At 39.3% G+C, this 115,343-nt stretch carries 93 protein-coding genes and 1 other annotated feature (2 of these 94 cut by a window edge); of the genes, 53 read left to right on the plus strand and 40 right to left on the minus strand.

What is annotated here, in order from left to right:
* From prfC to deoD, 9 genes are all read left to right on the plus strand, one after another.
* Positions 1-1,177: the 3' portion of a peptide chain release factor 3 gene (prfC, locus tag OOA_RS16215; RefSeq protein WP_008913250.1), read on the plus strand. The gene continues 413 nt to the left of window position 1, outside the view; the window shows 1,177 of its 1,590 coding nt (coding positions 414-1,590); the start codon falls outside the window, past its left edge; it ends in the stop codon at positions 1,175-1,177.
* 287 nt (positions 1,178-1,464) lie between these two features.
* Complete coding sequence (locus OOA_RS16220) at positions 1,465-1,875, plus strand: BON domain-containing protein (RefSeq protein ID WP_008913251.1); 411 nt, start codon at positions 1,465-1,467, stop codon at positions 1,873-1,875.
* A 249-nt stretch (positions 1,876-2,124) separates the two neighbouring features.
* Positions 2,125-3,282, plus strand: a complete 1,158-nt coding sequence (locus tag OOA_RS16225; protein WP_008913252.1) for a patatin-like phospholipase family protein — start codon at positions 2,125-2,127, stop codon at positions 3,280-3,282.
* Entirely contained in the window at positions 3,272-4,054 is a 783-nt protein-coding gene (locus OOA_RS16230) for a metal-dependent hydrolase (RefSeq protein WP_008913253.1), read from the plus strand. The genes OOA_RS16225 and OOA_RS16230 overlap by 11 nt, the downstream gene beginning before the upstream one ends.
* Positions 4,055-4,359: 305 nt before the next feature.
* Positions 4,360-5,634, plus strand: coding sequence for a NupC/NupG family nucleoside CNT transporter (locus OOA_RS16235; RefSeq protein ID WP_201764607.1), 1,275 nt, complete (start codon positions 4,360-4,362; stop codon positions 5,632-5,634).
* Between the two features lie 573 nt (positions 5,635-6,207).
* Positions 6,208-6,987, plus strand: a complete 780-nt coding sequence (gene deoC, locus OOA_RS16240; protein ID WP_008913255.1) for a deoxyribose-phosphate aldolase — start codon at positions 6,208-6,210, stop codon at positions 6,985-6,987.
* 214 nt (positions 6,988-7,201) lie between these two features.
* Positions 7,202-8,524: a thymidine phosphorylase gene (gene deoA / locus OOA_RS16245; protein WP_008913256.1), complete on the plus strand. Its 1,323-nt coding sequence runs from the start codon at positions 7,202-7,204 to the stop codon at positions 8,522-8,524.
* 62 nt (positions 8,525-8,586) lie between these two features.
* A complete protein-coding gene (deoB, locus tag OOA_RS16250) occupies positions 8,587-9,810 on the plus strand; it encodes a phosphopentomutase (protein WP_008913257.1) in 1,224 nt (407 codons plus the stop codon).
* A 162-nt stretch (positions 9,811-9,972) separates the two neighbouring features.
* Complete coding sequence (gene deoD, locus OOA_RS16255) at positions 9,973-10,689, plus strand: purine-nucleoside phosphorylase (RefSeq protein WP_008913258.1); 717 nt, start codon at positions 9,973-9,975, stop codon at positions 10,687-10,689.
* A 172-nt stretch (positions 10,690-10,861) separates the two neighbouring features.
* Here deoD and OOA_RS16260 read toward each other — a convergent pair whose 3' ends face one another.
* From OOA_RS16260 to OOA_RS16285, 6 genes are all read right to left on the minus strand, one after another.
* On the minus strand, positions 10,862-11,365 hold the full coding sequence (locus OOA_RS16260; protein WP_008913259.1) for a GNAT family N-acetyltransferase: 504 nt from the start codon (positions 11,363-11,365) through the stop codon (positions 10,862-10,864).
* Positions 11,366-11,586: 221 nt separating this feature from the next.
* On the minus strand, positions 11,587-14,385 hold the full coding sequence (locus OOA_RS16265; protein ID WP_008913260.1) for a M16 family metallopeptidase: 2,799 nt from the start codon (positions 14,383-14,385) through the stop codon (positions 11,587-11,589).
* Positions 14,375-16,081, minus strand: coding sequence for an ABC transporter ATP-binding protein/permease (locus OOA_RS16270; RefSeq protein WP_008913261.1), 1,707 nt, complete (start codon positions 16,079-16,081; stop codon positions 14,375-14,377). Before OOA_RS16270 ends, OOA_RS16265 begins: the two co-directional genes overlap by 11 nt.
* A gap of 54 nt (positions 16,082-16,135) precedes the next feature.
* Positions 16,136-18,907, minus strand: coding sequence for a secretin and TonB N-terminal domain-containing protein (locus OOA_RS16275; RefSeq protein WP_008913262.1), 2,772 nt, complete (start codon positions 18,905-18,907; stop codon positions 16,136-16,138).
* Positions 18,908-19,025: 118 nt separating this feature from the next.
* A complete protein-coding gene (locus tag OOA_RS16280) occupies positions 19,026-20,012 on the minus strand; it encodes a FecR family protein (RefSeq protein ID WP_008913263.1) in 987 nt (328 codons plus the stop codon).
* A complete protein-coding gene (locus tag OOA_RS16285; RefSeq protein WP_040691862.1) occupies positions 20,012-20,548 on the minus strand; it encodes an RNA polymerase sigma factor in 537 nt (178 codons plus the stop codon). The genes OOA_RS16280 and OOA_RS16285 overlap by 1 nt, the downstream gene beginning before the upstream one ends.
* A gap of 323 nt (positions 20,549-20,871) precedes the next feature.
* Between OOA_RS16285 and OOA_RS16290 the strand changes: the two genes are divergently transcribed.
* Positions 20,872-21,654 carry an energy transducer TonB gene (locus OOA_RS16290; RefSeq protein ID WP_008913265.1) on the plus strand — a complete coding sequence of 261 codons (783 nt, stop codon included), beginning with the start codon at positions 20,872-20,874 and terminating at the stop codon, positions 21,652-21,654.
* Positions 21,655-21,821: 167 nt separating this feature from the next.
* On the opposite strand, the gene OOA_RS16295 is transcribed toward OOA_RS16290, so the two are convergent.
* On the minus strand, positions 21,822-22,574 hold the full coding sequence (locus OOA_RS16295) for an AhpA/YtjB family protein (RefSeq protein ID WP_201764606.1): 753 nt from the start codon (positions 22,572-22,574) through the stop codon (positions 21,822-21,824).
* Positions 22,575-22,882: 308 nt separating this feature from the next.
* Between OOA_RS16295 and serB the strand changes: the two genes are divergently transcribed.
* The 3 genes from serB to nadR all read left to right on the plus strand — a co-directional run bounded on the left by serB (position 22,883) and on the right by nadR (position 26,878).
* Complete coding sequence (serB, locus tag OOA_RS16300; protein WP_008913267.1) at positions 22,883-23,860, plus strand: phosphoserine phosphatase; 978 nt, start codon at positions 22,883-22,885, stop codon at positions 23,858-23,860.
* A gap of 383 nt (positions 23,861-24,243) precedes the next feature.
* Positions 24,244-25,632 (plus strand): DNA repair protein RadA, encoded by a 1,389-nt coding sequence (radA, locus tag OOA_RS16305; RefSeq protein ID WP_008913268.1) that lies wholly within the window; start codon positions 24,244-24,246, stop codon positions 25,630-25,632.
* Positions 25,633-25,645: 13 nt separating this feature from the next.
* Complete coding sequence (gene nadR, locus OOA_RS16310) at positions 25,646-26,878, plus strand: multifunctional transcriptional regulator/nicotinamide-nucleotide adenylyltransferase/ribosylnicotinamide kinase NadR (RefSeq protein WP_008913269.1); 1,233 nt, start codon at positions 25,646-25,648, stop codon at positions 26,876-26,878.
* 139 nt (positions 26,879-27,017) lie between these two features.
* On the opposite strand, the gene ettA is transcribed toward nadR, so the two are convergent.
* Positions 27,018-28,685: an energy-dependent translational throttle protein EttA gene (gene ettA / locus OOA_RS16315; protein WP_008913270.1), complete on the minus strand. Its 1,668-nt coding sequence runs from the start codon at positions 28,683-28,685 to the stop codon at positions 27,018-27,020.
* 360 nt (positions 28,686-29,045) lie between these two features.
* Between ettA and OOA_RS16320 the strand changes: the two genes are divergently transcribed.
* Positions 29,046-29,405, plus strand: coding sequence for a DUF1622 domain-containing protein (locus OOA_RS16320; protein WP_008913271.1), 360 nt, complete (start codon positions 29,046-29,048; stop codon positions 29,403-29,405).
* 492 nt (positions 29,406-29,897) lie between these two features.
* Here the strand turns inward: OOA_RS16320 and OOA_RS19825 are convergent, their stop codons facing one another.
* Complete coding sequence (locus tag OOA_RS19825) at positions 29,898-30,389, minus strand: bactofilin family protein (protein ID WP_008913272.1); 492 nt, start codon at positions 30,387-30,389, stop codon at positions 29,898-29,900.
* Positions 30,390-31,142: 753 nt separating this feature from the next.
* On the opposite strand from OOA_RS19825, the gene sltY reads away from it, so the two are divergent.
* Together sltY and trpR are read left to right on the plus strand one after the other, a co-directional pair.
* On the plus strand, positions 31,143-33,056 hold the full coding sequence (sltY, locus tag OOA_RS16330) for a murein transglycosylase (protein ID WP_008913273.1): 1,914 nt from the start codon (positions 31,143-31,145) through the stop codon (positions 33,054-33,056).
* Between the two features lie 71 nt (positions 33,057-33,127).
* On the plus strand, positions 33,128-33,448 hold the full coding sequence (trpR, locus tag OOA_RS16335; RefSeq protein WP_008913274.1) for a trp operon repressor: 321 nt from the start codon (positions 33,128-33,130) through the stop codon (positions 33,446-33,448).
* A gap of 116 nt (positions 33,449-33,564) precedes the next feature.
* Here the strand turns inward: trpR and yjjX are convergent, their stop codons facing one another.
* Positions 33,565-34,101, minus strand: coding sequence for an inosine/xanthosine triphosphatase (gene yjjX, locus OOA_RS16340; RefSeq protein WP_008913275.1), 537 nt, complete (start codon positions 34,099-34,101; stop codon positions 33,565-33,567).
* A gap of 52 nt (positions 34,102-34,153) precedes the next feature.
* Between yjjX and gpmB the strand changes: the two genes are divergently transcribed.
* Positions 34,154-34,801: a 2,3-diphosphoglycerate-dependent phosphoglycerate mutase GpmB gene (gene gpmB, locus OOA_RS16345; protein WP_008913276.1), complete on the plus strand. Its 648-nt coding sequence runs from the start codon at positions 34,154-34,156 to the stop codon at positions 34,799-34,801.
* A gap of 163 nt (positions 34,802-34,964) precedes the next feature.
* Here the strand turns inward: gpmB and robA are convergent, their stop codons facing one another.
* Positions 34,965-35,861 (minus strand): MDR efflux pump AcrAB transcriptional activator RobA, encoded by an 897-nt coding sequence (gene robA / locus OOA_RS16350; protein ID WP_008913277.1) that lies wholly within the window; start codon positions 35,859-35,861, stop codon positions 34,965-34,967.
* Positions 35,862-36,047: 186 nt separating this feature from the next.
* Between robA and creA the strand changes: the two genes are divergently transcribed.
* Entirely contained in the window at positions 36,048-36,524 is a 477-nt protein-coding gene (gene creA, locus OOA_RS16355; RefSeq protein ID WP_008913278.1) for a protein CreA, read from the plus strand.
* A gap of 123 nt (positions 36,525-36,647) precedes the next feature.
* On the opposite strand, the gene arcA is transcribed toward creA, so the two are convergent.
* Positions 36,648-37,364, minus strand: a complete 717-nt coding sequence (gene arcA, locus OOA_RS16360; protein ID WP_008913279.1) for a two-component system response regulator ArcA — start codon at positions 37,362-37,364, stop codon at positions 36,648-36,650.
* Positions 37,365-38,021: 657 nt separating this feature from the next.
* On the opposite strand from arcA, the gene thrL reads away from it, so the two are divergent.
* The 4 genes from thrL to thrC all read left to right on the plus strand — a co-directional run bounded on the left by thrL (position 38,022) and on the right by thrC (position 42,867).
* Positions 38,022-38,093 (plus strand): thr operon leader peptide, encoded by a 72-nt coding sequence (gene thrL / locus OOA_RS21410; protein WP_071524250.1) that lies wholly within the window; start codon positions 38,022-38,024, stop codon positions 38,091-38,093.
* Positions 38,029-38,151, plus strand: a sequence feature (Thr leader region). It overlaps the preceding gene by 65 nt.
* A gap of 24 nt (positions 38,152-38,175) precedes the next feature.
* The gene (gene thrA / locus OOA_RS16365) at positions 38,176-40,635 is read left to right on the plus strand and encodes a bifunctional aspartate kinase/homoserine dehydrogenase I (protein WP_008913280.1); all 2,460 of its coding nucleotides are present in this window, start codon (positions 38,176-38,178) and stop codon (positions 40,633-40,635) included.
* A gap of 3 nt (positions 40,636-40,638) precedes the next feature.
* Positions 40,639-41,568, plus strand: coding sequence for a homoserine kinase (gene thrB, locus OOA_RS16370; protein ID WP_008913281.1), 930 nt, complete (start codon positions 40,639-40,641; stop codon positions 41,566-41,568).
* Positions 41,569-41,571: 3 nt separating this feature from the next.
* Entirely contained in the window at positions 41,572-42,867 is a 1,296-nt protein-coding gene (thrC, locus tag OOA_RS16375) for a threonine synthase (protein WP_008913282.1), read from the plus strand.
* 190 nt (positions 42,868-43,057) lie between these two features.
* Here thrC and OOA_RS16380 read toward each other — a convergent pair whose 3' ends face one another.
* From OOA_RS16380 to OOA_RS16390, 3 genes are all read right to left on the minus strand, one after another.
* A complete protein-coding gene (locus OOA_RS16380; protein ID WP_008913283.1) occupies positions 43,058-43,525 on the minus strand; it encodes a hypothetical protein in 468 nt (155 codons plus the stop codon).
* Between the two features lie 145 nt (positions 43,526-43,670).
* On the minus strand, positions 43,671-45,059 hold the full coding sequence (locus OOA_RS16385) for a Cu(+)/Ag(+) sensor histidine kinase (RefSeq protein ID WP_008913284.1): 1,389 nt from the start codon (positions 45,057-45,059) through the stop codon (positions 43,671-43,673).
* Positions 45,052-45,735, minus strand: coding sequence for a heavy metal response regulator transcription factor (locus tag OOA_RS16390; RefSeq protein ID WP_008913285.1), 684 nt, complete (start codon positions 45,733-45,735; stop codon positions 45,052-45,054). Before OOA_RS16390 ends, OOA_RS16385 begins: the two co-directional genes overlap by 8 nt.
* Before the next feature lie 159 nt (positions 45,736-45,894).
* Here OOA_RS16390 and OOA_RS16395 point away from each other — a divergent pair, with 159 nt between their 5' ends.
* From OOA_RS16395 to OOA_RS16415, 5 genes are all read left to right on the plus strand, one after another.
* On the plus strand, positions 45,895-47,274 hold the full coding sequence (locus OOA_RS16395) for an efflux transporter outer membrane subunit (RefSeq protein ID WP_008913286.1): 1,380 nt from the start codon (positions 45,895-45,897) through the stop codon (positions 47,272-47,274).
* Between the two features lie 11 nt (positions 47,275-47,285).
* The gene (locus tag OOA_RS16400; RefSeq protein WP_008913287.1) at positions 47,286-47,633 is read left to right on the plus strand and encodes a copper-binding protein; all 348 of its coding nucleotides are present in this window, start codon (positions 47,286-47,288) and stop codon (positions 47,631-47,633) included.
* A gap of 17 nt (positions 47,634-47,650) precedes the next feature.
* A complete protein-coding gene (locus OOA_RS16405; protein WP_008913288.1) occupies positions 47,651-48,913 on the plus strand; it encodes an efflux RND transporter periplasmic adaptor subunit in 1,263 nt (420 codons plus the stop codon).
* A gap of 9 nt (positions 48,914-48,922) precedes the next feature.
* On the plus strand, positions 48,923-52,054 hold the full coding sequence (locus OOA_RS16410; protein WP_008913289.1) for a CusA/CzcA family heavy metal efflux RND transporter: 3,132 nt from the start codon (positions 48,923-48,925) through the stop codon (positions 52,052-52,054).
* Positions 52,055-52,130: 76 nt separating this feature from the next.
* Positions 52,131-52,553 (plus strand): DUF411 domain-containing protein, encoded by a 423-nt coding sequence (locus tag OOA_RS16415; RefSeq protein WP_008913290.1) that lies wholly within the window; start codon positions 52,131-52,133, stop codon positions 52,551-52,553.
* A gap of 107 nt (positions 52,554-52,660) precedes the next feature.
* Here OOA_RS16415 and OOA_RS16420 read toward each other — a convergent pair whose 3' ends face one another.
* Both OOA_RS16420 and yaaA read right to left on the minus strand, forming a co-directional pair.
* The gene (locus tag OOA_RS16420; protein ID WP_008913291.1) at positions 52,661-53,656 is read right to left on the minus strand and encodes an aldo/keto reductase; all 996 of its coding nucleotides are present in this window, start codon (positions 53,654-53,656) and stop codon (positions 52,661-52,663) included.
* A gap of 371 nt (positions 53,657-54,027) precedes the next feature.
* Positions 54,028-54,804: a peroxide stress protein YaaA gene (gene yaaA / locus OOA_RS16425; RefSeq protein ID WP_008913292.1), complete on the minus strand. Its 777-nt coding sequence runs from the start codon at positions 54,802-54,804 to the stop codon at positions 54,028-54,030.
* Between the two features lie 367 nt (positions 54,805-55,171).
* Between yaaA and tal the strand changes: the two genes are divergently transcribed.
* Entirely contained in the window at positions 55,172-56,125 is a 954-nt protein-coding gene (tal, locus tag OOA_RS16430; RefSeq protein WP_008913293.1) for a transaldolase, read from the plus strand.
* 171 nt (positions 56,126-56,296) lie between these two features.
* Here tal and OOA_RS16435 read toward each other — a convergent pair whose 3' ends face one another.
* Positions 56,297-57,700 (minus strand): leucine-rich repeat domain-containing protein, encoded by a 1,404-nt coding sequence (locus OOA_RS16435; RefSeq protein WP_008913294.1) that lies wholly within the window; start codon positions 57,698-57,700, stop codon positions 56,297-56,299.
* 549 nt (positions 57,701-58,249) lie between these two features.
* On the opposite strand from OOA_RS16435, the gene mog reads away from it, so the two are divergent.
* Positions 58,250-58,828, plus strand: coding sequence for a molybdopterin adenylyltransferase (gene mog, locus OOA_RS16440; protein WP_008913295.1), 579 nt, complete (start codon positions 58,250-58,252; stop codon positions 58,826-58,828).
* Positions 58,829-58,896: 68 nt separating this feature from the next.
* On the opposite strand, the gene satP is transcribed toward mog, so the two are convergent.
* The gene (satP, locus tag OOA_RS16445; protein WP_008913296.1) at positions 58,897-59,463 is read right to left on the minus strand and encodes an acetate uptake transporter; all 567 of its coding nucleotides are present in this window, start codon (positions 59,461-59,463) and stop codon (positions 58,897-58,899) included.
* Between the two features lie 340 nt (positions 59,464-59,803).
* On the opposite strand from satP, the gene dnaK reads away from it, so the two are divergent.
* Both dnaK and dnaJ read left to right on the plus strand, forming a co-directional pair.
* Positions 59,804-61,717 carry a molecular chaperone DnaK gene (gene dnaK / locus OOA_RS16450; protein WP_008913297.1) on the plus strand — a complete coding sequence of 638 codons (1,914 nt, stop codon included), beginning with the start codon at positions 59,804-59,806 and terminating at the stop codon, positions 61,715-61,717.
* A 110-nt stretch (positions 61,718-61,827) separates the two neighbouring features.
* The gene (gene dnaJ / locus OOA_RS16455) at positions 61,828-62,973 is read left to right on the plus strand and encodes a molecular chaperone DnaJ (RefSeq protein WP_008913298.1); all 1,146 of its coding nucleotides are present in this window, start codon (positions 61,828-61,830) and stop codon (positions 62,971-62,973) included.
* Positions 62,974-63,436: 463 nt separating this feature from the next.
* On the opposite strand, the gene OOA_RS16460 is transcribed toward dnaJ, so the two are convergent.
* Positions 63,437-64,285, minus strand: a complete 849-nt coding sequence (locus OOA_RS16460; protein WP_040691803.1) for an EamA family transporter — start codon at positions 64,283-64,285, stop codon at positions 63,437-63,439.
* A gap of 392 nt (positions 64,286-64,677) precedes the next feature.
* On the opposite strand from OOA_RS16460, the gene nhaA reads away from it, so the two are divergent.
* Together nhaA and nhaR are read left to right on the plus strand one after the other, a co-directional pair.
* Positions 64,678-65,850, plus strand: a complete 1,173-nt coding sequence (gene nhaA / locus OOA_RS16465) for a Na+/H+ antiporter NhaA (protein WP_008913301.1) — start codon at positions 64,678-64,680, stop codon at positions 65,848-65,850.
* A gap of 251 nt (positions 65,851-66,101) precedes the next feature.
* A complete protein-coding gene (gene nhaR / locus OOA_RS16470) occupies positions 66,102-67,025 on the plus strand; it encodes a transcriptional activator NhaR (RefSeq protein WP_008913302.1) in 924 nt (307 codons plus the stop codon).
* A gap of 52 nt (positions 67,026-67,077) precedes the next feature.
* Here the strand turns inward: nhaR and rpsT are convergent, their stop codons facing one another.
* Complete coding sequence (gene rpsT, locus OOA_RS16475; RefSeq protein WP_008913303.1) at positions 67,078-67,338, minus strand: 30S ribosomal protein S20; 261 nt, start codon at positions 67,336-67,338, stop codon at positions 67,078-67,080.
* A gap of 598 nt (positions 67,339-67,936) precedes the next feature.
* Between rpsT and ribF the strand changes: the two genes are divergently transcribed.
* The 6 genes from ribF to OOA_RS16505 all read left to right on the plus strand — a co-directional run bounded on the left by ribF (position 67,937) and on the right by OOA_RS16505 (position 74,544).
* Positions 67,937-68,875: a bifunctional riboflavin kinase/FAD synthetase gene (ribF, locus tag OOA_RS16480; RefSeq protein WP_008913304.1), complete on the plus strand. Its 939-nt coding sequence runs from the start codon at positions 67,937-67,939 to the stop codon at positions 68,873-68,875.
* Between the two features lie 28 nt (positions 68,876-68,903).
* Complete coding sequence (gene ileS, locus OOA_RS16485) at positions 68,904-71,714, plus strand: isoleucine--tRNA ligase (RefSeq protein WP_008913305.1); 2,811 nt, start codon at positions 68,904-68,906, stop codon at positions 71,712-71,714.
* The gene (lspA, locus tag OOA_RS16490; RefSeq protein ID WP_008913306.1) at positions 71,714-72,214 is read left to right on the plus strand and encodes a signal peptidase II; all 501 of its coding nucleotides are present in this window, start codon (positions 71,714-71,716) and stop codon (positions 72,212-72,214) included. Before ileS ends, lspA begins: the two co-directional genes overlap by 1 nt.
* 174 nt (positions 72,215-72,388) lie before the next feature.
* On the plus strand, positions 72,389-72,859 hold the full coding sequence (gene fkpB, locus OOA_RS16495; protein ID WP_008913307.1) for an FKBP-type peptidyl-prolyl cis-trans isomerase: 471 nt from the start codon (positions 72,389-72,391) through the stop codon (positions 72,857-72,859).
* Positions 72,840-73,793 (plus strand): 4-hydroxy-3-methylbut-2-enyl diphosphate reductase, encoded by a 954-nt coding sequence (gene ispH, locus OOA_RS16500; protein ID WP_008913308.1) that lies wholly within the window; start codon positions 72,840-72,842, stop codon positions 73,791-73,793. Before fkpB ends, ispH begins: the two co-directional genes overlap by 20 nt.
* Positions 73,794-73,869: 76 nt before the next feature.
* Positions 73,870-74,544: an HAD family hydrolase gene (locus tag OOA_RS16505; protein ID WP_040691806.1), complete on the plus strand. Its 675-nt coding sequence runs from the start codon at positions 73,870-73,872 to the stop codon at positions 74,542-74,544.
* A gap of 125 nt (positions 74,545-74,669) precedes the next feature.
* On the opposite strand, the gene OOA_RS16510 is transcribed toward OOA_RS16505, so the two are convergent.
* Entirely contained in the window at positions 74,670-75,713 is a 1,044-nt protein-coding gene (locus tag OOA_RS16510) for a TerC/Alx family metal homeostasis membrane protein (protein WP_008913310.1), read from the minus strand.
* Between the two features lie 525 nt (positions 75,714-76,238).
* Here OOA_RS16510 and dapB point away from each other — a divergent pair.
* From dapB to carB, 3 genes are all read left to right on the plus strand, one after another.
* Positions 76,239-77,060 (plus strand): 4-hydroxy-tetrahydrodipicolinate reductase, encoded by an 822-nt coding sequence (dapB, locus tag OOA_RS16515; protein ID WP_008913311.1) that lies wholly within the window; start codon positions 76,239-76,241, stop codon positions 77,058-77,060.
* Positions 77,061-77,507: 447 nt separating this feature from the next.
* Positions 77,508-78,671 carry a glutamine-hydrolyzing carbamoyl-phosphate synthase small subunit gene (gene carA, locus OOA_RS16520; protein ID WP_008913312.1) on the plus strand — a complete coding sequence of 388 codons (1,164 nt, stop codon included), beginning with the start codon at positions 77,508-77,510 and terminating at the stop codon, positions 78,669-78,671.
* 14 nt (positions 78,672-78,685) lie between these two features.
* Positions 78,686-81,907 carry a carbamoyl-phosphate synthase large subunit gene (gene carB / locus OOA_RS16525; protein WP_008913313.1) on the plus strand — a complete coding sequence of 1,074 codons (3,222 nt, stop codon included), beginning with the start codon at positions 78,686-78,688 and terminating at the stop codon, positions 81,905-81,907.
* 120 nt (positions 81,908-82,027) lie between these two features.
* On the opposite strand, the gene OOA_RS16530 is transcribed toward carB, so the two are convergent.
* Entirely contained in the window at positions 82,028-82,426 is a 399-nt protein-coding gene (locus OOA_RS16530) for a hypothetical protein (protein ID WP_008913314.1), read from the minus strand.
* Positions 82,427-82,575: 149 nt separating this feature from the next.
* On the opposite strand from OOA_RS16530, the gene OOA_RS20165 reads away from it, so the two are divergent.
* Positions 82,576-82,680 (plus strand): colicin E3-like toxin immunity protein, encoded by a 105-nt coding sequence (locus OOA_RS20165; protein WP_083880301.1) that lies wholly within the window; start codon positions 82,576-82,578, stop codon positions 82,678-82,680.
* Positions 82,681-82,837: 157 nt separating this feature from the next.
* On the opposite strand, the gene OOA_RS16535 is transcribed toward OOA_RS20165, so the two are convergent.
* Together OOA_RS16535 and metC are read right to left on the minus strand one after the other, a co-directional pair.
* The gene (locus OOA_RS16535; RefSeq protein WP_008913315.1) at positions 82,838-83,509 is read right to left on the minus strand and encodes a DedA family protein; all 672 of its coding nucleotides are present in this window, start codon (positions 83,507-83,509) and stop codon (positions 82,838-82,840) included.
* A gap of 173 nt (positions 83,510-83,682) precedes the next feature.
* Complete coding sequence (gene metC, locus OOA_RS16540; protein WP_008913316.1) at positions 83,683-84,870, minus strand: cystathionine beta-lyase; 1,188 nt, start codon at positions 84,868-84,870, stop codon at positions 83,683-83,685.
* Positions 84,871-85,314: 444 nt separating this feature from the next.
* Here metC and exbB point away from each other — a divergent pair, with 444 nt between their 5' ends.
* The 4 genes from exbB (at position 85,315) to yedF (ending at position 89,859) form a co-directional block, all read left to right on the plus strand.
* Complete coding sequence (gene exbB, locus OOA_RS16545; RefSeq protein ID WP_008913317.1) at positions 85,315-86,268, plus strand: tonB-system energizer ExbB; 954 nt, start codon at positions 85,315-85,317, stop codon at positions 86,266-86,268.
* 5 nt (positions 86,269-86,273) lie between these two features.
* Positions 86,274-86,699 (plus strand): TonB system transport protein ExbD, encoded by a 426-nt coding sequence (gene exbD / locus OOA_RS16550; RefSeq protein WP_008913318.1) that lies wholly within the window; start codon positions 86,274-86,276, stop codon positions 86,697-86,699.
* A gap of 1,709 nt (positions 86,700-88,408) precedes the next feature.
* Positions 88,409-89,623 (plus strand): selenium metabolism membrane protein YedE/FdhT, encoded by a 1,215-nt coding sequence (yedE, locus tag OOA_RS16555; RefSeq protein ID WP_008913319.1) that lies wholly within the window; start codon positions 88,409-88,411, stop codon positions 89,621-89,623.
* Positions 89,620-89,859, plus strand: coding sequence for a sulfurtransferase-like selenium metabolism protein YedF (gene yedF, locus OOA_RS16560; RefSeq protein ID WP_004926886.1), 240 nt, complete (start codon positions 89,620-89,622; stop codon positions 89,857-89,859). The genes yedE and yedF overlap by 4 nt, the downstream gene beginning before the upstream one ends.
* Before the next feature lie 49 nt (positions 89,860-89,908).
* Here yedF and OOA_RS16565 read toward each other — a convergent pair whose 3' ends face one another.
* The gene (locus tag OOA_RS16565) at positions 89,909-90,418 is read right to left on the minus strand and encodes a GNAT family N-acetyltransferase (protein ID WP_008913320.1); all 510 of its coding nucleotides are present in this window, start codon (positions 90,416-90,418) and stop codon (positions 89,909-89,911) included.
* A gap of 230 nt (positions 90,419-90,648) precedes the next feature.
* Positions 90,649-91,554 (minus strand): recombination-associated protein RdgC, encoded by a 906-nt coding sequence (gene rdgC, locus OOA_RS16570; RefSeq protein ID WP_008913321.1) that lies wholly within the window; start codon positions 91,552-91,554, stop codon positions 90,649-90,651.
* A 196-nt stretch (positions 91,555-91,750) separates the two neighbouring features.
* On the opposite strand from rdgC, the gene mak reads away from it, so the two are divergent.
* Positions 91,751-92,656: a fructokinase gene (mak, locus tag OOA_RS16575; protein ID WP_008913322.1), complete on the plus strand. Its 906-nt coding sequence runs from the start codon at positions 91,751-91,753 to the stop codon at positions 92,654-92,656.
* A gap of 163 nt (positions 92,657-92,819) precedes the next feature.
* A complete protein-coding gene (locus OOA_RS16580) occupies positions 92,820-94,769 on the plus strand; it encodes a bifunctional 2',3'-cyclic-nucleotide 2'-phosphodiesterase/3'-nucleotidase (protein WP_008913323.1) in 1,950 nt (649 codons plus the stop codon).
* Between the two features lie 192 nt (positions 94,770-94,961).
* Here the strand turns inward: OOA_RS16580 and OOA_RS16585 are convergent, their stop codons facing one another.
* The 11 genes from OOA_RS16585 to OOA_RS16630 all read right to left on the minus strand — a co-directional run bounded on the left by OOA_RS16585 (position 94,962) and on the right by OOA_RS16630 (position 104,927).
* Positions 94,962-95,267 carry a hypothetical protein gene (locus tag OOA_RS16585; RefSeq protein WP_008913324.1) on the minus strand — a complete coding sequence of 102 codons (306 nt, stop codon included), beginning with the start codon at positions 95,265-95,267 and terminating at the stop codon, positions 94,962-94,964.
* Positions 95,268-95,952: 685 nt separating this feature from the next.
* Positions 95,953-96,552: a nitroreductase family protein gene (locus tag OOA_RS16590; protein WP_008913325.1), complete on the minus strand. Its 600-nt coding sequence runs from the start codon at positions 96,550-96,552 to the stop codon at positions 95,953-95,955.
* 769 nt (positions 96,553-97,321) lie between these two features.
* Positions 97,322-97,405: a cytochrome bd-I oxidase subunit CydX gene (cydX, locus tag OOA_RS20170; protein ID WP_071524248.1), complete on the minus strand. Its 84-nt coding sequence runs from the start codon at positions 97,403-97,405 to the stop codon at positions 97,322-97,324.
* Positions 97,406-97,420: 15 nt separating this feature from the next.
* Positions 97,421-98,560 carry a cytochrome d ubiquinol oxidase subunit II gene (cydB, locus tag OOA_RS16595; RefSeq protein ID WP_008913326.1) on the minus strand — a complete coding sequence of 380 codons (1,140 nt, stop codon included), beginning with the start codon at positions 98,558-98,560 and terminating at the stop codon, positions 97,421-97,423.
* A 15-nt stretch (positions 98,561-98,575) separates the two neighbouring features.
* Positions 98,576-100,123, minus strand: coding sequence for a cytochrome ubiquinol oxidase subunit I (locus tag OOA_RS16600; RefSeq protein WP_008913327.1), 1,548 nt, complete (start codon positions 100,121-100,123; stop codon positions 98,576-98,578).
* A gap of 98 nt (positions 100,124-100,221) precedes the next feature.
* Positions 100,222-100,818, minus strand: coding sequence for an HvfX family Cu-binding RiPP maturation protein (locus OOA_RS16605; protein WP_008913328.1), 597 nt, complete (start codon positions 100,816-100,818; stop codon positions 100,222-100,224).
* 4 nt (positions 100,819-100,822) lie between these two features.
* A complete protein-coding gene (locus tag OOA_RS16610) occupies positions 100,823-101,545 on the minus strand; it encodes a DUF2063 domain-containing protein (RefSeq protein WP_008913329.1) in 723 nt (240 codons plus the stop codon).
* A 9-nt stretch (positions 101,546-101,554) separates the two neighbouring features.
* Positions 101,555-102,373, minus strand: coding sequence for an MbnB/TglH/ChrH family RiPP precursor modification enzyme (locus OOA_RS16615; protein ID WP_008913330.1), 819 nt, complete (start codon positions 102,371-102,373; stop codon positions 101,555-101,557).
* Positions 102,361-102,675, minus strand: coding sequence for a hypothetical protein (locus tag OOA_RS16620; protein WP_008913331.1), 315 nt, complete (start codon positions 102,673-102,675; stop codon positions 102,361-102,363). The genes OOA_RS16615 and OOA_RS16620 overlap by 13 nt, the downstream gene beginning before the upstream one ends.
* 3 nt (positions 102,676-102,678) lie before the next feature.
* The gene (locus tag OOA_RS16625; RefSeq protein ID WP_008913332.1) at positions 102,679-103,629 is read right to left on the minus strand and encodes an MBL fold metallo-hydrolase; all 951 of its coding nucleotides are present in this window, start codon (positions 103,627-103,629) and stop codon (positions 102,679-102,681) included.
* Between the two features lie 437 nt (positions 103,630-104,066).
* On the minus strand, positions 104,067-104,927 hold the full coding sequence (locus OOA_RS16630; RefSeq protein ID WP_008913333.1) for a MetQ/NlpA family ABC transporter substrate-binding protein: 861 nt from the start codon (positions 104,925-104,927) through the stop codon (positions 104,067-104,069).
* Positions 104,928-105,313: 386 nt separating this feature from the next.
* Here OOA_RS16630 and OOA_RS16635 point away from each other — a divergent pair, with 386 nt between their 5' ends.
* Together OOA_RS16635 and OOA_RS16640 are read left to right on the plus strand one after the other, a co-directional pair.
* Positions 105,314-106,348 (plus strand): isopenicillin N synthase family dioxygenase, encoded by a 1,035-nt coding sequence (locus OOA_RS16635; RefSeq protein WP_008913334.1) that lies wholly within the window; start codon positions 105,314-105,316, stop codon positions 106,346-106,348.
* 46 nt (positions 106,349-106,394) lie between these two features.
* Positions 106,395-107,678 carry a cystathionine gamma-synthase family protein gene (locus OOA_RS16640; protein ID WP_008913335.1) on the plus strand — a complete coding sequence of 428 codons (1,284 nt, stop codon included), beginning with the start codon at positions 106,395-106,397 and terminating at the stop codon, positions 107,676-107,678.
* A 406-nt stretch (positions 107,679-108,084) separates the two neighbouring features.
* Here the strand turns inward: OOA_RS16640 and OOA_RS16645 are convergent, their stop codons facing one another.
* Both OOA_RS16645 and sbcD read right to left on the minus strand, forming a co-directional pair.
* Positions 108,085-111,762 (minus strand): AAA family ATPase, encoded by a 3,678-nt coding sequence (locus OOA_RS16645; protein ID WP_008913336.1) that lies wholly within the window; start codon positions 111,760-111,762, stop codon positions 108,085-108,087.
* Positions 111,759-112,979, minus strand: coding sequence for an exonuclease subunit SbcD (gene sbcD / locus OOA_RS16650; RefSeq protein ID WP_008913337.1), 1,221 nt, complete (start codon positions 112,977-112,979; stop codon positions 111,759-111,761). Before sbcD ends, OOA_RS16645 begins: the two co-directional genes overlap by 4 nt.
* Positions 112,980-113,507: 528 nt before the next feature.
* Between sbcD and phoB the strand changes: the two genes are divergently transcribed.
* Both phoB and phoR read left to right on the plus strand, forming a co-directional pair.
* Positions 113,508-114,197 carry a phosphate regulon transcriptional regulator PhoB gene (phoB, locus tag OOA_RS16655; RefSeq protein ID WP_008913338.1) on the plus strand — a complete coding sequence of 230 codons (690 nt, stop codon included), beginning with the start codon at positions 113,508-113,510 and terminating at the stop codon, positions 114,195-114,197.
* A 21-nt stretch (positions 114,198-114,218) separates the two neighbouring features.
* Positions 114,219-115,343 carry the 5' portion of a phosphate regulon sensor histidine kinase PhoR gene (gene phoR / locus OOA_RS16660; RefSeq protein WP_008913339.1) on the plus strand. The gene runs 174 nt beyond the window's last position, so only the first 1,125 of its 1,299 coding nucleotides appear in the window; the start codon lies at positions 114,219-114,221; the stop codon falls past the right edge of the window.

Consider the following 115,343-nt stretch of genomic DNA (forward strand, 5'->3'; position numbering starts at 1 on the left):
AACCTTCATGAACAAGCTTGACCGTGATATTCGTGATCCGATGGAAGTAATGGATGAGGTCGAAAACGAACTTAAAATCGCTTGTTGCCCGATTACATGGCCTATCGGGTGCGGTAAATTATTTAAAGGCGTTTATCATTTACTGCGTGATGAAACTATTTTATATCAAACAGGGCAAGGCCATACCATCCAAGAAGTTCGGACTATTAAAGGGTTAGATAACCCCGAATTAGATAAAGCGATTGGTGATGAATTAGCATCTCAATTACGTGAAGAATTAGAGCTAGTAAAAGGTGCTTCTCACGAGTTTGATCACGATGCTTTCTTAGAGGGTGAGTTAACGCCAGTCTTCTTTGGTACTGCATTGGGCAACTTTGGTGTTGACCATATGCTTGATGGATTAGTGCAGTGGGCACCTGCGCCTCAAGCACGTAAAACGGATGTGCGTGAAGTTGAAGCCACCGAAGAGAAATTCTCAGGCTTCGTATTTAAAATTCAGGCCAATATGGATCCAAAACACCGTGACCGTGTTGCATTCATGCGTATCGTATCTGGCACGTTTGAAAAAGGCATGAAATTACGCCAAGTACGTACTAAAAAAGATGTTGTGATCTCAGATGCTCTAACTTTTATGGCGGGTGACCGTTCGCACGTTGAGCACGCTTACGCAGGTGATATCATCGGCTTGCATAACCACGGCACTATTCAAATCGGCGATACCTTTACTCAAGGTGAAGATCTGAAGTTTACTGGTATTCCTAACTTCGCACCTGAATTGTTCCGTCGTATTCGTCTACGTGATCCTCTGAAACAAAAACAGCTACTTAAAGGGCTGGTACAATTGTCAGAAGAGGGAGCTGTACAGGTATTCCGTCCACTAATGAACAATGATTTAATCGTTGGTGCAGTAGGGGTACTTCAGTTTGATGTGGTTGTTGCTCGTTTGAAGAGCGAATATAACGTTGAAGCGATTTACGAAGCTATCAACGTATCAACTGCACGTTGGGTTGAATGTGATGATGTGAAGAAATTCGAAGAATTTAAACGCAAGAATGAACAGAATTTGGCGCTTGATGGTGGAGATAATCTTTCTTATATCGCACCTACGATGGTTAACCTCAATTTAACTAGCGAACGCTACCCAGATGTAAAATTCCGTAAAACGCGTGAACATTAATTTCAACTAGTTTAGACTGATTACCGGACTCACTATTGAAAAATTATTTTTTGATAGTGAGTCTTCCTAGAGATATAATCCATTTTCGAATACTCTCCTCTTTTTTTGTCTAAAGATTGCAGAATACTCTGTCTTTTGGTCTTTAGTACTTTATTTAATTGTGTTTTTTTCATAGTCTATAGTTATCAATTGAAAGATAAGAGCTGTTTCATCGATTGATTGCTCAGTTGCAAATAGTAACGCAGCCCTTATTCCGAACTTAAAACGACAGCAGAAGGAAGGTCCTGATGAAAAATATAGCGATTTTACGTTCTTTAATTGTTATTGGGTTGAGTGGTACTTTATTTGCTTGTAGCTCATCAGCAAACTCACCCTTGAAAGAGCAAGCTTCCCAGACTTGGGATAGCGCAGCAAAAACTGTCGATATTGCAGGTAAAGATACTAGCGAAGCAATCTCAAGTGGTGTTAAAAGCACTGATAACTATGTAGATGATTCATCTATCACTGCACAAGTTAAAAGTAAATTGCTGGCAGCCAGCGGCATAGATAGCAACTCTATCTCGGTAAAAACAGTTAAAGGGGTTGTTTATCTTTCTGGTTTTGTGAAATCTGATAGCCAAATTGATACAGTTGTACAAGTCGTGTCAGCAGTCAATGGTGTGAAATCAGTACAAAACGGTTTAGTGGTAGCGAATTAACTCTTGCGGCCAAGCTCAATAATTAGAGTGATTGCATATTGAGCTCATTAACTCGTTAAAACCATGTGTTTTTTAGTCAAAAACTGAGCCTCAGAATGAGGTTCAGTTTTTGCGTTATTAATTAGAGGTTGAGGTCTTTTTAGTTGGTTTTTTGAGCAAATGAACAGGACATTTTTAATAGAATGGTCCTATAATAATTCAAAATTGAACTCATAATCAGCATAAATAGAAGATTATCAGAGGACACATATGGGAAAGCATGTATCAATCACACTCGGCAGTATTGAGCCTTTAGCTTTTTTTGATGAAATTAATCAAGGAAAAACGGCACTTATTTGCGAAGGCGGAGGCCAGCGTGGGATTTTTACAGCAGGTGTGTTAGATGAATTTCTAAAAACTGGCTTTAATCCTTTTGATATCATGATTGGAACCTCTGCGGGTGCACAAAATCTCTCTGCCTATATTTGTGGTCAACATGGATATGCAAGGCGTGTCATCACCCGTTATACAACTAGCCCACTATTTTTCAATCCGTTACGCTTCATTCGTGGGGGCCATCTTATCGATTTAGATTGGCTAATAGAAAGCACCTCGAAAGAATTTCCATTACAGATTGCCTCAGGGCTTGAGCTGATAAATGCGGGTCGTGAATTTTATATGGGAGCAAGCCGAAGCGATGATTTTGAAGCAGAATTTTTGCAACCTGATGCCGATACATGGCTAGATATTATTAGAGCATCCAGTGCGATCCCTGGGTTCTATCGCAATGGTGTCGATCTTGCTGGTACTGTATATCATGATGGTGGCATAAGTGCTGCGATTCCGGTTGAAGAGGCATATCATCGTGGTGCTGATACTATTGTGGTGATCCGCACGGTACCTTCTCAAATGTATTTTACGCCTGAATGGGTGAAGAGAATGACGCGTTTGTTAGAAGGTGAAAAGTATGGTTTACAGCGAATGGCAGCGATGCTTAAAGTGCATCTAAAAAGTTATCGTAGAACACAACAGTTTATTGAAAATCCGCCTGGGGACTTACAAATTTTTGAAATTTACCCTCCAGCACCACTCAAAAGTAGTGCTTTAGGAAGCCGGCTTTCGGCGCTAAATCATGACTATCATACCGGGCGTCGTTGTGGCCGTTACTTTATTGCGGCTCTAGGTCATAGCTTTGCGATGAGTGATGAGTCTTTAAATCGGTTCAAAATTCAAGAGGATGCAGAGCAAGAAATTCAGATTGAAGAGGATTATGCTGAAGCAATATTTGATGCTAAGCATGATGTCGAATTAGTTGCTCAAAATAAAGCTAAAAAAGCGACAGATGCCGCACAGGCATTAATGACAGGTGTGATCACGGCTGCAAACGAGGAATCATCTCCACAGGCTGATAATAAAAATGCTCAATAGGTTTATAGATACTCACTGCCACTTTGATTTTCCGCCTTTTATTGATTCAATAAAGGAAAGTCTCGTATCTGCTCAAGCTGCGGGTGTCACTGATATCATTATTCCTGCAGTTTATCTGAATAACTTCGAACGAGTATGGCAATTAGCTCACCAGTATCCGCAGTTACATGCAGCTATTGGTTTTCATCCCTTATATTTAAATGCATTCCAAGATAATCAATTTGATAAATTATTTGATTATTTCAACGTACAAAGCCAGAAGTGTATCGCGGTTGGTGAGATTGGCCTTGATCTCTACATGCAGAATCCTTTGTTTGAATTACAGCAACGCGTACTCATCGCTCAGTTAAAATTGGCCAAACAATTTGATTTACCGGTTATTTTACATTCACGTAAAAGCCACGACCAGTTGGCTGCATTATTGCGTCGTCATCCAGTACCTGCTTGTGGTGTTGTTCATGGCTTTGCGGGGAGTCTTTCACAAGCACAATCATTTATTAAACTTGGGTATTCTATTGGTATTGGCGGGACAATCACTTATGAGCGTGCGAACAAAACACGACAAGCTATATCCCAATTGCCACTTACTTCCCTGATTTTTGAAACTGATGCTCCAGATATGCCAGTCTCTGCCTTTCAAGGTGAACCTAATCGCCCTGAGCGTATTAAATTGATTTTTAAATCCTTATGTGAAATCCGTCACGAAAAACCAGAAGAAATCGCACAACAACTTTATATCAATAGCCTATCATTATTTAATCTGCATAAATAAAATCTATTAGCTATTGTCCTTAATGATAATGAGATTAAATCCTATTTATCAGACTAAATCCTTTCAGCCTTTAATCTATTAATGACAGCTATTAGTAAGTTTTATCTTAAATCAACAATAAAGCGTGATATTGATCACAATAAAGAGATTTTTGTTACTTTTTATACTGCGTATTTGTGAGGAAGATTGCCAGTTATTGAAAGGGACTAGGTATAATCAGCGCACAAAGAATCAAGGGAACCAATGCGTTTCCTTTTACATCAATCTAGAATTAAGTGAACAGGGATACTTCCATGCAACTCATTATGAGTCTGGTCGGGATGGCAGTGCTAATTGGTATTGCCGTGCTGTTTTCCAGTAATCGTCGAGCGATTAAACTCCGCACTGTTGGCGGAGCTTTTATCATTCAACTCGCAATTGGCGCTCTTGTTCTCTACGTACCTGCTGGACGCAGCGTCTTAGAGGGAATGTCTAATGCGGTCTCTAAAGTCATTGGCTATGGCCAAGACGGAATGAGTTTCATCTTTGGTGGCCTTGTTTCTGACAAAATGTTTGAACTGTTTGGCGGCGGTGGCTTTGTTTTCGCCTTACGTGTTCTACCTATCATCGTGTTTTTCTCTTCTTTAATTGCGGTATTGTATTACCTCGGCGTTATGCAACTTGTCATCAAAGTGCTAGGTGGTGGTCTGCAAAAAGTATTAGGTACCTCAAGAACTGAGTCATTATCTGCAACGGCGAATATCTTCGTTGGTCAAACTGAAGCACCTTTAGTGGTCCGCCCCTATATTGCAACGATGACAAATTCTGAATTGTTTGCGGTAATGAGCGGTGGTTTAGCCTCTGTCGCGGGTTCTGTTTTGGCGGGTTATGCTCAGATGGGCGTACCAATGGAATACCTGATTGCGGCATCATTTATGGCGGCTCCGGGTGGTCTATTGTTCGCTAAATTATTGGTTCCTGAAACGGAAGATTACCGAGATAGAACGAATGCTGAAGAGTTAGTTGCAGAAGATGAGCGTCCAGCTAATATCATTGATGCAGCGGCATCAGGCGCAGCTTCTGGTATGCAATTAGCCTTAAACGTCGGTGCAATGCTATTGGCATTTATCGCACTAATTGCATTGATTAACGGTATTTTAGGTGGTGTTGGTGGTTGGTTTGACTACCCGGAACTTTCTCTCGAATTAATTCTTGGTTGGTTGTTTGCTCCAATCGCTTATCTGATTGGTGTACCATGGAATGAAGCAACCATAGCAGGTTCTTTCATTGGTCAAAAAATTGTTGTTAACGAATTTGTTGCCTTTATGAACTTCGGTGAATATATGAAGGCGGATGCGGATGTCATTGCAGCAGGTAAACAAGTCCTTTCTGATAATTCCAAAGCAATTATTTCATTCGCACTATGTGGATTCGCTAACCTATCTTCAGTTGCTATCTTAATCGGTGGATTAGGTGGTATGGCACCTAATCGTCGTAGTGATGTTGCTCGCCTTGGTATGAAAGCAGTACTTGCGGGTACCCTCTCTAACTTGATGAGTGCAACAATTGCGGGTCTGTTCTTAACTCTCGCATTAATATAATTCCCTGATTTAGGCGGAAGGGCATTTGCCCTTCCGTTTTTATTATTTTTATTTATATTCTTGTTACTTTTTATATTATTCCTCTAATTTTAAACTACGCTTAATCAAGTGTATTGATACGGTAACTCAATGAATAAAGGTCACATATCCTTCATATTTCAATCGGTATAGCGAGTATCGAAAATATTGAATGGCGTTCAGTGAGTTAAATGGCAGTGTTATCGTAATTTTAGGTTTTTCCGTAGATATAACTATGCAGGTCGTTTACATGCAACACCGATTATTTGGTGTATAATGTTGATGAGATTCACAATTTTACATTTAACAATGTAACAGTAAGGTAATTAATGTGATTTTAAGCACATAAAATACCTCTATTACATGGTCAAATAGGTTTAAGTTAGCTGCTATGGACTGCTAGTTCTCAGAGTGGAGACACTCTAGGGCATTGTGCGGTGAAAAGGAATTCAGCTGCTACACTCGGATTTTTTGGGTAGCATCTTTAAGGAACCAAGCCCGCTCGCCAACAAAGAACGTGTTGTTCTGACAGAATTCACAACGTTGGAGAGTTTTATGACTGATTTAACTGCAGCTGCGCAACGCGCACTGAGCCTGATGGATTTAACCACCCTGAATGATGATGACACTGATGAAAAAGTGATCGCATTATGCCATCAAGCAAAAAGCCCAGCGGGTCAAACTGCTGCTATCTGTATCTATCCACGTTTTATACCTGTTGCTCGCAAAGCACTGCGTGAACAAGGTACACCAGAAGTACGTATCGCTACAGTGACTAATTTCCCTCATGGTAATGATGACATTGAGATTGCACTTGCTGAAACTCGTGCAGCTATTGCTTATGGTGCGGATGAAGTCGATGTGGTTTTCCCATACCGTGCATTAATTGCAGGCAATGAGCAAATTGGTTTTGACTTAGTGAAAGCGTGTAAAGATGCTTGTGCTGCTGCTAATGTGTTATTGAAAGTTATTATTGAAACAGGTGAGCTGAAAGATGCTGATCTTATTCGTAAAGCTTCAGAAATTTCTATTAAAGCAGGCGCAGATTTTATCAAAACCTCAACAGGTAAAGTGCCAGTCAATGCGACATTGGAAAGTGCTGAAATCATGATGCAAGTTATCCATGATATGGGTGTTGCAAAAACAGTTGGTTTTAAACCTGCTGGTGGTGTTCGTACTGCGGAAGATGCGGCTCAATACTTAGCATTAGCAGGTAGAATTTTAGGTGATGATTGGGCTGATGCTCGCCACTTCCGTTTTGGTGCATCAAGCCTACTGGCTAGTCTATTAAATACACTTGGTTTTGATACCAAAAAATCAAGCAGCAGCTATTAATTATTGACCTAATTGTTGTTTGTCGAGCATGTGGGCGAGATTGATAATCCGAGTGAGATACTGACTATGTTCCTCGGGATATTAATGCCATTAGCCGACATGCTACTCGAATTATTTAGGGGCTGTTTGATAACTGATATAAAGCAACTAGCTGCAAAATAAGCTCAATAGGCCACAGAACCTAATAAATTCTATTTGAATTAAGGAGCATACCGTGTTTCTGGCACAAGAAATTATTCGTAAAAAACGTGATGGTAAACCACTAAGTGAAGAAGAGATCCGTTTCTTTATTAATGGTGTGCGTGATAATTCAGTTTCTGAAGGTCAGATAGCTGCTTTAGCGATGACTATCTATTTTAATGATATGACGATGCCTGAGCGAGTTGCATTAACACTTGCTATGCGTGATTCAGGTACGGTATTAAATTGGAAGTCGTTAAATCTGAATGGTCCACTGGTTGATAAGCATTCAACAGGTGGGGTAGGTGATGTAACTTCATTAATGTTAGGCCCAATGGTGGCAGCATGTGGTGGTTATGTCCCAATGATTTCAGGTCGTGGTTTGGGCCATACGGGGGGGACACTGGATAAGCTAGAAGCTATTCCAGGTTTTGATATTTTCCCTAATGATGAGCGTTTTCGTGACATCATCAGCAATGTTGGGGTGGCGATTATCGGTCAAACTAACTCATTAGCACCTGCTGACAAACGTTTTTACGCGACACGTGATATCACTGCAACGGTTGACTCTATTCCATTGATTACCGCTTCCATCCTAGGCAAAAAATTAGCCGAAGGTCTTGATGCATTGGTGATGGACGTCAAAGTGGGTTCTGGTGCGTTTATGCCAACCTATGAAAAATCAGAGCAGTTGGCTGAGTCTATTGTCAAAGTCGCAAATGGTGCGGGTTGTAAAACAACGGCATTATTGACTGATATGAATGAAGTACTGGCTTCGAGCGCAGGTAATGCTGTTGAAGTTCGTGAAGCAGTCCAGTTCTTAACGGGTGAGTATCGTAATCCGCGTTTATATGAAGTTACGATGGCACTGTGCGTTGAAATGTTAGTTTCAGGCACATTAGCAGCGAATAGAGACGAAGCTCGTCAAAAATTACAAGCTGTACTCGATAATGGTAAAGCGGCAGAGATCTTTGGTCGTATGGTTGCGGCTCAAAAAGGCCCAAGCGATTTTGTTGAAAATTACAGCAAATACTTACCAACCGCCGTATTGAGCAAAGCAGTTTACGCTGAAAAATCCGGTATTATCACAGCAATGGATACCCGCGCGCTGGGTATGTCTGTCGTCACTTTAGGTGGTGGACGTCGCAAAGCGAGCGATGATATTGATTATAGCGTTGGTTTAAGCGATATCGCGGCACTCGGTGCTTCAGTTGATAATCAAGTCCCACTTGCGGTTATTCATGCGAATAGCGAAAAAGCATGGGAAGAGGCAGCGAAAGAAGTACGTGCAGCGATGGTTATTGGTGATAAAGCACCAGAAGCTACACCGATGGTTTATCGTCAAATTAGCGAATAATCAACAAAACAAATTTATCAGTGGCATTTCCCAATTGGGGATGATGACGCAGGAGAGAAGTTATGAAACGTACATTTATTATGGTATTAGATTCCTTTGGTATTGGTGCAGCAGGCGATGCACACAAATTTAATGATGAAGGTTCAAATACATTAGGTCATATCGCAGATGCTTGTGCGAGTGGTAAAGCTGATGTTGGTCGTAAAGGCCCTCTGAATCTACCTAACTTAACTAAACTAGGTTTAGGTAAAGCGGCTGAAGAATCTTGCGGTAAATTCCCTGCAGGTCTGGATCCTAATTCAGACATTATTGGTGCTTATGCTTACGCGAGTGAAATTTCTTCGGGTAAAGATACTCCTTCAGGCCACTGGGAAATCGCGGGTGTTCCAGTATTGTTTGATTGGGGATACTTTGCTGATCACGAAAATAGCTTCCCGCAAGAGCTACTTGATATCATTGTTAAGCGCGCTAACCTGCCTGGGTACTTAGGTAACTGCCACTCATCAGGTACAGTTATTCTTGACCAGTTGGGTGAAGAGCATATGAAAACTGGCAAGCCGATTTTCTATACCTCTGCTGACTCCGTATTCCAAATTGCTTGTCATGAAGAAACTTACGGTTTAGACGAATTGTATGAACTGTGTGAAATCGCTCGTGAAGAATTGACTAATGGCGGTTATAACATCGGTCGTGTTATTGCTCGTCCATTTGTTGGTGATAAAGCAGGTAACTTTGAGCGTACTGGTAACCGTCATGACCTTGCTGTTGAGCCACCTGCACCAACTATGCTGAAAAAATTAGTAGACGAGAAACAAGGTGAAGTTGTTTCAATTGGTAAAATTGCTGATATTTATGCTCACGTTGGTATCACCAAAAAAGTGAAAGCAACAGGAATTGATGCACTATTTGATGCGACTGTTGAACAAATGAAACTAGCGGGTGATAAAACTATCGTTTTCACTAACTTCGTTGATTTCGACTCTGCTTATGGTCACCGTCGTGATGTTCCGGGTTATGCAGCTGCGTTAGAACTGTTTGACCGCCGTTTACCTGAGCTGATGGAGCTAGTTGGAGAAGATGACATTCTGATCCTAACAGCTGACCATGGTTGTGATCCAACTTGGCATGGTACTGATCATACTCGTGAGCACATCCCTGTTCTGATTTATGGACCGAAAGTAAAACCGGGTTCTTTAGGTCATCGTGAAACGTTTGCTGATATCGGTCAGACTGTCGCGAAATATTTTGACCTGTCTCCGATGGAATACGGTACACCAATGCTGTAAGCGCTGAGCAATAATTTAAATAAGGCAGGTAACTGCCTTATTTATTTTATCATCTCATGGTATTTGGTCATTTGCCGTAGACTGCCCCAGAGCAAATGACGACAATTATCGGGTAGTTACGCTAAAACTTAAATCATGATAGTTATATAAGGAATAATAATAATGGCAACTCCACATATTAATGCAGAAATGGGTGATTTCGCTGACGTCGTTTTGATGCCTGGCGACCCACTGCGTGCAAAATACATTGCAGAAACTTTCCTTGAAGACGTGCGTCAAGTTAACAATGTTCGCGGTATGTTAGGTTTCACAGGTACCTATAAAGGTCGTAAGATCTCTGTTATGGGGCACGGTATGGGTATCCCTTCTTGCTCTATCTATGCAAAAGAATTGATTACTGATTTTGGCGTCAAAGTCATCATCCGTGTAGGTTCATGCGGTGCAGTAATGGACGATGTGAAACTGCGTGATGTCGTTATCGGAATGGGTGCTTGTACTGACTCTAAAGTAAACCGTCTGCGTTTTAAAGATCACGATTTTGCAGCAATTGCAGACTATGACTTGGTGCATAATGCAGTTGAAGCAGCAAAAGCGAAAAACGTTAATGTACGCGTTGGTAACCTGTTCTCTGCTGATTTATTCTACTCACCAGATCCTGACATGTTCAAAGTGATGGAAAAGTACGGCATTTTGGGTGTTGAAATGGAAGCTGCGGGTATCTATGGTGTGGCTGCTGAGTTTGGCGCTCGTGCATTAACTATCTGTACTGTTTCAGATCATATCAAAACTGGCGAGCAAACCACATCTGATGAGCGTCAAAATACGTTCAACGAGATGATTGAAATCGCACTGGATTCCGTTCTGTTAGGCGACAAATAATCATCGATTAAGTGCATATTGGTATCACCAGTCTGCACTTTCTCTATACACGTCATACTTCAAGTTGCCAGTCGGCTATCCTTACATATCTCTTGAATTATTTTGTGTTTATAAATGCCACGCAATAACTTGTGTGGCATTTTTTATGTTTATTATTTTGATTGTGAAGTGGTTAGTTGCTTTTTTTATTAATGCGACTCATGGCAATCGCATCAACATATTGGCCATCTCGAAATGCATAGTCACGCATCACACCTTCTTGCTCAAAACCAAACTTCTTATAAAGTTCTAGCCCATTATCATTGATGGCATAAACTTCGAGCTCAATGCGGCGAATGTTGAGCCAGTTATCGCAGTAATCAACCATCACCTCCATCAGTTTGGAGCCGATACCTTTACCTTGATACTGTTCGCTAACCGTAATACCAAAACTTGCGACATGTTTACGGCGAATTTGACTAGGTTGGTGAACAACGAGAAGACCAACAACTTTATCTTCAATGGTCGCAACAAATTGTGAAACAAGTGGATCATTCCTACCAAGGCGATCTTCCCATATTTTTGTTGATGGGTAAGGTAGCTGTAGTGTGTTTGCATAAGCTGAATAATCAGTATGCATTTGAGTAACAGCAGGAATATCGTTGATGGTGGCCCTACGGATAATAACGTCGCTCATATTTATCTCTAGCTTATTCATATTTCAAGTCATAGGGCTATTGGCTACAACAGGAATTATTTAGTTTTTTCATTAATGCTCGTTAATTTAAACACTAATATAATTAATCATATTAAGCACGATTAATGTCGATTATTTGACTCTATTTTATTAATCTTGGTTAGGTTGTGAGCTAAAAAAAGGAGCTAAAGCTCCTTTTTTGATTATCGCAAAAATGAATATTATGGTGTCATCATAAATACTTTTGCATTTTTCCCTAAGTATTGGCGAGTAAGACGATTGATGTCTTCTGCCTTTAATTGGCGGACTATCGTCTGCTCTTGATTTAAACGTTGGTACTGCTTATCGTCAGAGGCTGCTTGGGCAAGTGCTTCTGTCCAATAACCTGAGCTGTCCATACCTTGTGAATTCTCGGTTAGCCAAATATTTTTCGCCTCGATGAACTCTTTGTCATTCACACCTGATTGGTGCAGTTGAGTAATAGTGTTCTGGGCAATTTGCGTCATTTCATCCGCTCGTTGAGGGGATGTCGTGAAATTGAGGCGCGCAAAATAGTAAGGTTGTGGTTTTTTCGCCAGCATTTGAGAGAAGCCTAGCGCATAAATGCCACTGGCTTTTTCACGTAATTCACTACGTAAACGCTGGCTAACAATAGTATCTAACAACTGCATTGCTAGCTGATCTTGCTGTGTCCACTGTGCCGGTGCTGCAAATTGAATACTAACCATGCTTTTATCGCTGCTACTGATTGGATAGCGTTTATTAAAGCTTTCCATCTTTGGCATAATCCCTTGATCACGCCAAGCGAGCTGCTGATTACTTGCTGGGATAGATGCAATCCACTGTTCAAGTAATGGCTTTAATTCACGTGCATTCATGGCTCCACTAATCACCAGTGTCATATCCGAAGTAGAGGTCAATAATTGACGGTTAGCTTGCTGAAGCTGACCCGCGGTAAAGTTTTGCCAGCCACCTTGAGGATTAACCACCATCAATTCGCCATGTTGATAGCTCTCCTTATTGATATTATCAAGGAAGGTGCGTTCAACAGGCATTTTTGACAGATTCAATGCAAATGATTGCTTCTGTTGCTCTAATTTCGCACCACTGAATTGTGGTGCGGTGAGTTTTAAATGTAATAACTGAAAAGCCATTTCTAAGTTATCGACAGGGGTTTTTCCACGGTAGCCATGATTAAGCAGTTCACTATAAGGACGAATTGAAATTTGGTTTTTCTTTGCTAATAGCGCCAAATCACGCGCACTGTATTCCCCGTAACCACTACTTTCCGGCAACTTTAATGCCCAATCCGTCAATCCTGCTGTTTGTACCGTCTCAAGAGAGCGTCCACCCGGTAATTGTAAGTTAAACTGAATATCATCTTTCAGGTTTTTGTCTGCTTTAACAATCACCTGAATACCATTACTCAATTGCCAATGTTCGGCTTTATTCACAGGTAGTGCCGACTGCTCAGTAATCGAACCTTTAGTCACTCGAGGTAACTGCAGATTGATTGACTGAGAGCGTAGGGTGAATGGACCCGGAGAGCTTTGGCGAATTCTCTGCCATTGCTCATTAAAGGTCGAGTTATCGACTTTTTTGGCATCAGTATCAGGGCCAATCAGCGCAAGCCGTGGTGATGCTTGATTTAACAAGGTCGCAATGTGTTTCTGCAAATCGTGTGGTTTCACTTTGCCGATTAACTGGTAGCTATTGTCTAACTGTTGGCGTTTATTCCACATCGGCATGTCATATTCGAGGGCTGTGGTAAGCTGACCTGCTAAATAATCATTCCCATAACGCTGTTCAGTTGCCGCTTGTTGGCTGAGTTTTTTGAGTATTGCTTGGCGAGCACTCTCTAGCTCTTCTTGCTGGACAGGTTCAGTGGCTAATCTTTGCAATTCAGTAAATAATATACTCGTTGCTCCAGCGTAATCATCCCCTTTCGGGTGAATAATCATGAGTTGCTGAAGACGTTGATTATCGAGCATTGAACCTTGTTCATTGATACTGATAGCGGGCAAAATGCCATTATCAACTAACACGGAAAAACGCTGATTCAAAATGGCTAACCATAGGCTATCCATCAAATCATCATATTGTCCTTGGCGAGTATTCAAAGGCGCACTGACATCTTTTTGCAAGGCAAACTGAACGAAACGGGAGCCTTGTTCTTTATCAAACACTGGTTGAACCAGCATGGAGGTTGAGTTAGCAAACTGTTTCCATTGCGGGTTATCTTGAGATGGCTGTGTAGGTTTTGGTAATACAAACAGCGTACCGATTTCTTTGCGTACAGTTGTGTTATTAAAATCGCCAATGACGATTAAAGCCATGCGCTGTGGCTGATACCACGTTTGATAATACGCTTTTGCTTGTTCAATCGGTGCCTGACGAACGACATCCAATGATCCAATTGGGTTGCGTTCAGCGTAGCGGCTTCCGTGATAACGCAGTTTTTCAAGGCTATCATTGATGCGATAGCCCATCCCTTGGCGTAAACGCCACTCTTCAATGATCACTGGGCGCTCTTTTTCAAAGGCATCTTGATCGAAGGTCATATTCGATGCCCAATCTGCAATGACTTGTAGGCCCGTTGTGATTTGAGCTGGCGTTGCCTCTGGTAGTGAAAGTTTATACAGCGTGGAGTTCAGGCTGGTGATGGCGTTCACATGGCTTCCGAGTTTCAAGCCTTGTTGCTCTAATTGCTTAAAGCCAGTAGTGCCCGGAAAATGCTTGGTGCCTTTAAATGCCATGTGTTCGGTAAAGTGGGCAAGCCCAAGTTGTTGCTCATTTTCTTGTACTGAACCGCTATTGACTAATAAGCGTAATTCCACACCGGGTTGGTTGCGTTGTAAGAGATAAACTTGCAGACCATTATCCAGCTGATAATGTTGTAAATCGGTGCGTACAGGCAGTAGTACCTGTCCATTTTGGCTATTTGGTGTATTCGGTGTATTCGCAGCACAGCCACTGATAACGAGGCCCATAAAAGCGGCGAAGGTTATTTTACGAAGCATATTCAGACGTTCCTATAATTGTATTGGCGCACGTTTGCGCTTCAATAAGCGGGAGCTTTTGTTCAGCTAATTGCGATAGAAAACGTTGATGGCTGACGAGTACAATTGCACTATCATGTAGTTCAGCTTTTAATAACTGTAACAACTCAAGCGCGCTGGTCTCATCAAGTGCCGAGGTCGTTTCATCCAACAGTAATAATTTAGGGCGATTAAGTAATAAACGGGCAAACATGATGCGTTGCTGCTCGCCACCGGATAGGCGGTTATTCCAATCAGTATCCAAACTCAGTTGATAATGCAATTTTTCAAGGCCAACTTGACTGAGTACAGATTTAAAATCAGCCTCGTTAAACTGTGCTGTATCTTGAGGGTAAGCCAGTAGAGTATCTAATCGGCTGATAGGCAGATAAAGCCGTTGCGGTATCCACATGAGGTTATCGGTGCGCTCAATTTCCCCTTCAAAGAAAGGCCAGTGGCCGCTCAAGGTTCGCAGTAGGGTTGATTTGCCAATACCTGAACGACCTGAAATCAATGTCAGTTCGCCTTGCTTAGCCGTTAAGTGAATGTTTTCAATTAACGTGCGATTATCGGCTGTTGCGATTTTCAATGTTGCATTGAGGATCGGTTGATCTTCATTAATGCTGACATCTGCTGTTTTATCGTTTTCCAATAGAATAACGAAGTTATATAAACGTGAAACCGTCGCTTGCCATGCAGCTATCTCTTTATAGGCAAAAATAAACCAGCCTAAGGATGTGGCAACGCTACTAAACGCTTGGCGTAATTGCATTAAGCCACCTAACATTATTTCACCCGCAAGGAATTTCGGAAGCGCTAATAATACGGGGGCAAGAGCAGTCACTTGTTGGTAGCCAACGGTATAGAAAGCAAGATTTCGTTCGCAGCGGATCAGCTGGTTCCAGTTACCGATAATTTTACCGAAGCGTTGCATTAACTCTTTTCTATCTTGTGTTTCACCGCGCTGCCCTGCGATAGCATCACCATGTTGGCGACAGTCAATTAACGCACTACGGTAATCGGCTTCACGGCGCTGTTTATCCATATTCAAACGACGTAGAGGAAAACCAATCCACTGAGTCAGCGCGATACCGATAATGGTATAGATAATACAAGCCCAAAACATATAGCCGGGGATAGTCCAATCACTGTCGGCAAAGCTAAATGACAGGCTACCGGATAGTGTCCATAAAATGGTAGCGAATGAAATTAAGGTCAATATCGAGTGCAAAAAGGACACTAATAAATTGAGAGTTGATTCAATTAATAGACGAATATCTTCAGCAATACGTTGGTCTGGGTTATCAGGTTCTTGCGAAGCTAGGCGCAGCATATAATGTTTACTGTTTGGTGATAGCCAGCGACCCAGAACTAATTCGGTCATTCCTTTACGCCAACGGATGATCAGCATTTGTTTCAGGTAATTGCCCATTACCACGACAAAGATTAAGCCGCTGACCAACACCACAAAATATTGCAGTAGACCATACAAAGCCTGACCATCGAGTTGTTGAAGTGCATTATAAAAGTCACCGTTCCACATGTTCATTTTGACATTGAACCAGACGGATGACAGAGTTAGCCCTAGTGAGGCGGCAAGCAGTATCCAGCAGAAAAGGGCAGCACGCTGCCCCCAAAAAGGTTTTATTAAATAGAAAAATTGCTTCAATGTTTTCATGACATTCTTCGTATTGTTATTGTAAATAAGCTCACATTACTCATTAAAACTAATTTATAAGTCGTAATTCACTTGTAACCAGAACTGGCGACCCGGGTCATAAGATTTCAACACTCTGTCTTCGAAAACAAAGCGGTCTGCGATGTTTTTGTTATTCAAAATGTTGTTCACTTCAACGGAGAAACCGAAGCCATACGCAAAGTCAGGTTTCCAGCCAAGGCGGGTATCCCAAGTATATTTACTTGCGAAATGTTGCTTGGTGTATTTGCGCACTTGTCCATATTCAGGGTCAAAGTCATAAGCATTTTCATAACGAACAGCTTGATCGCGAGCACCCCACCATTGCAGGCGGTTATACCAAGTCAAATCGTAGTCATCCCAAACGCTGGTTAGTTCGACGTTTACTTTGAATGGCGAGTTAAAGCTGGTGGAAGGCAGTTTTGATGCATCAATGATTTTGCCGTTATACGAAACTTTATTCAGATTGACCTTATTGGCAGGATCAAAGGAGTTATAGCCAGCATCCTTTGGTGTATTACTTTCGCTCTGCTGCCAAGTTAGAGAGGCGGACATGACATGAGTAGCTTCTGCCCATTCCCACGGTTGGCTGTTATTAACAGATAATGTCACTGTGTCATGTGAGCTGCGGCCACCATTATCAAAAGTACGGATGCTACGCTTATCGGCATCGCGAGTATCGTATTTGGTGCGAGTTCTAACTTCGTCATAGCCTTCGCGGTGAACATACTGTAAGCGCCATGTAGTCGAAAGAATTTCTTGTTGCAGTGCGAGCGTTAACTCATCGTTATAAGGTGTTTTGAGTGACTCGAGGCCTTCATAGTCCTTTTTGTTATCCCAATCATTTTTGTTAGGGTCCATCGAACAGGCATCACCTTCCCACCACGCATTACATAACTGCATACCGCCATTTTGTGCACCATACAGCGCATATGTCAGCATTGAACGGCCGTAATAGCGGTTTGCTCCTGCAATAATTTGTGTTTTACCATTGCCAAACACATCATAATTACCGGATAAGCGGGGTGCGATATTGGTGCGATCTACAAAGTTATCACGGTCAAGACGAACGCCAGGACGCAGGGTTAGTTTGCCATATTGAATATTATCATCGAGGAATAGTGCGTAATTGGTATAGTCAGCTGAGTAAGTTCCTGCTTGGAATCTTGTTATATTACTCAGATAGCCGCTATACATATTATTTTTGTCAATATTACCGGAATAAGTATAACGAAAGTAATCATTGTCACGCTGATAGGTGCCTTTAGTGTAATTAACTTCAGCGCCTAAGGTTGGTTGATGAGTAAACCCTAAACCATCTTCAGCAGAGTTAAAACGCATTACAGTTTTAAGTCCGTGACTTTTTTGTTTAGAAGTTAAATCGCCTAAACCACCACTATTTAGCTCAACCGTATTCCATTTATCATCCCAAGCACGAACAGTCAGTGCATACTTCTGATCATCCTTACGGTCGTCTTTTAAGTCTTGTGTATTGGCCGTGATCTCTAATTGGCCGAGGTCTAGCTGGTGTTTGAATACGGCTGTAAAACCAAGACCATCATGGGTAGAGTCATAGCCAGAATTCATGACGGAGGCAGAAAACAGACGGCTATCATAAGATGCATAGTTAGCCGATAAATCTAACGAGCTTTTCTCTGAAAGGTCGATAGAGTATTTAAGGAAGTAGTTATCGGATGTACGGCGTTGCTTTTTCTCTCCATAAGGAAAGTCGATCAATTCTAGTTGATTATTTTCGCCAATAATAGCGGAGTCGCCACCGGTCACTGTCATGGGGATCGTGGAGCTACGACGTGATGCAGAAAACACAATTCCCGAATTTTCGCTGAGTCCTAATTCGAACCAGCCACCGAAATCATTCTTATCATAGCGGTTTTGGAAACGAGCTGGGTTAGATGTCTCATTCTTAGTAGTATCAATACCTTGAGATGAATCATGAAACAGGTTGTTCCAACCAGAGCGAGTCAAACGGTAGTAAGCATGCGCGCTATTTTCACCTTGCCAACGGCGACTATTCACCTCGACAGTACCACCGGTAAAACCACCAAATTCAACAGGGATATTGTTGTCATACACCGTCATGCTATCAATCAGACGGCTATCAATATAGATGCCTTGATCGCTACTACTTAAGCGTGTTGCTGTTTCGCCAAGCCCACTATCAGCAGGGTCAAAGTCATTATTAAAACTGACTCCATCGAGACGATAGGCGTTTTGGTAACTGCTTGAACCATGAATTGAGACACGAGAAGGCTTAATTTCACCCTGATTCATTGAGTTGCTGTCATTATTCGCAAACTGAACCGCGGGGTTGGTCTTCATCAAGTCAGTGATATTACCATCGCCGGTATTGCGCTGCCTGATCTCTTCTGATGTTACATATTGCGGTGCAGACATCACATCAGTGGTTGGATGATTTTGCACCACACCTGAAACTTGCGTTGCAGGCAAGACAAGCGTGCCTTGATTAATATTTTGAGGGCGAATAACAAACACGCCATTTTCGCTGACCAGTTCTAATCCGCTACCGATAAGTATTTTTTGTAATGCGGTTTGTGCGGTGTAGTCTCCTGACAGTGCGGGGGCGCGTAAGCCATTTAACTGGCTTTTGTCATAGAGTAATTGGATTTGACCTTGCTGACTAATTTGTGCCACCGAAGAGGCAAGTGGTTGTTCTGGAAGTGATAAAGACACTTCCTGCGCAGCAGCAGATTGATAGACTATCGCACTACTAACTGCAACGAACAGTGCAAGCGGTTTAAACCGTTTGTGTGTGAATCGAATAGACATGAGTATCCCTTATTCCTAAGCGGCACAAAAAGTGTGCTGAAAAATTGCCAAATAAATAACAACTGCTTAAGAAGAGGATGAAATGAGAATTATCCTCACCTGTAAAACGAAGTAATTTTCATTTATTTTTTTTGTTCTGAATAATCAATATGTTATTTTTATCTTGATAGACAACTTGGACGGGTAATAACATCGGAAGGGCTTGAAAAAACTGATCTGGCTGACGTAAATTGATTTTCCCTGATATTTTGCTCTGACTAAGAGAGGCAGGGGAGAGCTGAATATTGGCAGAGGTATAGAACTTAAGTTCTGTTAATACCTCAGCAAGGGGTTTATCGGTAAAGTTTAATTCACCAAAGCGCCATCTTGCTACATCTAATGGATCAACTTTATTTACTTTGACGGAGCTATTAATCGTTGGGCTGACTCCACTATCCCCGGCAAATAGGTAAGTGGATTTTTGTTTATCACCTGTTTGTAAGCTGACAACGCCCTGAGCGACGCTTACAGCAACTTGCTGGCCGTTTCTATCGACCTCAAATTCGGTTCCAACGACTTGAATTCGTCGCTTATCAGCTTGGATCACAAAGGGACGATAAGGATTCGATTTGACCTTGAAGTAAGCATTACCCTCATCCAAATAGATTTTACGAACTTCAGTTTCATAAGCGACTCGAACTTGGGTATTGTGGTTAAGAAATAATTTAGAGCCATCGGACAATGTGACTTCTTTGGGCATGTCTGTCGCTACTAGCGTCATGTTGTTGAGCAGCATTGAAGGTAAGTGGCTGTAAGGTAAAAATAAAATTGCTGCGATAAAGCATGCCGCCAACGCATTACCTAGTGGTCGCCAAAGCTGAAAAAAAACACGTTTTTTAGGGGATAACTCCACAGAAGCAGGTCTTGGCATCAAATCAAAATCACGCCAAATACATGCAATTGCTTCATAAGCTTTTGCATGTTCAGGTGAGGCACTTAACCACTCATCAAACTGTTTTGATTGTTCGGCACTCATTTTCTGGCTTTGCTTGCGCGTAAACCACAGTGCCGCTTCTTCATTCATAATGTTGAGTGCATCGGACTCAGGTGAAGATGAACGTGTCATTAATTATTATTGCTCTGATTATCTAGGTGCTTTTTACAATGTACTAAGGCCGCTGCAATGTGTTTTTCAACCATACTGATCGAAATATCCATACGTTCAGCGATTTCACTTTGTGACAAACCATCAAACCGATAAAGTAAAAAGGCTTCTCGACGCCGTGGAGGTAACGAGTCTATTGCCTCACCGAGCCTTTGTATACGCTGTTGATGCTCCAGTATTTCACTGGGATCTTCTTGTGTCGCCTCAACATTGTGTTCAATTGATGCATCATCAATTGGTGTTTCTGATTTTGCTTGACGTTGATTACGTCGCCAATGATCAATCAGAACATGGTTTGCGATTTTGAACAAATAAGCACGACTCTCTTTAACAGGAGATTGCTCTTTTCTGTTAAGCCATAGTGTAAACACATCCTGTGATAAATCATCAGCATCATTGCTGTTACCTAGCCGATTGCGGAAAAAGCGGACAAGTTGGCTATAGGTTGACTGATATGCCCCACTAATTTTGCGGGAAAGGGATTTATCGTTAGTCATTTTCGCTGGTATCAAATAGTGAAAGAGCATAATTGCTCATAAATAATTTGCTCAAATTACTTTCATATCCATCATATTTCGATTTGCATGGGCATTATCATCGCTTATTGATTACATGCATCTTGAATTATGTTGGGCGTACTTTTCGAGTTTTGAAATTTTATTATTATATTTCATTGGGATAATTTTAATTTCCCTATTAGAGACTCGAGCTGTTCGGATGTTTTTTTTCTAAATATAATGAGTTCATTAATAATAATGAATATCATTTTTGTTTGTATTATGCCTATAATCTGCAAAAAATAAAGTCGTGAGGCACGAATATGAGCAGTATTACGGGCAAGTTTGAGCGCCCGATTTTCCGTCCACTAGGCGGTTTGTTTTTAAGTCTTCTTTTCCACGGAACACTCGTAGTGATTTTTATTGGATGGTTTACAACAACACTTCCTACAACAGGGGTATTGCCGCCGGCAGTATCACTCCAGCTTGGTGTTTATCAACTTGAGGAACATTCAGAGCCTGAAGTTAACCATGCCCCTAAACAGCAAATGGCAACTTATGAAGAGGTTCTTCCAGAGCTTGTTGAAAAAACAGAAAAATTACCTGAAACATTGTTGGTTGATAATGGAACGTTAACTAAAGTTAGTGAGAAGAAAACCCCACCCAAAAAGAAACTCCTGCAAGTTAAAAAAGTGGTTGAAGAAGCACCTATAAATACTCAGGAGTCTGCGGTGACATCAGTTCCTACTGCGGGAAGCTCAGCAAGTAGTAGTGCTAACTTTTCGAGTCATACTTCTGTGCCGGTTAGTGGTCATCAAAGCTGGCATAGTGACGTTCTTCAACGTTTAGCTAAATCAAAGCGTTATCCAAGAGAAGCCCTTCGCTATCGTTCAGCAGGCATATCTCAAGTAAAAGTGACCATAAATAGTAAAGGCGAAGTAGTTGCTGCAAGCTTATTCAGTTCTTCTGGAACGAAAATCTTAGATAAAGAAGCACTCGCGACGATTAATCGTGCTGCGCCATTTCCTCTACCACCTGAAACACTTTTGATCGAAGGTCGAGTCGAATTTATCGCACCTATCGAATTTAATACGACTTCTATTTAACTAACTCAATAATATTTAACAGCTATAGCATTCCAAGCGAAGCTATCCTGAAACCTAAAAATAAATACAGGGATCTGGATAGCTAAGTTTGATCCTTAATAACAATTATGTATTTTTGATATCTGATGAAATCTAAAAATGCACATGGATTACAACTTTATATATTATCAATGTTCAGGCGGTGTAGGCTTATTTGGCTTACTTTTCGAACGACGTTTTTTCTGACGATAAGGACGTTGTTCTACTTTACGCTTATCGCTAGTCAGTTTTTTCGCTACTTTTGGTGTTTCATCGTCATTTTCATCATTGGTATTGTCTTCTTCCACAACGAGCTGTGGAGATAAATTTTTCCCTTTCTTTTTCTTTACACGAAATAAGGTATTTGCCAGCACTATTCCTATACAAAAAGCTAATAAAATAAAAAAGCGCAGGACATTGGTACTATTATCCGCTTGCTGAATTTCCGCTGTTAAAAGTTCAGTATCAATTGTTAATCGTAGGTAGCCTTTGGGTTCGTCTTTTCCGGGAACAGGGACGACCAGTTGATATTGAAACGGTTGAATAGATTGGTTGCTATCAATAGCTAGTCTTTTACGGACCGAAACTGATTCCCCTGAACTTGCAATTAATGTGCCGCTTGCTGAGTAGATATTGGCATCTAAAATATATTTATCTTTCGTAATATTATTCAAATTAGCAACAATTCTCTCTTGGTTAAAATCCTTGCTACCAGAAACGATATAGTCAGATAAGCTGAAAGCGACCTGCTCTGCCAAAACGCGGGTGAGTTGCTTGAATTGTTCAACCCTATTTTGGTTTTGGCTATTTACTAAATAGGAAATGCCGTGCATTAATAAGGCAATTAACGTAACGCAGATAACAATTATCACGGTTTTGTGAAGCTTAAATGTTAGTTTCATAAAAATCACTAAGTGCTCTTTATCTATTCTATGGCATCATGTTGCCAGAGCTTGTGCAGATAGGGTAGTTTTGATACGCATTTTTATTATATATTCATCATAGTTCAAGTTGCTGTTGGCCTGAGCTATTGAACTTTTATGCTAAAAAATAAGCAATTAAGCTCAACAGTCTTTTGGTACGCAGGCTAAGTTGGTTACTCAAGTCTCAGTGTTATCTATACGAACTAGAATCGCTTCGCCCGTTGGTTACATGCAGCTTGCGTTATTTTATGTATAAAATTTTGAGTCGATTACAGGAGCTAATTTTCATGTCAACGAGTTTGACCTATTGCTATTTACCCGATGAAATTCAGAAATGGCCAGGTTTACCGCTATCACTGAGTGGGGAAGAGGTAATGCCTTTAGATTATCGTGCTGGCGATAGTGGTTGGTTATTGTATGGTCGTGGGCTGGATAAAGCACGGATCAGTAATTTTCAACAGCGTTTAGGAATAGCAATTGTTATCGTCTCGTCATGGCGAATTGATGATTATCAGGTAGTGAGAATAGCGGGAAGCATCACGCCTCGTATTAAAAAACTAGCAGATGAATGCTTATTAGATGTCGTACCTTTAGGGCAAATTCCTCGTTTACGCTCACCGGGTTTATTGTTGATGGATATGGACTCTACGGCAATTCAAATTGAGTGCATTGATGAAATTGCACGTTTGTATGGTGTTGGTGAACAAGTTTCAGAAGTCACTGAGCGTGCAATGCAAGGTGAACTCGACTTCACTGAAAGCTTAAGAGAACGAGTTGGCTTGCTAAAGGGCGCTGATGTCGCAATTTTACAGCAAGTTATGGACACTCTGCCATTAATGCCGGGGCTTACCAGCCTAGTCCGTAAGCTACAAGCGATGGATTGGCATGTCGCGATTGCATCTGGTGGGTTCACTTTTTTTGCCGATAATTTGCGTCAACAACTTAAATTATCAGCAGCTGTTGCTAATCAACTCGAAATCAAAGATGGCAAGCTGACAGGGAAAGTAAAAGGACCGATTGTTGATGCGAAATTTAAAGCGCAAACGCTGGTAAAACTTGCTGAGCGCTTAGAGATCCCTATTGAGCAAACAGTGGCAATTGGTGATGGCGCAAATGATCTCAAAATGTTGCGTAAAGCAGGACTTGGAATTGCTTATCATGCAAAACCAAAGGTTTATGCAAGAGCCAAAGTGGCTATCCGTCACGCTGATTTAATGGGGGTGATGTGTGTGCTTAGTGGTGGTTTGAAACACGAGGAGCGGTAATACTCGTCATACTTCGCGTTGCTTCGTTGTTGACTACATTCAGCAACCCAAGTCACATACTTTTGTATGCTCCGAATACTCGTCATACTTCGTACTGTAGCGTTGTTGGCTTCATTCGGCAACTCGGGTCACATACTTGTGTATGCTCCCCGAGATATCCTCATTTGCCGCCTAGCTACAGTGCGAATTATTTAGAGTATTACGGATAGCGGCTTACAGAATTATTTAGAGTATTACGGATAGCGGCTTACAGAATTATTTAACGTGTTACTGGTTTATTTGGCGAATTATTGGTGATTTGAGCTATTTAGTGTGTGGTTGGTTATTAAAATGGTTTAGAGTGCGAGTAAGTCGTACATGTGAGTTTGAATAGGAGTTGGGTTGTGGCTAAAGGTGCAAAAAGGGCGTTTGTTTGTAATGAATGCGGGGCGGATTACCCGCGCTGGCAGGGGCAATGTAGTGCCTGTCATGCATGGAACACCATCACGGAAGTGCGCCTTGCCTCAAGTAGCTCTTCTTCACGTAGTGAGCGTTTAATGGGCTATGCAGGTAATGCTGCTGGTGTGAGCCGAGTGCAAAAGCTTTCGGAAATCAGCCTTGAAGAACTACCTCGTTTTACGACAGGATTCAAAGAGTTTGATCGCGTACTTGGTGGTGGCGTAGTACCCGGTAGCGCTATTTTAATTGGTGGAAGCCCCGGTGCAGGTAAAAGTACCTTACTTTTACAAACAATGTGCTTGCTGTCTCGCGAAATGAAAACCCTATATGTCACAGGGGAAGAATCACTCCAACAGGTTGCGATGCGCGCCCATCGATTAGGTTTGCCAACAGATTCATTGAATATGTTGTCGGAAACTAGCATAGAGCAAATCTGTCTAACCGCAGAGCAAGAACAGCCTAAATTAATGGTGATCGACTCCATTCAAGTCATGCATATGGCAGATATCCAATCTTCTCCCGGCAGTGTGGCACAAGTGCGTGAAACTGCCGCATATCTCACCCGGTTCGCAAAAACACGAGGTGTCGCGATCATAATGGTCGGCCATGTAACGAAAGATGGTTCATTGGCAGGCCCAAAAGTGTTAGAGCACTGTATTGACTGCTCTATTATGCTTGATGGTGATGCCGATAATCGTTTTCGCACATTACGTAGCCATAAAAACCGTTTCGGTGCAGTTAATGAGCTAGGTGTATTTGCCATGACTGAGCAGGGGTTAAAAGAGGTCAGTAACCCTTCGGCAATTTTCTTGAGTCGCGGTGATGAAATTACCTCAGGTAGTTCGGTGATGGTGGTTTGGGAGGGTACACGACCCTTGTTGGTTGAGATCCAAGCTCTAGTCGACCACTCTATGATGTCTAACCCGCGTCGTGTGGCTGTTGGATTGGAACAGAATCGCTTGGCTATTTTATTAGCCGTCTTACACCGTCATGGTGGCTTGCTCATGGCTGACCAAGATGTTTTTGTTAATGTTGTCGGCGGGGTTAAAGTAACGGAGACCAGTGCTGATCTTGCATTATTGCTTTCTTTAGTTTCCAGTTTCCGTGATCGTCCTTTACCGAGAGACCTTGTTGTGTTCGGTGAGGTGGGGCTTGCAGGAGAGATTCGTCCTGTACCGAGTGGTCAAGAACGTATTTCAGAAGCGGCAAAACATGGTTTTAAGCGGGCGATTGTTCCGCATGCAAATATGCCGAAAAAATTACCACCCGATATGAAAGTATATGGTGTGAAAAAATTATCAGACGCACTAAGTGTAATGGATGAATTTGATTAATAAAGGAAATCAAATGGCTGAATTTGACTATCTTAAGAATACAATAAAGCAAGCGGGCTATACATTACAGCAAGTTGCAGATGCCTCTGATATGACTAAAGGCTATCTTAGTCAGCTTATCAACAATAAAATTAAAAGCCCAAGTGCGCAGAAAATTGCTGCGCTTCATCGTTTTCTTGGCCTTGAATATCCGAATAAGCAAAAAAAGATTGGGGTAGTGTTTGGCAAATTTTATCCGTTACACACAGGGCACATCTATCTTATTCAGCGTGCTTGTAGCCAAGTAGATGAATTACATATCATTCTTTGTCATGATGAACCGCGTGATAAAGACTTATTTGTAAACAGTTCAATGTCACAACAACCGACGGTTAGTGACCGCCTACGTTGGTTATTACAAACATTTAAGTATCAGAAAAATATCCATATTCATTCCTTTGATGAGCAAGGTATCGAGCCTTATCCACATGGTTGGGAAGTCTGGAGTGATGGGATGAAAGGTTTCCTGAAAAAACACAATATCCACCCAAGCTTTATCTATTCAGGTGAAGTTAATGATGTCACTCGTTATAAAAAACATTTAGGGATAGAAACTATTCTTATCGACCCTGAGCGCACTTTTATGAACATCAGTGGCAATCAAATTCGTCAGGCACCTTTTCGTTATTGGGACTATATTCCGACTGAAGTTAAACCTTTTTTCGTGCGTAAAGTCGCTGTGCTTGGTGGTGAATCCAGTGGGAAATCAACTCTAGTTAATAAGCTCGCTAATATTTTTAATACGACAAGTGCGTGGGAGTTTGGGCGTGACTATGTATTTTCTCATCTCGGTGGTAATGAAATGGCATTACAGTATTCAGACTATGATAAAATCGCGTTAGGTCATGCCCAATATATTGATTTTGCAGTTAAATATGCTAATAAAGTGGCTTTTATCGATACTGACTTTATTACAACACAAGCTTTTTGTAAGCGTTATGAGGGGAGAGAACATCCATTCGTTCAGGCTCTTATCGATGAATACCGATTCGATTTAGTGATTGTATTGGAAAATAATACGCCTTGGGTTGCGGATGGTTTACGTAGTTTAGGCAGTGAAAAAGATCGCTATGAATTTCAATCATTACTTATTGAAATGCTAAAGAAAAATAATGTGGAATTTGTCCGTGTAGACTCTCCTGATTATGACAGTCGATTTTTAACCTGCGTTTCACTTGTTCAACAGTTATTAATGCTGGATGAGTAGCTAATAAGACTTATTGATCATCTACATGAAATTATCAATTTCATCAAATAGAAAAAGGACAACGTGATTATCACTTTGTCCTTTTTTTTCATTGGAGTAGAGCAATGGGATGCTCTACTAAATCCAAGATTTTAAGGCGTTACTTGCTCATGCGCTTATATTTCATGCGGTGAGGTTGCAGGGCTTCAGCGCCCAACGTACGTTTCTTGAAATCTTCATATTCAGTGAAGTTACCTTCGAAGAAAGTGATGTTACCTTCATCTTGATAATCAATAATATGAGTTGCAATACGGTCAAGGAACCAGCGGTCATGCGAGATTACCATTGCGCAGCCAGGGAATTCCAATAATGCGTTTTCTAATGCGCGCAATGTTTCAATATCAAGGTCATTGGTTGGTTCATCGAGGAGTAGTACGTTACCGCCAACTTGTAACAGTTTTGCCAAGTGCAGACGACCACGCTCACCACCAGATAACTCACCGACACGCTTACCTTGGTCAATGCCTTTAAAGTTAAAGCGACCAACATAGGCGCGACTTGGAATTTCAAAGTTACCAATACGCATGATGTCTTGCCCGTTAGAAATTTCTTCCCAAACGGTTTTGCTATCATTCATTGAGTCACGGAACTGGTCAACAGAAGCGATCTTCACGGTATCACCGAGGGTAATCGACCCTGAATCAGGTTGCTCTTGACCAGAAATCATACGAAATAGAGTTGATTTACCCGCACCGTTAGGACCGATAATACCGACAATAGCCCCTTTAGGAATTGAGAAACTTAAGTTATCGATAAGAACACGGTCGCCGTATGACTTGCTAAGGTTTTCAACTTCGATGACTTTATCACCTAAACGTGGTCCCGGTGGAATAAATAGCTCGCTTGTTTCGTTGCGTTTTTGGTACTCAACACTGTTAAGTTCTTCAAAACGAGCTAAACGCGCTTTACCTTTTGCCTGACGACCTTTCGGGTTTTGGCGGATCCACTCCAGCTCTTTCTCTATGGATTTACGGCGAGCAGCTTCGGTTGAGGCTTCTTGAGCTAAACGCTCATCTTTTTGTTCTAGCCAAGATGAGTAGTTGCCTTCCCATGGAATACCTTCACCACGGTCAAGCTCAAGGATCCAACCTGCAACGTTATCTAAGAAGTAACGGTCATGCGTGATAGCAACAACAGTTCCTTCGTAATCGTGCAAGAAACGCTCTAACCAAGCAACAGATTCGGCATCCAAGTGGTTAGTGGGTTCATCAAGAAGTAACATGTCTGGTTTTTCGAGCAGCAGTTGGCAGATTGCCACACGGCGACGTTCACCCCCAGATAGATTTTCAATTTTTGCATCCCAAGCAGGTAAGCGTAGTGCATCAGCAGCACGCTCGAGTTGGTGCTCTAGATTATGGCCATCTTGTGCGGCAATGATAGCTTCTAATTGGCCTTGCTCTTTCGCCAATTTATCGAAGTCGGCATCAGCTTCTGCGTATGCGGCATAAACTTCATCTAAACGCGTTAATGCATTTTTGACTTCAGAAACGGCTTCTTCAACCGCTTCACGAACAGTATGTTCAAGGTTAAGCTTAGGCTCCTGTGGGAGATAGCCAATTTTAATACCAGGCTGAGGGCGTGCTTCCCCTTCAATTTCGGTGTCAATACCCGCCATGATGCGCAGTAATGTTGATTTACCGGCACCGTTAAGGCCTAAAACACCAATCTTTGCTCCAGGAAAGAAGCTCAGGGAGATATTTTTTAGAATATGACGTTTCGGTGGAACAATTTTTCCAACTCGAAACATAGAGTAAACGTATTGAGCCAATTTGTTTTACCTATTGTTTTTTAAATAATATGTCTATATTTGATAGCGTTTTAGCAAACAAATAAAGGTTTTATACAAGTATAATACCTTATGTGACTTTTGCTGCTGCAAACTTTACGCTCTATCTTTATAAATTTCTGAGCTTCACTCTAATTGTTCTTCACTTTAAGTCAATAGTTAGGGCTTGTAGCAGATAATCGGATAAGCTTATTTTAATTAGTGGGAAGTTGAATAGTGATGATAAAACGGTCTCAACATTAAATAGGCGTTTAGTAAATGCAATCTTCGCCATACTTCTTGTTTATCAGGGAGTTATTTTTGTAACAAACTCAAATTTAAACCCTAACATTGAGGTTCTCCATGTTTGATTTAGCTTTTCTACGTGAATTACTGGTCTCTTGTGTTCATTATCTACAACTATTGTTAGAGATCATTTCGGTTATTTGTGTTGTGATTGGGTTAGTCAAAACACTGATTGTTTCGATCCGTTTAAAATCAGGGCGAGTAGCTCGTTATTGTTTTGGTGGATGGCTGGCAACAGCATTAGAATTTCAATTAGCCGCTGATATTCTCGTCACAACAGTCGATCCTGATTTAGATAGTCTGATCAAACTGGGGATTATTGCGGTAATTCGTACCTTCTTAAATTACTTCTTAGCAAAGGAACTCGAACATAGGCCTTTGAATGAAAAAGAGCAAGACGTAGTCACGGGTAAGTAACTATCTTGCATTATCTTCAGTATCGTTAGAGAGCTTATTGCAAATAATTGGATAAGCTCATATTGCTTTAGGTGAAGTAATATAAAATAGTTCTAATATAAAGAGAGGTCGAGATAGGCTATTCTTTCCTGTTTATTAACTTTAGATATTAGCCTCTATGTTCGTTAGACTTCAATTTACATAGTTGTTAGCTGGGCTGCTTGTTGTTATCTACATGAAAATCGGATTGTTTAGAGTATAATTTTAAAGTTACTCTTTTTTATTTTTAAAAGTAAAACATTAGGTCGTTAATACTTATAATTTTCTTATATTAAAATACATTAAATAATAAAATTAAAATCCGAGCTTAATCGTGGGTTTTATTAATTTCACAGAATGATGTGCAAACAATCGATTGTTATGAGTTTTACTTTATAGCGGTCAACTTTTTTGCTATAAAATTGACCGCTATACTCATATTAAGTTTAATATGTTGGCAGGAATATATAATAATTATTTTACTGAGATAGAAGATGTTTCTAATTTTGTTATTTCTGTTTTTTTCTGTGTAAGCTCTTTTTTCACATCATTAGGTTGTATTTTTTTATCTGTTCTTTCTGATGAACCAGTAAATATACCGCCTTTTTTAATCGTTAAGTTTTTAGTTTGGCAAATACCATCTAATTGGCCATTCTCTAAAATATCAAGATTTTCAGAAACGCATAATCCTTGCACTTTACCGTTGATTGATATGGTTTGCGCATGAATTTCACCTTCTATAACGCCTTCTTTTTCAATTGTTACTTTACCATTATTGCTACGGATACTCCCTTTTATATAGCCAAAAACATTAATGTCATCATCGAGAATAAAATCCCCAGAAATATTACAGCTGTTTGAAATTGAAGTGGTTTTATGAGTATTGGATAATGGAGTTAATTTTTCTTCTTTAGATAAAATAGCTTCTTTTTTAGCTATTGCTGCATCGTTTTTTTCAAGTTCCATTAAATTGTTTTTATTTTTTTTGTAAACATCCGTTTATTCCTTGTTGAGAGTATGTAAAAAATAATAAAGAATATGATTAAGAATGGCAAAAACACAATTGAAGAGTAATAATCTGTTAATGTGTAAATTAAAATGTATGCCCAACCACATCCTAGAATAGAAAAAAATAAATTATTTAAATTCATATCCTATCCTATTTTAAAGGCTTTTTTGATTGTTCCAAATACGATTTATATCATTAAATCTGTATTAAAATTTATTCAATTTATGATATGAAAAAATTTAAGAGAACTATAAGTCATATATCCATAAAAAATCTTAAAGTAATAATGATTATAGTGATATAGCTAGCTGAAAGTAATCAAAAACTATGCATCTTGAATATATGATAAGGATGTTATTTAACAGTAAATATGAATGTTTGTCCATATTACACTTAACTAATACGGCGCTTTCTGGCATATAAGCCATTTATAGGCGAGACTAATTAGGGGGATGCGATATCAAGTTGTATGAGAAGCACCAGAGTTCGGATTACACCTCTTGTCCTCTTTTTTCATCTGAACATTTACACTTGGCATCTAAACTAAATATAAATAACCTTGTAAGTAAATGTATTTAACTACTTGTTTTTATTTTTATTTTTATCATTTCTGTTTATGGGATTGTTTCTTACATTCAACTCGAATTATTTCAGGTATAGTTATAAAGTTAAACAATTCAGAGCACAGCAGGAATAGGGAAATATTAAGTATGAAAAAATTCTTGGTGGCAGTTCCGATTGCCATGATGTTGATATCTACCACGGTATGGGCAGATTCTTTACAAGCTCAACGTGAGCGCTACCAAGCAATTAAGCAAGCTTGGGACGCAAAGCAAATGGATGAAGTAGAGCGTTTACTGCCTACATTACAAGAGTATCCATTATATCCTTATTTAGAGTACCGAGAACTCACTCAAGATCTCGATATTATTTCACCAAGCCAAGTGCAAACATTTATTGATGCTCATCCAACATTACCAGTTGCGAAAACGCTAAAAACACGATTTGTGAATGAATTAGCACGTCGTCAAGAGTGGAAGTCATTATTAGCTTTCAGCCCTGAGGTACCAAAGCCTGCTGAAGCACAATGTAATTATTATTATGCGAATTGGGCTACGGGAAACAAAACTCTTGCATGGCAAGGTGCTGAGAAGTCTTGGCTTAATGGACGCTCGATGCCAGAAGCGTGTGACAAATTATTTAATGAATGGGAAAAAGCGGGATATTTAACACCTGAAATGATCCTTGAGCGGATCCATCTTGCTATCGATGCGGGCAATACATCAATAGCGGCATATCTCGCTAAGCGTTTACCGCCAAATTATAAAACCATCGGTGATGCATTAGTTAAGCTGCAAAATGATCCCGCGTCAGTGACCAATTTTGCGAAAACAATGACGCCAACAGATTTTTCACGGCAAGCAACATTGGCAGCATTTAGCCGTTATGCTCGACAATCACCGGATGAAGCTCGCGCAGCGCTAAAAAGTATCAGCAGCACACAGAAAATGAATATCGCTGAAACCCAAAAAATGAAAGACAGCATCGCTTGGCAGTATATGGGGGACGTCACTCCAGAACAGGCAAACTGGCGTGATGAAGTGATTGGAGAGACGGATTCAACGACCTTAAAAGAACGTCGAGTGCGTTTGGCTTTGGGGTTAGGGGATAAAAAAGGTGTTTCAGTGTGGTTGAAGCAACTTCCTGATGATGCTAAGAATAAAGAAGAATGGCAATATTGGCAGGCGATCACTTTGCTTGATGAAGGTAGAAAAGCTGAAGGTGAAGCGATATTACATAAGCTCATGAATGGACGTGGCTTCTATCCAATGGTCGCCGCACAAAAACTGAACATAGAATATCCTCTGTACATTAAAGCCGCCGACAAACCGGACAATAGCATTGATAAAATGGCTGAGATACAGCGTGTTCGTGAATTGATGTATTGGGAAATGGATAATCTCGCGCGCACTGAGTGGGTAAGTTTGGTTGCTTCATTGCCTACCAATCAACAAGAGAAGTTAGCGCGTTACGCATTTGATCACAATTGGGCTGATTTAAGTGTGCAAGCGACGATCACGGCTAAATTATGGAATCACTTAGAAGAGCGTTTTCCATTAGCGTGGGAAAAAGAATTTGAACGTTATATTAAAGATAAATCCATCACAAAAAGCTATGCGATGGCAATCGCACGCCAAGAAAGCGCATGGAATCCACAAGCTCGTTCACCAGTTGGGGCTACGGGACTCATGCAGCTGATGCCAGCAACAGCGAAACACACGGCCCAAAAACAAGGGATTAGTGATTATGTTAATGTCAGCCAATTAACTAATCCAACCAAAAATATTGAGATTGGTACGGCTTACTTGGATGATGTTTATCAGCAATTTTCAAATAACCGAATTTTATCCAGTGCTGCATATAATGCGGGCCCATCACGGGTGAATCGTTGGTTAGGCAATAGTGGTGGACGTATAGATGCAGTGGCTTTTGTTGAAAGCATTCCATTTTCGGAAACCAGAGGTTATGTGAAAAACGTTCTTTCTTATGATGTATTCTATCGCTATTTTATGGGGCAAAATGGTCCTGTTCTAAGCGATAATGAATGGTTAATGAAGTATTAATATGTTTTGCAGGTGATTTGCAAAATTGTGTGTTATTATTTTGTACTAGTTGAATAGTATGGTTAGATAATATGACAGCAAATCACCTGAATGACCCTGCGCTCACAACTGATGAGAATGATGACTGGCAACGCTTCGTTAAGTTACTTCAGCTTGCATTTGAGCAAGACTTGCAGCATCCCATACTCCAATTATTGCTTACACCTGATGAACGAACAGCGCTTGCAACTCGAGTTAGAATTGTCCAAGAATTAATGCGAGGTGAGATGAGCCAAAGAGAATTGAAAAATGAACTTGGCGTCGGAATTGCAACCATTACCCGTGGATCAAATAGCTTAAAATCAGCGCCTTTACCTGTTAAAGCATGGTTGGAAGAGCAGTTACTCAAATAAATTTTTAGTTGATGAGTCGTATAATTTGGTATGTTTTATCCAATTTGTGTGATTTTTGTCACTAAAGTACGTAAATAGGGGCAAAAATTGCCCCTATTATTATTTTTTCGTTATAATTAGTCTTCTATCTGGTTTAGCTCTTTATAAATTTCATGCTTAATGGGAACCAGTGCCAGTATCAGTGCTTGTTGGTAGACGCTTGTGCGTGTTAGTACCCCGTTAGTGAAAAATCCAATAGCGCCACCTTGCTGTTTGATATTATCAATGCCAGTTAAATCTGCCATTTCTTCGCCAAGTTCACGCCCTTCTCGAATACCAGCCAGAATTTTTTCTGGGATCATGATGCTTGCTGAACGTGATTCACCACGGATTTGCTTATGTTCAATCACAATCCAAGCAAAAGTCATGTCGTCTTCAATACCCGCTTCAATACCGACCCAAAAATCGGCTTCAGGGCGAACTTGTCGTGATGCCATTACGCGTTGTCTAGCGCCTGTACGGGTTTCATTATTACCGATAGGTTGCTGTGGAACGCTGCTATCGACGTTAATATCTTCTATCTGATAACTGCCTGGCCCAAAAACAGCATCGAAAGCAAGATGAATCGCTTTAATTTTGGCAGGATTAGTCGTTGCAGCTATAACTTGGTACATTAATTATTTTCCTTTGAACACATACTTTGCAAAGTAATAACGGAACACATCTATGTTACAGGTTTATCTTGTTCGCCATGGCGAAACCGAATGGAACGTGGCTCGCCGTATACAAGGGCAATCTGATAGCCCTCTAACGGCCACTGGACGTCTGCAAGCAAGGCAGGTTGCCGAAAGGATTAAATCAGAAGGCATTACCCATATTATCACTAGTGATATGGGGCGCACACGCGAAACTGCACAAATAATTGCTGAGGTTTGCGGATGTGAAATTATCACAGAACCGCGTCTTCGTGAACTAAATATGGGCGTTCTTGAGCAACGAGAGATTGAAATGCTCACAGAGCAAGAAGAGCAATGGCGCAAAAGCCTTATTGATGGCACCGAGGGCGGCCGTATTCCCGAGGGTGAGTCGATGGAGGAATTGTATGAGCGCATGTTAGCAGCGTTAAACAATTGTCTTGATTTACCTAAAGGCAGCAGACCACTTTTAGTGAGTCATGGCATTGCTCTGAGTACTTTATTAAGCCGTATTCTTGGAGTTCCTGCCTATTCTGAACGTCGCTTACGCTTACGTAACTGCTCAATTTCGCGGGTAGATTATCAAAATAGCCCTTGGCTAGCGAATGGTTGGATCGTAGAAAGTACGGGGGAGATTACACATTTAACTCAACCGGCTTTAGATGAGCAGCAAGCTTAGCTTACGTTGGCAGTATTAGGAGTTTCAATTTGATGGAACTCCTAATACTTAGCTTTATGATAGCTTAGCGGAACCTATATTCATTATTATGACTTTAGATCGAGGCCGCTGATATCTATAATTTACTAAAGCATATACGCGAAAGGTCAACATCCCCTAATCATTACCGTTTTATTGGAACATAGTATTCAAAAGCGGCAATGTGTGTTTTGGGGTCATCATGCTCCCTGTCAATTTTACTTATTTCGACATTTCGTAATTTATAGTGCTCGATATCATATCCTGGCCTACGAGTAATATTGAGCTTAGGCATGTAAACACCATAAATTTGATACAGAAACTCTTGCAATGCATCACGTGTTGCGTCGCCGGTGAAGCTAAATTTCACATAATCTCCAGCAGGAATCGTTAGATTGCTACATTCCGCATTATTAAAATTCGCATCTTCAGGTTTTACTGCCGTTGTATAGAACACGGTTTGCTCATCTTCTTTTTCAGCACTATGAATAGCATGATGCAAACCAAATACTTCAGAAGCAACCGAGTTAGTATGTTCTAAGTAATAGTGCCAGAATGTCTTACGCATTTGCGAGCAAGCCATCGACCATTCCTCTAGTGCATAGGAACAACTTTGCTCTAATCCTACTAATGGTTGCTCTGGCATTTCGACAAATTCATGATCTAAATGCCGGTGGTCATTTAAAATAATTGGCGGGCAAATACCTGTTGCACACCACTCTTCAGTACGTCGATAGTAGGCAGGCGTGAGATTAAATTGTTTCTTAAATGCACGCGTAAATGTTTGTTGTGAATCAAAACGATACTGTAGTGCGATATCAAGAATGGGGCGGCTGGTGAGGCGTAGGGCAACAGCAGAACGAGAAAGCCTTCTAGCTCGAATATAAGCTCCAATTGCTTGATCGGTAACATCCTTGAACATTCGCTGTAAATGCCATTTGGAGTAACCCGCTTTTGCCGCAACATTATCGAGTGATAAAGGCTTATCTAGGTTATTATCGATCCAACGTAGAAGGTCACGAATGATATTAATTTGATCCATGTATATCCCCAGTCGACATGACTTAAAAAACAGATATAGGCTATCAATGAACACCTATTCTATATCAAGTTACCTTTTTCGTTTATATCAAAAGAGTTGTATTTGTTATTTAGTTATAAAGAAAACAGACAGTTTTGTTTATAATTAGTGCCATAATGGCACTTTCTGGTTGAAAAGGAATCCAATATGCATTTTTGCAAGTTGAAGAAAATATTACTAGCATCACTATTGTCTGCATTACCCTTTGCGACATTTGCAGAAGAAATTGGCTCTGTAGATACAGTTTTTAAAGTATTCGGTCCGGATCATAAAATCGTAGTTGAAGCTTTCGATGATCCTGATGTTAATAATGTGACATGTTATCTTAGTCGTTCAAAGACTGGTGGCATTAAAGGTGGACTTGGTTTAGCCGAAGATACTGCGGATGCAGCAATTTCTTGCCAGCAAGTAGGCCCTATTGAATTAAATGACCGAATTAAACGCTCACCGAAAAAACCACATGTGGTCTTTCAAAAACGAACGTCGTTAGTATTCAAAAAACTACAAGTGGTTCGCTTTTATGACCCGAAACGCAACACGTTAGTCTATTTAACTTACTCGGATAAGATGATTGAGGGTTCACCAAAAAATGCACTGAGTGCTGTACCAATTATGCCGTGGTAAGGTTTTTCATCATATTTATTGATAAGACGAAAACTGGTCGGTTGATCAGTTTTTGTCTTTTAGGGCTTTAAATGAAAAACACCGGCAAGTTATGGCCGGTGTTTTAGCTGATGCGACAACGAATTACTCGTCTAAATCACCACAAAAACGGTAACCTTCACCATGGATGGTTGCGATAATTTCTGGTGTATCAGGTGTTGATTCGAAATGCTTACGAATACGACGAATAGTCACATCAACTGTTCTGTCATGTGGCTTAAGTTCACGACCAGTCATTTTCTTCAGTAAGTCTGCTCGAGTTTGGATTTTTCCAGGGTTTTCACAGAAATGTAGCATTGCGCGGAACTCACTACGAGGTAATTTGTAGTGTTCGCCCGCAGGGCTAACAAGTGAACGACTATTAATGTCTAGTTCCCAGCCATTAAACTTATAGCTTTCAACAAGGCGACGTTCTTCTGTGCCACCAGCTAAATTCATTGTGCGAGAAAGTAGATTACGTGCACGGATAGTCAGCTCGCGTGGGTTGAATGGTTTAGTGATGTAGTCATCAGCACCAATTTCAAGACCAAGTATTTTATCGACTTCGTTATCACGTCCCGTCAAGAACATCAAAGCAATGCTTTCTTGCTCACGTAATTCACGTGCGAGAAGAAGACCATTTTTACCTGGCAGGTTGATATCCATGATAACTAAGTTGATGTCATGTTCAGACAGAACATTGTGCATTTCTTCGCCATCAGTAGCTTCGTGTACAACATAGCCTTCAGCTTCAAAGATGCTTTTAAGCGTATTGCGAGTGACAATTTCATCTTCAACAATTAAAATGTGTGGGGTCTGCATATTTGCTACCTAAAGTTTTTAAAATAAAATAGTGAACTTATAAGCCGCTTCCAAATTAGGTGGTTTTTTTTTGTTTTTTTGGAAAAACGCGTCTACAAGCTATAAATATGTCATCAGAATCAACGCTATTTGGTTGCCTCTGTCATTGTCAGATTCTAAAAAAGTGAATCAAAATTTAGGCACTTTCCCAACGTTGGGCTGTTAACAGCAATATAACAGCTAATACTGCATTTACCACCTAAAAAAATAACTTTTGTTGATACATATCAAAATCAATTGTAGCACGTTAACAAAATTTGTTAGGAAGAAAGTTATACAAATTTTATTGACGCATACTATAAGATGAAGTGTCAAACTTTGATATTTTCCTCATCATCTATGTGATACATTTGCTCAAAAAAAGTTCGACTTATACACTTTTAGATACAATAAATATCTCAAGTATTATATTTTGCAATTTATCTATTCTATAGTGATAAAATTCAATTTTTTATGAGTTATATCCGTTGAGTTTTGGGTTTTATTAAATAGGTAGAATAATTTCGAATAATTAATTTCGAAGTAAAATGATTTTTTTGCAAATAAATTTGACATTTTAGGGTAATTGCTTTAACCGTATAAGAAGAAAAGTAACGAATCAAGAGACAGACAGAATCTATGCGTATTATCAGCCTGAATACTATTATTATTACCACCACCACCGTAACCACAGGAAACGGGGCGGGCTGACGCATCCAAAAAATAAAATGAAAAAGCCCGCATCCAATAAGATGTGGGTTTTTTTTTGGCGTGAAATCAGGAGAGGAATACCATGCGTGTGCTTAAATTTGGCGGTACTTCGGTTGCAAACGACGAACGAGTACTGAATGTTGCAGATATCGCCGAAAGCAAATTAGCTGATGGGCAAGTGGCTTTGGTGCTATCTGCGCCAGCAAAAATCACTAACCATTTAGTCGCTATGATTGATAAAACGGCGGAAGGTCAGAATGTCATCACTCATGTGAATGATGCAGAAATGATTTTTGCTAATTTATTAAAAGGATTGAAAGAAAAGCAACCTGATTTTGATTACGAAAGGTTGAAAAAGCTCACTGAGCAAGAATTCGCGCAAATTAAACAAGTACTGCATGGTATTACTCTTCTTGGGCAATGTCCTGATAGCATAAATGCATCAATCATTTGCCGTGGTGAAAAACTCTCTATCGCTATTATGGAATCGGTGCTGACGGCACGCGGTCACAAAGTTACCGTAATTAACCCAGTAGAAAATTTATTGGCAGTGGGTCATTATCTTGAATCGACAGTTGATATCAATGAATCCACCAAACGCATTACTGAATTAAATATCCCCAAAGATCACTTTATTTTGATGGCAGGCTTTACTGCGGGTAACGATAAAGGGGAGTTAGTTGTATTGGGTCGTAATGGCTCTGATTACTCAGCTGCTGTACTAGCTGCTTGTTTACGAGCCGATTGTTGTGAAATATGGACCGATGTTGATGGTGTCTATACTTGTGACCCCCGGCTTGTCCCAGATGCGCGCCTGCTAAAAGGTATGTCCTATCAAGAAGCGATGGAGCTATCTTATTTCGGCGCTAAAGTTCTTCACCCTCGTACCATAGCTCCAATTGCCCAATTCCAAATACCTTGTCTGATCAAAAATACGACAAACCCAAGCGCACCGGGTACCTTGATTGGTGATGGTCAAACGGATGACAGCACGCCAGTAAAAGGCATTACAAATCTTAATAATATGGCGATGATTAACGTTTCAGGCCCAGGAATGAAGGGCATGGTCGGTATGGCGGCACGAATTTTTTCAGTAATGTCACGTAAAGGCATCTCTGTTGTACTTATTACCCAGTCATCTTCTGAATACAGTATTAGCTTTTGTGTACCGCAAGGAGAATTGGGACGTGCGCGTACGGCATTAGAAGAAGAGTTCTATTTAGAACTTAAAGATGGTGTACTTGACCCATTAGATGTGATGGAACAATTAGCAATTATTTCAGTTGTAGGCGATGGAATGCGCACTCTGAAAGGAATTTCCGCCCGTTTCTTTTCCGCACTAACGCGTGGCAACATCAATATTATTGCCATTGCACAGGGTTCATCTGAACGTTCAATTTCAGCAGTTATTGCCAATGAGTCAGCGACAACAGCGGTGCGTTTGTGCCATCAAATGCTATTTAATGCTGAACAAGTCATCGAAGCCTTCATCATAGGTGTTGGTGGCGTCGGAAATGCACTGATCGAGCAAATTTATCGCCAGCAACAATGGTTGAAGCAAAAACATATTGATTTACGAGTTTGTGGTATTGCTAACTCAAGAGCGATGCTGACCAACATGCAGGGTATTTCTCTTGATAATTGGAAAGAAGAACTGGCACAAGCCTCTGAGCCATTTAGTTTAAGCCGCCTTATCAGATTAGAGCGTGAGTATCATTTTCTTAATCCTGTGATTATCGATTGTACTTCGAACCAAGAAATCGCTGAACAGTATGTGAATTTCTTGAAAGATGGCTTCAACGTTGTGACACCAAATAAAAAAGCAAACACGCTGTCGATGGACTACTACCATCAATTACGTTCGGCGAGTGAAGTGTCAAAACGTAAGTTCCTGTATGACACTAACGTGGGGGCTGGCTTACCCGTTATTGAAAACTTACAAAATCTACTCAATGCTGGTGATGAACTCGTTCATTTTAGTGGGATCCTTTCTGGCTCGTTATCCTTCATTTTTGGTAAGTTAGATGAGGGTATGTCACTGTCAGAAGCAACAATATTAGCGAAAGAGAAAGGTTTCACTGAGCCTGATCCACGAGATGATCTCTCGGGTATGGATGTTGCCCGTAAGTTATTGATCCTTGCTCGCGAAGCTGGCTACCAGCTAGAACTAGGCGATATTGAAATCGAAGCCGTGTTACCGGCAGAATTTGATAGCAGTGGTGATGTGACTGAATTTATGTCCCGACTGCCACAGCTTGATCAACCATTCGCTGAACGTATAAAAGCCGCTGAAGCAGAAGAAAAAGTGTTACGCTATGTCGGATTAATAGAAGAAGGCCGTTGCCAAGTGAAAATCGTTGCAGTTGACGGCAATGATCCTCTGTTCAAAGTAAAAAATGGCGAAAATGCATTGGCTTTCTATACGCGCTATTATCAACCTATTCCTTTAGTACTCAGAGGCTATGGTGCAGGTAATGATGTTACTGCTGCCGGCGTATTTGCAGACATGTTGCGTACCCTATCATGGAAATTGGGAGTTTGATAAGTGATTAAAGTTTATGCACCCGCTTCAATTGGTAATGTTAGTGTCGGGTTTGATGTACTTGGGGCGGCTGTATCGCCTGTAGATGGAACACTATTAGGTGATTGTGTCACTGTTGAAGCGGCAGATACCTTTTCTCTGACTAATCAGGGTCATTTTGTCTCAAAATTACCGAAAAAAAATGAACATAATATCGTTTACCAATGTTGGGAGCTGTTTTGTGAACGCCTTGGTAAGCCGCTAAATGTTGCTATGATACTTGAAAAAAATATGCCTATTGGCTCAGGACTTGGTTCAAGTGCTTGCTCGGTTGTAGCTGCATTGATGGCACTCAATGAATTTGCAGGCAAACCTTTCGATCAAACCACATTGCTGAGTATGATGGGGGAGTTGGAAGGGCGTATTTCAGGTAGCGTACATTATGATAATGTTGCCCCTTGCTATTTAGGCGGTTTACAACTGATTATCGAGCAAAATGGCATTATTTCTCAGCCAGTTCCAGCATTTGAAAATTGGTATTGGGTAATGGCGTATCCCGGTATTAAGGTGTCTACAGCAGAAGCACGAGCTATCTTACCTAATAGCTATCCGCGCCATGATATTGTTAATCATGGGCGTTATTTGTCAGGCTTTATCCATGCTTGCCATACAGGGCAGCCGAAGCTTGCCGCTACCATGATCCAAGATGTGGTTGCTGAACCTTATCGTACACAGCTACTTCCTGGTTTCGCTGAAGCGCGCAAAAACGCCTATGAAATTGGTGCGCTTGCTTGCGGTATTTCCGGATCTGGGCCAACGCTATTTGCGATTTGTGATAATAAGCAAGTTGCAGAAAAAATGGCGGATTACCTACAACAACATTACATTCAAAATGATGAAGGCTTTGTGCATATCTGCCGTTTGGATCTCACTGGGGCAAGGACAATAGGGTAAAGAATGAAACTGTATAATTTGAAAGATAATAGTGAGCAAGTTAGCTTCGCGCAGGCGGTTAAACAAGGACTAGGCAAGCAGCAAGGTCTATTTTTTCCGCAAGATCTCCCAGAATTTAATGCCGCTGAAATTGATGAGTTACTGAAACTGGATTTCGTCACCCGTAGTAGCCGTATTTTAACCGCATTTATTGGTGATGAGATCCCCGAATCTGAGCTTAAGGCTCTAGTTAAGGAAGCATTTGCATTCCCTGCACCTGTAGCCCAAGTTGAGCCAGACGTTGCAACATTAGAACTTTATCATGGTCCGACTTTAGCCTTTAAGGACTTCGGTGGCCGTTTTATGGCACAAGTTTTAGGGAAAGTCGCAGGTAATCAACCTGTTACTATTTTGACAGCAACATCAGGCGATACTGGCGCCGCAGTAGCGCATGCATTTTATCGTCTGAATAATGTTCAAGTTGTTATCTTGTATCCGGAAGGTAAGATAAGTCCATTGCAAGAGAAGCTTTTCTGCACACTGGGTGAGAACATTCATACCGTTGCAATTAAAGATGATTTTGATGCATGTCAGGCACTGGTTAAGCAATCTTTCGATGATGAAGAGCTTAAAAAAGCGTTGTATTTGAACTCTGCTAACTCGATCAATATCAGTCGTCTACTCGCTCAGATTTGTTATTACTTTGAAGCAGTCGCTCAAATTCCTGCTGAAAAGCGCGAACATCTGGTGATTTCTGTTCCAAGTGGGAACTTTGGTGATTTAACTGCGGGGCTATTGGCTAAAGTTATGGGGCTACCGGTTAAGCGTTTTATCGCGGCAACTAACGCCAATGATACTGTTCCTCGTTATCTTGATAACGGCGAATGGGCACCACATCAAACAGTGGCAACGTTATCAAATGCGATGGATGTTAGCCAGCCAAATAACTGGCCGCGTATTGAAGAGTTGTTTAGCCGTAAAGGTTGGTCTTTAAAAGATCTTGGTCATGGTGTTGTTAGCGATGAAGTGACCAAAGACACGGTACGTGAGCTTGATAAAAAAGGTTATATATCAGAGCCTCATGCGGCTATTGCTTATCGTGTATTGCGTGATCAACTGCAAGATGGGGAATATGGTCTCTTCTTAGGTACTGCGCATCCTGCTAAATTTAAAGAGAGCGTAGAGGAGATCCTGAATAAGGAGTTGCCTTTACCGCAAGCTTTAGCAGAGAGAGCAGATTTACCTTTATTATCACATTTCTTGCCATCTGATTTCGCACAATTACGTAAATTCTTAATGAAGCTTGCACCTAAGCAGTAAATAATAATGCTCAAATAGTACAATTAGTATTTATTTCAAACGGAAGCCTAAGCTTCCGTTTTTAATAAAAAATAAAGTGTAAGAAGATCATCTTATGATATCTCTTGTTAATTTATGAGTATTTAGTTTTAGATAAAAAGCCATATTAATAAATACTCGCTAATATGGCTCTAGGGTAATAAATTAACGTTTACTTGATTTGTTTAAGATGGTAGTTAATTTCATTTTGAATGGTAGAAGCACCACTGTTTTTATTAAAAGACAACATTACAATGGCTTTTTCATGTTGATTCATATCAGAAAACAACTTTGCTGTTTGTGGTTGGCTTTTAATAAAGTTTGCAGATTGCTTCTGATGCTGTGTGAGCATTTTTTCTATCATAGGTGAGGTATTATTTTTGGTAAAGGTTAGTGCGACAGCGGCTTTTTCATTGGTATCAAGCTCAGAAAATGTTCTACCTTGATGGATCACTTCATTGGTATTGCTCCCGGCTTTTGCTAAATGACTTTTTACGGCAATTTGATTAGCTGCGGACATATTATTTTCTGTAAACATTAATGCAATTGCTGTATTTTTATGAATATCAATCTCGGATTGAGCATAAGCAAGATTAATCGCGCTGATAATCACACCAACTGCGACAATAATATTTTTCATGATTTTTCCCTATTAAGTTAAACGATATCTGTTATAACGATAATAAGGGATAAACTCTGACTAAAAGCTGACAGTAAGATGACAATTTTGCCATATTACTGTTTTTTTGGTGTTTTAATCTGATGCGTGTCTGTTTTTTACACTATTATATGTTTTTAGGTAAATGTAAAGTAAAGCGTGTTGAATATTCATCAGACTCAACTTTAATTGTACCTTTGTGTGCCAGTATAATTGATTTAACAATTGCTAATCCAATTCCACTTCCTTCATTTTTTCGTTGTCTTGATTTATCGACACGATAGAAGCGGTCAAATAGCTTAGGCAAGTGTTCTTTAGAGATTTGAGCGCCTGGGTTACTAATAATTATTTCAATGTAATCTTTAATACTGGCAATATTAATCGTGACATAATCCCCTTTAGGGGTATAACGGATAGCATTAGAAATTAAATTTGTTATAGCTCTTCTTAGCATTTCCTTATCTGCTAAGATAGGTTTGGCACTGCCAATTAGTTTAAGTTTTATTTCATTCTCATCGGCTAAAAATTCAAAGTAATCAAGGATTGATGATATTTCTGTTTTGATATCTATTTGTTTTTTTTCTGGAATTAGCATATTGTCATCCGCCTGAGCAAGAAACAGCATGTCAGAAATCATACGAGAAAGCCGGCTATATTCTTCAAGGTTCGAATACAACACTTCAATTAACTCTTCTTTGGTACGGTCCTTACTTAATGAGATCTGTGTTTCTGTCATCAAATTGGTAATTGGAGTGCGCATTTCATGAGCAATATCGGCAGAAAAATTGGTTTGTCGAACAAATACATCTTCTATCTTAATCAGCATCTGATTGAATGACATCGCTAGCTGCTTTAATTCGTTAGGAACGGTAGTAGGATCTAAGCGAATACTTAAATTTTCCGAAGTAACAGCTTTTATTTTATTACTGACATTTTTAAGCGGTTTTAATCCATTGATCACTAAAATATAAACAATAAAAATCGTAAATAAACACAATGCGATAGCACTAATCACAAGATTTCTAATTAATGAATTTAAATAATCATGATGAAAATTCAACGACAATGCGGTGACTAATCGATATTGCTTAGGTTGGTTATCGATATTGATATCAATGAAAGACTCCATTAATCGATAACTATTAATATACTCTTCGCTATTATCTTTCTCAGGATTATATTCTTTTAGTCGATGAATGATTTCACTACTCGCATTAGGTGATGTTAAAATATTGCCTTTTCCATCATCAAGGTAAACAACAATATCTTGATGTTCATCAATAATTGTTTTTATACGAGTGAGTTTTGCATTATCCGATTCATTATTTTCGCTTAATAAGTTGCAAATAGCCAAAGTGACTTGGTTTAACGTATATTCATCTTGTTGCTTAAAATGCAACACAACAGAGTTAATCATGATCCAACTAAATAACAGTAATGCGAGAGAAAAAGTAATACTAATCAGAAAAATAAGTCGGGTTGAAATAGAAATAGGGGATTTAAATAAATTATTCATCGTGTGGAAGCTCAAATAGATATCCCATTCCTCTGACCGTATGGATTAGCTTAGGTTCATAATCCAAATCAATTTTGGAACGTAACCTTTTAACCGCAACATCAATAACGTTAGTATCACTATCAAAATTCATATCCCATACTTTTGAAGCGATAAGGGAGCGAGATAAAACTTCACCTTGGTGTAGAATAAAAAACTCAAGTAATGAAAATTCTTTGCTAGTTAAAATTATTTTGTCATTTGCGCGAGTAACGCGTCTTTTAATGACATCAACGTGTAGGTCAGCAATATTATATTGTACCTTTTGAATAGTATTATTACCTCTACGAAGTAATGTCCTGACTCGTGCTAACAGCTCAGAGAAATCAAAAGGTTTAATTAAATAATCATCTGCACCAATCTCAAGGCCTTTTACTCGATGTTCAACATTACCCAATGCACTTAGCATTAATATCGGTGTATTTTTCCCTAAATTACGTAAATTCTTTGCAATATCCCAACCATTAATATCTGGAAGCATGACATCAAGAATAATCAAATCATACTCTTCTGTAGATGCCATGTGTAGGCCTGTGATCCCATTCTCAATCGCATCAACGATAAAACCAGACTCGGTTAAACCTTTTGATAAATATTCTCTCGTTTTATGTTCATCTTCAACAATGAGTAACTTCACAATAACCTCAACAGTGCGATAGATATATACAATCTCATTCTAAGCATTGAAGTCCTAAAATGTAAAATGACAAATTTGTCATTTTCATGTCATGAACCTAACACGAACGTTTTTTTACTATAGCGAAAATACGGATCAATGTTGAGGTATCGCTACACCATGTATTACCCGAAAATAGTAATAATAATTAGTGGGTTATTGCTCAGTGGATGTGTATCACTGGCTCCTCAATATTTGCGTCCTGACCTCCAAGTTCCTAACAACATAGAAAATGAATCCATTGCATTGGCTCGTAGTATGAACCCTAGTTTTATCACACCAAGCTGGAAAGCATTTATTACTGATCCTCAAATGCAACAGACAATTCAGCTGGCGCTCAATAAAAATAATGACATGTATTTGGCGGCTTTAGATGTTGAAGAGGCTAGATTGCGTTTTGGTATCTCAGAGGCTGAAAAATATCCACAAGTTATGTCTTCCCTTGGCGGGGACTACAGCCGAAGCTTGAATGGCGATAGTTCATTAGAGAAAAAATATAACACAGGTGTGGATATTAGTTATGAATTAGATTTTTTTGGTCGGATAAAAAATCTTTCTGAAGCTGATAAGGCGAGTTTTTTAGCTTCGCAAGCAATGAATCGAGCGACTCAAATTATAACAATAAAAACTGTCGCAGAAGCTTATCTTGATGTGGTTTATAACCAGCAATTACTTTTAATTGCACAGGATACCAAGACAAATTACCTCAACAGCCAATCTATTGTGAAACAAAAGGTTCTTGCAGGACAAGCCAATATTTCAGATTTAGACCAAGCCAGAGGCCAAGTGCAATCTATTGATATCACAATTGAAAAAATTAAAAGTGACATTGCACGTAATGAAAATCTGGTGGATTTTCTGACAAATAATTACAGCCAAAAAATAGGTTTTAGTTTATCTGACTATCAGCCTATTGGTATGCCGTTAGATATCCCCTCTGAAATTTTATTAAAACGTCCTGATGTGATGGCGGCAGAGCAAGGCATCGTATCAGAGAATGCCAATATTGGTGTAGCTCGTGCGGCCTTTTTTCCTTCGATTTCCTTTAATAGCAGTATAACCAGCAGCAACGATTCATTATCAGGTTTATTTGATTCATCTAATGGTATTTGGAATTTCTTACCAAAAATAACATTGCCTATTTTTACGGGTGGGAAAAATAGTAAAAATTTAGATCTCGCTATTATTCGCAAGAATAAAGCGATTGTTAATTATGAGAAAAGCATTCAAGTCGCATTTAGAGAAGTGAAAGATGCCTTAACAATGAAATCGAGTTTGGAAAAACAGCTTGTCGCCCAAGAAAACTACGTTAATACGTTAAATAACATCCTAGCTCAAAAGCAGGTGAGTTACCGTTATGGTGGCTTAAGCTATCTAAATGTCCTTGATGCACAAAGAGATTTGTTCACGGGAAAACAAAATTTATTGTTGTTAAAAATAGAGCAGCAGAAGAATGAAGTTAATTTGTTCTCTGCGCTTGGTGGTGGATCAATAGAATAATGAGGTCATACATGAAGACATTAAATAAAGCAGTTTTTGTTTTATCAATAACCTTTTTTTCAGTTGTGGGATATGCAAATACCCATGAACATAATCATTCAGCTTCGATGGATATGACGAAAACAGTAGAGTCAGTTATTGATTCCAAGGGAAAATTAATTTCAATTGATACAGAAAATAAAAAATTAACGATAAATCATGACGCAATACCGAGTATTGGCTGGCCACCAATGACAATGAGATTTACATATGAAAATGACCAAATAATTAATGGCCTTAAGGATGATGACGAAGTGAAATTTTCATTTATCCAGCAAGGCAATATTTCATTATTGAAATCAGTCGAAAAGACAAATTAAATAGATAGAGAAATGTTATGTCACTAGTTAATTTCATTAAATTATTCTTGGTTGTTCTTTTATCGAGTGCCGTTTCGATTTTTTTCTATCGCCATTTTTTTGTCATTGAACAAAGTAGCGAAGAAATTGAAGTTAAGGAACGTACAGTTTTGTATTGGTATGACCCTATGTATCCCAATACAAAGTTCGACCAATCAGGTAAATCTCCCTTTATGGATATGGATTTAGTACCTAAATATGAAGATGAGAATGTCTCTTCTATAAATAATAAAGGCATTACTATTAATCCAGCACAAATTCAAAACTTGGGAGTTAAAACCGTTGATGTGAAGTGGGGAAAACTAAACTATGACTTAACATTTCCTGCTGAAGTTGCTTTCAATGATCACCAATTTGTTATTGTTCAAGCTAGAGAAAATGGTTTTATTGAAAAAATTTACCCTCTAGCAATCGGCGAGCGAATTTTAAAAGGTACGCCTATTGCTGATTTAACTATACCTGCATGGGTCGAAGCGCAGAGTGAATACCTAGCTTTAAAACAGATAGGTTCAACGAAAAATGAATTAAATAGTGTCATCGAACGGTTACGATTAAATGGAATGCCTGAAGAATATATTGCGCAATTAATTCGTTCAGGGAAAGTGCAAACACGTTTTGTGATTAAAGCACCAATATCAGGTGTGATTACAGCATTAAATTTACGACAAGGTATGAATGTCACAAAAGAAGGTGTAATAGCGCAAATTCAAGGAACAAATCCATTATGGATTAATGCATCTCTATCCCAATCCGCCGCTGAATTATTGACTAATGACGTGACTTTTTTCGTTTCAATTCCTGCTTATCCAACACATCAATTTGTAGTGAATAATTGGATTGTCTTACCTAGCGCTGATATTACCAGCCGGACTATCAGTATTCGTGCGGAAATTAATGATGATGAAAATTTACTTAAACCCGGAATGACAGCTTATTTAAATTTGGTCGCGCAAGGCAAGGAAAGCATGTTAATTCCTTCTCAAGCAATCGTAGATTCAGGGAAAGAACAGCATGTTATTGCGGTGGGTGAAAATGGTGAATTTATCCCTAAGAAGATCCGCAGAATTAATGAATCTCAACAAATAGCAGCCATCTCTGACGGTGTACAGGTTGGGGAACATATTGTGACCCAAGGGATCTTTCTTATTGATTCTGAAGCTAATATTTCGGGAGCTTTAGAAAGAATGGCCCCACTTCCTGATCCACAACAATCGGCTCAGTCCTCATTACATACACATTAGGAATCGGTTATGTTGGAATGGATTATCAGACGGTCAGTCGCTAATCGCTTTTTAGTATTGATGGGCGTATTTTTCTTAGTGATAGCAGGGATATGGAGTATTCGAAATACCCCGGTCGATGCATTGCCTGATTTATCGGATGTACAGGTTATTATTAAAACAACCTATCCGGGACAGGCTCCTCAAATTGTCGAAAATCAAGTCACTTATCCGATTACTACAACCATGTTATCTGTGCCCGGTGCGAAAACCGTAAGAGGATTTTCTGCATTTGGTGATTCTTACGTTTATGTGATTTTTGAAGACAATACCGATTTGTATTGGGCTCGCTCTCGGGTATTAGAGTATTTAAATCAAGTTCAAGCTAAGCTACCAAAAGGCGCAGTTTCATCAATTGGCCCTGATGCTACAGGAGTAGGTTGGATCTTTGAATATGCTTTAGTGGATAAAACAGGAAAACATAATTTAGCTGAATTACGTTCTTTGCAAGATTGGTTTCTTAAATATGAATTAAAAGCATTGCCGAATGTTTCTGAAGTTGCAACTGTTGGTGGTGTTGTTAAATCCTACCAGATCATTGTTGATCCATTAAAATTAACACAATTTTCAATTACTTTAGCTGAAATTAAACAAGCAGTAGAAGCCGCAAACCAAGAAGCGGGGGGAGCATCGATTGAAATTGCCGAAGCTGAATATATGGTAAGAGCGAGCGGTTACTTACAATCGATGGAGGATTTTAATAAAATTTTCTTAAAAACCTCGGCAACAAGTGTGCCTATTTACTTGCAAGATGTGGCACGTATTCAAGAAGGTCCCGAGATGCGTCGAGGGGTTGCTGAGCTAAACGGTGAAGGTGAAGTGGTAGGGGGAATAATATTACTGCGCTCAGGGGAGAATGCACGTGATGTTATTGATAGTGTAAAACAAAAGCTTAAAGAGCTTAGCGCTAGCTTACCTGATGGTATTGAAATTATCACCACTTACGATAGAAGCATTCTGATTGATAATGCAATTGATAATTTAAGTTACAAATTGTTAGAAGAGTTTATTGTTGTCGCATTGGTTTGTGCTGTGTTTTTGTGGCATATCCGTTCTGCTTTAGTCGCTATCATATCTTTACCTCTTGGTTTATTTATTGCTTTTATTATCATGCGTTACCAAGGAATAAATGCAAATATTATGTCGCTTGGAGGCATTGCAATTGCCATTGGGGCGATGGTCGATGCGGCCATTGTTATGATAGAAAACGCACATAAAAAATTAGAATCGTGGCAACATCAAAACGAAGGTCAAACACTTGATAATGCGCAGCGCTGGAAGCTCATTACTGACTCAGCTGTTGAAGTTGGCCCTGCATTATTTATTAGTTTATTAATTATCACTCTATCGTTTATTCCTATTTTTACTTTAGAAGGGCAAGAAGGGCGTTTATTTGGGCCTCTTGCTTTTACTAAAACCTATGCAATGGCTGGCGCTGCTGCATTAGCATTAATTGTCATTCCAATTTTAATGGGATATTGGATCCGAGGAAAAATTCCTAATGAAAATAGTAATCCACTTAATCGTTGGTTAATTTCGCTCTATAGACCGATTTTATTAAAAGTATTGGCTTGGCCGAAAACAACATTATTAATTGGTTTTCTGTCGCTATTTACCGTGATATGGCCGTTAAAGCATTTAGGTGGGGAATTTCTTCCCTCGATAAATGAAGGCGATCTATTGTATATGCCTTCAACATTACCGGGTGTATCTCCCGCACAAGCGGCATTCTTGCTACAAAATACCGATAAATTAATTAAAACGGTTCCTGAAGTTGAAACGGTATTTGGCAAGGCAGGAAAAGCAGAAACAGCAACAGATTCTGCGCCGATGGAAATGATAGAAACAGCGATTCGATTAAAGCCGCAAGATCAGTGGCGTCCCGGAATGACTATCGACAAAATTATTGAAGAGCTCGATGAAACTGTGCGTTTACCGGGAGTTGCAAACCTTTGGGTTCCTCCTATTAGAAATCGTATTGATATGTTATCAACAGGGGTGAAAAGTCCAATTGGAATTAAAGTTTCGGGGAAAAACCTTGAAGAAATTGATGCGCTAGCTCAAGAAATAGAAAAGGTGACTAAGTCCGTGCCGGGGGTAGTTTCTGTCTTAGCTGAGAGACTTGTTGGTGGTCGTTATATTGACGTTAAAATTGATAGAGAAAAAGCGGCGCGCTATGGAATGAGTATTAGTGATGTTCAAGTTTATATATCAATGGCAACAGGCGGTGAAATGATTGGCGAAACCGTCGAGGGCATTGAGCGTTATCCAATTAACATTCGCTATCCTCAAGATTATCGAAATAGTATTTCTGCAATGCGTTCATTGCCGATTTTAACTCCAAATAAACAACAAATAGTATTAAGTGATGTCGCCGATGTATTTGTACAAATGGGACCTCCGATGCTAAAAACTGAAAATGCGCGTCCAACCAGCTGGATCTATATTGATGCACGTGGCCGAGACATGGTTTCTGTTATTTCTGATATCGATACAGCAATTAAAGATAATATTCAGATGAAACCGAGTGTGAGCTATTCATTTACAGGCCAATTTGAATTGCTAGAGCGTGCAAATCAAAAGCTAATGTTAATGGTTCCTGCAACTATCATGATTATATTTGTGTTGCTCTATTTGGCATTTAGGCGCTTGAGTGAAGCATTACTTATTTTATTGAGCTTACCATTCGCATTAATTGGTGCCATTTGGTTTTTATATTGGATGAATTTTAATTTATCCGTTGCAACAGGAACTGGGGTTATTGCACTTGCCGGGGTAGCTGCTGAATTTGGGGTTGTGATGTTAATTTATTTAAGACATGCCATTGAAGATAAAGAAAAAATGGAAAATATCGATAAATTATCCACCCGTGATTTGAATAATGCCTTATATGAAGGTGCAGTTCTTAGAGTTCGCCCAAAAGCCATGACCGTAGCAGTAATATTAGCGGGATTAATACCCATTTTATTAGGCTCTGGGGTTGGCTCTGAAGTTATGAGCCGAATTGCGGCACCGATGATTGGTGGAATGATTACTGCACCATTGCTCTCTTTATTTATTATTCCGGCTGCATATAAATTGATTTATCAGTATAGAAATTAGGCTATGACACTTTTGGTTGATGTCGACTGTAAGTTTGAACGATTTTATTAATATTTCGATTATGAGGAGTGCTGTAATGAAAAAATTTATGTTAGGTGGAATGTTATTATTATCATTCTCTGCTTTATCTCAAGTAGAGAGCGTTGAGCTGTATAAAGATGTCAATTGTGGTTGTTGTCAATTATGGGGAGATGCAATCCAAAAGGCTGGTTATAACGTGGTTGTTAATGAAGTTGATTACAACGAGTTAAATCAACTCAATGATGAGTTGAAAGTTCCTTATGACTTACGTAGTTGCCATATTGCAAAATATAAAGGGAAGGTAATTGTAGGGCATGTGCCAGTGAGTAATTTAGCATCAATTGATTCATTACCAGATGATGCAATCGGTATTTCAGTGCCGGGTATGCCAATTGGTAGTTTGGGTATGGAACAACCGAGTGGTGCTACCCAGCCGTATTCAGTGGTTACCTTCAAAACGAATGGTGAACGTTATTAAAGAATAGTCATTGGAGCACAGTAACGTTGCTAGCTTGTTAACTGTGCTTATAATTAAAATGACTTTACGTAATTAATGTCATAGGCTCTGAAACAAAAGGGAATAGCTTAAATATCATCTTCTAAGATGACTTCTATCGCTTTTAACTCTTCTTGAGTAAATTGGCGGTTAGCCATCATGCCAAGGGCATCATCAATTTGGCTTACTCGACTGGCACCGATAAGAACAGAAGTGAGTCTGTCATGGCGTAAAATCCATGCGAGTGACATTTGGCTCAGCTTTTGTCCTCGGCCAAGTGCCAATTCATTGAGTTTTTTCACTTTAGCTAATACAGTTGATGTTAGTCTTTCTGGTGGCAGTGATGGATTACCCGCTGCTCTCGAATCCGCAGGAATGCCATTCAAATAACGATCGGTCAGTATACCGCCCGCTAAAGGTGAATAGGCGATCGAACCAACACCTTCATCTTCAAGTACATCAAGTAGCCCCTGCTCAGGTTCTCTAACTAACATTGAGTATCGTGGTTGATGAATGAGGCAAGGAGTACCAAGTTGATTGAGGATATCTATTGCTTCTTTTGCGGTAGCTTCAGGATAGTTTGATATCCCAACATACAGAGCTTTACCTTGACGTACGATTAAATCGAGAGCTCCCATCGTTTCTTCCAGTGGGGTATCTGGATCGGGCCGATGATGATAAAAAATATCAACATAATCTATGCCTATTCGTTTAAGGCTTTGATTTAGACTGGCTATCAAATACTTTTTACTTCCCCAATCGCCATAAGGACCATCCCACATGGTAAATCCGGCCTTTGATGAAATGATCATTTCATCACGGTAAGGTAAAAAGTCTTGCTGAAGTATCCTACCGAACTGACTTTCAGCGGCTCCTGGAGGAGGGCCATAATTATTAGCCAGATCAAAATGGGTAATGCCATGATCAAATGCATGTCTTAGCATGGCTCGGCAATTATCTTGCGGTTTATTCTCACCAAAATTGTGCCAGAGACCCAAAGAGATAAGAGGGAGCCTTAACCCGCTACGACCACAAAGGCGATATTCCATGTCTGTATAACGATGAGAATTTGCGATGTAAGGCATAATTCACCTCCAAAGATTGGTAAAAAGATCCGAAATATATTCGCACAAATATATTGAGTGATCTGAGGAATCAATGCTAATTCCTTTTGTTAGTAAAGGTTTTTAACGAATATGTGATGGAGAATGAAAAATGAACATATTTGTGGTCATTTGGTTGAGATAAGCATTTTGCTTTGGCTACTAATGCTTATCATTTTTTTATTTATCTTTGCTCACCTGTTTTTTGCGGTGCAGTTCACTTTAGGGCGGGGAGGATGTCAAACAACCGGGCAATGGCTGCATGTGCGAGCCATATAACTCGACTATATTTATCAAGTCGAGTTATGAGCCATTTACGAGTAATTAGCCTTGTTTGAGGGCAAATATTCTCGCTAGCTTTGTTCAGAGCGAGTAAACACTAATTCATTACCCTTCGATTGGCTTTCATCAAATTGATAGCCTTCGAGATTAAAATCAGCTAATTGGTCTGTTTTACTCAGTTTATTTTGAATAATAAAGCGGCTCATCAATCCTCGAGCTTTTTTCGCATAGAAACTAATGACTTTATATTTGCCATTTTTTTCATCAAGAAAAACGGGTTTAACTATTATTCCATCTAATTTTTTGGCGTTAACGGATTTAAAATATTCATCCGATGCGAGGTTAACTAGAACGTGATCACCTTGGGTCGCTATAGCACTATTGAGCTGCTCAGTAATAATATCGCCCCAAAATTCATACAGATCTTTACCTCTAGGGTTTTTTAAGCGAGTGCCCATTTCAAGACGATAAGGCTGCATTAAATCAAGTGGACGTAATAAGCCATATAGCCCAGATAAAATGCGTAGATGCTGTTGTGCAAATTCGAAATCTTGCGTAGAGAAAGTTTCTGCTTGCATACCAGTATAAACATCACCTTTAAATGCCAAAATAGCTTGGCGAGCATTTTCTGGATTGAAATCTGGTTGCCATTCACCAAAACGTGCTGCGTTAAGGCCTGCAAGTTTATCGCTAATTTTCATTAGGGTTGCGATATCCGCAGGTGAAAGCTTGCGACAGACATTAATCAATTTCTGTGATTCATTTAGTAATTCAGGTTGAGTGAATGTCTGTGTTGCTACCGGGCTTTCGTAGTCTAATGTTTTGGCGGGTGAAATAGTGATTAACATGACAAGGTCCCTATAGAAAAATGACTTGCACCACTTTAGCAAAATTTAATACAAAATAGTTAATTGATCGAATAGGAAAAAACTATTTTGTTGCTAAAAGGATTCAGTTGAAACTTAGCATACGAAAACGATTACACATCAATTAGTTGCTTTTAGCCGCTTGCAGCAACTTAGATGCGTGATATTATCAGTGTACGGTGCGGCGTTTGCCTCAATTCCTTTATATACTCAAAATAATACGATTTACATGTAGGCGTAGAGCGAAGGTAGCGCGGGGAGCATAGGTAACTACGTGACTCGAGTCGCTGATAGAATACAACCTCCATGGAACTTGAAGTATGGCGAGTATAACAACGAGATTAATGAAATGACCGATAAATTAACTTCCCTACGTAATCTAACCACCGTTGTTGCTGATACTGGCGACATCGAAGCTATGAAGATTTATAAGCCGCAAGATGCGACAACTAACCCTTCTTTGATTCTGAATGCAGCACAAATTCCTGAATATCGTAAGCTGATTGATGAAGCTGTCGAGTGGGCTCGTAAGCAAAGCAATAATCGTGAACAACAGGTTATTGACGCTTGTGACAAACTTGCAGTCAACATTGGTTTGGAAATTCTGAAATTAGTTCCGGGCCGTATTTCGACTGAAGTTGATGCACGTCTGTCTTACGATGAAGAAGCTTGTATTACTAAAGCCCGTCATCTGATCAAACTCTACAACGAAGCAGGTATCAGTAACGATCGCATTCTGATCAAATTGGCCTCAACTTGGCAGGGTATCCGTGCTGCGGAGAAACTGGAAAAAGAAGGCATCAACTGTAACCTAACTCTGTTGTTCTCCTTTGCTCAAGCACGTGCTTGTGCTGAAGCAGGTGTTTTCCTGATTTCGCCATTTGTTGGTCGTATTATGGATTGGTACAAAGCCAATACCGATAAAAAAGAATTCGCTCCGCAAGAAGATCCAGGGGTGATTTCAGTCACTGAAATCTACAACTACTACAAAGCACATGGCTACAAAACGGTCGTAATGGGCGCAAGCTTCCGTAACGTGGGTGAAATTCTGGAATTGGCAGGCTGTGACCGTCTGACCATCTCTCCAGCATTGCTCAAAGAGCTATCTGAAGCACAAGGTGAAGTTACCCGTAAGCTTATTGATGCTGGTAAAACACAAGAACCTGAAGCGAAATTAACTGAATCTCAGTTCTATTGGCAGCATAACCAAGATCCAATGGCAGTTGATAAACTGACTGATGGCATCCGTAAGTTTGCAATCGACCAAGAAAAACTGGAAAAGATGATCGCAGAACTGCTGTAACTTTTGCCACTGTTTCTGATAAAAAATTCAGAGTAGTGTATAAAGTCGAACAGCTAAGGGTCAATTGATTCTACTGATACGCAAATATCCGTGATATTAAAATCAATATCACGGATATTGTTATGTTTTAAAAAATTAACCCATCTGTTAATACAATAAAAATTTACATTTTTATGCGTTGATCACCAATTGTCTTACTTCCCCGTCAAACTCTCCTATAGACAATTTATCGGAAAATGTCAGTGAATTACTGCCACTATTATCCCAGACGAGTAAAGAATTGTTCAGACTTCCTGACGTATTAAATATAATTGAGGGAGGAGTACCTACAATATTAAAAAGTTTAATATTTGTTGATTCTCCTTTTTTGACATCAGGTAATGTGATTTTTTGAAACTTACAAGATAACGTTTGCAAAGAGAGAGTAGATAGCGGTGTTAAATCGGTTATATTGTTACTGTCAAGTGATAACACTTTGACCGCAGGATAGTTTTTCATAAATGAAACATTTGTTAAATTTGAATCTGCTACACCAAGTAAAACTAATGTATCACTTTGGCCTAATGTTTTTATTAACTCATCGCTTAAACCTCCATTATTGGTAATTAATTGTGTCATCGATGTATTACTTAATAAAAAATATTTTGAAATATTAGGGTTTTCTCGAGTATATAAAACTGAAAGTTTTTTCAATTCCCCCAAATTACTTATATCAACTAATTTATTTTCTGTGAGGTCTAAAGTGGTTAACGCGGGAATACTGTTGATATTATCAATGTTTTTGATTGAATTATGAGGTGCTAATAACGTCACTAGTGATGGTGCATCATCAATATCCAAATTAGTTAAACTATTATACGCTGCATTAATGTAGGTTAATGTTTTATTGTTAACGTCATGTAGTGATGTTAATTTATTCGCATCTACATATAAGTGTGTTAAGTATTTCATACTTGAAACAAATTTTAGGTCGACAAGATTATTGTCAGAAGCCATTATTCTTTGCGTTTTCCCAAAATTCTTAACATCTGAAAGTGTTGTTATGTTGTTTGTTCTACACCACAATCCAATTAATTCATTACTATTAAGTGATGATAGAGATTGAATGTTATTATTATTAAGTTGCAAGGTAACAAGTTTATTTAATGAAGATAAAAAGCTAACATCTGTAAGCGTTGTATCATTGATCCATAATGTTGTTAGTTCAGTTAAATTAGATAATTTTTTTATGTCACCGATCATTTGATTGTTAAGCGATAAATCAAGTTCGGTTATTTTTTCAAATTTTAATATTTCATCGAGTGGTAGATTAATATTAGCAGCGACACCAATGCTGAATAATTTATTCAAGTCTTTAAGTGGTTCAAGGGAAATAATATTATTGTCTGTAAATGTGATTTTTTGGAGGTTAGCTGCATGTTCTAAACCTGATAATGAAAAAATCCCTTTACTCACTACAACTAATGATTTCACGAGAAGAATATTTTCAGTAGTGACATTTTCATCGGGATTTAAATCTAATGTTTCTTTAATAGCTAATTCTAAATTAATATCTATAAATGTGATTTTACTCATGATATGTCCTTCCTATAAATGGAAATACATAAATATGTATTTTATGTTTTAAAGATTAATAACAAAGGTAAACCTTGTTTTTATTAATCTTATTGTTAAAAACAGGAGAGTAGTAAAGATAATTAGCTGTAAATGTGGCCGTGCACAGATAACTATTCTTTTATCGTGAATACTTTTTAAAGTCGAATATTTATTATTCCGTTATGGGGTGTTATTAATTCCAAGCAATAATAAACTTTCGGTATTAAATGCTTTCATATGTATTAATTCCTAGTTGTTATCTATTGATTTATTAATTATTACATAATGTATAGTCTAGTTTTTTTAGTCTGTACAGTATTTTTACTTAAAATGATGGGTGTGTGCACTTTTTAGTGTTAAGCAAGCCATGTTCGTTTGGCTCTTGATTACTTTTTAGCGAATAAATATCGCGATACTTCGCACTAAAATACGGTATCTGTGTGATATAATATTCAGCATATCTATGAGCGTAGTTTGTGAGATTACTGCGCAAACGACACTTTCTATTAGTTACTTATTGAGGTTTGTATGGATGAGCTGCGCATAGGTCTGGTTTCGGTTTCTGATCGTGCTTCAAGTGGTATTTATGAGGATAAAGGTATCCCATCTTTAGAAGCATGGCTTGCGAAAACACTCACAACCCCTTTTCGTATTGAAACTCGCCTGATCCCTGATGAGCAAATCATGATAGAACAAACATTGTGTGAGCTAGTGGATGAGTTTGCCTGCCATTTAGTGTTAACGACAGGCGGAACGGGACCTGCACGACGAGATGTAACGCCTGATGCTACATTAGCAATAGCTGATCGTGAAATGCCGGGGTTTGGTGAGCAAATGCGTCAAATTAGCTTGAAGTTTGTGCCAACGGCTATTCTATCGCGTCAGGTCGGGGTTATTCGTAATCAAGCACTGATTTTGAATTTACCGGGACAACCAAAAGCAATAGCGGAAACGCTTGAAGGGCTAAAAGATGCGGAAGGTAATGTCATTGTATCGGGGATTTTTGCAAGCGTACCTTACTGTATTCAACTGCTTGATGGGCCTTACGTCGAAACCGATCCGACGATAGTCAAAGCATTTAGGCCAAAATCTGCAATTCGTTCTTAATAATAATAGTCACGCCATGCTAAATCAGGTGAGGTTGCTCACCTGATAGCATAAATCAATTTTTCGGTCTAACTACGCTGACCAATAGGTAGAACTGTCTTGCCATATTGTTCATTCAGAACTTCAGCCATCGCTAAGTAGAATGCACTGGCGCCACAAATAATTCCTTCGAAGCCTGCAACAGTTAAAATGGTCGCATTACCCGTTATATTACCAATTGCTAATAAAGCAAACAGTACAGTTAAGCTACCAAAAATGAATTGTAGGACAAAGTTTGCTTTAAATGTTCCAAGGAACATGAAGAAAGTGAAGATTCCCCAAATCAGCAAATAAACACCTAAAAATGTAGGATCAGTTGCTTCTGCTAAGCCCATTGTTGGTAAGAATAATAATCCAACTAATGTTAGCCAAAACATACCATATGAGCTAAACGCAGTTGCGCCAAACGTATTTCCTTTCTTATATTCAATAAGTCCGGCAATCACCTGAGCAATACCACCATAAAAAATTCCCATGCTTAAAATGACTGATGAGAGAGGGAAAAACCCTGCATTATGGAGATTGAGCAGAATTGTTGTCATACCAAAGCCCAATAAACCTAGGGGGCCCGGATTAGCAATAGAGCTAGATTGCATATAACCTCTGGTGAGAAAAAATCATAAAATTCAAATGAATATGTAATTACTTTGCCGGCTAAATCAAGTCGGCGGCGAATCATACGCAGTTTTCGTTGTTGAAACAATGATCGAAATGCAGGTTTTTTTGGAAAAAATATGAAATTTTTTTAAATCATCCCCTTGATGAATGAATTTATGGCCCCATCTTTAAAGCATCCCTCGTTATCAATCGAAATTATTGCGTAAAGCAAAAAAATTTGTGGCTTGGAGTAAAAACTCCCTTGAAAATGAAATATTGAGCCTCATATAGATTGATATCGAAATTGAATAAAAAAGAATTCCTTTGGAGGCGTTTTAGATGGGTAAAATTATTGGTATCGACTTGGGTACAACTAACTCATGCGTTGCAATTATGGATGGCACTACTGCGCGCGTTCTTGAGAACAGCGAAGGTGATCGTACTACTCCTTCCATCATTGCGTACACTCAAGATGGTGAAATTTTAGTTGGTCAGCCAGCAAAACGTCAGGCTGTGACTAACCCAGAAAATACATTGTTCGCGATCAAACGTTTGATCGGTCGTCGTTTTCAAGACGAAGAAGTTCAGCGTGATGTTTCTATCATGCCATACAAAATTATCGCAGCAGATAATGGTGATGCTTGGATTGATGTTAAAAGCCAAAAATTAGCTCCACCACAAATCTCAGCTGAAGTTCTGAAAAAAATGAAGAAAACAGCAGAAGATTACTTGGGTGAGCCAGTAACAGAAGCTGTTATTACTGTTCCAGCATACTTTAACGATGCTCAGCGCCAAGCAACAAAAGATGCAGGCCGCATTGCTGGTTTAGATGTTAAGCGTATTATCAACGAACCAACTGCGGCAGCGCTTGCTTACGGCTTGGACAAAGAAATTGGTAACCGCACCATCGCTGTTTATGACTTAGGTGGTGGTACATTTGACTTATCAATTATCGAAATTGATGAAGTTGATGGTGAAAAAACGTATGAAGTTCTTGCAACCAACGGTGATACTCACTTAGGTGGTGAAGACTTTGATAACCGTTTGATCAACTACTTAGTAGAAGAATTCAAGAAAGACCAAGGTGTTGACCTGCGTAATGATCCGCTGGCAATGCAACGTCTTAAAGAAGCTGCTGAAAAAGCGAAAATTGAGCTTTCTTCTGCACAACAAACTGATGTGAACCTGCCGTACATTACTGCGGATGCAACAGGTCCTAAACACATGAATATCAAAGTGACTCGTGCAAAATTAGAGTCATTGGTAGAAGATTTAATTAAACGTACTATGGAGCCTGTTAAAGTTGCTCTGCAGGACGCAGGCTTAAGCGTAAGCGACATCAACGATGTAATTTTAGTTGGTGGTCAAATTCGTATGCCTATGGTTCAAAAAGTTGTTGCTGATTTCTTTGGTAAAGAACCACGTAAAGATGTAAACCCAGATGAAGCAGTTGCAATCGGTGCAGCAGTTCAAGGCGGTGTATTAGCGGGTGATGTTAAAGACGTTCTGTTACTTGACGTAACACCACTGTCTTTAGGTATTGAAACGATGGGTGGCGTGATGACTGCGTTAATCGCTAAAAATACCACTATCCCAACTAAACATAGCCAAGTGTTCTCAACAGCTGAAGATAACCAATCTGCGGTAACTATCCATGTTCTGCAGGGTGAGCGTAAACGTTCTGGTGATAACAAATCACTGGGCCAGTTTAACTTAGATGGTATCCAACCTGCGCAACGTGGTATGCCACAAATTGAAGTCACATTTGATATCGATGCTGATGGTATTTTGCATGTTTCTGCGAAAGACAAAAACAGTGGCCGTGAGCAAAAAATCACCATTAAAGCTTCTTCAGGTCTGAATGAAGAAGAAATTGCAAAAATGGTGCGTGATGCTGAAGCAAACGCAGAAGCTGATCGTAAATTTGAAGAGTTAGTACAGACTCGTAACCAAGCTGATCAACTGATTCACGGCACGCGTAAGCAAATCGAAGAAGCAGGCGATAAACTGCCAGCAGAAGATAAAGCGAATATTGAAAAAGCATTGTCTGAGTTAGAAGTAGCAACTAAAGGCGAAGATAAAGCTGACATCGAAGCGAAAATCCAAGCTCTAGTTACAGCTTCAGCTAAACTTCTAGAAATTGCACAACAACAAGCTCAAGCTGGTGCTGCTGATGCAGGCACTGATGCTAAGAAAAATGACGATGTTGTTGATGCTGAATTCGAAGAAGTTAACGACAAAGACAAAAAATAATGCCCTTAGCGGGCGCAGTGACCTTGCTAATGGTTATTAATGGTTACTGATACCGAGCACGGGCGTCGAGGAAACTTTACGCCCGTGTCGGCATGTTAAGGGTAAAATAAATGGCAAAAAGAGATTTTTATGAGGTATTAGGCCTCGAGAAAAATGCTTCTGATAAAGATATTAAGAAAGCATATAAGCGTTTAGCAATGAAGTACCATCCTGACCGTAATCAGGAAAAAAAAGATGAAGCAGAAGTTAAATTTAAAGAGATAAAAGAAGCTTACGAAATACTTTCTGACGACCAGAAACGTGCTGCGTATGATCAATATGGTCATGCTGCATTTGAGCAAGGTGGAATGGGCGGCGGTGGCGGCGGCTTTGGTGGCGGTGGCGCTGATTTCAGTGATATCTTTGGTGACGTCTTCGGTGATATTTTTGGTGGTGGCCGTAGACAGCAGCGCCCAAGCCGTGGTTCTGATCTGCAGTACAACATGGAATTGACTCTTGAAGAAGCAGTCCGTGGAGTGACCAAAGAGATCCGTATCCCGACGTTGGAATCTTGTGATGTTTGTCATGGAAGTGGTGCTAAACCGGGGACGAGTGCAGATACCTGTTCAACTTGTCATGGTATGGGTCAAGTCCACATGCGTCAGGGCTTTTTCTCTGTACAGCAACCTTGTCCAACCTGTCATGGCCGCGGTAAAGTCATTAAAGATCCGTGCAATAAATGTCATGGTCATGGTCGCATTGAACGCTATAAAACGCTGTCTGTTAAAATTCCTGCAGGGGTGGATACTGGTGACAGAGTTCGCTTATCAGGCGAAGGCGAAGCAGGTGAAAATGGTGCACCAGCAGGCGATCTGTTTGTCCAAGTTCATGTGTTACCGCATAATATTTTTGAGCGTGATGGTAGCAACCTGCATTGTGAAGTACCGATTAATTTCACAATTGCAGCCCTAGGCGGTGAAATTGAAGTACCGACTCTTGATGGTCGTGTAAAACTTAAAATTCCAGCAGAAACCCAAACAGGTAAGATTTTCCGCATGAAAGGTAAAGGCGTGAAATCTGTTCGTGGTGGGTTGCAAGGTGATTTGATGTGCCACACTGTTGTTGAAACGCCAGTTAAACTTAATGAGAAACAAAAAGAGTTACTCAAAGAGTTTGGTGATTCTCTTGGTGGTACAAGTGGCGAAAAAAATAGCCCTCGCTCAAAAAGCTTTTTGGACGGCGTGAAGAAATTTTTTGACGACCTAACCAATAAGTAATCGATAATGATTAAAAATACCCACCAATCCGTGGGTATTTTTTTATCAAAATAAATTTTTACTTATATTTGTTTATAAGCTACCACTCAGAAAGAGCGAATTTGAACTCGTTACAATATTTATCAATGTGACATGTCACGATAAATCAAAATTTTCCTGCGTAATATGTCATGAGACCCACTCACAGCTGAATTTTCCAAATACCTAATAATAAAATGATTCTATAATCAATGAATCAATTGTTATAGTATGACAATGTCAGCTATTGGATTTTTTATGTTTTATTTGTTTTATTTGTTTTATTTGTTTTATTTGTTTTATTTGTTTTATTTGTTTTATTTGTTTTATTTGTTTTATTTGTTTTATTTGATCACGTTTAATTAAATTTATTGGCAGGTCTTTCATATAAACCGTGGCATTAGGTTTTTATTCAAAACTATTCATGATTGTCATGTTAAATGCGCTAGCTACCTAATTTTGCTAACAACACTCCAGCTAAAATAACGATACAGGCAATGACTCTCATCATATTGAAGCGCTCTTTGAGGAACACGATTGATAAGAACATTGCAAACAATACGCTGGTTTCCCTAATCGCGGCAACCAGAACAATAGGGGCTTGGCTCATTGCCCAAATTGCAATGCCATAACTGATTAGCTGCATTAGCCCTCCGAGTAAACCTGTACGCCAATACTGTTTGATACCTTGAAACAGTGTTGCCCGATATTTCATAATACCCGGCGCCATCAGGACGATCCCATTCAATAAAAATAGCCACAAAGTATAAACAATAGGGTCTTCACTCGTTCGTGAACCATGTCCGTCAGATAAGGTATAGCAGGCGGTAAAAAATGCAGTACACAGTGCGTAAAATAGTGCTTTTCCTTTGATATTCAATGTGAATTTTCTGCCTGCAAATGCAATTATAATCACACCACTAATGATTAATAAAATCCCGATAAATTCCGTCAAAGAGATCACTTCATTAAAGATTAATACGCTGAGTAATGCTGTGATAAGAGGGGCAGATCCTCGCGAAATAGGGTAAATCTGTCCTAAATCACCATGGGTATAAGCTTGACTTAAAAAGTAGGTATAACCGATGTGAAAAATAACAGAGAGCATTAACCAACGCATTGCATTCATAGAAGGTAACCCTAGCCAGAATAGAGCGGGTATGGCTAATACGCCAGAGAAGAATGAGATCATGATAAGACCAAAAAATCGATCATTACCAAATTTAACTAAGGCATTCCAACTCGCGTGGCAAAAAGCGGCGAATAGTACGGCTAGGAGAACTGAAGTTGTCATAATAATAAAAAATGATTATTTGAGTAATGAATTAGTATTACCTAACGACTCATCTTTGTGAAGCTGTTGCCATTTTTCATGTTATTTACGTTGTAGTAATTCTTCTTTTGCGAGCAAGCTCGAAACAAATAACGAGCTTTGAAAAAAATTAAGGTTCAAATTGATAGTTAGCTTAATATAGGTTAGGTAGCGCTTTAGGGATGCCATTTATTGAAAAATAAGTACAAACTTTAAATGATTTTTTTAATTGAAACTTGCAGTTATTTTTTATTAAAAGTGATCTAGCACACAAATAGATCGAAAATTCCGATTTATTATTGATGAATAAACTACTTTTTACGAGTTAATGATTAGCATACTATTAACACTCTATATATTTTGAGGTTAAACATATGACAGCGATCATTCGTAAATTTTTAAGGTTAGAAGCGGCTGGAGGGCTACTCCTAATTATTGCTGCCATAGTTGCATTAATTATGGCAAATTCGCCATTTCAGGGGCTATACCAGCAGTTTCTAGATATTCCCATTGTTATCAAGATTTCAGCACTCGAATTCGATAAGCCATTAATTTTATGGATTAATGATTTCTTGATGGCAATTTTCTTTTTAGTTGTCGGCCTTGAAGTGAAGCGTGAGTTACTCGAAGGGTCATTGGCTGGGCGTGATAAAGCAATTTTTCCTGCCATTGCTGCTTTAGGTGGAATGATTGCACCGGCATTGATTTATCTACTATTCAACGGTGCTGATGATGTGGCACGCCAAGGTTGGGCTATACCCGCAGCAACCGATATTGCATTTGCACTTGGTGTCATGGCGTTATTAGGAAAAAGAGTCCCGACTGAATTAAAAGTTTTTCTGTTGGCATTAGCGATTATTGATGACCTTGGCGTAATTGTCATTATCGCTTTTTTCTACACAAGTTCAGTTTCTATGATTGCATTAGGGCTATCAGCCTTATGTATTGCTTTACTGATAATGATGAATTGGCGTCGAGTCGAAAATACCGCTGCCTATTTGATTATCGGTCTAATTTTATGGGCATGTATACTTAAGTCAGGGGTTCATGCAACACTTGCTGGTGTTATTGTTGGCTTCTTGATCCCACTACATGGAACGAATGGCACTAAACCTTCAGAAGAACTGGAGCATGTATTACATCCTTGGGTTGCTTATATGATTTTACCTATATTTGCATTTGCTAATTCAGGTGTGCAATTGGGCGGAGTCACTTTTGATGGGTTGATGAGTACATTACCTTTAGGTGTAGCTGCAGGCCTTTTATTTGGTAAGCCTTTAGGTATTTTCTTGTTTAGTTGGGTTTCGGTAAAACTTGGGGTTGCTAAATTGCCTGAGTCGATGAATTTGAAGCAAGTCTTTGCCGTTTCAGTTTTATGTGGAATCGGTTTTACTATGTCTATTTTTATTACAGGTCTTGCATTTGATGGACTAGATGATAGCTATAGTACCTATTCACGACTGGGAATTTTGATAGGATCGACATCTGCAGCATTTTTAGGTTACTTTTTATTAAAGGTAGTGTTACCGAAAGTTAAACAAAGGTAACCATTGTCTGAATTCCAATTTTTTCAGAAATAAATAGTAAGAATTTCCGAGCTAATCATCTATCATGTACCCCGCAGTATTCATTTTATGTACTCAAAATATTTCGATTTGTATATGGCGAACGTAGTCAAAATTTATACAGTTTGAAGGGTGATGAAGTACTGCGGGGCGTTTATAGTAACGCCTGAAAAGGGGCATAGAGAAAATATAGTCAGCATTGATTATATATTGGCAGTGCAGAAGGAATAGATATGCGGGTTTCACATCTTAATTTTAATCATCTTTATTATTTTTGGCATGTCTGTAAAGAAGGTTCGGTGGTTGGTGCTGCTGAAGCACTATACTTAACACCTCAAACAATCACAGGGCAGATAAAAGCATTAGAAGAGCGATTAGGTGGTAAATTATTTAAACGCCAAGGGCGTGGTTTAGTACCATCAGAGCTTGGGCAGCTCATTTTTCGTTACGCAGATAAAATGTTTATGTTAAGCCAAGAGATGCTTGATATTGTCAACTATAGCCGAGAATCAAATTTACTGTTCGATGTTGGTGTTGCCGATGCACTATCAAAACAGCTGGTGAGTCGTGTTTTAGAAACCGCGGTTGTTGAACATGAGCAAATCCATCTTCGTTGTTTTGAATCGACTCATGAAATGCTTCTTGAGCAACTTAGCCAACATAAACTTGATATGATTTTGTCGGATTGCCCGGTGGATTCCTCACAGCAAGAAGGTCTATTCTCAGTAAAACTAGGCGAATGTAGTGTTAGCTTTTTTTGTCGGCAGCCGGCCCCGAAAAAACCTTTCCCTGAGTGTTTAGAAGAGCGCCGTTTACTGATACCCGGTCGCCGTTCTATGTTAGGGCGCCATTTACTTACTTGGATCCGTAATAAAAATTTGCAAGTTGAAGTGCTCGGTGAATTTGATGATGCGGCATTAATGAAAGCTTTTGGTGTATCTCATAATGCGATATTTGTTGCGCCATCATTATATGGTGAAGATATTTTAGAGGGTGAGGATGTCATCGAACTAGGGCGGTTAGATAGCGTTAAAGAAGAGTATTTTGTTATTTTTGCTGAACGAATGATTCAACATCCAGCTGTTCAACGTGTCTGTAATAAAGATTTTTCGAATTTATTCTCAACGCCATTTGATAAGCTTGAGAAAAAAGTCTAACAGACAAAAAAACCGGCAAAAGCCGGTTTTTTTAGCTAATCAAGAAGCAAAATTACATTGCTTTGATTTGAGCAACTAAGTTAGCTTTATGACGTGCTGCTTTATTTTTGTGGATCAGGCCTTTACTAGCGTGGCGATCAACAAGAGGTTGCATGTCATTGAATGCTTTCTGAGCTGCTTCTTTATCGCCAGTAGCGATAGCAAGGTAAACTTTCTTGATAAAAGTACGCACCATAGAACGACGGCTAGCATTATGCTGGCGACGTTTCTCAGATTGTATAGCGCGTTTCTTAGCTGATTTGATATTAGCCAAGTTCCAACTCCCAAATGTATTCTATTGAGGACAATTCAAAGGTCGAGGAATATGCCCTCTCGGCCTTCATTTGTCAATGGATTTGTGCAAATAAACGTCGTGTACTTCGACGCAAGTGCGTTTGTGAATGGTGCAAGATTCTACCAGCAAATGCTAGAGGAATACAGATCTTCACATGAAAAAAAGCTTATTTGATGATACATAATAAAAAATATTTTTGCTGAAAATAATTTTGAGGTGATGATAATATACCGTTGCGCAATTATTGGTCAGTTGTTGTTTGATTATTAGTCGCTGATAACAATCACTTGTGTTGGAATACTCGAAAGTTAGAAAAATTTACGATTTTTCGAGACCTCAGCGTAATTTTGTTGTATTGATAATCCATTGGTTATCCCTATATTTTGATCTTTATATCCAACAATGGGCGATTTTAATAACCTTCCGTTGAATAACAGTAAATTGATTAGGCAAAAGCTGCCTATAACGAGAACTGAGATCAAAAAAAGAGGATTAAATGAAACCTTTTACGAACATGGGTTAACCTTCAGCGTCGTACAAGGTATAATCCAGCAATTTCCTCGGTATTGAGCCTGTTATGGAGCTAATTCGCGGTATACAAAATATCCGGGCGTGCCATCATGGTTGCGTACTGACTATTGGTAATTTTGATGGTGTTCATCGTGGGCATCAGGTTTTACTTCAAAATTTAAAGCTTAAGGGTGAGCAGTTGGGGCTACCAACTGTCGTGATGATTTTTGAACCACAACCTCTTGAATTTTTTATTGGTGACAAAGCACCTGCTCGTTTGACGCGTTTGCGAGATAAAGTGAAATACTTAGCGGATAGTGGGGTTGATTACCTACTTTGCGTTGAGTTTAACGATCATTTTGCCTCACTGACTCCTAATGAATTTGTGGCTGACTTACTGGTCGAAAAATTGGGTGTGAAATATCTCGCCATTGGCGATGATTTCCGTTTTGGTAAAAATCGCATGGGAGATTTTGCTTTCCTACAGCAAGCCGGTAACCAGTATGGCTTTGAAGTCGCGGATACAGAAAGTTTTTGTGATTCGGGTTTACGCATTAGTAGCACTGCTATTCGTAAAGCATTACAAGATAATGATCTCGAATTGGCGGAAATATTACTAGGACACCCGTATCGTATCAGTGGGCGTGTTGTCCATGGAAACCAGCTTGGCCGTACTATTGGTTTTCCTACGGCAAATCTGCCATTAAAACGATTAGTCACACCAGTAACAGGTGTGTATGCTGTAGAAGTTCATGGGTTAGGGAATAATCCCTTACCTGGAGTGGCAAATATCGGTACTAGGCCAACGGTATTCGGTAAAGGTCAGCAATTAGAAGTCCATCTAATTGATGCAAATATGTACTTATATGGACGACATATTGATGTCGTGTTGCGTAAAAAAATACGTGACGAGCAGCGGTTTGCTTCATTGGACGCACTTAAGGAGCAAATTGCTAAAGATGTGATTACAGCTAGGGATTACTTAGCTGCAACTGGTGTCAGATAATTTAGCGGAAAAATGGAACTGAGAATCGATGAGTGACTATAAAAATACCCTGAATCTACCAGAAACAGGTTTCCCAATGCGTGGTGATCTCGCTAAGCGTGAGCCACAGATGTTAGAGCGCTGGTACAAAGAAGGTTTGTATCAAGCAATTCGTAAAGCAAAATCGGGCAAGAAAACTTTTATTCTGCACGATGGCCCTCCGTATGCTAACGGCAGTATTCATATTGGTCACTCAGTTAACAAAATTCTCAAAGACATTATTATTAAATCTAAAGGTTTAGCGGGATTTGACTCCCCATATATCCCCGGTTGGGATTGCCATGGTTTGCCTATTGAACACAAAGTCGAACAAATAGTTGGTAAGCCTGGAGAAAAAGTTTCTGCCGCTGAATTCCGCGCACAATGCCGCCAATATGCAAAAGAGCAAATTGAAGGGCAAAAAGCGGATTTTATTCGCTTAGGTGTTTTGGGTGAGTGGGATAAGCCTTACCTGACCATGGACTTCAAAACAGAAGCTCATATCATCAGAGCACTGGCTAAAACAATCGCTAATGGTCATTTAGTGAAAGGGGCTAAACCTGTTCACTGGTGTACATCTTGTGGTTCTTCTTTAGCGGAAGCTGAGGTTGAATATTACGATAAAACTTCTCCATCTATTTATGTACGTTTTCCAGCCGTAGATAGCAAAGCCGTGAGCGAAAAATTTGGCGTCACTAGCGATAAAACTCCTTCGCTGGTTATCTGGACGACAACACCTTGGACTTTGCCAGCAAACCGCGCTATTTCACTAAATCCTGAATTTAAATATCAGCTGATTCAAACTGATGGTGAGTTAGTCATTTTGGCAGCTGATCTGGTTAAAGATGTGATGAAAACCGCCGGCGTTGAATCATGGAAAGTACTTGGTGAATGCGATGGTACTGCTCTTGAATTACTGCGTTTTCAACATCCATTCTTAGACTTTGATGTTCCTGCAATCTTAGGTGATCATGTCACATTAGATGCGGGTACAGGTGCAGTTCATACCGCACCAGGCCATGGTCCTGATGACTATGTTATTGGTCAAAAATATGGTTTAGAAACAGCTAACCCAGTCGGCCCTGATGGGTGTTTTCTTGCAAATACCTATCCAACACTGGATGGCGTATTTATTTTCAAAGCAAACGACTTAATTGTTGAGTTGCTAAAAGAAAAAGGCGCATTGCTATTTAAGCAGTCTATTTCGCATAGCTACCCATGTTGCTGGCGCCATAAAACTCCCGTTATTTTCCGTGCGACGCCACAGTGGTTTATCGGTATGGATAAAAATGGTCTACGTGAACAATCATTGAAAGAGATTGATATCGTTCAATGGATCCCTGGCTGGGGTCGTGCACGTATCGAATCTATGGTTGAAAATCGCCCAGATTGGTGTATTTCTCGTCAGCGTACTTGGGGGACTCCAATGTCGCTGTTCGTACATAAAGACACTGAAGAGCTGCACCCACGCACGTTAGAACTGATGGAAGAAGTCGCTAAGCGTGTTGAAGTGGATGGTATTCAGGCTTGGTGGGATCTGGATGCAACTGAATTACTCGGTGATGAAGCAGAAATTTATCGTAAAGTACCAGACACGCTGGATGTATGGTTTGATTCAGGATCAACGCATTTTGCAGTTGTTGATGCTCGTCCTGAGTTTCATGGTAATTCTGCGGATATGTACCTTGAAGGCTCCGACCAGCACCGTGGTTGGTTTATGTCATCATTAATGCTGTCGACAGCGATGAAAGGTAAAGCACCTTATCGCCAAGTTCTGACGCATGGCTTTACCGTTGATGGTCAAGGCCGCAAGATGTCTAAATCTATTGGTAATACTGTCAGTCCGCAGGATGTGATGAACAAACTCGGTGCTGATATTTTACGTCTATGGGTTGCATCAACAGATTATACTGGTGAAATCGCTGTATCTGATGAAATCTTAAAACGTGCAGCGGACTCTTATCGCCGTATTCGTAACACTGCTCGTTTCTTCTTAGCAAACTTGAATGGCTTTAATCCAGAAACTGATATGGTGAAGCCTGAAGATATGGTCGTGCTAGACCGATGGGCTGTTGGTCGTGCACTGGATGCACAACAAGAAATTATCAAAGCTTATGAAGAATACGATTTTTTATCAGTCATTCAACGCTTAATGCATTTCTGCTCTATCGAGATGGGTTCTTTCTATCTGGATATTATTAAAGATCGCCAGTATACCGCGAAAAATGATAGCCTAGCTCGTCGTAGCTGCCAGACTGCGTTATTCCACATTGTTGAAGCACTTGTTCGTTGGATTGCTCCTGTGCTCTCGTTCACAGCAGATGAAATCTGGAATGAACTACCGGGTGAACGCGCCAAGTTTGTATTAACTGAAGAATGGTACGAACCACTGTTTGGTCTAGATACATCTGAAGAGATGAACGATGACTTCTGGGCAGAGTTGTTAGCTGTTCGTAGTGAGGTTAACAAAGTGCTTGAACAAGCACGTGCTGACAAACACATTGGTGGCTCACTTGAAGCATCAGTAACACTATATGCAGATAAAGACCTTGCAACTAAGCTAAACAGTTTGGCTGATGAGCTACGCTTTGTTCTGCTCACTTCGCAAGTTGTGGTGGCGGATATTGCCTCGGCACCAGCGGATGCTCAACAATCTGATCTTAGTGGCCTTAAAATTGCCTTTAGCAAAGCGTCGGGAGTGAAATGTCCTCGTTGCTGGCATTATGCTAATGATGTCGGTTCCGTTGCTGAACATCCAGAGTTATGTGGTCGATGTGTCACTAACGTAGCCGGAAACGGTGAAATGCGTAAGTTTGCATGATGAAGAGACCTATTTGTTCGACTGGTTTGCGCTGGCTGTGGCTAGCAGTAATACTTATTATACTGGATTTAGGCATAAAGCAGGTTGTCTTAAAAGAGATGAACCTGTATGAACCGCATCATATTATGCCTTTTTTAAATCTGATGTATGCCCAAAATTTTGGCGCAGCATTTAGTTTTCTGGCTGATGAAGGTGGATGGCAGCGTTGGTTCTTTGCTGGGATCGCAATCGCAATATCTATCATTTTAATGGTGATGATGTATCGTCAAAGTGCGCAAAAACGCCTGAGTAACATTGCTTATGCGTTGATCATTAGTGGAGCAATTGGGAATCTCAGTGATCGCTTGATGCATGGTTTTGTTATCGACTATATTGATTTTTACGTTGGTAACTGGCATTACCCAACATTCAACCTTGCGGACATGGCTATTTGTATTGGCGCAGCTTTAGTTATCTTTGAAGGTTTCTTGCCAGATAAGAAAGACAATAAAGCTAATTAGTTAAAGATTTGTTGGCTTTTGAGCAATACCGCTATTGTATGGTTTTTTATCACAATTAGCTAAGTTTACTCAGGTTTATGCAAAATTAGCATGAATCGTCAACAGGCTCTAATATAATAACCCTCAGCCCGGTTCTTCCGGGCTGATTTTTATGATAGAAAATAGGTTCGATTTATGTCTACTCAGGTACAACCGCAGAGCGCTGTATTACTGCATTTCACGCTGAAATTGGAAGATGGCTCGACAGCTGACTCTTCACATAGTCAGGGCAAACCCGCGATGTTTAATCTAGGTAATGGCTCACTTTCTCCTGAATTAGAAGCTCAGTTATTAGGACTTAGTGTGGGTGATAAGAAAAGCTTTTCACTTCCCGGCGATACCGTATTTGGTAAACATAATCCTGATTTAGTTCAATACTTTTCATTGCGTGATTTTATCGAAACTGGGATACCCGAGATTGGCACGATCATGCTTTTTTCAGCTATGAATGGCAGTGAAATGCCAGGGATAGTAAAATCAATAGAAGGTGAGTCAATCACGATTGATTTTAATCACCCATTGGCGGAGCAACAAATCAGTTTTGATATTGAAGTGCTCGAGATTGACCCGAAACTGGAGAGTCAAAATGCAAATATTAATGGCTAACCCTCGTGGCTTTTGTGCAGGGGTAGACCGTGCAATCAGCATTGTAGAGAGAGCTCTAGAGCTTTATGGTGCACCTATTTATGTGCGTCATGAAGTGGTTCATAACCGCTATGTGGTTGATGACCTACGTCAGCGCGGCGCTATTTTTATTGAAGAGATCTCCGAAGTCCCAGATGGTTCTATCCTGATTTTTTCTGCACATGGCGTTTCCCAAGCGATCCGTCAAGAAGCTCGTTCAAGGGAACTCACGATGCTCTTTGATGCGACCTGTCCATTGGTCACGAAAGTGCATATGGAAGTTGCTCGTGCAAGTAGAAAAGGGAAAGAAGCTATCTTGATAGGTCATGCAGGCCATCCAGAAGTTGAAGGTACAATGGGGCAGTACAGCAATAAAGAAGGCGGAATGTATCTGGTTGAAAGCCCAGAAGATGTTTGGAAATTACAAGTTAAAGATGAAGATAATCTATGCTTTATGACTCAAACAACCTTGTCTGTCGATGATACATCGGATGTGATTGATGCTTTAACTCAGCGCTTTCCAAGTATTATTGGACCACGTAAAGATGATATCTGCTATGCAACCACTAATAGGCAAGAAGCTGCGCGTGAACTCGCACAGCGTGCTGATATTGTGCTAGTGGTCGGTTCTAAGAACTCGTCAAACTCTAATCGTTTGGCTGAATTAGCCTCACGTATGCAAAAACCTGCTTATTTGATTGATGGCGCAGAAGATATTAAACCGGAGTGGTTGATCGATAAAAAAATCATTGGCTTGACCGCAGGAGCTTCTGCTCCAGATATTTTAGTTCGTCAAGTTATCGATAAACTTAAAGAATTTGGCGCGAATGATGTTGTTGAACTTCAAGGCCGTGAAGAAAATATTGTGTTTGAAGTTCCTAAAGAGCTACGTGTTGAGGTCAAACAAATTAGCTAAGGCTGATAGGTCTTAGGTATTAACAATACCGAACCTCTAATTTGTACAAAAGCAAATTAGAGGTCGAAGCAGCGTTTTGGAGCCTTCTTTGGAACCCAATAATACAACCAATCCAGTTAATGTTCTTTCGGTATTTGATTTCGATGGGACACTAACGTATCACGACAGTTTTATCCCTTTTTTGAAATTTGCTTTCGGGAAATATCGTTTTTCTCGCAAAATAATTCGTCTTGTTTTACCAACATTACAATGCGCTAGACGTAAATTAACGCGTGATGAATTAAAAGAGGTTCTCATCAAAACTTTTTTGACAGGTGTTGATGAACAATGGTTGAAAGATAAAGCTGAGCAGTTTTGTGAGATCTATTGGCCTAAATTAATGCGACCAGCAGGGGTATTAGGTGTTGCGGCTGAGGTTCAACGTGGCTCAGAAGTCACGATTTGCTCTGCTTCTCCTTCTTTAGTTCTTAAGCCTTTTGCTGAAAGGTTAGGTATTAAGCTTATCAGCACTGAGCTAGAAATTGTTGATGGTAAATTAACGGGTAACATCGTTGGTCAAAATTGTCGTCGTGAACAAAAAGTAAAACGATTAGAGCAAGTTTATGGCGATTTAACTCAATACCATCTTCGTGCATGGGGTGATACTCGCGGAGATTTTGAATTATTGCAGGCAGCTCAAGATGCGCATTGGCGCCATTTTCATAAAAAATATCATCGCTATAAACATAAGCAGGTTGTTCCTAGAAATTAGCCGTAGCTGTATCAGCCTCTTGGCTTATAGAGATAAGTCGAGAGGCTATTTGATTGCTTTTGATATACCTGATGGCCTTTGGCTCAGGAATATAAATAACTTACCCCATGCCAAATTGAAGCGGTTTAATATTTTTTTTCATTTCGCGAATTATTTCTTTTAGGGAATAGCACACTAGCAACAATTCCCAGCGTGAGTACACCAAGAACTACCAATAAGCTTATGTTAGTTGAAATACTATAGCCGTGATGCCAGATATGCTCTGTTGCGTTTAAACCGAGCTTAGCGGCAATAAAGAACAACAGTACGACAACAGCTTTCTCTAGGTAAATTAAATATTGTTTTAATGCTTCTAGAACAAAATACAATGTGCGTAAACCTAATATTGCAAACATCATCGCGCTATAAACAATTAAGGGCTCGCGGCTAACAGCAATAATGGCTGGAACAGAGTCAAAGGCAAACATCACATCTGATAACTCAATAATTGCTACACACAGCATTAAAGGCGTTGCATATAGCGCTGCTTTTTTTCCTCGCCCCACGATTACATCTTTGTTTTCAGGTTTAATCAGTTCAGCATCAACTTCTTTTTGAGTTAATAAAAATGCGTTTCCGCTAATTTTAGGCCAAAGAGGGAAAAAACATTTTATTAGACGGTAGGCAATATGTTGAGAGTAATCTTCAATTTTATCATTATTATCGCGATTTTTTAGCATCATAATTGCTGTCCATGCGACAACAACTGCAAAAATAATTTCAATGTAAGGCCCTAAGCTAAGAAGCCCTGTACCGATAGCGACAAAAATACCACGAAAGATAATTGCACCAATAACTCCCCAGTACAGAACACGATGGCGAAAACGGTTAGGGATAGAGAACCAAGAAAAAATAGCCATCATAAGAAATAAATTATCAACAGAGAGCACTTTTTCTAATACATAACCTGTCACAAATAAGCTTGCGACTTCTGAACCGTGATGGATATACAGAAAACCTGCAAATGTCATGGCAATAACGATCCAAAATAAAGACCAAAAAATCGCGTTTTTTAGTGTGATTGGCTTGTTTTCTCGATGCATGAATAAATCAATTGAAATGGCGCCGAGAGCTAATACCACAAAAACGATGACTGTTTCAGTGGGAAAGCCAATATGTGTTGATTCCATATTAATTCCTACATTAAAAGGACAGGAAAATTTGTAATACTTAAGCTTAATGCTGTTGTTATGTCATGCACAGCCATTTTTATTATTTCCGCTATTATTGAGATTGTTTTGCTGTAAAGCGAGGCGTTTGATTGCTCGATATGTGTTGCCATGAAAAGTTTTTTGAGAGGCAACAGCTTGAATAACAACTTTTTCTGATAATCTCCGGCTTTTGTACGCTTTTGTTAATAACTCAAGATTATTGCTGGCGGAGTTTAGCGAGGATGGTTAATCTGTATCTATCCGTCATATTTCAAGTTGCTTCTTATGCGCGATGAACACAGCGCTGCGCGTAGCTATTCGAATCACATACTTATTGTATGCTAATCACTTTTTCATCGGAATAGCGTTATGTGTCGCCTAGGTGCAACTCGAATTATTTTGGTATAACAATTATTTTAAATGACTGTGCTGCGAAGAGATCTGTATGTTTGAGCGAATATTAATCCATTGCTCTTGCAGCAATATTGATTAAAAGGATAAAAAATGGCGAGTTCAACTGTACGTGTTGCGATTGTTGGTGCTGGTGGTCGTATGGGGCGTCAACTTATTCAAGCTGCACAGGATCAAGATGGTATTCAGTTAGGTGCTGCGATTGAGCGTGAAGGATCCTCACTTGTTGGTACTGATGCCGGGGAACTAGCTGGCGTTGGGGTTTTAGGCATTACCGTTGTTGATTCACTTCAAGCAGTAATCGATGATTTTGATGTCGTGATCGATTTCACTCGCCCTGAAGCCACGTTGCAGTATCTGGCTTTCTGCAAAGCCAATAAAAAAGCAATGGTTATTGGAACAACTGGTTTTGATGAGCAAGGTAAACAAGCGATTGCTGATGCAGCTAAATTGATCCCTATTGTTTTTGCCGCGAATTTTAGTGTTGGGGTTAATTTAGTACTCAAACTTCTTGAAAAAGCAGCTAAAGTGATGGGTGACTACGCAGATATCGAAATTATCGAAGCACATCATCGTCATAAAGTTGATGCACCTTCAGGAACTGCACTCGCAATGGGTGAGTCAATTGCAGATGCATTAGGTAAAGATCTCAAGAGCTGTGCGGTCTACGCGCGTGAGGGATATACCGGAGAGCGTGAACCCGGCTCTATTGGTTTCGCTACTGTTCGTGCAGGCGATATCGTTGGCGAGCATACAGCGATGTTTGTTGATATGGGGGAGAGAGTAGAGATAAGCCACAAGGCTTCCAGTCGAATGACATTTGCTAAAGGTGCTATTAAGGCATCAGGATGGGTTGTTGCTCAAAAGCCACAGTTATATAACATGAAAGATGTCCTTGATCTGGATTTGTTGTAGTATTTATTTTTAAATTTAATCAATGTAAATCAGTTTGTTAGTTATTAATTTTTCATGATTTGCATTGATTTGTTTAGTTTTTTCTATTTCACTTCATTTATGTGTGTTTTCTGTTTTTTTAATGCTGTTTTTGATTAGAAAATAAACTTCTCTTGAGTAATGTCTTGCTCTATTATGAATTATTCACTTAACTTCATTTGCAACCGTTTACTTTTTCATTAAGGGTGTTGTTTTTAATGCCCATCCTCATAAAAACTGGCCTGATAACTAAAAAAGTAACAAAAAAATGATAAAAGAGTGTTTTTTTCTAGACAAGACCTCATCTCATCATTAGAATGCGCGCAATTTGCCAAAAATATGCTTAAAAACGCATTTTGGCATTGATTTAGATCCTCAAATCTGAATTAATATGCACTAATTGTGATTTATTATTCCCTGGAGGGTGTTTTGATTAAGTCAGCTATACTGGTTCTCGAAGATGGAACCGAATTCCACGGGCGCGCCATAGGTGCTGAAGGGGCCGCTATTGGAGAAGTCGTTTTCAATACGTCAATGACCGGATATCAAGAAATAATTACCGACCCTTCCTATTCCCGCCAAATTGTGACTCTTACTTATCCTCATATTGGTAATGTCGGCGCTAATGCCGATGACGAAGAATCTCCTGAAGTTCATGCTCAAGGTTTGATTATTCGTGATTTACCATTAGTTTACAGTAACTTTCGCGGACAGGAAGGTTTATCAGAATACCTGAAACGCCATAACGTTGTTGCAATAGCTGATATTGATACACGTAAACTGACGCGTTTGCTAAGAGAAAAAGGGGCGCAAAACGGTTGCATTATCGCGGGCGATAATCCAGATGCGGCACTCGCATTAGAAAAAGCACGTGCATTCTCAGGTTTAAATGGCTTGGATTTAGCAAAAGAAGTTTGTACCAAAGAAGCCTATAGCTGGACTCAAGGTTCTTGGACTTTACACGATGGTCAGCTTGGTGCAAAAAATGCAGATGAATTACCACTGCATGTTGTTGCTTATGACTTCGGTGCAAAGCGTAACATCTTACGCATGTTAGTTGACCGTGGTTGTCGTTTGACTGTTGTGCCAGCAACTACACCAGCTGAAACCGTACTTGCGATGAACCCAGATGGTGTTTTCCTATCTAATGGACCCGGTGATCCAGCACCTTGTGATTATGCAATCAAGGCGATTCAAGATTTCCTCGAAACAGAAATCCCTGTGTTTGGTATTTGTCTTGGTCACCAATTACTTGCTCTCGCAAGCGGTGCAAGTACTGTAAAAATGAAGTTTGGTCACCATGGTGCAAACCACCCAGTCAAAGATTTAGATCAAAATGTTGTTATGATAACTGCGCAAAACCACGGTTTTGCGGTTGATGAGTCAACATTACCCGACACATTACGTGTGACACATAAGTCATTATTTGATGGCACCCTGCAAGGTATTCATCGTACTGATAAGCCTGCATTTAGCTTCCAAGGTCACCCTGAAGCTAGCTCAGGTCCTCATGATGCGGCAAAATTGTTCGATCACTTCATCGAGCTTATCAATGAATATCGTCAGAACCATCCTCGTCATAACGCAGAATAATCGGGAGCAAAAAAATGCCAAAACGTACAGACATAAAAAGTATTCTGATTCTAGGTGCTGGCCCGATTGTCATCGGTCAGGCGTGTGAGTTTGACTATTCAGGTGCTCAAGCATGTAAAGCACTACGTGAAGAAGGCTATCGCGTTATTTTGGTGAACTCGAACCCAGCAACCATCATGACTGACCCTGAAATGGCCGATGCCACTTATATCGAGCCGATCCACTGGGAAGTCGTGCGTAAAATTATCGAAAAAGAGCGCCCTGATGCCGTTTTACCAACCATGGGCGGCCAAACGGCATTGAACTGTGCGCTAGAACTTGAGCGTAAAGGTGTGTTAGCTGAGTTTGGTGTCACCATGATTGGTGCAACTGCCGATGCAATTGATAAAGCAGAAGATCGCCAACGCTTCGATAAAGCTATGAAAAAAATTGGCTTAGATACTGCACGTTCAGGCATCGCCCACACAATGGAAGAAGCCTATGCAGTTGCTGACAAGCTTGGCTTCCCTTGTATCATCCGTCCTTCATTTACGATGGGTGGAACAGGTGGCGGGATTGCTTATAACCGTGAAGAATTTGAAGAGATCTGTACGCGTGGCCTTGACCTCTCACCCACTAATGAGCTGCTAATTGATGAGTCGCTTATTGGCTGGAAAGAATACGAAATGGAAGTCGTTCGCGATAAAAATGATAACTGTATTATCGTTTGTTCAATTGAGAACTTCGATGCAATGGGTATTCATACGGGTGACTCAATTACAGTTGCACCAGCACAAACCCTGACGGACAAAGAATACCAAATCATGCGTGATGCCTCGATGGCTGTTCTGCGTGAAATTGGTGTTGAAACGGGTGGTTCTAACGTTCAATTCTCAGTCAACCCAAAAAATGGGCGTCTGATTGTTATCGAAATGAACCCACGAGTTTCTCGTTCTTCTGCTTTGGCGTCAAAAGCGACGGGTTTCCCTATCGCAAAAATTGCCGCTAAGCTTGCTGTCGGCTATACACTTGACGAGCTAACGAATGATATCACAGGTGGTTTGACTCCGGCGTCATTCGAACCTTCTATTGATTACGTTGTGACAAAAATCCCTCGCTTCAACTTCGAAAAATTTGCAGGCGCGAATGACCGCCTGACAACACAAATGAAGTCAGTGGGTGAAGTCATGGCTATTGGGCGCACTTTCCAAGAATCAATGCAAAAAGCGCTACGTGGACTTGAAGTGGGCGCAACAGGCTTTGATCCGAAAGTGAGTCTAGATGACCCTGAATCACTGACACGTATTCGTCGTGAGCTGAAAGATGCGGGTGCAGAGCGTATTTGGTATGTCGCTGATGCATTCCGTGCAGGTCTTTCTGTCGATGGCATCTTCAACTTAACCAATATTGATCGCTGGTTCTTAGTTCAAATTGAAGAGCTAGTGCATTTAGAAGCCGAAGTCGCAGAGCAGGGCATTAATGGTTTAACCAAAGATTTCCTGCGTACCCTGAAACGTAAAGGTTTTGCAGATGGTCGATTAGCAAAATTGGTTGGCGTTTCTGAGGCGGAATTACGTAAATTACGTCAAGGTTATAACTTGCACCCAGTTTACAAGCGTGTGGATACTTGTGCGGCTGAATTTGCAACAGATACCGCATATATGTACTCGACTTATGAAGAAGAATGCGAGTCGAATCCAAACTCTGACAAACCAAAAATAATGGTATTAGGTGGTGGTCCAAACCGTATTGGACAAGGTATTGAGTTTGACTACTGCTGTGTTCACGCTTCTCTTGCACTACGTGAAGATGGTTATGAAACTATCATGGTTAACTGCAACCCTGAAACGGTTTCAACTGACTACGATACATCTGACCGCCTCTATTTTGAATCAGTCACATTAGAAGATGTCCTAGAAATTGTTCGTATAGAGCAACCAAAAGGGGTGATTGTTCAGTATGGTGGTCAAACACCATTGAAATTAGCGCGTGAGCTTGAAGCTGCGGGGGTGCCGATTATCGGAACGAGTCCCGATGCCATTGACCGTGCAGAAGACCGTGAGCGCTTCCAGCAAGCCGTTAATCGCTTAAATCTGAAACAGCCGCAGAATGCGACTGTGGCGACAATCGAACAAGCTGTTGAGAAAGCAGCTGGAATCGGTTATCCACTAGTTGTTCGTCCATCTTATGTTCTGGGAGGGCGCGCAATGGAAATCGTCAATGACGAAATCGATCTGCGTCGTTATTTCCAAACTGCTGTGAGTGTTTCTAATGATGCCCCAGTTTTACTCGACCGTTTCCTTGATGATGCAGTCGAGGTAGATATTGATGCTATCTGTGACGGTGAAATGGTACTAATTGGCGGTATCATGGAACATATCGAACAAGCAGGTGTTCACTCAGGTGACTCAGCATGTTCATTGCCTGCTTATACATTGAGCCAAGAAATTCAGGATGTGATGCGCGAACAAGTTCGTAGCCTTGCTTTTGAATTGCGCGTCCGTGGCTTGATGAACGTACAGTTTGCGGTAAAAAATAACGAAGTTTACCTAATTGAAGTGAACCCACGTGCTGCACGAACTGTACCGTTTGTCTCTAAAGCAACAGGCGTACCGCTAGCGAAAGTCGCTGCTCGTGTAATGGTTGGCCAATCATTGACTGAACAAGGCGTGACAAAAGAAATTATCCCACCTTACTACTCGGTCAAAGAAGTCGTCTTACCGTTTAACAAGTTCCAAGGTGTTGACCCAATTTTGGGACCTGAAATGCGTTCAACGGGTGAAGTGATGGGGGTCGGCCGTACTTTTGCAGAAGCTTTTGCTAAAGCGATGTTGGGTAGCAGCTCCACTATGAAGAAGTCGGGTCGTGCTTTGTTATCTGTTCGTGAAGGTGACAAAACTCGTGTGGTCGATTTAGCCGCTAAATTGCTAAAACATGGCTTCGAACTGGATGCAACCCATGGTACCGCTATCGTACTGGGTGAAGCAGGTATCAATCCTCGTTTGGTTAATAAGGTGCATGAAGGCCGTCCTCATATTCAAGATAGAATTAAAAATGGTGAATACGATTATATTGTTAACACCACAGCAGGTCGCCAAGCGATTGAAGATTCTAAATTGATCCGTCGTAGCGCTCTGCAATATAAAGTGCACTATGACACTACTATGAATGGTGGTTTTGCAACTGCTATGTCATTAAGTGCGGATTCAACTGAGAAAGTCATTTCAGTTCAAGAGATGCATGCACTGATTAAATAATAAAGTTCGGTTATTGGTTAAAAGCCCCGTCACTTTAAAAGTGATGGGGCTTCTTTATTTCTGCCAATACATGACAGTATGATTAGCGTTCAATAAGCTAATTAAAATTTAGTCGCGAAGTTATTGCGCAGCTTCTCTATGTTTTAATATCTTGTATTCAATATCTTTTATCCAAGACAATTTCAGTTCATAGAATTGTTGATCTGCGGCGAAGAGTGCTGCGCCTCGCAGAGACAGTCCACTAACATCATCACGCGGAAAATTAGCAACGCTCATATCTCGATTGGTTTGGCGGAATGATTCTATTTTATCATCACAATATCCGAGAGCAGCTTCGACTACTTGGGCTGCTGGCTGGGTATTTTTACTTGCAAGGTCAAAAGCATATTGATCGATACAGGCTTTGGCTTCTTCAGCTTTTTCATACCCGGGAGTACTTGGTTCTCCGGCATCGAGGATATTTGCTAAGGTTATAGCAGGCAGTAAAAGCAATCCTATTAATATTGCTTTCGAATTCATCAATTTCATCATTAGTATTCAGTGTTTGTTAATTGTTGGAAATTATAATGAGTAGCTCAATAAATAGATAGATTCGTCATACCCCAAGTTGCAGCGTTTTGATGATGTTTATTATCTTGCCGCTTAGCTATAAGCCTACAGCTCAATAGGTGGGTTTAGCTTGGGTTCCTTATCTTCAGAAGCACCCGAGTCATAAAATTGAGTTGGGTAAATATGACTATCAAGTGTTATTTGATTACCGCGATCATTGGTAATTTATTTAACTCAAGGATGAAATGAAGACGAATACCTACCACTTGCGGATGAGCGTTGGATACTCAGCTCACGATGGTACAAAACATGTGTATGAAAAAGCAAAAATAGGGCATCTGCTTTACTGACCTGCATTACCCTATAGATGGTATTTTGACGTTAATTGGATTTTTTATTGGCAGATTTGCGATGTTTCCAATACACCATAATCGAGCCGATTAACCCACCAACTAACAATATTACCGGTAAGATCATCAAAACAGTAATAACGATCTGTTCATGTTGTTTCACAAAGGGGATTTGATTAAGTGCGTAACCTAAGGTCACGATAATGCCGACCCACAGGAATCCGCTTAGCCAATTGAATAATTGAAAGCGTCGATGACTGAGCTCAGATAAACCGGCTAGAACAGGTAACAATGTACGAACAAAGGCTAAAAAACGTCCTACTAACAACGCATAAAGCCCTTGCTTATGAAACATGTGGTTCGCTTTATCATGATATTCATGAGGAATTTGGGACAGCCATCGCTTAACAATCTTGGTATCACTTAGCCATCGACCTTGCAGAAAGCCTAACCAACACCCAAGACTGGCAGCTGTTGTCAGCAATAATACCGTTGGAACAAAGTCCAAAACACCTTTTGCGATCAGCGCACCTGAAAGAATTAATAAGGTATCACCGGGTAAAAAAGCGGCGGGAAGTACCCCATTTTCTAAAACGATAATAACAAAAAGGACAGTATAAATAACCCAAAGTACTTCTGGGTTGGAGAGCTTAAGGAAATCGTGGTTCCAAAGCGCCAGTACGATTTCGCGTAGTACTTCCATAATCGTTCCTGTATCTGATATGCGAAAAAACCTTTATCTGAATTATCTTACAGGAAAAAAGTAAAACAAGTTTGATTTGTTTACCGATTAAGGTGATTAGTGGTCAGTTAAAATGAATGAATTTTCGCACTTTCACGGGAATTAATACGGTGAAAGCGCGAATAACAGGCTGGTTATTGGATACGCTCAAAAGCTAAGGTGAGGTCATCAATTAAATCTTGAGGATGCTCAAGCCCAACGTGAATACGGAAAAATGTTCCGTCATTCGGCTGATAGTCATATTGACGCATACTGAGTAAATCTTCTTTTTGGTAACCCAAAATTAATGATTCATAGCCTCCCCATGAGTAGCCCATCTTAAATTGTGTTAAATGATTTAAGAAGTTTTCAAATTGGTCTTTTGATAAGCGTGATTTTAGTTGGAAGGAGAACAAGCCATTACTTCCGCTAAAGTCACGAATAAAAAATTGGTGTCCAGGGCAAGAAGGTAATGCGGGATGGAAAACTTGCTCGACTTCAGGGCGCTGCTCTAACCAATACGCGACCGCTAAGCCATTAGATTCGTGCTGCTTTAGGCGAGTTGCCAACGTGTGTAAACCGCGGCCTGCCATATAGACAGTATCGGGGTCAGCTGTTTGGCCTAGCAAATAGGAGTTCTCGCGGAGCGTTTCAATACAACGTTTGTTGGCGATGGCGACTCCTAACATAGCATCAGAATGACCATTGATATATTTGGTTGCAGATTGAATAGAGATATCAATACCTAATAATAACGGCTTAAGTAACACCCCGGCAGCCCATGTATTATCAATCATAATAATAATATCAGGTGCTTTTTGGCGGATAGCTTGCACGATAGTGGGAAGGTCATGAATCTCCATCGTGATAGAACTCGGGGCTTCTAAAAAAATAATACGTGTATTGGGGCGGATTAAATCAGCAATACCAGCTCCAATCAAAGGGTCGAAATAGTCTGTTTCAATATTGAATTTACTGAGAATTTTATCACAGAAATTTTGTGTTGGATCATAAGCTGAACCCGTTACTAATATATGATCGCCAGAAGTGATAAAAGATAAGATTGCATTGTTGATAGCTGCTGCACCTGAAGGATACAGTGTAGTGCCTGCTCCGCATTCAAGTTCCGTCATTGCTTCTTGGAAGGCAAAGTGAGTTTGCGTACCACGACGACCATAAAAAAGAACGGAATTTGAACGATTGTGTATTGCATGTTGTTTTTCTTCAAGTGTATTGAATATAACGGATGAAGTGCGCTGGATAACCGGATTGACACCTTTTTGGGTGTAAATAGGGTTTCTACCAAGGTGTACTAACTGTGTCTCTGGTTTAAGCTTTGCCATATTTATCTTATACCTTTTAACTTGTCGTAGGCGAGTGGAGTGACGTTAAATGATTTAATTGAAGAAGTACAAGTGTAAACGCTCAACCTGATAATTCTTCACTTTATGCTTGCTATACTTCCAGCCTCTTTTAAGGATTTTAGATAGGCTATAGCGCTAAGTTACTAAAATGATAGGTTTACGTAGCAATATAAAAAAGCCGATAGTAGTAGCACTCTCATTAAGGGCTTGTTTGTTGAAGAGCAAATAAAAGGAAAAAAAACCTTGAATAGTAATGATAATTACTATCAATTCGTGCAGCGTTTGATATTATCTGCACCGTCTTTTATAAAAAGAGATGAATTGGGCGAGTCACTTTCGCTTTATGGGTTAGTCGGTGAGCATGAAAATCATCGGCACAAATTTATTAATAGAACACAGAAAAAGAGAGTATAAGGCCAACTGATGCGTAAACTAACAGCTTCTATTCTATTGGCAATAGGCCTAATGGGAACAGCAAACGCTGATACTACCCCAGCAACAACACCAACTACTGCCCAAACAACTCCTGCCACAACGGCATCTGAAAATACCAATTCTGCAGAAGCTGTGGCTACAGGCAATACGCCTGCTTCAATAGCGCCAGCTGATCAAAATCAAGCAGCAACAGAGAACGGAACAGCAACATCTGTTGTGAGTGAAAGTATTGAGATTGCAACTGATAACCAAGGTGGTTTTGATCAAGATTTATCCGTTTGGGGCATGTATCAAAATGCGGATAGTGTCGTCAAAGTTGTCATGGTCGGGCTGGTAGTTGCATCAATTATTACATGGGCTCTATTCTTCTCTAAAGGTTTAGAACTTTTGGTTGCACGTCGCCGCTTAAAAGATGAAGCTAAAGCGTTAGCCGATGTTAGGTCCCTAGATGAAGCTGTAGGCCTTGCTAAAAACTTTAAAACCAACAGTGTAAGCCGTTTACTGCTCAATGAAGCGGTTGTAGAAAGGGAATTATCTGCACAAAGTACTGATTTATCCGGAACTAAAGAGCGTACAGGTTTCCGCCTAGAACGTGCAGTTGCCTCAATTAGCCGCTACATGGGACGTGGTAATGGTTATTTAGCGACGATTGGTGCTATTTCTCCATTTGTCGGGTTGTTTGGTACAGTTTGGGGGATTATGAATAGTTTCATTGGTATCGCTCATTCACAAACAACTAACTTAGCTGTTGTTGCTCCGGGTATTGCTGAGGCACTATTAGCTACAGGGATTGGTTTGGTTGCAGCAATTCCTGCTGTTGTTATTTACAACATTTTTGCCCGAATGATAAACAATTATCGTGGTCAAGTTGGCGACATTGCCGCTCAGGCAGCTCTATTATTAGGTCGCGATCTAGATCTGGCAAATAGCAAAGCAAGGTAACGATTATGGCAATGCGTTTAGGTGACGAACAAGATGATAGCGGTGAAATGCATGAGATCAACGTAACGCCTTTCATTGATGTTATGTTGGTTTTATTGATTATCTTTATGGTTGCTGCACCGTTGGCAACTGTAGATATCAAGGTTGATTTACCCGCTTCGACAGCGAAGCCACAGCCGCGCCCTGAGAAACCTGTTTTTCTCACAGTAAAAGCCGATAGCCAATTGTTTATTGGTGACCAAGCAGTCACAAAAGAACAGTTAGCGGCCACACTTGATATAGCAACGAACACTAATAAAGAAACAACCATTTTCTTCCAAGCAGATAAAAGTGTTGATTATGAAACGATGATGGATGTGATGAATTCATTGCGCCAATCGGGGTATCTTAAAATTGGTTTAGTTGGTATGGAAGCTGCTGCACCTAAATAATTAGGGTATGCTGCTTTAAAACGCGCCTTATAACCTAGCCTGTTAGGTAGAGTTATTAGGCGCGTTTTTTATGTTCACCATACTCAAAATTACTGTTGGCTGCGTTATATAGGTAAGATTTGAAACTTAATGTATTAAATTATCTGGCTTTATATTCACAATAGGCATTACTTTGCTTATCACTTAGCTACGATTTAATTATGTAGCATATGATAATTTAGGCATGGGTGATATCTAATGCCAATTCGTTATATGTTATGTGTTATAAGAATAAGTGTTTAAGTTATATAGGTAATCATTAGGTTTTTGAATCTATGCTTATATTTTTGTATTTGAATTATGCTGAATTAATTATCTAAATATTTTCCTATGGTTAATACTGATGAAGAGTAAGTGATAATAAAAAATAAACCATTTTATGATTATGGGATTATGATTACATTTAATATTTATACGTAAATGTACGTGATTTCATTATAATTCACATCATGTAATCGTTTTTACACAACTGTAATTATTTGTTTTTAAATAAATAAAAAAATTCTGTTACTTCAAGTAATAAACATCTAAACCATGCTTTTAGTGTGTGTATTAGTTAATTAAATAGATATTAAGATAAATTAGGTTAATATTTATTCTTTTGTTTTATCTTGATAAATAAAATCAACAATTAATTATTAATCTATTTCTATATAAGTAGAGTTTATTGAATTATGGTTTTGTAACATTTTCAAGTTATCGATAAATATGTAAATTAATTGTATGAATATATAATAATCGCTAGTGAAAACATTATTTTTCGCTTTAATCTATTGATTTTAATTGATTTTTATTTCCGCGTTGCGAGTTTTGGTTAAATAAAAAAAATGCTTGCGCAACATTTATGTTGAGTTATAATGCGATTAATAACATTTAGAAACACTTTTAAATACTTTTTACATGTTAGATTCTTTATTTTTTTATTTCTCATTGTTAGAGGTAAATAAAATAATATTGAGTTTTTGAGTTAAGAATAATAATACTAACCTAAAGTAATTTGAGTTGTATGTAGTTGATGGGGGACATTGTTCCTATAAAAAATTGGGTAGCATAAGTAATTATGCGATTCAAAATGTAGGGTTTGCCTGCATATTCAATCAACAGCAACTTTTAGTATGAAAAGGATATAAAGAATTATTATTTAACTTATGTGTGATTAGGTTTTAAATCAATAAATGTTATTACTGTGGTCAAATGGGCTGACTTCAGACTACGCATAGCAAGCGACGCCGTAATGCGGCAATTTCATATATACTCCTCTATAGATAAAATAAGACTACACATTGATGCGTTATCTCTGATAACGCTTTTTTTTGTCTAAAAATTACCAATAAAATAAACCATGGCTTCATACGTTCTATTTTGTCCATTTATACATAGCTGAATAGAGTAAATTGTGAAGTAACTACATGACATCACCTATTAAAATCCTCAAGCTTGTTCACCCGAATGACAACAGTTTATGCTTATATAAAACATGAACTGTATGGGGGAATTATCAAATTGACTATAAAATAATAAATTAAAACAATGTACTAGCATTTTTTTTGTTTTGTGACTTCACGAAATAAATTATCAGAGTATGATGTTGCCCCTATCTGCTGTGGGGAATTGAATACAACGGCGGAATTCTCTGCCAGGTGCTGGCGCGAATGAATTGGACGTTATAAATGACTTGGTCTGAGTTTAAATCTCACTATCTCATCCGTTTTTGGAAGCCTTTGCCAGCAGTGATTGCAGCAGGCGTCCTGTCAACGTATTACTTTGGTTTAACAGGCACATTTTGGGCTGTGACAGGTGAATTCACCCGTTGGGGTGGACATGTTTTGCAATTATTCGGTGCTGAACCAGAAAAATGGGGATACTTTAAAGTAATCGGTTTGGAAGGCAGTCCACTTGAAAGAATTGATGGTGTCATGATCATCGGTATGTTTGCTGGATGTTTTGCGGCAGCATTGTGGGCAAATAATGTAAAACTACGCATGCCTCAACATCGAATTCGTATTTTTCAAGCTATCATTGGCGGAATTATTGCTGGATTTGGTGCACGCTTGGCAATGGGTTGTAACTTAGCGGCATTTTTTACGGGGATCCCACAATTTTCTCTTCATGCGTGGTACTTTGCCATCGCAACGGCAGCTGGGTCATATTTCGGTGCTAAATTTACGTTGATGCCAATGTTTCGAATTCCAATTAAGTTACAGAAAGTTTCAGCGGCTTCACCTTTAACGCAAAGATTGGATACTGCCAAACAACGTTTTAAATTAGGTATGATTATTTTCTGTCTTGCCATTGCATGGGGCGTTTATACCCTATGGGATTCGCCAGTATTAGGTATCGCAATATTGTGCGGAATCGGCTTTGGTTTATTGATCGAACGCGCACAGATCTGTTTTACTTCTGCATTTCGTGACTTATGGATCACTGGAAGAACTCATATGGCTAAAGCCATTATCATCGGTATGGCAGTGAGTGCTATTGGGATCTTTAGTTACGTTCAATTAGGTGCGACACCAAAAATTTTATGGGCTGGGCCAAATGCTGTGATTGGTGGTTTATTGTTTGGATTTGGTATTGTGCTGGCTGGTGGTTGTGAAACTGGCTGGATGTACCGTGCAGTTGAAGGGCAAGTTCATTATTGGTGGGTTGGTTTTGGTAATATTATCGGTGCAACCATTCTCGCTTATTATTGGGATGACTTAGCGCCTTGGCTGGCAACTGATTTTGATAAGGTGAATTTGTTAGAAACGTTTGGTCCTAAAGGGGGCTTAGCGGTTACCTATCTGTTATTAGCGTTAGCATTTATTTTGATGCTAGTGTGGGAAAAATACTTTTTCCGTAAGCGCGCGCAAAAACAGGCTAGCACATCTGTGGAGGCTGTATGAGTCACAAAGAAATAATTCCTGATTATCGTTTGGATATGGTGGGCGAACCTTGCCCCTATCCAGCAGTAGCGACATTGGAAGCAATGCCATCATTAAAAAAAGGCGAGATATTGGAAGTGGTGAGTGATTGCCCGCAATCAATAAATAATATTCCTCTGGATGCTAAGAATTATGGCTATACCGTGTTAGATATTCAACAAGATGGTCCTACCATCCGTTATTTAATTCAAAAATAATAATGATAATAGGCGGGTCATATTTGAGTAAAACCCGCCTATTATTCATTTATTCGTCTTCCCAATTGGTTAAATCTAGAACCAATTCGCACTCATCGTCTACATAGGCACCAGTTGGAATAAACCCGAGTTTTTGGTAAAACTCAAAAGGGCTTTCTTCACCTTCACCGCAACTATTATAAAGACGTGGATAACCTTTCTTTTTTAGGTAACGAATCACTTGAATTAAGGCTTCACGACCGAATCCGAGCTTTTGATATGGTTCGGCGATCATAAAGCGCCATAGCATAATCCCTGCATATTCAAGTTCATCATCATCTAATCCAGAATGAAGCATGATAAAACCGACAGGAACATCATCAGCATAAATACCTCGATACCACGCACAATCAGAAAATTGAGCCTCGACAATAGAATAGGCATTATCTGCGACCATGCTGCGTTGTGCTTCACTAAGTGTATGGCTTAGCAAACAAATTTCAGAGAAGTTGTCTGCGGTAATTTTTTGCAGTGTAACAAGTGAATGTTCATCAACTTCAGGTTCGATGAGCTCTTTCATGATAGTTCCTATGATTGAATTTTAACCTTTTCCCTATAGTTGCAGTGTCCCATTTGTTTATTTTTATTTAACAAATGAAAATTGCTACTATTTTGTAATCAAGATGTAATTCAATTCACCAGAGATTAGATAGGCAGTCAATGACTTCATGATGGCAATGCAAGCGGAGTCTAAAAAGTAATAGCAACGCATTGTAATATACGTTGCCATCTTAAGAGGTAGGGTATTGATTAGTGTTCTGCTTCTCCACCAAGAACATCAATAAGGCGCGCAATAAGTGCACTGAGTTCACCTGTCATTAAAGCGTAATCGGCATCAAAACGCTGAGCATAGTCCTCTTTACCAATATCATCATTCTGTTCTTTTAATGTATCACTGAATTTTAATCTTTTTAATGAACCATCATCAGAAAGCATAAATTGGATGCGTTCTTCCCAATCAATAGCAAGTTTTGTGACCAATTTACCTGCTTCGATATGGGTCGCAATTTCATCTGAGATAAGCGCTTGCTTTTTACAGCGAATGATACCGCCTTCTTCTAGAATTGCTTTCAATTCAGCTTCATCCATAACAGCAAAGCCTTGTGGTAATGCATCTGAGCGGATCCATTCTGTTAAGGTCAGCTCAATAGGTTCTTTAAATGTCAAAGGAACGACAGGCAATGATCCGAGGCTTTTACGTAGTAATGCGAGATTATCTTCCGCGCGTTTGGCACTGGCTGCATCAACAATAATGAGTTGATTTACAGTATCAATCCAAATATAGGTTTTACTAAATTTACTGAATGCACGGGGTAATAATGAGTGAACAACTTCATCTTTGAGTGAGTCTTTCTCGGTTTTTTTTAATTTTCGACCTTGATCAGCTTCAAGTTTTTCTATTTTATCCTGTAATTCTTGTTTGATCACAGGAGAAGGCAACATTTTTTCTTCTTTTTTAGCACAGATAAGAATTTGATTACCTGCTGCATGGGTGAGTGCGTCAGCTCCTTTCATCGGAGAGACCCAGCCAGTTTTCATCATGTCTTGGCTACCACAAGGATGATAGGCGAGAGGTGCAAGTTGTTTCTCTAAATCATTGGCACTTAGAGCCAGATCTCGATTCAGACGATAGACCAATATATTCTTGAACCACATGAAAAACCTACCTTTGTTGATTAATTACCTGTTTTAGCCGGTGGTTATGATAACGAATTGTCGATTATTAAGCGAAAAAAAATACCTTCATAAATGATTTCTTATGTTCTTACAGCGCAATTTCAGGGTTAGGCGCTTGAAATAGATAGTGTATACAGGCAATGATACAGAAAATAAATAATTAAAGAGTATGGTTATGAGAATTGGAATTGACCTCGGTGGTACTAAAATTGAAGTTATTGCATTAAATAAAAGTGGGGACTCACTTTTTCGTAAGCGTATTGCAACTCCTCGTGGTGATTATGTTGCGACATTGAATGCGATTGTAAGCCTAGTTAATGATGCAGAAGCTGCAACAGGCAGAAAAGGCACTGTTGGTATTGGTATTCCGGGAACATTGTCACCCGTCACAGGCAAAGTGAAAAATGCCAACTCAACATGGCTCAATGGCCAATTTTTTGATGCGGATTTAGCTAAAATTCTTGAAAGGCCAGTAAAGGTTGCTAATGATGCCAATTGCCTTGCGGTATCTGAAGCGGTTGATGGTGCAGGGAAAGGTGCTAAGGTAGTTTTTGCTGTGATTATTGGTACTGGGTGTGGTGCAGGAATTGCGATTAATGGACAAGTGCACTCAGGTGGAAATGGTGTTGCTGGGGAGTGGGGGCATAATCCATTGCCTTGGCAAGATGCTCAAGATGCGCAATTTCTTCATGGTGAGCACTGCTATTGTGGGCTGACAGGTTGTACTGAGCTATTTGTTTCAGGTACCGGTTTTATGTCCGACTATAGAAAGCTTTCGGGTGAAACAAAAACTGGAGCTCAAATTATTGAACTTGTGCAGTTGGGTAACGAACATGCCATTACTGCAATGAATCATTACCAATCTCGTCTTGCTAGAGCATTAGGCCAAGCTATTAATATGTTGGATCCTGATGTGATCGTTTTAGGTGGCGGAATGAGTAATGTCGACAGCTTATATCAATCATTGCCTTCATTGGTTAGAAACTGGGTCTTTGGGCGAGAGTGTGATACGCCGATTCGCAAAGCCCTTCATGGTGATTCCAGTGGTGTTCGTGGTGCGGCATGGCTTTGGTCGAAATAATAATCATGATCCCTCTTATTTTGTGACTAACATACAACTATATGAATATAAACAGTGACTTCAATAAATAAGAGGAGCACTGTTTGTTATTATTTATTAAAATATGAAGTAAATAAAGTGAGTGCAGAGTTTACTCTGCATAAATCAACTAAGAGGATTTGCGGTGAATAACATTTTTAAATTATCAGCACTGGCTCTGTTAGTGGCAGTTAATGCAAATGCAGCGACTGTCGACCTACGTGTGATGGAAACCTCCGACATACACAGTAATTTGAACGATTTTGATTATTATAAAGATAAATCAACTGACCAGTTTGGGTTAGTACGAACAGCAAATTTAATTAAAGCGGCAAAAGGCGAAGCGACCAATGCGGTATTAGTCGATAATGGGGATTTAATTCAAGGTAGCCCATTAGCAGACTATATGGCAGCTAAAGGTTTAGAAGAAGGGGAATCTCACCCTGCTCACACGCTAATGAATACAATGGGTTATACAGTCGGTAACTTTGGGAACCATGAATTTAACTTTGGGCTGGATTATCTGAAAAAAGCGATCGCAGGTGCAAAATTCCCTTATGTGAATGCGAATATTATTGATGCTAAAACAGGCGAAAATTATTTCACGCCATATATTATTGTCGATACACCAGTCAAAGATCGCGATGGTAAAACACATAATTTAAAAATTGGTTATATTGGTTTTGTTCCTCCTCAAATTATGATTTGGGATAAACCAAACCTGAATGGCAAAGTGACGGTTAATGACATTACTGAAACAGCGAAAAAATTTGTCCCTCAAATGAAGAAAGAGGGAGCTGACGTTATTGTTGCTATTCCGCATTCCGGTTTTTCTCAAGAACCATATAAAGCAATGGCTGAAAACTCAGTCTACTATCTGAGTGAAGTCCCAGGTATTGATGCCATTATGTTTGGTCATTCACATGGCGTGTTCCCAAGTAAAGATTTTGAGAATATTAAAGGTGTTGATGTTGCAAAAGGCACTGTAAATGGTGTTCCTGCTGTCATGCCAGGTCAATGGGGAGACCACCTCGGTGTTGTTGATCTTGTATTAAACAACGACGATGGAGCTTGGAAAGTTGCTGATGCAAATGCTCATGCTCGCCCAGTTTATGATAAAGCGAATAAAAAACCATTGGTTGAGCGTGATGAGCAATTAGCCAAAATGATCGAGAAACCACACAATGAAACACGTGAATTTGTGGGTAAATTGATCGGTAAAGCTTCAGATAACATGTATAGCTATTTAGCATTAGTACAAAGTGATCCAACTGTACAAATCGTAAATGATGCACAAACTGATTACACGAAACACTTTATTCAAGGTGACCCTGATCTTGCTGATCTTCCAGTATTATCTGCTGCTGCACCTTTCAAAGTCGGTGGACGTAAAAATGCTCCTGCGGAGTTTGTTGAAGTCGAGAAAGGGGATTTAACTTTCCGAAATGCGGCTGACTTATATTTATTCCCTAATACATTAGTTGTGGTAAAAGCGACGGGTGCAGATGTTGTTGAATGGCTTGAATGCTCAGCGGGTATGTTCAATCGTATTGATCCGCAATCAACATCAACTCAAAGTTTAATTAATTGGGATGGTTTTAGAACCTATAACTTTGACACAATCAGTGGCATTAACTATCAAATTGACCTGACAGAGCCAGCAAAATATGACGTCGATTGTCAAGTAACCAACAAACAAGCGAATAGAATTAAAAATGTTACTTACCAAGGTAAGCCTATCGACCCTAAAGCGACGTTCTTGGTAGCAACCAATAACTACCGTGCTTATGGTGGTAAATTTGCAGGAACGGGTGATAACAATATTGCCTTTGCTTCACCAGATGAAAACCGTTCCATACTAGCTTCTTATATTGCCAAAATCTCTAAAGAAAAAGGTGAAGTTGCAAGTAATGCAGATAATAATTGGTCATTCGCACCGATTAAGACGGATAAAAAGCTTGATATTCGCTTTGAAACGTCACCAAGTGATAAGGCTGCTGCATTTATCAAAGAGCATTCACAATATCCACTAAAACAAGTTGGAACAGATGATATTGGTTTTGCTATTTACCAAATTGATCTAACAGGAAAATAAGTAGTAATAAAATTAGTATTACTATTCAGTTAAATTGATTTAAAGCCTGTTATTATTTGATTTATTCAATAATAATGGGCTTTTTTGTATATTAATAGATATTCTAAATTTAGAGTGTTCTTTAATAAAAGTTAATTTTAAACATTATAGTTAAATGGATACATGCTATTTCAATAACTACTCTATTAAATACTAAAGGTAAATAATATTTAACATTGGTTTTTTATTAAATAGGACATACTCTACTTTGACATGATCACAGCTTAGTTTTTTTGCATCAGTAACTGAACTGGTTTTAATTATATTTTTTCCATTGCGATAGCAGTCAATATTGATTTGTTGGCGGTTAGCCACGTTGATCTCACATTGTGGTTCAACGATAGCACCAATAAAGGTAATAGTGCCGCTTTCTACGGCCTTAGTCGTAGTGTGGGCGAAAGAGAAATTAGAAATGAGCACAACAGTCATGGTAGCGAGCAAAGATAAATGTTTTTTCATTATCTACCTCCTAATTGCACTAGCCTTGATTAGATAGTGCATTGTGTATTCTCATTTTTAGTTTAGTTTAAATATGAGTAAATTCCATGATATATGCTAATTAAGTATTATTTTCCTTTACTTTATCTCGCTTTGGTTTCAAAGTTAAAAAATTGTGCTGTCGTTGTACGTTTTAGTTATATACGATGAAAGCTATGTTTTAGCTATGAAAATGACGATATTGAGTTTGTGTTATTGAAGATAAAATAATTTAATACGCTGGGTGGTAATTGATTTGATAGGAAAATATTTTTTCAATGTTAGATTGAGGACTTATAGATCAGTAAAAGTTCAAGTTGCATAAATGTCGCTATTACATCATTTATTCGTCAATATGCAACCTGAATTTTTTTAAAGTAAAATAAGATAATTTAAAGTCAAACATTTGTTTTTTATTGAATTCAAAATGAATGAATCCCTGGTGTCGGTGTGTTTTTTCAAGATAAGGTAATATCAGGTTTATATCTGTCGTAATTAAGATAACATTTTATATATAGTAAGTATTTTAGCTATCCGAATCGTAGAGTTTATCCATTCCAATGCTTAGCAAATGTTTTCAATTCCCTAACGATAAATTTAATGATTCTGGTATGGGACTTATGCCTCCCCTATTTTTTATAAAAATAGAGGAGTGATATTTTAAAACTTATTTAAAGATTTTGAAGCGAGCTTCGTCATCCATAAAGCCTTTATCACCGGCAGGTGCATTGATAGAACCAAATACCATCTGAGCGCGTAATAACCAGCTATCTGGAGTGCCCCATTCTTTTTGGACTTTATTATCAATCAATGGATTATAGTGTTGCAGTGATGCCCCAATATTCTCTTGTGCTAAAGCTGCCCATACTGCGAATTGAGCAATACCACTCGCTTGTTCTGACCAAATAGGGAAGTTATCAGCGTAGGCTGCGAATTGCTCTTGCAACCCTTTAACTACGGCCATATCTTCGAAGAATAAAATAGAACCCGCACCCGCAGCAAAACTATTAATTTTTTGCTCAGTGGCCGCGAATGCTTCCGCTGGAACAATTGCACGCAGCGTTTCTTTCGTTATATTCCACAGTTTTTGATGTTCTTCGCCAAATAAAACGACGACACGAGATGTTTGTGAATTAAAAGAAGAAGGGGAATGTTTAACCGCTTCTTTGATTAAATTTGTAACATGCTCTTCTGAAACAGGCAATGTATTGCCGAGGTTATAAATAGTGCGACGTTTTTTAATCAGTTCGATAAATGCATTTGACATGTAAATCTCCTAGATATTTGCTAGCGCACGGCATTTTTAACAGTTCCAGACGCCGTTGTTCGTTTATTGAGTATTACTATAACTCTATAGATAATAAATCATAGAAAAAATTTTTAACGATAAGGTTCAAATTTTTAGGTTTAGTTTTTATTGCTATATTTTTCTTTTAATTCAATCTCTTATGTGTTTGGTTTTATTTATTTATCATAAATGTAGATGTTTTGCTATAAGTTGGAAGAGAATAATTGAACTGGATTTAATGGCGAGAAACAGATTTATCGCCAAAATAATTTGAGGTAGCTGTAGCTGATAAAGGCGATCTCTAGGGAATATTGAAGATTATTTTTGTAGTAATATTTGAATAAAAGCAAAGCGAATATGACTTATTATCCATACGATAAAGCCAGCTATAGATCCCCGATTGGGAATTAATCGTAAATATGATATTAAGTGCTACCAACATACGAGATAAAACGGTTATTAATTGAAAACAATAATTTTTATCCGTTAAATGAGCTTATTCAATTATTGGCAATAAGCCCATTTGAATACTTTGAGATTAGAAAAGAGTTACCGATATTTCCGATAATAGTGAATTGATATCGAATTAAAGCAACGTTCTCTCATTTATATATTCTTCATACTTTAAGTTATAGGATTGCTGACTACGTATAGCGGGGCGAGTCATAGAGTTTGTCTATGCTCTCCCGCCGATCTTCTCTTGTCGACTATATGCAAGTCGAATTATTTAAAGTATTGCTTATATCAGTCATTCATCATCCGTTGCTATCGCTGCAATCATAGCAACTGCACAGGCGAGTAAAGTGCCTAATACCCAAGCGAAATACCACATAATGATTCCTTAAGCTCAATAGAGCGAGTGTGAATTTTCTTTAATAGATTTTTCATCTAGCCGCGTAAACATTTTGTAGTAGCACCAGCTGGTATAAGCCAGAATAGTCGGTACCATCACGATGGCTACAATAGTCATAATCTGTAAAGTCAATAGACTCGAAGTACTGTCCCACAATGTCAGACTGACATTAGGTTGTACCGATGAGGGCATGATAAATGGAAACATAGCCGCTGCCGGTGTGCTAATAATGCCTAAGATGGATAACCCAGAGGTTAAAAATGCTAGGCGGTAACGATTTAAACGAGCAAATAGCGCTGACACTAATGGTAGAACCAGTCCCATCAGCGGTAATAACCATAATATAGGGTAGTGGTGGTAATTAGTTAACCATGCGCCTGATACTCGGGCGACTGTTTTACTGAGTGGATCGGAAGGTGAGGCATGGTCAATAACCGAAGTCAACGTATAACCATCAACACTGGTGATCACAATTGCGCCTGCTATCAAAAATAGTAGAGTGGTTAGTATTCCGGTTACTTGTACACATTTTCGCGCTCGTGAGTATACGGTATCGGAAGTTCGCAATAGCAAAAAGGCGCTACCGTGCATCATCACCATGCATAAGGCGATAAATCCACCAAGCAAACCTAATGGGTTGAACAAGGCAAAGAAACTGTCAGTATAAGTCACTCTCATCCATTCATCGATTGTGAATGGTACACCCAGTAGTAGGTTCGCAATGATTAATCCAAAAATAAATGGAGGGACTATACTGCCAATAAAAATACCCCAGTCCCACATCCCACGCCAGCGAGGATCCTCAATTTTTGAACGGTAATCAAAGCCAATTGGGCGAAAAAAGAGTGAGGCTAGTACTAAAATCATGACGACATAGAATCCAGAAAATGCGGCAGCATACACGACAGGCCAAGCTGCGAACATTCCACCACCAGCCACAATTAGCCAGACTTGATTACCGTCCCAATGTGGGGCAATGCTATTAATCATTATCCGTCGTTCTACGTCGGTTTTACCAATGACTCGGATAAGCCCACCTACACCCATATCAAATCCGTCGGTAACAGCAAAGCAGATACAAACGACTCCTAATAGGACCCACCAGATAATTCTCAAGGTTTCATAATTCAGCATAAAACGTCTCTCTGATTACAATGATTTTTCAAAATGGTAACGACCAGTATGGAGACTGCTTGGCCCTTGGCGGGCAAATTTGATCATCAGATACATTTCAGCAATAAAGAACAGGCTGTATAACCCACAGATAAGAATAATGGAGTAGATTAAATCACCGGAACTTAGACTCGAAGTCGCTATTGCTGTAGGAAGTACTTCACCGACAGCCCAAGGTTGACGTCCATATTCAGCGACAAACCAACCCGATTCACAAGCTATCCAAGGTAATGGGATACAATAGAATAGTATTCGGTTTAGCCAGCGTGATTTACCAACTTTCTTGCGTATTACGCTATAAAATGCCATAGATACTGCGGCCAGTAATATCATGCCGCTTGCTACCATGATACGAAAAGCAAAGTACAGTGGTGTAACTTCAGGGATAGTTGCATCAGCCGCTTTATTTATGTCTGCTGTAGTAACATCTTGTGGATGTGCAACATACTGTTTTAGGAGTAAACCGTAACCTAAATCTTTTTTCACATCATCAAACTGGCTAGCAAGTAAAGGGGAATTATCTCCTAATCGGATCTGTTCTAATAACGTCCATGCCTTAATACCATTCATGATTTTCAATCTATGCTCAGCTTTCAGATCATTAAGACCTGTAACCTGCTTATTTAATGAACGAGTTGTCATCAACCCCATAACATAAGGAATTTCGAGAGCGTAGTGATTGACCCCATTTTTCTGATCAGGGATAGCGAATAGATTAAACGAAGCTGGTGCAGGCTGGGTTTCCCACTCTGCTTCAATTGCGGCAAGTTTGACTTTTTGGACATCGCCCATCACATAGCCAGATTCGTCACCAAGAACAATAACGGATAGGCAAGACATCATCCCGAAAGCTGCGGCGATGATATAAGAACGTTTAGCAAATAAGACATCACGATTTTTCAGTAAATACCAAGCACTGATCCCAATGACAAACATTGCAGCGGTCACATATCCAGCCGAAGCGGTATGGACAAATTTCACTTGAGCGACAGGATTAAACAAAACATCAGTGAAGCTGGTCATTTCCATTCGCATAGTTTTGGCACTGAATTCAGCGCCAACTGGATTTTGCATCCAAGCATTTGCTACCAATATCCACATCGCAGACAGATTCGATCCGAGAGCGACAAGCCAAGTCACCGTCATATGTTGAACTTTACTCAGCCTATCCCAGCCAAAGAAAAATAATCCAACAAACGTTGATTCAAGGAAAAAAGCTAATAGCGCTTCAATCGCAAGGGGGGCACCAAAAATATCACCAACATAATGAGAGTAATAAGACCAGTTAGTACCGAATTGGAATTCAAAAGTGAGCCCGGTCGTCACGCCAAGAGCAAAGTTAATACCAAATAATTTTCCCCAAAACTTGGTGAGATCTTTATAAATTTCCTTACCTGTCACGACATATAAGGTGTTCATGATTGCTAGCATCACGGACAACCCTAATGTTAATGGAACAAATAGAAAATGAAAAAGTGCAGAACCTGCAAATTGGAAACGAGAAAGTAATATTACATCTATCATAATTAGCTTTTTCATCCGATGAAAGTATGAGTAATTTCAGTGAACTCTGGAACTCAGAGCCACTTAAATTATAATTCTTGATTAATATGGAGAGGAAATTATTTATTAAGCCAAGATTTTAAACCTTTGCTCAGCCAATAATCCGTACTAATAAATTTACCACCACCGTAACATAATAAAACTAATAGCATGATAAAATAGGTTGCAGAGAATTCAATGCCATTATTTAAAATAATAGGGTCGCCAAGTTGAGTAATATAATTATAACGACCAGGGAAATTCTCAATTAACCATTGTAAGAATCCACTCATACGCTGGCTTGACTCCATGCTATTACTAGCAATAGCCAACCAACCATGTGACCAGTGAACCATCAAGCTAGCAGCACTCATAACGACCATCATAGGAATAGCAATAATTCTCGTGAATAGACCTAATGCAATGCAGATAAGCCCTAATACTTCGGTTGAGGTTGCTAAAAATGCTAATAACCAAGGAAATGGCAGACCTAAACCACCTTCCGCTGTAGATTGTGAAAACCAAGCAACAGTACCACTAAATCCAAGTACTTTAGAATGTGCTCCTTCATAAATTACGGGTAATAAATATAAACGAACAAGTAATAAAGCAACGAAATCTGCTTTCATAACTTTAGATACAATTAAATCGTACCAATCTATTAATTTTTTTATCATAGTATTAACTCTTAAAGATTATAGAAAAGATTTCATCATTATTATTGGCTTCTAGCCAGGACTGAAAAGATATTTCTTGTGTAAATAACATTAATGAGACAGCAGAAATTACTTCATGTGTCATTTTTGATAATAAATACACTTCTATTTCAGAAAGTTTCTTTTGCCAAATGGCATTGTCATATTTTCTGTAGAGTGCGAAATAATGTGTAAAAGAACTCTCTTTATCGTTAGTCTCTTCTGTTAATGGTAATGAAAAAGGTAAAACAACTATTTTAAGTGTTGGATTTAATACTATTTCAATATCTGGTATTTCTCTATTCCCTAGTGATATTTTTTGCGGTATTGGAACTTTACTATCATCAATTTCAACTGCATACATCAACCATTCATATTCAATGAGTGCCAGTTCATGAACTGATAATTGACATTGTTGTCGCATAAATAGCAATAACTCAGTTGCTATTTGATGAAATTCTGGTTGATTTGCTTGATGTCGATAAAGAAACATATCAACGATTTCATTTATATCTTCTTCTTTTAGACGTTGACTAAATAACGGAAAAACACTCTTTAATACACCCGTAATATTTTCTCTTACAATTTTCCGATACAACGAAATACCTCGAGGAAGTTTTTCGTCTGAAGCATTAGGGGAGCGCAGTAAAATAGAGAATTCCTCCTCTGCTGCGGCCAATAATGCGGGTACAGAATGAGCTATGATCACGCTAATTCCTTACTGTGAGATATGTTTTTTGATATCGGTTAATTCACCGCATAATTCGTTTAATGGAGGAACATTGTTATCACGTTCTAGCAATAAAGGTCTGGCACCATGAAGCGTAACGGTCTGTTTTACCAAATCTAATACTTCTTGCAACACTGGCATACCATGAGTATCGAGCCTAAACTCTTCGTATTCCAAATGACCTGCAATGTGAAAGTAAACTATGGAGGAACTTGGAATAGTGCGAATATATTCCAATGCATCAAATCCATGATTGAAGGCATTAACATAAACATTGTTAATATCTAAAAGCATACCGCAATCACTTCGATGTAGAAGTTCACCCCAAAATTCAGCTTCAGGCATTTCACCTTCGTAGCTGTGATAAGAAGAAACATTTTCGAGTACTAGCTGTCGTCCTAATAAATCTTGAACTCGCTCAATGCGCTCAACTAAATAAGGAAGTACATTGGCGAATCTAGGAATAGGCAGTAAGTCATAGAGGTATCCTTGTTTATCACGCGAAAAACATAAATGATCACTATAAGTATCAATATGATACTCATCCAAAAAACATCGAATATCGTTGATGTAGCTTTCATTCAATGGACAAGTATCACCAATTGATAGACTTAAACTATGAGCAATTAATGGATATTTATTAGCAATATCTTTCAAATGTTCCTTTTTTAATCCACCAATATTCATCCAGTTATCAGGAGCTAATTCTAAAAAATCGATATCCTTATGTTTTGGCTGCTGTAATAGCGTTGTTATATGCTCGCTACGAAGCCCTATTCCAGCACTATCTTGAGCTATTTGCCGCATACGCCACCAACACACTTATCTACTTTTACTTCTTTAGGCGTATCTTGTTTAATTCCTTCACCGGTCAAACCACATTTGCCATCTCTGGCTCGAACCATTTGATCTTGAGGATCATGTTTAAGAGTTGCCTGCCCGTAAATTTTTTCGGTACCACATTTACCACTGGCGCATTTACCGCTACTTGTTGGAGCTTTATTTTCAATTCTATTAGCTTGTGATGGCTCGGCTGCGACAGCGGTTGCTGCTGCTCCCATGGTTAAAACGGATCCAACAATAATGGAAAGTACGATATCTTTTTTCATGACTTATTCCTTATCTTTAGCTAATGAGATTGGAAAGCAAGAAAGATCGCGGCTAGAGTAAACATTCCCATGATAATATTGCTTAACAATTTTAACTGACTGATCTTTCAGACGTAATCCTTTCCCCATAAAGTGGTTGAGTACTAAGACTTTTGGATTGATTTCTGCTGCTACCTTGCCGACAACATCTGGAGCCGCATGCATAAATTTTGATTGTTCATCAGCATTTTCATCAATAGCTAAAGGCATAACGAGTATGTCAGCGTCTTTTGCAAAAGAGATAAAGTCTTTGTTGCTACCATTCTGATCTGCTGAAACGACGATGGTGCCTTTATCCGTTTCGATTCGATAAGCTAAGCAAGGAACATCACCATGTGGGATCCCAATAGCAGTGATTTTCATTTCATCATCTTGGTATACTAATGATGGCTCATGTGAGGTATAACTAATATCTTTGATATTACTGGATATTTTTAAACCGTCAGTCGCATTGTATAGCCCATTAAGATAAGAGTAAGCCCCACCATCTTTTTTAAATAGATCGGAAAAATATTCCGTCATAGACGGAAATGCACCGCCTTTTTCAGGACCAGCGAGAGTAATTTCTTCCTTATTACTCAAGAAATAGCCACCTTTAAGTATTGCTGCTACATCTGAGACGTGGTCGGTATGAAAGTGTGTGAGTGCAAGAAGTTTTAGATCTTCTAAACGTGCTCCTGCCTGACCAAAGCGTAAAAATACCCCTCCGCCAGCATCAATTAAAATCGCAGATTTACCATTAATCCAAATAACTTCTCCGGATGAGGCTCGTTGGTCATCTGTAATAGGACCACCTGACCCCAGTGTTTGTACTGTAAAATCCTTATTTTCACACTGTAATGCATCTGCTAATACGTTTGCAGAGAAAAGCAGAGAAAGGGACAATAACATGGCGTTGTTAAAACGAGTTCTCATAAAGCTTCCTTCAATTTTGTAGCGATAAGCTAAATCATCCTTCTGATGACCATAAGGTTATTCTAATATTATGAACTTGTTAAATTGATTATTTATATGATATGTACCAGTCAAATCGATAGATTATTTTGAATAGGTTTTGATGGAATATGTAATTAAATAAAATTGATATATTTATCAATGAATTATATTTATTTTATTATTTTGATAATCAAGAAATGAGTTGGTTGCTATTTTTAGCATATTATTTAGCGACATATTTAATCAAAAAAAGGATTAAAATAAGTTGATTATACGAATCCGGAAATATGTTTATCTAGCATGGAATTAAATTGAAGTGTGATGAATAAGTCGTCGCTATAATCACAATAGAGGTAAGATAATTGAATTAGAACAGGTATAACGATATAGAAACCGTTATACCTAAGGGAGATAAATTAATTAAGAGTCGATAATGGTTGAACAATCTGAATTTTGGTACCACCAAAATTATCGCGAATATAATCTTTAACAAAGTCAGTATGATAAAGTTCACCCAGCTTATTTAAGCCTGGATTATCTTTATTTTCTGATTTAACGACAAGAACATTAATCATATCGTTAATGCTGCCATCATTTTGTTCTCTAAATAAAGAGTCATTTAATGCATTTAATCCACCTTCTTGTGCCGCGGTATTACCAATCACAGCAATATCAACATCTGGCAAAGCTCTTGGGCCATGTGCATATTTAATTTGTCTAAATACTAAATCTTTTGGATTATCAACAATATCATTGACTGAACCAGTTGCTTGATTAAAGTCTGGTTTAAGCGTGATAAGTTTTGCTTTTTGTAATAACAATAATGCTCTTGCATGGTTTGCCGCATCATTAGGTATCGCCACTAATGCGCGATCAGGTATTTGATCTAAGGTTTTATATTTGGCAGAGTAAACAGCCATTGGTTCGAAATAGGTTGTCGTAATTGCTGTTAATTGATTTTTATTATTATGATTGAAGTCTTTTAAGAAACCCCATGATTGGAATGCGTTAACATCAACATCACCATCAATTGTCGCAATATTTAATGTCACACCATCATCAATAATTTTAACATCAAGATCTAATCCAGCATCTTTAGCTGCTTGTGATTGAGCAATAAATTGCCAGATATCAGCATCACTTCCATGGCTACCGATAATTATTTTTTGTCTGCCTTGTGCGTCCGAGTCGGCTGTTTCTTTAGGCTTATCATCTTGTGAACAAGCACTAATCGCAGAAACAGAAAGAGCTAACAACAATGCCACTACTTTTTTCATTTTGATATCTCACGAGTTATTTACTCTCATATCTAATCAGATTCAGTGACTGCTTTTGAAATAACATTTTATAAACAAAAAATTTTTTTAGTTATATAAAAAATTAAACTTAACACAAATGGTTATATGGATATATTTTAAAGTTATTTTTAGTCTCTTCTTAATATGGTGTTTACTTATAATTAAAATAATTCAAGTTTTATGTAGAACGCCAATGCGGTTATATTGATAAAAACAATTAAGTCATTGTTATTACTTTGATTTTTTGTAATTAAAGTAATTGGCAGCTTTGCATCTTGAAATGTGATCGTGATTTATATTCATGGGCTCCGCGTACCCAGATTTATAGATCTCAGTATGATAATTAAATATCAAAGGGTTTAACTATGTCATCATATCAATTACCAATTATTGACCTTCGCGAGCTAGATAACCCAGAAACGCGAGACGATTTTTATAAAAAACTGCGTTTTATTGCACGTGAAATAGGTTTCTTTTATCTGGTTGGGCACAATATTACACCAGAAGAACGTGAGACTTTATTGGCAACAACTAAGCGTTTTTTTGCTCTGCCTAAAGTAGAAAAAGAAAAAATTGCGATGAGTCATTCACGTCATTTTCGAGGCTATACTGCTTCAACGCAGGAAAGTACGAGAAATCAACCAGACTATCGTGAACAGATTGATATTGGTGAAGAGCTACCCGCTTTAGAATTGACCAAACAAGATCCTATTTGGTTTAACCTACATGGTCCAAACCAATGGCCTGAAGCATTGCCTGAACTGAAAACACAAGCTTTAGAGTGGCAATCTAAAACCAGAGATATTTCAGTTAAATTAATTAAAGCTTTTCTAGTTGCGTTGGAACTACCTGAAAATAGTTTTGATACCATAATTGCAGAACCTGCTCAGCATTTATTAAAGCTAATTCATTATCCAGCACGAGAAGATAATAATGAAGGTGAGCAGGGAGTTGGTGCTCACAAAGATGCGGGTATTTTAACATTATTATGGCAGGATAATATTGGCGGCTTACAAGTTGAAACAGATAACGGCTGGATTGATGTCGAGCCAATGGAAAACGCCTTTGTTGTAAATATTGGGGAAGTATTTGAATTGGCAACAAATGGTTATTTACGCGCTAATGTGCACCAAGTAGTGAGAAAGCAAAATAGCGTTTCACGTTATTCGATTGCTTATTTTATTACTCCAAGTGTTTTTGCGGACGAAGTACCATTATTACCATTGCCAGCTTACCTTGCCCAGCAAGCGTTAGGGCCAGATAGCGATCCATTAAACCCACTGTTTACAAATTTAGGTAAAAACGTTATTAAAGGGCGACTGCGTTCACATTTAGATGTGACCCGTCAGTTTTATCCTGAAGAATACGAGCAAATTATTAAAAATAGCAATATTTTATAATGTACTCAGTATAAAGTTATTGATTCATTATTACCGGAGTACGACTATGTCAGACCTTTATTATAAGAAAGAGTTAAATGGGCACACTTTGTCGCCTGAAACTTTGATGATGAGCTATGGATATGATCCTCAGCTATCGGAAGGTGCGATTAAACCACCTGTTTTCTTAACATCCACTTTTGTGTTTAAAACAGCGCAGGAAGGAAAAGCCTTTTTTAATATGGTTAGTGGGCGCACACCAACGCCTGAAGAGCAAAAACAAGGGCTTGTCTATTCACGTTTTAATCATCCAAATAGTGAAATTGTTGAAGACAGGCTCGCCTTATATGAAGGAGCCGAAAGTGCAGCGCTTTTCTCATCGGGTATGTCGGCGATCACGACTTGCTTGATGGCATTTATCAAACCTGGGGATGTCTTACTACATTCCCAAGCGTTATATGGCGGGACTGAGACACTATTTTTGAATACACTCGCGCGTTTTGGTATCACTTCTATTTCTTTTCCAGATGGATGTGATGGCGACTCTATTCGCGAAGTTATTAAAGGTATTGATCCTGCAAAAAATATTGCTGCTATTTATATCGAAACGCCGTCTAATCCGTTGAACACGTTAGTAGACATTAGCTTATTAAGCGAAATTAGCAAAGAGATTGCTCAGACTCGGCAAAGTGAAAAACCACTTTTAATTTGTGATAACACCATGCTAGGCCCTGTGTTTCAAAAGCCAATAGCCCTAGGTGCTGATTTAAGTGTGTACTCACTAACAAAATATGTTGGTGGACATTCTGATCTAGTCGCAGGTGGAGTTATTGGTAGCCGTGAATTGATTAAAAAGGTTCGCGGACAGCGGAATGCTATCGGTACTCAACTTGATCCACATTCAAGTTGGATGTTGGGACGTTCATTGGAAACCTTACAGTTACGTATGGAAAGAGCCAATGAAAATGCCCAAAAATTAGCGACCTTTTTGGCTCAACATCCAAAAGTTAAGAAGGTGCATCATCCCGACTTTTTACCAAAAGACAGTGCTGAGTATCAAGTCTATAAAGCGCAATGCACAGGAGCAGGTTCGACATTCTCGATCAATGTCGGAGAGAACGAAGAGGATGCATTTAACTTCCTTAACAACCTTGCGCTATTCAAATTGGCTGTGAGTTTAGGAGGAACTGAATCTTTAGCTTCTCATCCAGCTTCTACGACACATTCAGGTGTTGCAGAGCCTATCCGTAAAGCAATAGGTATCGATAGTAATTTGGTGCGTTTATCTGTTGGTATTGAAAATGTGAATGACCTGCAACAGGCATTATCACAGGCATTAGATGCTATTTAAAAATTAGAAATATAAGCAGAGGTAGCAATGCTTCTGCTTATATAATTCACTTGAATGCATCTAAGGCGATGGTATGTACCAAATAGATTTAGCTGTAATTGCAATTTTGTGAATTAATATGTAGCGTGACATGTCACGTTTTGTGGCAATAAATCATTTTTTTATAATGAAAGTTAAATAAAAAACATTATTTTTCAATTGATTAAAATCATATCACTGTATTTCTCCAACGTCTTTCATCTCGTAATAATTATGTCATCATTTGAATTGCAATTATGTAATCAATAATTCATTTCGCTAGCTAATTGAATTGTGGGTAGCAGGTTCTATTTGTAATTCATCGTTCTGAGATTGAAAGATTTGATTACTGAACCTGCTTTTAACTATTTTCTATGCCGAGCTAAGGCTAATTAATTCGATATTGGCTAGGCAGCTCACTAAACCCAAAACCATTGGTTTTTTTCACCGGAATTTGCACAGGGATCCGCTCTTTCATTGCTTCAACATGACTTATCACTCCGATCGTTTTACCTGATGCATTTAAGCTTTCTAATGCATCCAATGCAATATCCAATGTTTCGGGATCGAGAGTGCCGAAGCCTTCATCGAGGAATAATGATTCAAGTTGCGTTTTATTACTCACCATATCCGATAACGCCAGCGCCAGCGCAAGACTGACTAAAAAGCTTTCACCACCCGAAAGTGTTTTGATATCTCGAATAGTATCCGCCTGCCAGCCATCAATAACTTGCAATTCGAGGTTAGCGTTATGATTACGCTTTAACAAGTAGCGTCCATGTAGCTTATCAAGTCTCTGATTTGCTAGTGTAATAAGGCAATCGAAGGTTAAACCTTGTGCATATCGGCGGAATTTATCGCCATCTGCGGAGCCAATCAATTCACTGAGATAACCCCAGTCATCATAAAGAAATTGGCTTTGTTCGATTTGTTGTAGCAAGTCTCGTTGTTGATGTCGTTGCTGTTTATCTGCATCTAACTGACTGATAATCCGTCCTTGTTGTAGATTTAGATTTTTTATCTCATCATCAAGTAGGCTGATATTTTGTTGCAACTGTTCCAATGTGACATTCTCGATACCTTCAGGCTGCTGCTGTTGGTGTTCTTGCTGTGCCAATTCCCCTTCTTTATAGCGTGTTTGTGCTTGTAAACGAGATTGGTTTAATTGCTGATAAAGTTGTTCGAGTTGCAACTTTTCTTCTGGCGCGAGTAAGGCGGCTAAGAATGCTTGTTGTGTTGCAAATGGGCTATTAGTGAGTGCGATATTAAAGAGTTGTTGTGCCGTGGCTAACCGCTGTTGTATGTTTTCGATGGCATTTATAATCTCACGTTGACTTCCTTTCAGTGAGGCAATATTTTTTTCGCCAAGATTAACTTGTTCTGCAAGTTGTTGTAAATTATGGGCTATATGATCATATTTTTCCTGCATTTTCCCCACAAATTGTGCAATAGACAATCCTTCTAGTAACGTTTTGCGAGTAGTTTGTTTTTGTGTGAAAGCTGTTTGTAGCAGCTTTAATTGCTGTTTTTCACTCTCAAGCTGCTGATCTAAAATAGATTGTTGGCTAATTTCGGATTGTAATGTGGCTTCAATGACTGCAATTTTTTGCGTTAAATCTTGAGCTGCTTTCTTTTTCGCTTCATAAAGTTGTCCGCGGTTATCTAATTTTTCAAACCATTCATCAAAGTTTTTGGTTGCAGGTAAAGCAAATTCAGCAAGCGCCGCTTGTAGTTGTTGGCTTTGATCATCATAACGATGTTGCTCAACGATGAGTTCTTTTTCAGTTTCATTAATCAGTTGGTTTTGATGCTTTAGTCGTTCAGCGAGTAACATTAATACTGATTGCTGTTGTTTACTCAACGATTGTTTTTCATGTAGCTGATTCTTGAGCTGTTGGTATTCGCGTTCGAGTAACCTAAAATCGTTAGCCGATTTTTGTAACGTAGAGATTTGTTGTTGTAGATCGGTCAGTAGCTGTTCTACCGCAGCATTATTAGTCGCTAATTCAGGGACTTTGGCTTGTTCGCAAGCCGTTAACCATTGTGCCTGCAAGTTTTGGTGGTTAGCGGCTAATTGAGCTTGTGATTGTTGATTTTCTAATTGTCGTTGAGTTTCTCTTTGTAAAAGAGCCTGTTGTGACGTTTGCGCTTGTTTTAGTTGATCCAATTGTTTGGTGAGTTCAGCCAGTTTTTGCTCAGTTTGAGTTGGTTCAATAGATTGATATTGTTCAACCGCTGGGTGATCTAGGGCACCACATAACGGGCATGGGTCACCAGCAACAAGCTGTTGGCGTTCCTTTTCAAGGCTGACAATTTTTTGCTCTAAACGTAATCGTGCATTTAAATCAGTTAAATGTGGCTGGATGTGAGCGATTTGTGCTTCAGTGACTTTGGCCTCTTTTTCAATCTGTAAAATAGCCTTAATCCGTTCATCTTGCTGAGTTTGCTGGCGCTTAACTTGGCTGTGATATTCTTGCCATTGTGACAATAAAAGAGGCAGTAATTGCGCATGCTGTAATCTGGTTCGCAGCTGTTCGATTGACTGATTTAATTGCTCAATGTCGTACTTTTCTTGCCATCCTAAATAACGTTTTTCGGTTTGTTGAAAAGCAGTGATATCTTTCTCAAGTCGCTGTTCAGTCGCAATATTAAGTTCAGTTTGTTGCTGTTGTTCTAACGTTAATTTTGATTGTTGTTGAGCTAGTGTGTGTTGTTTTTGCTTTAAAGCCACTACTTTTTGACTTAGTTCATCAATGAAGCGCCCTTGTTGTTTCCAAGTTCCAATATGTTGAAGAATTAGGGCATCTTTTTGTTTTTGTTCTAAATAAAAAGAGATGTCTTGTAATTCTTTATTGGCGAACTTCAGTTGTTGCTGGGTATCGATGATCAATGTTTGTTTTATTTGATGTTGGGATTGTAGCTGATTATGTTTATCATTAACTTCTTTAATGTTTTGATTTAAATTAACTATTTCGTTATCCAGTGGGCGAACTTGATTGTCTATCAATAGAGTTTGTTGTTGAATATATGCTTGGTACTGTGTATTTTCGTTTTGAGCTAGTTCCCATTGTGCGCGTAATGGCACTAACTGTTGTAAGCTATTTTCAAGGCTTTGTAAGATATTTTTTTGTTTTACTGATTGTTCATTCAGAGATTGCTGCTGCTGTTCTACATCTTGCCATAAGGGACGTAAATTTTCGGCTGGCAGGTTATCCGCGAGTTTTTTGAGGCTAGGTTCAGCGGCTTGGTAAGCATCTTGCGCTTGTTGTTGCTCAAGTTGTAATTGTTGTAAACGTGAGGCGAGCTGTTGCTGGCGTTGCCACCAATTTAGTGCTTGCTGATGAGCAGTTCGTTTTTGATTAAGTTGGACTTCTTGTTCTATCAGTAAATTTTGATTACCTAGCAAGGTTTGATATTCATCTTCTGTTAGTAAATGAATGCTTTGTGCTCGAGCTTTTAGCAGATCTAAATCTGTTTTAACTTGCTTGTGTTGGCGATAAATATAGCTAGAAATTTGGCTATAAATTTCGGTACCTGTAATCTCTTCAAGTAGGTCGGCACGCTCTTTTTCCGTTGCATTTAAAAAAGCTGCAAAATCCCCTTGTGAAAGTAGAATAGACTTGGTAAATCGGCCAAAATCAAGCCCAGTGATTTGAATGATCTGTTCTCTGATCTCACTCACTTTTTCGGCTAAAATTTTACCATCGCTGACTTTTGCAAGTTCTGCCTTGGGTGTCTGTAATTTGCCATCAGGCTTATTACCTGCACGGCGCTGGCTCCAAAAGGCGCGATAAGCAACGCCTTTAACTTCAAATTCGACTTCTGCAAGACATTCGCCAGTATGGCGGGTCATCAGCTCATTTTGAGAGGAGGAGAGTGTGCTTAATCGAGGGGTTTGATGATAGAGCGCTAAGCAAATAGCATCAAGTAACGTGGTTTTCCCTGCCCCAGTTGGACCTGTAATCGCAAATAGCCCCTGACTAGCAAAGGGTTCTTGCGTAAAATCGATTTTCCATTCGCCTTTGAGGGAATTGATATTTTTCAGGCGCAAACTCAAAATCTTCATGATTTTCCCTCTAATTCAGAACGTAAAGCATCATAGGATTGCCTGAAAAGTAATAAAAGGCGCTGTTGTTTCTCTTTATCATCCAGTGACTCCTCGGCTAAACGGCGTAAGAATACTTCTTCAGCGGTTAACTCGTTTAAGGTTTCATTGGCAGTAGCTGCTTGTTGGCCTTGTTGTTGTTTACGAGCGCGACGCAGTAACACGATTTCAACAGGCAAATCTTTTATCAAGCTTTCAACTCGTTGCTGGATATCAGCAATATAGTCTTGCGAAGCGACCTCAATATCTAGCCAAACAGGGCGGCTTTCTTTAGCAATTTGCAATTTAGCTAATTGCTTCTGAATATCGATTAATGACCCTTTGATAGTCTGTAACGGCTGGAAAATAGGAATAGCAAGTGGGGTAATTTGTGACACGCTATGTCCATCAAACTGAACTAAACAAACACTTTTTTGTTGATTGGCTTCATCGAAACTTAGTGCTATCGGTGAGCCACAATAACGAATATTTTGCTGCCCACCAATAATTTGAGGGCGGTGAATATGCCCAAGTGCAATATAATCCGCCGGTGGGAAAGCCCCTGATGGAAATGCATCTAAGGTGCCAATATAGATATCACGGACAGAATCAGAAACTTCTGCGCCAACCACGGTTAGATGGCCTGTCGCAATGATTGGAATGTCCAAACCGAGTGATTCACGTTGCTGCTTCGCTAATTGATAACTTGCTTGGTAATAATCGCTAATAGCAGTTTGCAACGATAGCTGTTTTTCTTCGCTATTTTGCCCTGCCACACTGATTTGTATGTCTCTTGGGCGTAAAAATGGGATAGCACAAAGTAGAGCACCCGGTTGGCCTTGAGCATTTTTTAATGTGATAACATTATGCTCTGTACCTGATGTGACAACATCAGTATTTAAATAAGAAAGCAGAGAACTGGTTTCATTAAGCACAGAAACTGAGTCATGATTACCACTAAGTATCACAAGTTGGCAGCCAGTTTGTTGCAAAGAAACTACAAACTGGTTGTAGAGCTCACGCGCATAGCTGGGAGGTGAGCCTGTATCAAAAATATCACCCGCAACAATCACCGCATTAACCTGATGCAGTTTAACCTGTTCAACTAGCCAAGTTAAAAAGTGCTGATGCTCAGCTGCTCGGCTTTTAGTGAAGAAATACTGACCAAGATGCCAGTCAGAAGTGTGGATAATACGCATGAACATTCATTCCCAGTAATTGTGCTACTTTATGGATATTGCTATGAATGAGTATACCTTATCATTCCTGCTCGATGGGAAATTACCTGCCATACTTGACGTTGTCGTTATCTGTAGACGTTATCTATGCTAATAACGTGCCTATCTTCATATAGAATTACGCAATGCTTATTATTCATTATTAGGATCTATATTTCACTTAGATGACAGATTATGCTGAGTATAAATATAAAATAACTCACATGACTTGATAATGAAAACTTAATCATCGGGTTAACAAAGGTAACTGCGTGATGTAGGTATTTGAAATTCCAAACTCAATTAGTTGCTCATACTTTGCAATCAATAAGTATGATGAGTATAAAAGGATAATTGTGAATAGATGATAGTATTCATAATTCTGTCATAAAAGTGACGCATAATGATTTCACTTTTAATAATATAGACAAAATAATTCAAGATGCATGTAGTCAACACCAATGCAATTTGAAGTATCACGTGTATATCTTCTTATTTACAGGATCAATCATGGCAAGACGCATTCTAGTTGTTGAAGATGAAGCGCCCATTCGAGAAATGGTTTGTTTTGTACTGGAGCAGAATGGTTTTCAGTCTATCGAAGCTGATGATTATGATTCCGCGATTGCGCAGTTAGTTGACCCATTACCTGATCTGGTTCTTTTAGATTGGATGATCCCTGGTGGGTCGGGCATTCAAGTAATCAAACATATGAAACGCGACAGTGATACACGAGATGTTCCTGTCATGATGCTAACGGCAAGAGGTGAGGAAGAAGATCGCGTAAAAGGGCTTGAGGTTGGTGCTGATGATTACCTCATTAAGCCATTTTCACCAAAAGAATTAGTTGCGCGTGTTAAAGCGATTTTACGACGTATATCACCGATGTCCACTGAAGATATCATTGAAATGAATGGGCTAACGCTAGACCCAACATCTCATCGAGTAACCAGTAATGAAACGCCTATTGATATGGGCCCCACGGAATATAAACTACTGCATTTCTTTATGACACACCCTGAAAGGGTATATAGTCGAGAGCAATTACTGAATTATGTGTGGGGGGCCAATGTGTATGTTGAAGACAGAACAGTGGATGTGCATATTCGTCGCCTTAGAAAGGCATTAGAGATAGAAGGACATGATAAAATGGTGCAAACCGTGCGTGGCACTGGCTATCGTTTCTCAATTCGTTACTGATAAATAACAGGAGATACAAGCGTGCTTGAACGCCTATCATGGAAGCAGTTAGTTTGGGGGCTGTTTTTATTTATCTTACCGGCATTGATTTTATCTATGTTCATTGGCCATCTCGCGTGGCTTCTTGTTATTTCACTGTCTTGTGCACTCATTTGGCACAGTTATAACTTGATGAAACTTTCGTATTGGTTATGGTTGGATCGCAGTACACTCCCTCCTCAAGGTAAAGGTGGTTGGGAGCCGATATTTTATGGTATTTATCAACTTCAACAACGTAATCGTAAACGACGCCGTGAATTAGGTCTGCTGATCAAACGGTTTCGTAGCGGCGCAGAGTCTCTTCCTGATGCTGTTGTTATGATGACTGATGAAGGTAATATTTTCTGGTGTAACCGCCATGCTCAGCATTTATTAAGCTTTCGCTGGCCCGAAGATAGTGGGCAACATATTTTTAATTTACTTCGTTATCCCGATTTTACTCGCTACTTTACGCTAAAAAATTATGACCAATCACTAACCATAGAGCTTAACAATGGCACTATTGTTGAGTTTCGTATTTTGCCTTATACCGACGATCAATTGTTAATGGTTGCGAGAGATGTTACTGAGAAACGTCGATTAGAAAAAGCGCGTAGAGACTTTTTTGCTAACGTTAGTCACGAGTTACGTACACCACTCACGGTAATTCAAGGCTATCTTGAAGTGTTAGAAGATCAAGAAAATGCCTCACCAGCAAATAAAAAAGCCTTACATGTGATGCAAGAACAAGCCTATCGAATGGATAATCTCGTTAAGCAGTTACTGCAATTATCTCGTATTGAAGTTGCTCCACATATCAATCTAGAGGAACAAGTTAATATTCCTGTCATTCTTAAAATGATTGAGCAAGAGGCTGCGAGCTTGAGTAAAGGTCGGCAGCAATTTGAATTTATGGTGGATGAAAAATTGCGAGTGTATGGGAATGAAGAGCAACTTCGCAGTGCCGTCGCTAACCTTGTTTATAATGCCATCGCACACACACCTGAAGGTACAACGATCCGAGTAAGTTGGCAAAAAGCCAGTAATGGTGCACGTTTTAGTGTTGCAGATAATGGTGCAGGAATACCCGCAGAGCATATTCCACGCTTAACTGAGCGTTTTTATCGT

Origin of the sequence: Providencia burhodogranariea DSM 19968 (genome assembly GCF_000314855.2) — a bacterium.
GTDB lineage: Bacteria > Pseudomonadota > Gammaproteobacteria > Enterobacterales > Enterobacteriaceae > Providencia > Providencia burhodogranariea.

Coding starts and splice junctions, on each gene's coding strand:
- OOA_RS16220 (WP_008913251.1), top strand. CDS start 1,465: ATGAAAAATATAGCGATTTTACGTTCTTTAATTGTTATTGGGTTGAGT.
- OOA_RS16225 (WP_008913252.1), top strand. CDS start 2,125: ATGGGAAAGCATGTATCAATCACACTCGGCAGTATTGAGCCTTTAGCT.
- OOA_RS16230 (WP_008913253.1), top strand. CDS start 3,272: ATGCTCAATAGGTTTATAGATACTCACTGCCACTTTGATTTTCCGCCT.
- OOA_RS16235 (WP_201764607.1), top strand. CDS start 4,360: ATGAGTCTGGTCGGGATGGCAGTGCTAATTGGTATTGCCGTGCTGTTT.
- deoC (WP_008913255.1), top strand. CDS start 6,208: ATGACTGATTTAACTGCAGCTGCGCAACGCGCACTGAGCCTGATGGAT.
- deoB (WP_008913257.1), top strand. CDS start 8,587: ATGAAACGTACATTTATTATGGTATTAGATTCCTTTGGTATTGGTGCA.
- deoD (WP_008913258.1), top strand. CDS start 9,973: ATGGCAACTCCACATATTAATGCAGAAATGGGTGATTTCGCTGACGTC.
- OOA_RS16260 (WP_008913259.1), bottom strand. CDS start 11,365: ATGAGCGACGTTATTATCCGTAGGGCCACCATCAACGATATTCCTGCT.
- OOA_RS16265 (WP_008913260.1), bottom strand. CDS start 14,385: ATGCTTCGTAAAATAACCTTCGCCGCTTTTATGGGCCTCGTTATCAGT.
- OOA_RS16270 (WP_008913261.1), bottom strand. CDS start 16,081: ATGAAAACATTGAAGCAATTTTTCTATTTAATAAAACCTTTTTGGGGG.
- OOA_RS16275 (WP_008913262.1), bottom strand. CDS start 18,907: ATGTCTATTCGATTCACACACAAACGGTTTAAACCGCTTGCACTGTTC.
- OOA_RS16280 (WP_008913263.1), bottom strand. CDS start 20,012: ATGACACGTTCATCTTCACCTGAGTCCGATGCACTCAACATTATGAAT.
- OOA_RS16285 (WP_040691862.1), bottom strand. CDS start 20,548: ATGACTAACGATAAATCCCTTTCCCGCAAAATTAGTGGGGCATATCAG.
- OOA_RS16290 (WP_008913265.1), top strand. CDS start 20,872: ATGAGCAGTATTACGGGCAAGTTTGAGCGCCCGATTTTCCGTCCACTA.
- OOA_RS16295 (WP_201764606.1), bottom strand. CDS start 22,574: ATGAAACTAACATTTAAGCTTCACAAAACCGTGATAATTGTTATCTGC.
- serB (WP_008913267.1), top strand. CDS start 22,883: ATGTCAACGAGTTTGACCTATTGCTATTTACCCGATGAAATTCAGAAA.
- nadR (WP_008913269.1), top strand. CDS start 25,646: ATGGCTGAATTTGACTATCTTAAGAATACAATAAAGCAAGCGGGCTAT.
- OOA_RS16320 (WP_008913271.1), top strand. CDS start 29,046: ATGTTTGATTTAGCTTTTCTACGTGAATTACTGGTCTCTTGTGTTCAT.
- OOA_RS19825 (WP_008913272.1), bottom strand. CDS start 30,389: ATGGAACTTGAAAAAAACGATGCAGCAATAGCTAAAAAAGAAGCTATT.
- sltY (WP_008913273.1), top strand. CDS start 31,143: ATGAAAAAATTCTTGGTGGCAGTTCCGATTGCCATGATGTTGATATCT.
- trpR (WP_008913274.1), top strand. CDS start 33,128: ATGACAGCAAATCACCTGAATGACCCTGCGCTCACAACTGATGAGAAT.
- yjjX (WP_008913275.1), bottom strand. CDS start 34,101: ATGTACCAAGTTATAGCTGCAACGACTAATCCTGCCAAAATTAAAGCG.
- gpmB (WP_008913276.1), top strand. CDS start 34,154: ATGTTACAGGTTTATCTTGTTCGCCATGGCGAAACCGAATGGAACGTG.
- robA (WP_008913277.1), bottom strand. CDS start 35,861: ATGGATCAAATTAATATCATTCGTGACCTTCTACGTTGGATCGATAAT.
- creA (WP_008913278.1), top strand. CDS start 36,048: ATGCATTTTTGCAAGTTGAAGAAAATATTACTAGCATCACTATTGTCT.
- arcA (WP_008913279.1), bottom strand. CDS start 37,364: ATGCAGACCCCACACATTTTAATTGTTGAAGATGAAATTGTCACTCGC.
- thrA (WP_008913280.1), top strand. CDS start 38,176: ATGCGTGTGCTTAAATTTGGCGGTACTTCGGTTGCAAACGACGAACGA.
- thrC (WP_008913282.1), top strand. CDS start 41,572: ATGAAACTGTATAATTTGAAAGATAATAGTGAGCAAGTTAGCTTCGCG.
- OOA_RS16380 (WP_008913283.1), bottom strand. CDS start 43,525: ATGAAAAATATTATTGTCGCAGTTGGTGTGATTATCAGCGCGATTAAT.
- OOA_RS16385 (WP_008913284.1), bottom strand. CDS start 45,059: ATGAATAATTTATTTAAATCCCCTATTTCTATTTCAACCCGACTTATT.
- OOA_RS16395 (WP_008913286.1), top strand. CDS start 45,895: ATGTATTACCCGAAAATAGTAATAATAATTAGTGGGTTATTGCTCAGT.
- OOA_RS16400 (WP_008913287.1), top strand. CDS start 47,286: ATGAAGACATTAAATAAAGCAGTTTTTGTTTTATCAATAACCTTTTTT.
- OOA_RS16405 (WP_008913288.1), top strand. CDS start 47,651: ATGTCACTAGTTAATTTCATTAAATTATTCTTGGTTGTTCTTTTATCG.
- OOA_RS16410 (WP_008913289.1), top strand. CDS start 48,923: ATGTTGGAATGGATTATCAGACGGTCAGTCGCTAATCGCTTTTTAGTA.
- OOA_RS16415 (WP_008913290.1), top strand. CDS start 52,131: ATGAAAAAATTTATGTTAGGTGGAATGTTATTATTATCATTCTCTGCT.
- OOA_RS16420 (WP_008913291.1), bottom strand. CDS start 53,656: ATGCCTTACATCGCAAATTCTCATCGTTATACAGACATGGAATATCGC.
- yaaA (WP_008913292.1), bottom strand. CDS start 54,804: ATGTTAATCACTATTTCACCCGCCAAAACATTAGACTACGAAAGCCCG.
- tal (WP_008913293.1), top strand. CDS start 55,172: ATGACCGATAAATTAACTTCCCTACGTAATCTAACCACCGTTGTTGCT.
- OOA_RS16435 (WP_008913294.1), bottom strand. CDS start 57,700: ATGAGTAAAATCACATTTATAGATATTAATTTAGAATTAGCTATTAAA.
- mog (WP_008913295.1), top strand. CDS start 58,250: ATGGATGAGCTGCGCATAGGTCTGGTTTCGGTTTCTGATCGTGCTTCA.
- satP (WP_008913296.1), bottom strand. CDS start 59,463: ATGCAATCTAGCTCTATTGCTAATCCGGGCCCCCTAGGTTTATTGGGC.
- dnaK (WP_008913297.1), top strand. CDS start 59,804: ATGGGTAAAATTATTGGTATCGACTTGGGTACAACTAACTCATGCGTT.
- dnaJ (WP_008913298.1), top strand. CDS start 61,828: ATGGCAAAAAGAGATTTTTATGAGGTATTAGGCCTCGAGAAAAATGCT.
- OOA_RS16460 (WP_040691803.1), bottom strand. CDS start 64,285: ATGACAACTTCAGTTCTCCTAGCCGTACTATTCGCCGCTTTTTGCCAC.
- nhaA (WP_008913301.1), top strand. CDS start 64,678: ATGACAGCGATCATTCGTAAATTTTTAAGGTTAGAAGCGGCTGGAGGG.
- nhaR (WP_008913302.1), top strand. CDS start 66,102: ATGCGGGTTTCACATCTTAATTTTAATCATCTTTATTATTTTTGGCAT.
- ribF (WP_008913304.1), top strand. CDS start 67,937: ATGGAGCTAATTCGCGGTATACAAAATATCCGGGCGTGCCATCATGGT.
- ileS (WP_008913305.1), top strand. CDS start 68,904: ATGAGTGACTATAAAAATACCCTGAATCTACCAGAAACAGGTTTCCCA.
- lspA (WP_008913306.1), top strand. CDS start 71,714: ATGAAGAGACCTATTTGTTCGACTGGTTTGCGCTGGCTGTGGCTAGCA.
- fkpB (WP_008913307.1), top strand. CDS start 72,389: ATGTCTACTCAGGTACAACCGCAGAGCGCTGTATTACTGCATTTCACG.
- ispH (WP_008913308.1), top strand. CDS start 72,840: ATGCAAATATTAATGGCTAACCCTCGTGGCTTTTGTGCAGGGGTAGAC.
- OOA_RS16510 (WP_008913310.1), bottom strand. CDS start 75,713: ATGGAATCAACACATATTGGCTTTCCCACTGAAACAGTCATCGTTTTT.
- dapB (WP_008913311.1), top strand. CDS start 76,239: ATGGCGAGTTCAACTGTACGTGTTGCGATTGTTGGTGCTGGTGGTCGT.
- carB (WP_008913313.1), top strand. CDS start 78,686: ATGCCAAAACGTACAGACATAAAAAGTATTCTGATTCTAGGTGCTGGC.
- OOA_RS16530 (WP_008913314.1), bottom strand. CDS start 82,426: ATGAATTCGAAAGCAATATTAATAGGATTGCTTTTACTGCCTGCTATA.
- OOA_RS16535 (WP_008913315.1), bottom strand. CDS start 83,509: ATGGAAGTACTACGCGAAATCGTACTGGCGCTTTGGAACCACGATTTC.
- metC (WP_008913316.1), bottom strand. CDS start 84,870: ATGGCAAAGCTTAAACCAGAGACACAGTTAGTACACCTTGGTAGAAAC.
- exbB (WP_008913317.1), top strand. CDS start 85,315: ATGCGTAAACTAACAGCTTCTATTCTATTGGCAATAGGCCTAATGGGA.
- exbD (WP_008913318.1), top strand. CDS start 86,274: ATGGCAATGCGTTTAGGTGACGAACAAGATGATAGCGGTGAAATGCAT.
- yedE (WP_008913319.1), top strand. CDS start 88,409: ATGACTTGGTCTGAGTTTAAATCTCACTATCTCATCCGTTTTTGGAAG.
- yedF (WP_004926886.1), top strand. CDS start 89,620: ATGAGTCACAAAGAAATAATTCCTGATTATCGTTTGGATATGGTGGGC.
- OOA_RS16565 (WP_008913320.1), bottom strand. CDS start 90,418: ATGAAAGAGCTCATCGAACCTGAAGTTGATGAACATTCACTTGTTACA.
- rdgC (WP_008913321.1), bottom strand. CDS start 91,554: ATGTGGTTCAAGAATATATTGGTCTATCGTCTGAATCGAGATCTGGCT.
- mak (WP_008913322.1), top strand. CDS start 91,751: ATGAGAATTGGAATTGACCTCGGTGGTACTAAAATTGAAGTTATTGCA.
- OOA_RS16585 (WP_008913324.1), bottom strand. CDS start 95,267: ATGAAAAAACATTTATCTTTGCTCGCTACCATGACTGTTGTGCTCATT.
- OOA_RS16590 (WP_008913325.1), bottom strand. CDS start 96,552: ATGTCAAATGCATTTATCGAACTGATTAAAAAACGTCGCACTATTTAT.
- cydX (WP_071524248.1), bottom strand. CDS start 97,405: ATGTGGTATTTCGCTTGGGTATTAGGCACTTTACTCGCCTGTGCAGTT.
- cydB (WP_008913326.1), bottom strand. CDS start 98,560: ATGCTGAATTATGAAACCTTGAGAATTATCTGGTGGGTCCTATTAGGA.
- OOA_RS16600 (WP_008913327.1), bottom strand. CDS start 100,123: ATGATAGATGTAATATTACTTTCTCGTTTCCAATTTGCAGGTTCTGCA.
- OOA_RS16605 (WP_008913328.1), bottom strand. CDS start 100,818: ATGATAAAAAAATTAATAGATTGGTACGATTTAATTGTATCTAAAGTT.
- OOA_RS16615 (WP_008913330.1), bottom strand. CDS start 102,373: ATGCGGCAAATAGCTCAAGATAGTGCTGGAATAGGGCTTCGTAGCGAG.
- OOA_RS16620 (WP_008913331.1), bottom strand. CDS start 102,675: ATGAAAAAAGATATCGTACTTTCCATTATTGTTGGATCCGTTTTAACC.
- OOA_RS16625 (WP_008913332.1), bottom strand. CDS start 103,629: ATGAGAACTCGTTTTAACAACGCCATGTTATTGTCCCTTTCTCTGCTT.
- OOA_RS16630 (WP_008913333.1), bottom strand. CDS start 104,927: ATGAAAAAAGTAGTGGCATTGTTGTTAGCTCTTTCTGTTTCTGCGATT.
- OOA_RS16635 (WP_008913334.1), top strand. CDS start 105,314: ATGTCATCATATCAATTACCAATTATTGACCTTCGCGAGCTAGATAAC.
- OOA_RS16640 (WP_008913335.1), top strand. CDS start 106,395: ATGTCAGACCTTTATTATAAGAAAGAGTTAAATGGGCACACTTTGTCG.
- OOA_RS16645 (WP_008913336.1), bottom strand. CDS start 111,762: ATGAAGATTTTGAGTTTGCGCCTGAAAAATATCAATTCCCTCAAAGGC.
- sbcD (WP_008913337.1), bottom strand. CDS start 112,979: ATGCGTATTATCCACACTTCTGACTGGCATCTTGGTCAGTATTTCTTC.
- phoB (WP_008913338.1), top strand. CDS start 113,508: ATGGCAAGACGCATTCTAGTTGTTGAAGATGAAGCGCCCATTCGAGAA.